This is a genomic window from Methylobacterium fujisawaense, assembly GCF_039619325.1.
Taxonomy (GTDB): Bacteria; Pseudomonadota; Alphaproteobacteria; order Rhizobiales; family Beijerinckiaceae; genus Methylobacterium; species Methylobacterium fujisawaense.
Genome location: NZ_CP155000.1, coordinates 4,625,001 through 4,737,401, shown reverse-complemented (window position 1 = coordinate 4,737,401; position 112,401 = coordinate 4,625,001). Strand labels below are relative to the sequence as shown.

General features: G+C 70.6%; 107 protein-coding genes and 1 pseudogene (1 of these 108 cut by a window edge). 43 read left to right on the top strand and 65 right to left on the bottom strand.

What is annotated here, in order from left to right; genetic code table 11:
- Window positions 1–126: 126 nt before the first annotated feature.
- From minE to minC (ABC766_RS22460), 4 genes are all read right to left on the bottom strand, one after another.
- Complete coding sequence (gene minE, locus ABC766_RS22475) at window positions 127–468, bottom strand: cell division topological specificity factor MinE (RefSeq protein WP_043346685.1); 342 nt, start codon at window positions 466–468, stop codon at window positions 127–129.
- Window positions 465–1,280 carry a septum site-determining protein MinD gene (gene minD / locus ABC766_RS22470; RefSeq protein WP_043346690.1) on the bottom strand — a complete coding sequence of 272 codons (816 nt, stop codon included), beginning with the start codon at window positions 1,278–1,280 and terminating at the stop codon, window positions 465–467. The genes minE and minD overlap by 4 nt, the downstream gene beginning before the upstream one ends.
- A gap of 13 nt (window positions 1,281–1,293) precedes the next feature.
- Window positions 1,294–2,022: a septum site-determining protein MinC gene (gene minC, locus ABC766_RS22465; RefSeq protein ID WP_043382925.1), complete on the bottom strand. Its 729-nt coding sequence runs from the start codon at window positions 2,020–2,022 to the stop codon at window positions 1,294–1,296.
- A 198-nt stretch (window positions 2,023–2,220) separates the two neighbouring features.
- A complete protein-coding gene (gene minC / locus ABC766_RS22460) occupies window positions 2,221–2,985 on the bottom strand; it encodes a septum site-determining protein MinC (protein WP_179697012.1) in 765 nt (254 codons plus the stop codon).
- 115 nt (window positions 2,986–3,100) lie between these two features.
- Here minC (ABC766_RS22460) and addA point away from each other — a divergent pair, with 115 nt between their 5' ends.
- A complete protein-coding gene (gene addA, locus ABC766_RS22455) occupies window positions 3,101–6,598 on the top strand; it encodes a double-strand break repair helicase AddA (protein WP_345819528.1) in 3,498 nt (1,165 codons plus the stop codon).
- A 204-nt stretch (window positions 6,599–6,802) separates the two neighbouring features.
- Window positions 6,803–7,126 carry a thioredoxin gene (gene trxA / locus ABC766_RS22450; RefSeq protein ID WP_010682902.1) on the top strand — a complete coding sequence of 108 codons (324 nt, stop codon included), beginning with the start codon at window positions 6,803–6,805 and terminating at the stop codon, window positions 7,124–7,126.
- 120 nt (window positions 7,127–7,246) lie between these two features.
- On the opposite strand, the gene ABC766_RS22445 is transcribed toward trxA, so the two are convergent.
- The 4 genes from ABC766_RS22445 to trpA form a co-directional block, all read right to left on the bottom strand.
- Entirely contained in the window at window positions 7,247–8,146 is a 900-nt protein-coding gene (locus ABC766_RS22445; protein ID WP_043346698.1) for an outer membrane protein, read from the bottom strand.
- Window positions 8,147–8,379: 233 nt separating this feature from the next.
- A complete protein-coding gene (locus tag ABC766_RS22440; RefSeq protein WP_043346700.1) occupies window positions 8,380–9,705 on the bottom strand; it encodes a bifunctional folylpolyglutamate synthase/dihydrofolate synthase in 1,326 nt (441 codons plus the stop codon).
- Window positions 9,706–9,712: 7 nt separating this feature from the next.
- Window positions 9,713–10,609 (bottom strand): acetyl-CoA carboxylase, carboxyltransferase subunit beta, encoded by an 897-nt coding sequence (gene accD, locus ABC766_RS22435; RefSeq protein WP_043346702.1) that lies wholly within the window; start codon window positions 10,607–10,609, stop codon window positions 9,713–9,715.
- An 80-nt stretch (window positions 10,610–10,689) separates the two neighbouring features.
- Window positions 10,690–11,529, bottom strand: a complete 840-nt coding sequence (gene trpA / locus ABC766_RS22430; protein ID WP_043346703.1) for a tryptophan synthase subunit alpha — start codon at window positions 11,527–11,529, stop codon at window positions 10,690–10,692.
- Window positions 11,530–11,739: 210 nt separating this feature from the next.
- Here trpA and ABC766_RS22425 point away from each other — a divergent pair, with 210 nt between their 5' ends.
- The 3 genes from ABC766_RS22425 (at window position 11,740) to ABC766_RS22415 (ending at window position 16,073) form a co-directional block, all read left to right on the top strand.
- Window positions 11,740–12,405: an HAD-IA family hydrolase gene (locus ABC766_RS22425; protein ID WP_345819527.1), complete on the top strand. Its 666-nt coding sequence runs from the start codon at window positions 11,740–11,742 to the stop codon at window positions 12,403–12,405.
- A gap of 109 nt (window positions 12,406–12,514) precedes the next feature.
- Complete coding sequence (locus ABC766_RS22420; protein WP_043346708.1) at window positions 12,515–13,297, top strand: fumarylacetoacetate hydrolase family protein; 783 nt, start codon at window positions 12,515–12,517, stop codon at window positions 13,295–13,297.
- A 103-nt stretch (window positions 13,298–13,400) separates the two neighbouring features.
- Window positions 13,401–16,073 carry an MGH1-like glycoside hydrolase domain-containing protein gene (locus ABC766_RS22415; RefSeq protein WP_345819526.1) on the top strand — a complete coding sequence of 891 codons (2,673 nt, stop codon included), beginning with the start codon at window positions 13,401–13,403 and terminating at the stop codon, window positions 16,071–16,073.
- Between the two features lie 39 nt (window positions 16,074–16,112).
- On the opposite strand, the gene ABC766_RS22410 is transcribed toward ABC766_RS22415, so the two are convergent.
- Window positions 16,113–16,520, bottom strand: a complete 408-nt coding sequence (locus ABC766_RS22410; RefSeq protein ID WP_043346732.1) for a MucR family transcriptional regulator — start codon at window positions 16,518–16,520, stop codon at window positions 16,113–16,115.
- A gap of 302 nt (window positions 16,521–16,822) precedes the next feature.
- On the opposite strand from ABC766_RS22410, the gene ABC766_RS22405 reads away from it, so the two are divergent.
- Window positions 16,823–17,920 carry an NAD(P)/FAD-dependent oxidoreductase gene (locus tag ABC766_RS22405; RefSeq protein ID WP_345819525.1) on the top strand — a complete coding sequence of 366 codons (1,098 nt, stop codon included), beginning with the start codon at window positions 16,823–16,825 and terminating at the stop codon, window positions 17,918–17,920.
- Window positions 17,921–17,924: 4 nt separating this feature from the next.
- Here the strand turns inward: ABC766_RS22405 and ABC766_RS22400 are convergent, their stop codons facing one another.
- The 7 genes from ABC766_RS22400 to ABC766_RS22370 form a co-directional block, all read right to left on the bottom strand.
- Window positions 17,925–18,641 (bottom strand): LrgB family protein, encoded by a 717-nt coding sequence (locus ABC766_RS22400; protein WP_043346714.1) that lies wholly within the window; start codon window positions 18,639–18,641, stop codon window positions 17,925–17,927.
- A 3-nt stretch (window positions 18,642–18,644) separates the two neighbouring features.
- Window positions 18,645–19,049: a CidA/LrgA family protein gene (locus tag ABC766_RS22395; protein ID WP_043346716.1), complete on the bottom strand. Its 405-nt coding sequence runs from the start codon at window positions 19,047–19,049 to the stop codon at window positions 18,645–18,647.
- A 15-nt stretch (window positions 19,050–19,064) separates the two neighbouring features.
- Window positions 19,065–19,526: a TerB family tellurite resistance protein gene (locus ABC766_RS22390; protein ID WP_043346719.1), complete on the bottom strand. Its 462-nt coding sequence runs from the start codon at window positions 19,524–19,526 to the stop codon at window positions 19,065–19,067.
- 114 nt (window positions 19,527–19,640) lie between these two features.
- Window positions 19,641–20,450 (bottom strand): DJ-1/PfpI family protein, encoded by an 810-nt coding sequence (locus ABC766_RS22385; RefSeq protein ID WP_345819524.1) that lies wholly within the window; start codon window positions 20,448–20,450, stop codon window positions 19,641–19,643.
- A gap of 16 nt (window positions 20,451–20,466) precedes the next feature.
- Complete coding sequence (locus tag ABC766_RS22380) at window positions 20,467–21,165, bottom strand: TenA family protein (RefSeq protein WP_345819523.1); 699 nt, start codon at window positions 21,163–21,165, stop codon at window positions 20,467–20,469.
- A 3-nt stretch (window positions 21,166–21,168) separates the two neighbouring features.
- Complete coding sequence (locus tag ABC766_RS22375; protein WP_043346723.1) at window positions 21,169–21,843, bottom strand: response regulator; 675 nt, start codon at window positions 21,841–21,843, stop codon at window positions 21,169–21,171.
- A complete protein-coding gene (locus ABC766_RS22370) occupies window positions 21,840–23,321 on the bottom strand; it encodes an ATP-binding protein (RefSeq protein ID WP_345822821.1) in 1,482 nt (493 codons plus the stop codon). Before ABC766_RS22370 ends, ABC766_RS22375 begins: the two co-directional genes overlap by 4 nt.
- A 277-nt stretch (window positions 23,322–23,598) precedes the next feature.
- Between ABC766_RS22370 and ABC766_RS22365 the strand changes: the two genes are divergently transcribed.
- Entirely contained in the window at window positions 23,599–24,486 is an 888-nt protein-coding gene (locus ABC766_RS22365; RefSeq protein WP_043382878.1) for a hypothetical protein, read from the top strand.
- Window positions 24,487–24,539: 53 nt separating this feature from the next.
- Here the strand turns inward: ABC766_RS22365 and ABC766_RS22360 are convergent, their stop codons facing one another.
- On the bottom strand, window positions 24,540–26,291 hold the full coding sequence (locus tag ABC766_RS22360; protein ID WP_043382876.1) for a DEAD/DEAH box helicase: 1,752 nt from the start codon (window positions 26,289–26,291) through the stop codon (window positions 24,540–24,542).
- Window positions 26,292–26,629: 338 nt separating this feature from the next.
- On the opposite strand from ABC766_RS22360, the gene ABC766_RS22355 reads away from it, so the two are divergent.
- A complete protein-coding gene (locus tag ABC766_RS22355) occupies window positions 26,630–27,727 on the top strand; it encodes a calcium:proton antiporter (protein ID WP_043346728.1) in 1,098 nt (365 codons plus the stop codon).
- 132 nt (window positions 27,728–27,859) lie between these two features.
- On the opposite strand, the gene ABC766_RS22350 is transcribed toward ABC766_RS22355, so the two are convergent.
- A complete protein-coding gene (locus ABC766_RS22350; protein WP_287090659.1) occupies window positions 27,860–28,609 on the bottom strand; it encodes an FAD-binding oxidoreductase in 750 nt (249 codons plus the stop codon).
- Window positions 28,584–29,189, bottom strand: coding sequence for a sulfite oxidase-like oxidoreductase (locus ABC766_RS22345; RefSeq protein WP_345819522.1), 606 nt, complete (start codon window positions 29,187–29,189; stop codon window positions 28,584–28,586). The genes ABC766_RS22350 and ABC766_RS22345 overlap by 26 nt, the downstream gene beginning before the upstream one ends.
- 159 nt (window positions 29,190–29,348) lie before the next feature.
- Between ABC766_RS22345 and ABC766_RS22340 the strand changes: the two genes are divergently transcribed.
- A complete protein-coding gene (locus tag ABC766_RS22340) occupies window positions 29,349–29,651 on the top strand; it encodes a hypothetical protein (RefSeq protein WP_043382873.1) in 303 nt (100 codons plus the stop codon).
- On the opposite strand, the gene ABC766_RS22335 is transcribed toward ABC766_RS22340, so the two are convergent.
- The 3 genes from ABC766_RS22335 to ABC766_RS22325 form a co-directional block, all read right to left on the bottom strand.
- Complete coding sequence (locus tag ABC766_RS22335; protein ID WP_051976076.1) at window positions 29,621–30,589, bottom strand: DMT family transporter; 969 nt, start codon at window positions 30,587–30,589, stop codon at window positions 29,621–29,623. The genes ABC766_RS22340 and ABC766_RS22335 overlap by 31 nt on opposite strands.
- Complete coding sequence (gene infA / locus ABC766_RS22330) at window positions 30,586–30,861, bottom strand: translation initiation factor IF-1 (RefSeq protein WP_012320343.1); 276 nt, start codon at window positions 30,859–30,861, stop codon at window positions 30,586–30,588. Before infA ends, ABC766_RS22335 begins: the two co-directional genes overlap by 4 nt.
- Window positions 30,862–31,085: 224 nt before the next feature.
- Window positions 31,086–32,222, bottom strand: a complete 1,137-nt coding sequence (locus tag ABC766_RS22325; protein ID WP_345819521.1) for a branched-chain amino acid ABC transporter substrate-binding protein — start codon at window positions 32,220–32,222, stop codon at window positions 31,086–31,088.
- 202 nt (window positions 32,223–32,424) lie between these two features.
- Between ABC766_RS22325 and ABC766_RS22320 the strand changes: the two genes are divergently transcribed.
- The 3 genes from ABC766_RS22320 to ABC766_RS22310 all read left to right on the top strand — a co-directional run bounded on the left by ABC766_RS22320 (window position 32,425) and on the right by ABC766_RS22310 (window position 37,295).
- Window positions 32,425–33,630 carry an amino acid aminotransferase gene (locus tag ABC766_RS22320; protein WP_043761359.1) on the top strand — a complete coding sequence of 402 codons (1,206 nt, stop codon included), beginning with the start codon at window positions 32,425–32,427 and terminating at the stop codon, window positions 33,628–33,630.
- Window positions 33,631–33,634: 4 nt separating this feature from the next.
- Complete coding sequence (locus tag ABC766_RS22315; protein ID WP_345819520.1) at window positions 33,635–34,672, top strand: NAD(P)-dependent oxidoreductase; 1,038 nt, start codon at window positions 33,635–33,637, stop codon at window positions 34,670–34,672.
- A gap of 619 nt (window positions 34,673–35,291) precedes the next feature.
- Window positions 35,292–37,295, top strand: a complete 2,004-nt coding sequence (locus tag ABC766_RS22310) for a TonB-dependent siderophore receptor (protein ID WP_345819519.1) — start codon at window positions 35,292–35,294, stop codon at window positions 37,293–37,295.
- Between the two features lie 16 nt (window positions 37,296–37,311).
- Here the strand turns inward: ABC766_RS22310 and ABC766_RS22305 are convergent, their stop codons facing one another.
- The 3 genes from ABC766_RS22305 to ABC766_RS22295 all read right to left on the bottom strand — a co-directional run bounded on the left by ABC766_RS22305 (window position 37,312) and on the right by ABC766_RS22295 (window position 39,911).
- On the bottom strand, window positions 37,312–38,109 hold the full coding sequence (locus ABC766_RS22305; protein WP_287090712.1) for a hydroxypyruvate isomerase family protein: 798 nt from the start codon (window positions 38,107–38,109) through the stop codon (window positions 37,312–37,314).
- A gap of 3 nt (window positions 38,110–38,112) precedes the next feature.
- Entirely contained in the window at window positions 38,113–38,784 is a 672-nt protein-coding gene (locus ABC766_RS22300; protein ID WP_287090713.1) for an aspartate/glutamate racemase family protein, read from the bottom strand.
- Window positions 38,785–38,870: 86 nt separating this feature from the next.
- The gene (locus tag ABC766_RS22295; RefSeq protein WP_345819518.1) at window positions 38,871–39,911 is read right to left on the bottom strand and encodes a LacI family DNA-binding transcriptional regulator; all 1,041 of its coding nucleotides are present in this window, start codon (window positions 39,909–39,911) and stop codon (window positions 38,871–38,873) included.
- A 223-nt stretch (window positions 39,912–40,134) separates the two neighbouring features.
- Between ABC766_RS22295 and ABC766_RS22290 the strand changes: the two genes are divergently transcribed.
- The 5 genes from ABC766_RS22290 (at window position 40,135) to ABC766_RS22270 (ending at window position 47,147) form a co-directional block, all read left to right on the top strand.
- Window positions 40,135–41,442: an alpha-hydroxy acid oxidase gene (locus tag ABC766_RS22290; protein ID WP_287090715.1), complete on the top strand. Its 1,308-nt coding sequence runs from the start codon at window positions 40,135–40,137 to the stop codon at window positions 41,440–41,442.
- Between the two features lie 355 nt (window positions 41,443–41,797).
- Window positions 41,798–42,628 carry an NAD(P)-dependent oxidoreductase gene (locus ABC766_RS22285; RefSeq protein WP_345819517.1) on the top strand — a complete coding sequence of 277 codons (831 nt, stop codon included), beginning with the start codon at window positions 41,798–41,800 and terminating at the stop codon, window positions 42,626–42,628.
- Window positions 42,629–42,762: 134 nt separating this feature from the next.
- The gene (locus ABC766_RS22280) at window positions 42,763–43,464 is read left to right on the top strand and encodes a substrate-binding domain-containing protein (protein ID WP_345819516.1); all 702 of its coding nucleotides are present in this window, start codon (window positions 42,763–42,765) and stop codon (window positions 43,462–43,464) included.
- Window positions 43,465–44,008: 544 nt separating this feature from the next.
- A complete protein-coding gene (locus tag ABC766_RS22275; protein WP_043382852.1) occupies window positions 44,009–45,640 on the top strand; it encodes an ABC1 kinase family protein in 1,632 nt (543 codons plus the stop codon).
- Between the two features lie 265 nt (window positions 45,641–45,905).
- A complete protein-coding gene (locus ABC766_RS22270) occupies window positions 45,906–47,147 on the top strand; it encodes a sensor histidine kinase (protein WP_043382849.1) in 1,242 nt (413 codons plus the stop codon).
- Between the two features lie 21 nt (window positions 47,148–47,168).
- Here ABC766_RS22270 and ABC766_RS22265 read toward each other — a convergent pair whose 3' ends face one another.
- The gene (locus ABC766_RS22265) at window positions 47,169–47,510 is read right to left on the bottom strand and encodes an Hpt domain-containing protein (RefSeq protein ID WP_043354763.1); all 342 of its coding nucleotides are present in this window, start codon (window positions 47,508–47,510) and stop codon (window positions 47,169–47,171) included.
- A 508-nt stretch (window positions 47,511–48,018) separates the two neighbouring features.
- Between ABC766_RS22265 and ABC766_RS22260 the strand changes: the two genes are divergently transcribed.
- The 8 genes from ABC766_RS22260 (at window position 48,019) to ABC766_RS22225 (ending at window position 55,601) form a co-directional block, all read left to right on the top strand.
- Window positions 48,019–48,966, top strand: coding sequence for an ATP-binding cassette domain-containing protein (locus ABC766_RS22260; RefSeq protein WP_345819515.1), 948 nt, complete (start codon window positions 48,019–48,021; stop codon window positions 48,964–48,966).
- A complete protein-coding gene (locus tag ABC766_RS22255; protein ID WP_345819514.1) occupies window positions 48,963–49,286 on the top strand; it encodes a phosphotyrosine protein phosphatase in 324 nt (107 codons plus the stop codon). The genes ABC766_RS22260 and ABC766_RS22255 overlap by 4 nt, the downstream gene beginning before the upstream one ends.
- Before the next feature lie 197 nt (window positions 49,287–49,483).
- Window positions 49,484–50,269 (top strand): YfdX family protein, encoded by a 786-nt coding sequence (locus ABC766_RS22250; protein ID WP_345819513.1) that lies wholly within the window; start codon window positions 49,484–49,486, stop codon window positions 50,267–50,269.
- 72 nt (window positions 50,270–50,341) lie between these two features.
- Window positions 50,342–50,695, top strand: coding sequence for a hypothetical protein (locus ABC766_RS22245; RefSeq protein WP_345819512.1), 354 nt, complete (start codon window positions 50,342–50,344; stop codon window positions 50,693–50,695).
- 149 nt (window positions 50,696–50,844) lie between these two features.
- Window positions 50,845–51,048, top strand: coding sequence for a hypothetical protein (locus tag ABC766_RS22240; protein WP_287089643.1), 204 nt, complete (start codon window positions 50,845–50,847; stop codon window positions 51,046–51,048).
- 237 nt (window positions 51,049–51,285) lie between these two features.
- Window positions 51,286–52,749, top strand: a complete 1,464-nt coding sequence (locus ABC766_RS22235) for a HAMP domain-containing sensor histidine kinase (protein WP_345819511.1) — start codon at window positions 51,286–51,288, stop codon at window positions 52,747–52,749.
- Window positions 52,734–54,134, top strand: coding sequence for a sigma-54 dependent transcriptional regulator (locus ABC766_RS22230; protein ID WP_345819510.1), 1,401 nt, complete (start codon window positions 52,734–52,736; stop codon window positions 54,132–54,134). The genes ABC766_RS22235 and ABC766_RS22230 overlap by 16 nt, the downstream gene beginning before the upstream one ends.
- A gap of 147 nt (window positions 54,135–54,281) precedes the next feature.
- Entirely contained in the window at window positions 54,282–55,601 is a 1,320-nt protein-coding gene (locus tag ABC766_RS22225; RefSeq protein WP_345819509.1) for an MFS transporter, read from the top strand.
- 103 nt (window positions 55,602–55,704) lie between these two features.
- On the opposite strand, the gene ABC766_RS22220 is transcribed toward ABC766_RS22225, so the two are convergent.
- Window positions 55,705–55,923, bottom strand: a complete 219-nt coding sequence (locus ABC766_RS22220) for a hypothetical protein (protein ID WP_043350951.1) — start codon at window positions 55,921–55,923, stop codon at window positions 55,705–55,707.
- 170 nt (window positions 55,924–56,093) lie between these two features.
- Between ABC766_RS22220 and ABC766_RS22215 the strand changes: the two genes are divergently transcribed.
- From ABC766_RS22215 to eda, 3 genes are all read left to right on the top strand, one after another.
- Window positions 56,094–57,215, top strand: a complete 1,122-nt coding sequence (locus ABC766_RS22215; RefSeq protein WP_345819508.1) for a type II asparaginase — start codon at window positions 56,094–56,096, stop codon at window positions 57,213–57,215.
- Between the two features lie 339 nt (window positions 57,216–57,554).
- Window positions 57,555–59,381, top strand: coding sequence for a phosphogluconate dehydratase (edd, locus tag ABC766_RS22210; RefSeq protein WP_345819507.1), 1,827 nt, complete (start codon window positions 57,555–57,557; stop codon window positions 59,379–59,381).
- Between the two features lie 22 nt (window positions 59,382–59,403).
- Window positions 59,404–60,039, top strand: coding sequence for a bifunctional 4-hydroxy-2-oxoglutarate aldolase/2-dehydro-3-deoxy-phosphogluconate aldolase (gene eda, locus ABC766_RS22205; RefSeq protein ID WP_170861869.1), 636 nt, complete (start codon window positions 59,404–59,406; stop codon window positions 60,037–60,039).
- A 205-nt stretch (window positions 60,040–60,244) separates the two neighbouring features.
- Here eda and ABC766_RS22200 read toward each other — a convergent pair whose 3' ends face one another.
- Entirely contained in the window at window positions 60,245–62,356 is a 2,112-nt protein-coding gene (locus ABC766_RS22200) for an ABC transporter ATP-binding protein/permease (RefSeq protein ID WP_345819506.1), read from the bottom strand.
- Window positions 62,357–62,505: 149 nt separating this feature from the next.
- A complete protein-coding gene (locus ABC766_RS22195) occupies window positions 62,506–62,823 on the bottom strand; it encodes a hypothetical protein (protein WP_043758785.1) in 318 nt (105 codons plus the stop codon).
- Window positions 62,824–63,113: 290 nt separating this feature from the next.
- On the opposite strand from ABC766_RS22195, the gene ABC766_RS22190 reads away from it, so the two are divergent.
- Window positions 63,114–63,746 (top strand): 2OG-Fe(II) oxygenase, encoded by a 633-nt coding sequence (locus ABC766_RS22190; protein WP_043382815.1) that lies wholly within the window; start codon window positions 63,114–63,116, stop codon window positions 63,744–63,746.
- Window positions 63,747–63,768: 22 nt separating this feature from the next.
- Window positions 63,769–64,470, top strand: a complete 702-nt coding sequence (locus ABC766_RS22185; protein ID WP_342141105.1) for a peptidase inhibitor family I36 protein — start codon at window positions 63,769–63,771, stop codon at window positions 64,468–64,470.
- A gap of 9 nt (window positions 64,471–64,479) precedes the next feature.
- Here ABC766_RS22185 and lpxB read toward each other — a convergent pair whose 3' ends face one another.
- The 9 genes from lpxB to ABC766_RS22140 form a co-directional block, all read right to left on the bottom strand.
- The gene (gene lpxB, locus ABC766_RS22180; RefSeq protein WP_345819505.1) at window positions 64,480–65,658 is read right to left on the bottom strand and encodes a lipid-A-disaccharide synthase; all 1,179 of its coding nucleotides are present in this window, start codon (window positions 65,656–65,658) and stop codon (window positions 64,480–64,482) included.
- On the bottom strand, window positions 65,655–66,518 hold the full coding sequence (locus tag ABC766_RS22175) for an LpxI family protein (protein WP_342141108.1): 864 nt from the start codon (window positions 66,516–66,518) through the stop codon (window positions 65,655–65,657). The genes lpxB and ABC766_RS22175 overlap by 4 nt, the downstream gene beginning before the upstream one ends.
- Before the next feature lie 11 nt (window positions 66,519–66,529).
- On the bottom strand, window positions 66,530–67,348 hold the full coding sequence (gene lpxA / locus ABC766_RS22170; protein WP_287089652.1) for an acyl-ACP--UDP-N-acetylglucosamine O-acyltransferase: 819 nt from the start codon (window positions 67,346–67,348) through the stop codon (window positions 66,530–66,532).
- Window positions 67,345–67,821, bottom strand: a complete 477-nt coding sequence (fabZ, locus tag ABC766_RS22165) for a 3-hydroxyacyl-ACP dehydratase FabZ (RefSeq protein WP_043351216.1) — start codon at window positions 67,819–67,821, stop codon at window positions 67,345–67,347. Before fabZ ends, lpxA begins: the two co-directional genes overlap by 4 nt.
- 109 nt (window positions 67,822–67,930) lie before the next feature.
- On the bottom strand, window positions 67,931–68,992 hold the full coding sequence (lpxD, locus tag ABC766_RS22160) for a UDP-3-O-(3-hydroxymyristoyl)glucosamine N-acyltransferase (RefSeq protein WP_345819504.1): 1,062 nt from the start codon (window positions 68,990–68,992) through the stop codon (window positions 67,931–67,933).
- A gap of 48 nt (window positions 68,993–69,040) precedes the next feature.
- Entirely contained in the window at window positions 69,041–71,611 is a 2,571-nt protein-coding gene (gene bamA / locus ABC766_RS22155; protein ID WP_342141110.1) for an outer membrane protein assembly factor BamA, read from the bottom strand.
- Between the two features lie 420 nt (window positions 71,612–72,031).
- Window positions 72,032–73,186 (bottom strand): M50 family metallopeptidase, encoded by a 1,155-nt coding sequence (locus ABC766_RS22150; RefSeq protein ID WP_043351211.1) that lies wholly within the window; start codon window positions 73,184–73,186, stop codon window positions 72,032–72,034.
- A gap of 166 nt (window positions 73,187–73,352) precedes the next feature.
- Window positions 73,353–74,963 carry a DHA2 family efflux MFS transporter permease subunit gene (locus ABC766_RS22145; RefSeq protein WP_345819503.1) on the bottom strand — a complete coding sequence of 537 codons (1,611 nt, stop codon included), beginning with the start codon at window positions 74,961–74,963 and terminating at the stop codon, window positions 73,353–73,355.
- Window positions 74,964–74,971: 8 nt separating this feature from the next.
- Window positions 74,972–76,213, bottom strand: a complete 1,242-nt coding sequence (locus tag ABC766_RS22140; protein ID WP_345819502.1) for an HlyD family secretion protein — start codon at window positions 76,211–76,213, stop codon at window positions 74,972–74,974.
- Window positions 76,214–76,351: 138 nt separating this feature from the next.
- On the opposite strand from ABC766_RS22140, the gene ABC766_RS22135 reads away from it, so the two are divergent.
- A complete protein-coding gene (locus tag ABC766_RS22135) occupies window positions 76,352–76,990 on the top strand; it encodes a TetR/AcrR family transcriptional regulator (RefSeq protein WP_043351208.1) in 639 nt (212 codons plus the stop codon).
- Between the two features lie 9 nt (window positions 76,991–76,999).
- On the opposite strand, the gene dxr is transcribed toward ABC766_RS22135, so the two are convergent.
- The 15 genes from dxr to dxs all read right to left on the bottom strand — a co-directional run bounded on the left by dxr (window position 77,000) and on the right by dxs (window position 91,301).
- Complete coding sequence (gene dxr / locus ABC766_RS22130) at window positions 77,000–78,178, bottom strand: 1-deoxy-D-xylulose-5-phosphate reductoisomerase (RefSeq protein ID WP_043351207.1); 1,179 nt, start codon at window positions 78,176–78,178, stop codon at window positions 77,000–77,002.
- A 19-nt stretch (window positions 78,179–78,197) separates the two neighbouring features.
- Window positions 78,198–79,055, bottom strand: a complete 858-nt coding sequence (locus ABC766_RS22125; RefSeq protein WP_043758800.1) for a phosphatidate cytidylyltransferase — start codon at window positions 79,053–79,055, stop codon at window positions 78,198–78,200.
- 20 nt (window positions 79,056–79,075) lie between these two features.
- Window positions 79,076–79,639: a ribosome recycling factor gene (frr, locus tag ABC766_RS22120; protein ID WP_043351205.1), complete on the bottom strand. Its 564-nt coding sequence runs from the start codon at window positions 79,637–79,639 to the stop codon at window positions 79,076–79,078.
- A gap of 115 nt (window positions 79,640–79,754) precedes the next feature.
- On the bottom strand, window positions 79,755–80,477 hold the full coding sequence (pyrH, locus tag ABC766_RS22115; RefSeq protein ID WP_043351203.1) for a UMP kinase: 723 nt from the start codon (window positions 80,475–80,477) through the stop codon (window positions 79,755–79,757).
- A 198-nt stretch (window positions 80,478–80,675) separates the two neighbouring features.
- Entirely contained in the window at window positions 80,676–80,819 is a 144-nt protein-coding gene (locus ABC766_RS22110; protein ID WP_342145385.1) for a hypothetical protein, read from the bottom strand.
- Window positions 80,820–80,934: 115 nt separating this feature from the next.
- The gene (gene tsf, locus ABC766_RS22105; protein WP_345819497.1) at window positions 80,935–81,861 is read right to left on the bottom strand and encodes a translation elongation factor Ts; all 927 of its coding nucleotides are present in this window, start codon (window positions 81,859–81,861) and stop codon (window positions 80,935–80,937) included.
- A 118-nt stretch (window positions 81,862–81,979) separates the two neighbouring features.
- A complete protein-coding gene (locus ABC766_RS22100) occupies window positions 81,980–83,047 on the bottom strand; it encodes a 30S ribosomal protein S2 (protein WP_331291092.1) in 1,068 nt (355 codons plus the stop codon).
- A gap of 265 nt (window positions 83,048–83,312) precedes the next feature.
- Window positions 83,313–84,053 carry a 16S rRNA pseudouridine(516) synthase gene (locus ABC766_RS22095; RefSeq protein ID WP_345819495.1) on the bottom strand — a complete coding sequence of 247 codons (741 nt, stop codon included), beginning with the start codon at window positions 84,051–84,053 and terminating at the stop codon, window positions 83,313–83,315.
- A complete protein-coding gene (locus ABC766_RS22090) occupies window positions 84,050–84,955 on the bottom strand; it encodes a class I SAM-dependent methyltransferase (RefSeq protein ID WP_342145382.1) in 906 nt (301 codons plus the stop codon). Before ABC766_RS22090 ends, ABC766_RS22095 begins: the two co-directional genes overlap by 4 nt.
- A gap of 149 nt (window positions 84,956–85,104) precedes the next feature.
- Window positions 85,105–86,103: a GTPase Era gene (era, locus tag ABC766_RS22085; protein WP_043351189.1), complete on the bottom strand. Its 999-nt coding sequence runs from the start codon at window positions 86,101–86,103 to the stop codon at window positions 85,105–85,107.
- Window positions 86,100–86,879: a ribonuclease III gene (rnc, locus tag ABC766_RS22080; RefSeq protein WP_081948668.1), complete on the bottom strand. Its 780-nt coding sequence runs from the start codon at window positions 86,877–86,879 to the stop codon at window positions 86,100–86,102. Before rnc ends, era begins: the two co-directional genes overlap by 4 nt.
- Window positions 86,876–87,661, bottom strand: a complete 786-nt coding sequence (gene lepB / locus ABC766_RS22075; RefSeq protein WP_100793996.1) for a signal peptidase I — start codon at window positions 87,659–87,661, stop codon at window positions 86,876–86,878. The genes rnc and lepB overlap by 4 nt, the downstream gene beginning before the upstream one ends.
- 191 nt (window positions 87,662–87,852) lie before the next feature.
- On the bottom strand, window positions 87,853–88,263 hold the full coding sequence (acpS, locus tag ABC766_RS22070) for a holo-ACP synthase (RefSeq protein ID WP_043758808.1): 411 nt from the start codon (window positions 88,261–88,263) through the stop codon (window positions 87,853–87,855).
- Window positions 88,260–89,009: a pyridoxine 5'-phosphate synthase gene (locus ABC766_RS22065; RefSeq protein ID WP_345819491.1), complete on the bottom strand. Its 750-nt coding sequence runs from the start codon at window positions 89,007–89,009 to the stop codon at window positions 88,260–88,262. The genes acpS and ABC766_RS22065 overlap by 4 nt, the downstream gene beginning before the upstream one ends.
- A gap of 312 nt (window positions 89,010–89,321) precedes the next feature.
- Window positions 89,322–91,301, bottom strand: coding sequence for a 1-deoxy-D-xylulose-5-phosphate synthase (gene dxs / locus ABC766_RS22060; protein ID WP_345819489.1), 1,980 nt, complete (start codon window positions 91,299–91,301; stop codon window positions 89,322–89,324).
- A gap of 202 nt (window positions 91,302–91,503) precedes the next feature.
- On the opposite strand from dxs, the gene ABC766_RS22055 reads away from it, so the two are divergent.
- The 4 genes from ABC766_RS22055 to ettA all read left to right on the top strand — a co-directional run bounded on the left by ABC766_RS22055 (window position 91,504) and on the right by ettA (window position 94,785).
- Window positions 91,504–91,758: a hypothetical protein gene (locus tag ABC766_RS22055; protein ID WP_043387694.1), complete on the top strand. Its 255-nt coding sequence runs from the start codon at window positions 91,504–91,506 to the stop codon at window positions 91,756–91,758.
- Window positions 91,758–92,639 (top strand): DNA/RNA non-specific endonuclease, encoded by an 882-nt coding sequence (locus tag ABC766_RS22050; protein WP_078947301.1) that lies wholly within the window; start codon window positions 91,758–91,760, stop codon window positions 92,637–92,639. The genes ABC766_RS22055 and ABC766_RS22050 overlap by 1 nt, the downstream gene beginning before the upstream one ends.
- 8 nt (window positions 92,640–92,647) lie before the next feature.
- Window positions 92,648–92,950, top strand: a complete 303-nt coding sequence (locus tag ABC766_RS22045; RefSeq protein ID WP_345819486.1) for a hypothetical protein — start codon at window positions 92,648–92,650, stop codon at window positions 92,948–92,950.
- Window positions 92,951–93,132: 182 nt separating this feature from the next.
- The gene (gene ettA / locus ABC766_RS22040; protein ID WP_342144262.1) at window positions 93,133–94,785 is read left to right on the top strand and encodes an energy-dependent translational throttle protein EttA; all 1,653 of its coding nucleotides are present in this window, start codon (window positions 93,133–93,135) and stop codon (window positions 94,783–94,785) included.
- 327 nt (window positions 94,786–95,112) lie between these two features.
- On the opposite strand, the gene ABC766_RS22035 is transcribed toward ettA, so the two are convergent.
- The gene (locus tag ABC766_RS22035; RefSeq protein ID WP_345819484.1) at window positions 95,113–96,060 is read right to left on the bottom strand and encodes an NAD(P)-dependent oxidoreductase; all 948 of its coding nucleotides are present in this window, start codon (window positions 96,058–96,060) and stop codon (window positions 95,113–95,115) included.
- Between the two features lie 284 nt (window positions 96,061–96,344).
- On the opposite strand from ABC766_RS22035, the gene ABC766_RS22030 reads away from it, so the two are divergent.
- Both ABC766_RS22030 and ABC766_RS22025 read left to right on the top strand, forming a co-directional pair.
- A complete protein-coding gene (locus ABC766_RS22030; protein WP_342144264.1) occupies window positions 96,345–97,538 on the top strand; it encodes an OpgC domain-containing protein in 1,194 nt (397 codons plus the stop codon).
- Window positions 97,539–97,554: 16 nt separating this feature from the next.
- Window positions 97,555–97,695 (top strand): annotated as a pseudogene (locus ABC766_RS22025) (DUF2256 domain-containing protein); the annotation flags it as partial.
- 84 nt (window positions 97,696–97,779) lie between these two features.
- On the opposite strand, the gene ABC766_RS22020 reads toward ABC766_RS22025, so the two are convergent.
- From ABC766_RS22020 to ABC766_RS22005, 4 genes are read right to left on the bottom strand one after another with little or no spacing between them, the layout of a single operon-like run.
- Entirely contained in the window at window positions 97,780–98,379 is a 600-nt protein-coding gene (locus tag ABC766_RS22020) for a nucleotidyltransferase family protein (RefSeq protein ID WP_345819483.1), read from the bottom strand.
- A 20-nt stretch (window positions 98,380–98,399) separates the two neighbouring features.
- Window positions 98,400–99,443 carry a molybdopterin-binding protein gene (locus ABC766_RS22015; protein ID WP_345819482.1) on the bottom strand — a complete coding sequence of 348 codons (1,044 nt, stop codon included), beginning with the start codon at window positions 99,441–99,443 and terminating at the stop codon, window positions 98,400–98,402.
- Window positions 99,440–100,141 (bottom strand): XdhC family protein, encoded by a 702-nt coding sequence (locus tag ABC766_RS22010; RefSeq protein WP_043354399.1) that lies wholly within the window; start codon window positions 100,139–100,141, stop codon window positions 99,440–99,442. The genes ABC766_RS22015 and ABC766_RS22010 overlap by 4 nt, the downstream gene beginning before the upstream one ends.
- The gene (locus tag ABC766_RS22005) at window positions 100,141–100,464 is read right to left on the bottom strand and encodes an XdhC family protein (protein WP_043354401.1); all 324 of its coding nucleotides are present in this window, start codon (window positions 100,462–100,464) and stop codon (window positions 100,141–100,143) included. Before ABC766_RS22005 ends, ABC766_RS22010 begins: the two co-directional genes overlap by 1 nt.
- 276 nt (window positions 100,465–100,740) lie before the next feature.
- Here ABC766_RS22005 and ABC766_RS22000 point away from each other — a divergent pair, with 276 nt between their 5' ends.
- Entirely contained in the window at window positions 100,741–102,138 is a 1,398-nt protein-coding gene (locus ABC766_RS22000; protein ID WP_427902254.1) for an ATP-binding protein, read from the top strand.
- A gap of 6 nt (window positions 102,139–102,144) precedes the next feature.
- Here the strand turns inward: ABC766_RS22000 and ABC766_RS21995 are convergent, their stop codons facing one another.
- Window positions 102,145–102,378, bottom strand: coding sequence for a hypothetical protein (locus ABC766_RS21995; protein ID WP_236952712.1), 234 nt, complete (start codon window positions 102,376–102,378; stop codon window positions 102,145–102,147).
- A 249-nt stretch (window positions 102,379–102,627) separates the two neighbouring features.
- Between ABC766_RS21995 and ABC766_RS21990 the strand changes: the two genes are divergently transcribed.
- On the top strand, window positions 102,628–102,819 hold the full coding sequence (locus ABC766_RS21990) for a hypothetical protein (protein ID WP_043354407.1): 192 nt from the start codon (window positions 102,628–102,630) through the stop codon (window positions 102,817–102,819).
- A gap of 23 nt (window positions 102,820–102,842) precedes the next feature.
- Window positions 102,843–104,024 (top strand): pyridoxal phosphate-dependent aminotransferase, encoded by a 1,182-nt coding sequence (locus ABC766_RS21985; RefSeq protein WP_043354409.1) that lies wholly within the window; start codon window positions 102,843–102,845, stop codon window positions 104,022–104,024.
- 174 nt (window positions 104,025–104,198) lie between these two features.
- Here ABC766_RS21985 and ABC766_RS21980 read toward each other — a convergent pair whose 3' ends face one another.
- The 3 genes from ABC766_RS21980 to ABC766_RS21970 form a co-directional block, all read right to left on the bottom strand.
- Window positions 104,199–105,263, bottom strand: a complete 1,065-nt coding sequence (locus ABC766_RS21980; protein ID WP_345819480.1) for an esterase — start codon at window positions 105,261–105,263, stop codon at window positions 104,199–104,201.
- A 108-nt stretch (window positions 105,264–105,371) separates the two neighbouring features.
- Window positions 105,372–105,884, bottom strand: a complete 513-nt coding sequence (locus ABC766_RS21975) for a DUF533 domain-containing protein (protein WP_043758825.1) — start codon at window positions 105,882–105,884, stop codon at window positions 105,372–105,374.
- Between the two features lie 69 nt (window positions 105,885–105,953).
- Window positions 105,954–106,289: a hypothetical protein gene (locus tag ABC766_RS21970; RefSeq protein ID WP_043387705.1), complete on the bottom strand. Its 336-nt coding sequence runs from the start codon at window positions 106,287–106,289 to the stop codon at window positions 105,954–105,956.
- Between the two features lie 251 nt (window positions 106,290–106,540).
- Between ABC766_RS21970 and ABC766_RS21965 the strand changes: the two genes are divergently transcribed.
- Window positions 106,541–107,425 carry a transglutaminase-like domain-containing protein gene (locus ABC766_RS21965; RefSeq protein ID WP_043387706.1) on the top strand — a complete coding sequence of 295 codons (885 nt, stop codon included), beginning with the start codon at window positions 106,541–106,543 and terminating at the stop codon, window positions 107,423–107,425.
- Window positions 107,426–107,436: 11 nt separating this feature from the next.
- Here ABC766_RS21965 and ABC766_RS21960 read toward each other — a convergent pair whose 3' ends face one another.
- Complete coding sequence (locus ABC766_RS21960; protein ID WP_043354580.1) at window positions 107,437–108,465, bottom strand: alpha/beta hydrolase; 1,029 nt, start codon at window positions 108,463–108,465, stop codon at window positions 107,437–107,439.
- A gap of 190 nt (window positions 108,466–108,655) precedes the next feature.
- On the opposite strand from ABC766_RS21960, the gene meaB reads away from it, so the two are divergent.
- Window positions 108,656–109,642: a methylmalonyl Co-A mutase-associated GTPase MeaB gene (gene meaB / locus ABC766_RS21955; protein WP_043387707.1), complete on the top strand. Its 987-nt coding sequence runs from the start codon at window positions 108,656–108,658 to the stop codon at window positions 109,640–109,642.
- Between the two features lie 144 nt (window positions 109,643–109,786).
- Entirely contained in the window at window positions 109,787–110,164 is a 378-nt protein-coding gene (locus ABC766_RS21950; protein ID WP_043354576.1) for a CsbD family protein, read from the top strand.
- A gap of 169 nt (window positions 110,165–110,333) precedes the next feature.
- Here ABC766_RS21950 and ABC766_RS21945 read toward each other — a convergent pair whose 3' ends face one another.
- Window positions 110,334–111,119: a 3-hydroxybutyrate dehydrogenase gene (locus tag ABC766_RS21945; protein WP_345819476.1), complete on the bottom strand. Its 786-nt coding sequence runs from the start codon at window positions 111,117–111,119 to the stop codon at window positions 110,334–110,336.
- 74 nt (window positions 111,120–111,193) lie between these two features.
- Window positions 111,194–112,401: the 3' portion of a sensor histidine kinase gene (locus tag ABC766_RS21940; RefSeq protein ID WP_345819474.1), read on the bottom strand. Its footprint extends 301 nt past the window's final position; the window shows 1,208 of its 1,509 coding nt (coding positions 302–1,509); its start codon lies off the right edge, out of view — the gene reads right to left on this strand; its stop codon occupies window positions 111,194–111,196.

The window sequence follows — 112,401 nt, the reverse complement described above, 5'->3', positions numbered from 1 at the left end:
GCGACGGCGCGCCCGGTCGAGAGCCGAGGCCGCGGATCGACAGGGGACCGGCACGACGAAGCCGCACCCGGCGGGCCGGGCGCGGCTTGCGGTCTACCGTGCCGGCGGGGATGGTCCCCGCCCGGCTCAAGCGGCCTTCTTGGAGGAGGCCGGCTTGGCCGACCCCTTGTTGGCCGCGACCTCGGCGAGCTTGGCCGCCAGCTTGGCGTCGAGCTTGGCCGAGGCACCGAGCGGAAGCTCGATGTCGAGGCCGAGGGTCGAGACGCCCTCGCCGCGCTCCAGGGTGACCTTCACCTTGTCGGGCTCGACCGCGACATGGTTGGCGATCACCGCCAGGATCTCCTCCCGGAGCTGGATCACGAGGTCGGGGCGACCCGACTCCGCGCGCTCGTGGGCGAGGATCAGCTGCAGGCGGTCGCGGGCGACCGCGCCGGAGCTGCGCTTCTGGAACAGTCCGAGGATGCTCACGCCGCCCTCCGCATGAACAGCTTGTCGAGGAAGGACTTGCGCTCGACCGGCAGGCTCATCGGAACGGTCTCGCCCTTGAGACGGCGGGCCGCGTCGGCATAGGCCCGCGCCGGGGCGCAGAGCGGGTTGTTGAGGGTCACCGGGCAGCCGAGGTTCGAGGCGCGCAGCACCTCCTGGCTCTCCGGGATGATCGCGAGCAGCGGGATCGACAGGATGTCGAGCACGTCCTCGGTCTTGAGCATGTCGCCGCGGTCGGCCCGCATCGGGTCGTAGCGGGTGAGGATCAGGTGCTTCTCCATGTCCTCGCCCTTCTCCGCCTTGGCGGTCTTGGAATCGAGGAGGCCGATGATCCGGTCGGAGTCGCGCACCGAGGAGACCTCGGGGTTGGTCACGACCACCGCCACGTCGGCGTGGTGCATGGCGAGCTGGGCGCCGCGCTCGATGCCGGCCGGGGAGTCGCAGATGACCCAGTCGAACTTGTCGCGCAGCTCGTCCATCACCCGGGCGACGCCCGCGTCGGTGAGCGCGTCCTTGTCGCGGGTCTGGGAGGCCGGCAGCAGGTGCAGGGTCTCCAGCCGCTTGTCCTTGATGAGCGCCTGCGGGAGCTTGGCGTCGCCGTTGACCACGTTGATGAGGTCGTAGACGACCCGGCGCTCGGCGCCCATGACGAGGTCGAGGTTGCGCAGGCCGACGTCGAAGTCGACGACGCACACGCTCTGCCCGCCCTGGGCGAGGGCCGCTCCGAGGGCTGCGGTCGTCGTCGTCTTGCCGACGCCGCCCTTGCCCGATGTGACGACGAGAACCTTTGCCACGCGTCGATCTCCCTTAATCCAGGCTTGCCATTCGGATGTTGCCGCCATCGAGCCAGACCTGGGCGGCCTTGCCGCGCAGGGCCGTGCCCATGTCCTCCGCCGTCCGCACGAGGCGGTCGATCCCCAGCAACTCGGGTTCGAATTTGCGGCAGTAGATTCGTGCGCGCGGGTTGCGCGCGGCTCCGGCGATCGCGCGACCGCGCAGGGCGCCGTAGACGTGGATGGAACCACCGGCCAGGATCTCGGCCCCCGAGGAGACCGAACCCATCACGGTCACGTCGCCGGTGGGATTGATGACGCTCTGGCCGGAGCGGACCGAGCCCTCGACGGTGATCGAGGTGACCACCTGCGGCTCCGGCTCGGCCGGGACGCTCGGGATCTCGACCTTCTCGGACGGGTGTCCCTTGACGAGAAGCGGCGGCAGGCCGTCCAGGACCGTGTCGGCGCCCTCGATGCCCAGGACCGCGATGCCGCGGGCCTTGAGTTCGTTCATTAACATTTCGAGGGCGTCCGGCTCGGGCTTGAGCTGGGCGCAATCCAGGATGACGGCCCGGCCTTTCAGCAGGGTCGGCGAGCGCTTGAGCGCCGCGTCGAGGCCCGCGAGCCACTCGGGAAGCGGCGGCTCGGGGGAGAGGGCCAGGGCCTTGAAGGCCCGTCCGCGCAGGCTGAGCGGCCGGGGCGCGGAAGGAGCCGCCGCGGGGGCGGTCTCCGGATCGATCGGCTCGGGGTGGGTCTCGCTCATGTCCGCCCGTTAAGAGTCCTTACCGGACCATTGACGGCGGGTATGGTTACCGAAGGGTTAAGTTTCTGATCCGGTCGGCAAATTCTGCCGGGATCCTTGTATCGGAGCAGCGGAGGACGCTTTCACGGCTCGACCGCGAGCGGAGTCAGGCGCCCCGTCCTTCGACCGACGGCCCGAACGTCGGCGGGGAAACGCCGCTCAACCCCGCTCGAACAGGTTGAGCTTGATCGCATCCTCCAGCAGCCGCACCTCGACGGCTTGCCCTCTGAAGGCCGGGTCGAGGTCGTCCGCGGCGCGGTACAGGCCGTCGATCGCCACCAGCTCCGGCTCGAACCGGCGGCACCAGATCCGCGCCGCCGGGTTTCCGGCCGCGCCGGCGATCGCGCGGCCGCGCAGGGCGCCGTAGACGTGGATCGAGCCGCCGGCGATGACCTCGGCGCCCGAGGCGACGGCGCCCAGGACCGTGACGTCGCCCTCGAGATGCAGCACGGTCTGGCCGGAGCGCACGGGGGCGTCGAGGATCAGCGAGCGGGCCGTCTCCTTGGGCTGGGGCTCGGTCGACGCGGACGCGTCCGAGGCGGATTCGTCCGGCGTGGCGACCTCGCCCGCGGGCCGGCCGCCCGCGAGGGCCGGCGGGGCGCCCGCCCCCAGGAGCGACGGCGCCGCGCCCTCGATCCCCAGGACGGCGATGTTGCGCGCAGCCAGTTCGGCGAGCAGCCCGTCGAGATCCTCGCGGGTGAGCCGCAATCCGGACAGGTCGAGGATCACGGGCCGGCCGGCGAAGAAGTTCGGGGCGCGGCGATTGAGGGCGTCCAGGTCGCCGAACCACTCGGCCACCGGGGGTATCGGCGCCAGGACGGTGGCCATGAAGGAGCGGCCGCGGAAGCGGATCGGCGGGCGCGCCGGCTCGGATGTCGGCTGGGTCACGGGCGTGTTCGGTGTCGCGGACAGGATCGTCCGCATCCATGGGACGGCGCCGCGCCGGGGGCAATCCCGCAATGCCTGCTGTGACGCCTTGGCGGGCTCGCGGGCGCGTTTCTGTTGTAGAGAGACCCGGCAGCCGAGCCGGACCGGACCGTTGAGCAGCGCCACTTCGCACGCCCCCGCCCCTTTCGTCGTCGATGACCTCACCCGCGCCAACCAGCGGCGGGCGGCCGATCCGCGCGCCTCCGCCTGGGTCTCGGCCAATGCCGGCGCCGGCAAGACCAAGGTCCTCACCGACCGGGTGGTGCGGCTGCTCCTCGACGGTGCCCCGCCCGGGCGGATCCTCTGCCTGACCTTCACCAAGGCCGCCGCGGCCAACATGGCGATCCGCGTCTTCCGGCTCCTCGGCCGCTGGGTGACGCTCGACGACGAGACCCTCGCCGCCGAACTCGCCGACCTCACCGGCGAGCGCGCCGGGCCCGAGCGCCTGCGGCTGGCGCGCCGCCTCTTCGCCCGGGCGGTGGAGACGCCGGGCGGCCTCAAGATCGAGACCCTGCACGCCCTGTGCGAGCGGCTGCTGCACATGTTCCCCTTCGAGGCGAACGTGCCGGCCCGCTTCGTGGTGCTCGACGAGACCAAGGCCCAGGAGCTGTTCGACATCGAGATGGCCAACGTGCTGGCCGATGCCGTGGCGAACGGCGACACGCCCCTCAGCGCCGCCCTGGCGCGGGTCACCCCCGAGGCGACGGGCGACACCCTGCGGTCCGCGATCCGTTCGGCCTTGCGGGCCCGGAGCTTCATCGGCGACGCGGCAGGCCTCGAGAAGGCCTTCGGGCGGCTGCGCGGAGCGCTGGGCCTGGCGCCGGAGGATTCCGCCGAACGGATCGAGGCCGGGATCCTGGACGGCGGCCCCGGGTGCCGTCCGGAGGATCGGGAAGCGCTGATCGCAGCGCTCCGCACCGGCAAGGCCAACGACGAGAAGCTCGCCGACGCGCTGGCGGCCGCCGAGGCCGAACGGGCCGGCTCCGCGGATCTTCCCGACCGGTCCGAGGCCCTGGCCCTCTACCGTGCGGTCTTCTTCACCCAGAAGGACGAGCCCAAGGCCGACAGCAGCCTCGGGACCAAGAGCGTGCCGGCCGATGCCAAGGCGGCGTTGCTCGCCGAGCGGGATCGGCTGGAGCCGCTGTTCGACCGCATGCGCGCCGCCCGGGCCCATGCCCGGACGCAGGCCCTGTTCCGGATCGCCGCCGAGATCCACCGCCGCGTGGAGGCCCAGAAGGCGCGCCTTGGCGCCCTCGATTTCGACGACCTGATCCACAAGGCGCTCGATCTGCTCGGGCGCGTCGGGGCCGGCTGGGTCCTCTACAAGCTCGATCGCGGGATCGATCACGTCCTGGTCGACGAGGCGCAGGATACGAATCCGGAGCAATGGGCGATCCTGCGGGCGATCACGCAGGAATTCGCCGCCGGCGAGGGCGCTCGGACCGGCAGCCGCACGCGCTTCGCGGTGGGCGATCCCAAGCAGTCGATCTACGGCTTCCAGGGTGCCGAGCCGCGGGAATTCGCCCTGACCCGCGCATCCTGGATCGCGGAATCGCGCTCGGCCGGGCTGACCTTCGAGGACGTGCCGCTCACCCTGTCGTTCCGCTCGACCGACCTCGTGCTGCGCGCCGTCGACGCGGTCTTCGCCATCGATGCGCACAATGACGGCCTGTCCTTCGAGGACACGGTGCGCACGACCGTTCATGCCAGCGCCCGGCCCGGGGCGCACGGCGCCGTGGAGCTGTGGCCGATCGCCGAGCCGGAGCCCGCCGCCGAGCCGGATGCCTGGACCGCTCCCGTCGACGCGCCGGAGACCAGCGCCCCGGCGATCGTCACAGCCCGCCGGGTTGCGCAGGCGGTGCGGACTTGGACCACGACGGGGGACGCCACCGGTCGGATCTGGCGCCCCGGGGACGTCCTGATCCTGGTCCGGAAGCGCGGGCCCGCCTTCGAGGAGGTGATCCGCGCCCTGAAGGGACTGGGCGTCCCGGTCGCCGGGCAGGACCGGCTGGAGGTCTCCGCCCATATCGCGGTCGCCGATCTGGTCGCCGCCGGGCGGGCGGGTCTCCTGCCGGCCGACGACCTGACCCTCGCCACCGCCCTCAAGACGCCGCTCGTCGGGCTGACCGACGACGACCTCGTGCGGATCGCCACCCGCCGCGACCTCGCAGAGACTCTGGAGGACGCCCTGCACCGCCATGCCGCCTCCGGCGACCCGGCCGCCCGGCGCGGGCTCGAGGCCCTGTCGGGGTGGATCGCGCTGGCCGGGCTCCACGGCCCGTTCGGCTTCTACGCGCGGCTCCTCGGGCCGCAGGGGGGCCGGGCGAAGCTTGTGGCCCGCCTCGGCGGCGAGGCGGGGGATGCCATCGACGTGTTCCTTGCAGCCGCCGCCCAGGCCGAGACCGGCGAGGACGCGCCGTCCCTCGGCGGCTTCCTCGCCCGCTACGTCGGCGCCGAGGCCGGTCACACGGTCAAGCGCGACCTCGAATCGGGCCGCGACGAGGTCCGGGTGATGACGGTCCACGGCGCCAAGGGTCTGGAGGCGCCGGTCGTGGTGATCCTCGACGGCTGCGAGCCCCTGGGCCGCAACGATCCGCCCCTCCTGCCGCTCCCGGCGACGGAGATCGCCCTGCCGCCGGTCTGGTCGGGCGGGCGGACCCAGGATTGCGCCGCCACCGACGCGGCGCGGGCGGCCCTGCTCGCGAAGGCCCGGCAGGAGCACAATCGCCTGCTCTACGTCGCCATGACCCGCGCCGCCGACCGGCTCATCGTCGCGCCCTTCCGCGGCCACGAGCGCGAGAGCGAGGCGGCGTGGTGCCGGATGATCCATGCCGGCCTGGAGGCGGCGCTCGGGGCCGGCCGGACGCTGGACCTGCCCTACGGACCGGCGACGTTCTGGCAGGATGGCGCCCCGCAGATGCCGGCCCCGGCGGCGGTGGCCTCCGCGGCTGCGCGCTCTCCGGAGCCGGAGCCGGACTGGCTGCGCAGCCCGGTCCCGCCGGAACCGGAGGTCGAGTCCCTGAGCCCGTCCGGCGCACTCCAGGCGGCGGACGGCGCGCGCGTACTGCCGCCGCGCCTCGCGGACGCGCAGGCCCGGCGGCGCGGGATCCTGATCCACGCCCTGCTCCAGCACCTGCCCCGCGTGGAGCCCGCCCGCCGGGAAGCGGCCGGGCTCGCCTTCGTGCGGTCCCGGGCGCCCAGCCTCCCGCGCGCGGCCCCGCACGCGATCGTCCGGTCGGTCCTTCGAATCATCGAAGATCCGGATCTCGCGCCTCTCTTCAGCCCGGATGCCCGCGCCGAGGTGGCCCTGTCGGGGCGTGTCCGGGCGGCCGGCGCGGAGCGCGCGGTTCAGGGACGGGTCGATCGCCTCGCGGTGACGGCGGACGTCGTCCGCATCGCGGATTTCAAGACCGGCCGCCCGCCCGAACCTGACGCCCCCCTCCCCGCGGCGGAGGCCGGCCAGATCGCCCTCTACGCGCGCCTTCTCGCGCAGATCTATCCGGGCCGGACGATCCAGCCGATCCTCGTCTGGACCTCGGGCCCGGTGATCCGCACCCTCGGCCCCGACGACGTTGCGGCGGCACTGGACCGGGTCGGCATCGAGGCGTGAATGGTCCGTTCCGGCCGTCCGGGCGAGCACGGCGACCGGCATGCGGTACCGCACATGGGTGGAGCGCCCACCGCGACGGCCGCCGGGCCGGGGCAGCCGGACTTCTTGACCGCGCGCCGGGGCGTCGCCAATTCTGGCGGGACCGCACGGGCCCCTGCCCGTTCGACGCCGTCCGACGGACGGCGGCTTCCGAAAGGTAACGTTATGGCGACGGTGAAGGTAACCGACGCGAGCTTCGAGCAGGACGTTCTCAAGTCCGCCGAGCCCGTCGTGGTGGATTTCTGGGCGGAGTGGTGCGGCCCGTGCCGTCAGATCGGTCCGGCGCTCGAGGAGATCGCCACCGACCTGCAGGGCAAGGTGAAGATCGCCAAGGTCAATGTCGACGAGAATCCGCAGATCGCCGCCCAGTACGGCATCCGCTCGATCCCGACGCTGCTGCTGTTCAAGAACGGCGAGCGTGTGGACCAGAAGGTCGGCGCGGCCCCGAAGGGCGACCTGTCGCGCTGGATCGGCGCCCAGACCGCCTGAGCCACGCCCAAGGCCTAGACGATAAAAAAGAAAGCCCGGCCGCGAGGCCGGGCTTTCTCGGTTTCGAGCCCAAGATTATTGGTGGATCCCGGGGTCGAGCCCGGGATCCGGTATCAGGTCTTAGTACGAGCCGAACTTGTAGTTCAGGCCGGCGCGGACGACGGCGAAGGCGTTCTCGTTCCGGCTGATGCCGGAGAGCGAGTACACCGGCACGAGGCCGACCGGGGAGATCGCAGCACCAACCAGCGGCGCCTGGGCGCGGCCGTTGTTGTTGTCGAGGTTCACGTACAGACCTTCGACCTTCAGCGTGACGGCCGAGGAGCGGAAGAAGTTCAGGAACGAGTCGGTGGGCAGGGCGTACTCGACACCGCCGCCGACGGTCCAGCCGGTCTTGAAGTCGTTCCGGCGGCCAGCGAAGTTCTGCAGGCCGACGCGAGCGCCGTCATCCGTGCCGGTGGCGTAGGCGAAACCGCCGGTGGCGTACACCAGGGTCCGGTCGAAGGCCCAACCGAGACGACCGCGGACGGTGCCGAAGAAGTCGATGGTGTTGAGCGTGCCGTTGACCGGGATGAAGCCCGGGTTGATCGCCACGGCGTTGGTGGCGAAGCGAGCGCGACGGCCGAAGTCGAGGTACTGGGCGTCAGCCTCGAAGCCGATCACGGCGCCGGAGCCCGGGGTCAGCTGCCAGTTGTAGCCGATCTGGCCACCGCCCGAGAAACCTTCGCGGCTGTCGTTGCTGTAGATCAGCGACGAGCCGTTCGGCAGCAGGGCCTGGTAGGGAACGAGACCGCCCGGGACGAGAGCGACCGGGTTGCCGGGCGTCTGCACGAAGCCGCGGGTCGAGTTGCTGCTGGCGTCGAACGCGTAGCCGGCGTTGATACCGAAGTAGGCACCGGTCCAGGTGAACACCGGAACGGGCGTGAACACCGGCGGCGGCGCAGCGCGGCGCGGAAGGTCGGCGGCCGAAGCGGCAGCGGTGAGTGCGGTGAAAGCCGCGAGAGACGTGAGAAGCTTCTTCATTACTGTGATCCCCAGCATAAGCCCGATCGCCGATGAAATTATGCGATCGAGCCCCGGGAGGATGTAGCTTAGCTGCCACAGCGGGAGGAAAGCGTGGCCGTGGACGGGTTTCCATCCGCGCGATTGCGGCGATTCGACGGATTTTCGAATGCAAAATCCGGACTTCACAGATGTCCGGCGTTCCCGCCACTTGATACGGCGGCCGCGCGCAGGTCGGCCGCACTGGAGACGACTCAGACCGGCGGCGTGTCGTTGGCGGCGAGAACCATGCCGGCCAAGTAGAGGGATCCGCAGATCAGGATTCGCGGGGGGCGCTCGAAGGCGATGTCCCGCACCAGGGCGAGGGCTGCCTCGATGCTCGGCGCCGCGTAGGTGGAGAGACCCACCTCCTCGCCGATCCGCGCGACCTCTTCGGCCGGGCGCGCGGCCATGGTCCCGGTGATCGGGACGGCCACGAGGGCGCGGGCCAGTCCGACGAAATTGCGCAGGAACCCGTCGGCGTCCTTCGTGCCGAGGAGGCCGACCACGAGGACGAGCGGCACGTCGCTCTTCTCGCCGAGATCCGCCATGGCGGCCGCGAGGATCCGGCCGCCGTCGATGTTGTGGCCGCCATCGAGCCACAGCTCGGTGCCGGGATCGAGCTGGGCGGCCAGACGGCCGCGGCCGAGACGCTGCAGACGCCCCGGCCAATCGACCTCGGTGAGGCCCCGCTCCAGGGCCGCCGTGCCGATATCGCCGAATCCGGCGGCGCGCAGCGCGGTGATCGCCGTGCCGGCATTGACCAGCTGGTGGCGCCCGGCGAGGCGCGGCCGCGGCAGATCGAACAGGTCGGTCTCGTCCTGATAGACGAGGCGGCCGCGTTCCTCGTGCACGGAGAAGTCTTGGTTGCCGACGAACACCGGCCCGGCGCCGACGGCTTCCGCACGCCGGCAGAGGACGGCATCGGCCTCGGCGTAATCCTGGGCGGCGATCACCGCCGGGCAGCCGCGCTTGAAGATCCCGGCCTTCTCGGTCGCGACCGATTCGACCGTGTCGCCGAGATACTCGGCGTGGTCGCGGCCGATCGGCGTGACCACCGCACAGGCCGGCCGGTCGATCACGTTGGTGGCGTCGAGCCGGCCGCCGAGGCCGACCTCCAGGAGCAGCACGTCGGCCGGGCTCTCGGAGAACAGCAGGAAGGCCGCGGCCGTGGTGATCTCGAACATCGTGATCGGCTCGCCGGCATTGGCCGTCTCGCAGCGGGCGAACGCGTCGGCGAGACGATCCTCGTCCACGAAGTGGCCGCCGCCGATCCCGCCGATGCGTATCCGTTCGTGGAAACGGACGAGGTGCGGCGAGGTGTAGACATGCGCAGCCAGCCCGCCGGCTTCCAGGATCGACCGCATGAACGCGATGGTCGAGCCCTTGCCGTTGGTCCCGGCGACGTGGATCACCGGCGGCAGGCGGCGCTCGGGATGGTTGAGCCGCGCGAGCAGCCGCTCGATCCGGCCCAGGGACAGGTCGATGGTGCGGGGGTGGAGCGCCAGGAAGCGCGCCATCAGGGCATCGGACGAGGCCATCGCCGGGTCAGGCCGCCTCGGAGGGTGCCGCCGGCGCGGCGGCCTGGGGCGCTTGGGTCAGGAGGCTGCAGAGACGCGTGATCGTTTCCTTGAGCTGGTGCCGGTGGACCACCTGATCGACCATGCCGTGCTCGCGCAGGTACTCCGCCCGCTGGAAGCCGTCCGGCAGCTTCTCCCGGATGGTCTGCTCGATCACCCGCGGTCCCGCGAAGCAGATCAGGGCGCCCGGCTCGGCGAGGTGGACGTCGCCCAGCATGGCGTAGGAGGCGGTGACGCCGCCGGTGGTCGGGTTCGTCAGCACCACGATGTAGGGGAGCCGCGCCGCGTTGAGCCGGCGCACCGCCACCGTGGTCCGCGGCATCTGCATCAGGGACAGAATTCCCTCCTGCATCCGCGCACCGCCCGACGCCGCGAACAGCACGTAGGGCGTGCGCTTCTCCAGCGCCGTCTCGGCGCCGCGCACGAAGGCCTCGCCCGCCGCCATGCCGAGGGAGCCCGCCATGAAGCCGAATTCCTGCGCCGCGAGCGTCATCGGCAGGCCGCCGACCCGGCCGAACCCGATCTTGAACGCATCCTGCAGGCCGGTCTTGGCCCGGGCTTCCTTGAGCCGGTCAACGTAACGCTTCTCGTCGCGGAACTTCAGCGGGTCCGTGGCGACCTCCGGCAGCGCCACGTCGATCCAGGTGCCCTCGTCGAACATCATCTTCAGGCGCGCCTGGGCGCCCATCTTCAGGTGATGCTCGGAGCCGGGAATGACCCAGTGGTTGGCCTCCACCTCCTTGTGGAACACCATTTGCCCCGTATCCGGGCACTTGACCCAGAGATTCTCGGGCGTCTCGCGCTTGAACAGGGTCTTGATCCGGGGGCGCACCACCTCCGAGATCCAGTTCATCGGTTCGACCATCGACTTGCGTCCGTCCGCTTCAAGCCCGCGCAGATATCAGGTGCGGCGCACGCCGCCGCCAGGGGTCCCCGATCCGGCCGTCAGGCGGCCCGTCCGACGCCCGCCGCCCGCACGCCCGCGGCGAGTTCCCGCACCAGCTCCGTCACCGCCGCAACGCTTCCGGCCTGAGGCCGGCCCTCGCCGTCGAGGGAGCGCACCAGGGCGTCCACGAGGGCGGAGCCGACCACGACGCCGTCCGCGCCCTTGGCGATCGCCGTCGCATGGGCGCCGGTCCTGACGCCGAAGCCGACGACCACGGGCAGCTCGGTGTGGCGGCGGATGCGGGCGACCGCCTCGGAGACCTTGCCGAAATCCGGTGTCGCCGTGCCGGTGATGCCGGTGATGGACACGTAGTAGACGAAGCCCGCCGTGTTCGCGAGGACCGCCGGCAGGCGCCGCTCGTCGGTGGTGGGCGTGGCGAGCCGGATGAAGGCGAGGCCCTTGCCGAGGGCCGGCAGGCACAGCTCGGAATCCTCCTCGGGCGGGAGATCGACGACGATGAGCCCGTCGACGCCGGCCGCCACCGCGTCGTCGAGGAAGCGGTCGACGCCGTAGGTGTGGATCGGGTTGTAGTAGCCCATCAGCACGATCGGCGTGGTGTCGTTGCCGGCGCGGAAGCGGCGCACGAGGTCGAGGGTGCCCGCGACCGTCTGGCCCGCCTTCAGGGCCCGCAGGCCGGCGGCCTGGATCGCCGGGCCGTCCGCCATCGGGTCGGTGAACGGCAGGCCGAATTCCAGGATGTCGGCGCCGGCGCCCGGGAGCGCCGACAGCACCTCCAGCGAGGTCTCGGGATCGGGATCGCCCGACATCACGTAGGTGACGAGGACGGACCGGTTCTCCGCGCGGGCGCGGGCAAAGGTGGCGTCGATGCGGCTCGGCATGGTCGGATGATATTCGCGGTTGCAGGGCCGCCGACGGCCCGGGGTTGCACCCGCGCTACACCAAAGGCATCGGCCCGTGAAGCGGGCCGGGCTCCCGCGACAGCGCGCCGCTCGCGCGCCGAGTCGGCCCCGGAGGCTCGCCAGCCCGCGTGACGCGGCCATGCGCGCGGGTCGGTTGCCGGGGCGGCGGCGGCGGCCTAGCGGTCCCCCATGCCCGAGACATTTTTCCCGACACGTCCCCTGGCCGCGCTCCTGTTCGACATGGACGGGACGATCATCAGCTCGATTGCGTCGGCGGAGCGGATCTGGTCGCGCTGGGCCGAGGCGCACGGCCTCGACGTGGCCGCCTTCCTGCCGACGATCCACGGGGTGCGCTCGGTGGAGACGATCCGGCGGCTGAACCTGCCCGGCGTCGATCCCGAAGCCGAGGCCGCCGCGATCACCGAGGCCGAGATGGAGGATGTCGGCGACATCATCGCGATCCCGGGCGCGCGGTCGTTCCTGGAGGCGCTGCCGCGCGAGCGCTGGGCGATCGTCACATCGGCGCCCAGGCGGCTCGCCGAGCGCCGGCTCGCGGCGGCCGGCATGCCGGTCCCCGACCTCCTGGTCGCCGCCGAGGACGTGGCGCAGGGCAAGCCCGCGCCGGATTGCTTCCTGCTGGGGGCCGAACGTCTCGGTGCCGCGGCGTCGGAGTGCCTTGTCTTCGAGGACGCCCCGGCCGGCATCCGGGCGGCCGAAGCCGCGGGCGCAGGCATCGTGGTGGTCACCGCGACCCATCACGAGCCGGTGAGGACCGGCCATCCCGCGATCGCGGACTACACCCGGCTACGCGTCGCGGCAGACCGGAGCGGGATCCGGGTGACACGGGCCGGCTGAGGATCCCCGACCAGGCCCGCATCCGCTGGCGGCCGGGGCAGCCCCGTCGTATCGCCGACCGAATTGTGCGGTCCGCGGCAGCACGCAGCCGGGCAGAGGGACGAAGGTCATGGCCACGATCAACAGGCGTCACGTGCTCGGGGCGGTCGCCGTGGGCGGTGCCGGGACCCTCGGTCAGGCCGCTGCAGGGGAGGCGCAGCCGGGCACGCTGTTCGCGCTGCCGCAGGTCACCATTCCGATCCTTGGGGAGGCGCAGGTCTTCCCGGTCCGGCGGATCTACTGCATCGGCCGCAACTACGCGGCCCATGCCCGTGAGATGGGCTCCGACCCGTCCCGCGAGCCGCCGTTCTTCTTCCAGAAGCCCGCAGACGCCGTGCAGGTGGTCGCGAACGGCCTCGCCGACCATCCCTATCCGTCGCTGACGCAGAACTATCACCACGAGATCGAGCTGGTCGCCGTGCTGAAATCGGGCGGCCGAGACATCCCGGTCGGGCAGGCGCTCGATCACGTCTACGGCTACGCCACCGGCCTCGACATGACCCGCCGGGACCTCCAGCGCGGCATGGGCAACCAGAAGAAGCCCTGGGAGATCGGCAAGAGCTTCGACCACGCCGCGCCGATCACGCCGATCCTGCCCGTCGCACGGGTCGGGCATCCGGGGCGCGGGCGCATCCGGCTTTCCGTCAACGGCACGCTCCGGCAGGACGCGGACCTGTCGGACATGATCTGGTCGGTGGCCGAGCAGATCGCCGAACTGTCGAAGGCCTTCGAGCTCAAGGCCGGCGACATCGTCTATTCCGGCACGCCCGAGAATGTCGGGCCGGTGGTGCGGGGAGACATCCTCGCGGGCTCGATCGAGGGCCTGCCGGACCTGTCGATCCGCATCGTGTGACTCGATCCCGCGCGGATCGGGCCGCGGCGCGGGCCCGGACTTTCTCTGCCGGCGGCGCGGCACTATCGGTTGATGCGACCGCGGGGGCAGGAGCAGCGAGCCTATGACCAAGCCCAACGGCGTGCCGCGCAACCTCTTCGAGACCGCCGAGGGACGCCGTCTCGTAGAGGCCCGCTCCGACCCGGCCTGGCGCCGCTGGGGGCCGTATCTCAGCGACCGGCAATGGGGCACCGTGCGGGAGGATTATAGCCCGGGCGGCGACGCCTGGGACTACCTGCCCCACGACCACGCCCGATCCCGCGCCTACCGCTGGGGCGAGGACGGGATCGGCGGCTTCGGCGACCGGCATCTGAACTGGTGCCTGTCCCTCGCCCTGTGGAACGGGCGGGACCCGATCCTCAAGGAACGCCTGTTCGGCCTGACCAATCAGGAAGGCAACCACGGCGAGGACGTCAAGGAACTCTACTATTACCTCGACGGTATCCCGACCCACGCCTTCATGCGGATGCTGTACAAGTACCCGCAGGCGGCCTTTCCGTATGAGCGGCTGGTCGAGGAGAATGCGCGGCGCGGTCTCGACGACCCGGAATACGAGCTCCTCGACACCGGCCTGTTCGACGCCGGCCGCTATTTCGACGTCGCGATCGCCTACGCCAAGGCGTCTCCGGACGACATCCTGATGCGGGTCACCGCCACCAATCGCGGTCCGGACCCCGCCGACCTGACGCTTCTGCCTCAGCTCTGGGCCCGCAACACATGGTCCTGGAAGCAGGGCGTCCAGAAGCCGGAGCTGATGGCCGGTTCGGATGGCTCGGTCTGGGCGCGCCACCCCGAGATGCCGGGCCTGCGCTTCTTCGCCGAGGGCGCGGGCGAGTTGCTGTTCACCGAGAACGAGACGAACACGCATCGGCTGTTCGGCACCGGTTCGGCCGAGGGCTTCTACAAGGACGGGATCGACCGGTGCGTCGCGGGCGGAAACCGGGCCGCCGCCAACGCCCTGTCGGGCACCAAGTGCGCCGCCCGCTACGATCTCCATCTCGGCCCCGGGGAGACGCGGATCCTGCGCCTGCGCCTGCGCCCCGAGACCGCGCCGGGCGAGCCCTTCGCGGATTTCGACGCCGTCTTCGCCGACCGGGAGGCGGAGGCCGACGACTTCTACGGGGCGCTTCAGGCGCCGATCGCCGATCCCGAGATGCGGCTCGTGCAACGGCAGGCCCTCGCCGGCATGCTCTGGTCGAAGCAGCTCTACCACTACGACGTGCGCGAATGGCTCACCGGCGACCCGGCGCAGCCCGCACCGGCGCCGGAGCGGCGGCACGGCCGCAACAGCGACTGGGCCCATCTGCGGGCCAACGACATCATCTCGATGCCGGATGCCTGGGAGTATCCGTGGTTCGCCTCCTGGGATCTGGCCCTCCAGGCCATCGTGTTCGGGCTGATCGATCCCGATTTCGCGAAGAACCAGCTCCTGCTCCTGGTCGACGAGGCCTACACCCATCCGAACGCCGCGCTGCCGGCCTACGAATGGGGCTTCGGAGACGCCAATCCGCCGGTCCACGCGCTGGCCGCCTGGCGGGTCTTCGAGCTGGACCGGGCGCTGACCGGCACGCCGGACCACGCCTTCCTGAAGCGGATCTTCAACAAGCTCACCCTGAACTTCACGTGGTGGGTGAATCGCAAGGATTCCGACGACCGCAACCTGTTCCAGGGCGGCTTCCTCGGCCTCGACAACATCGGCATCTTCGACCGGTCGAAGCCGGTGGGCGACGGCGCCTCGCTGACCCAGTCCGACGCGACGGCCTGGATGGCGACCTACGCTCTCAACCTGATGCGGATCGCCATCGAGCTGGCCCTCGAGGACCCGACCTACGAGGACATGGCCGAGAAGTTCTTCGAGCACTTCCTGCTCATTGCGGCTGCCACCGGCGCCGGCGTCTGGGACGAGCCGGACGGGTTCTTCTACGACGTGATCGAGACCCGTGACGGACAGCGCCTCCCGATCCGGGCCCGGACCATGGTCGGTCTGATCCCGATCTTCGCGGTGGCGGTCATCAATGCCTGCGATCTGGAGCGGCTTCCATCGCTGCGCGACCGGATGCTGTTCTTCCTGAAGAACCGCCCAGACCTCGCGACCCTGGTCTCGCGCTGGAACGAACCCGGCGAGGGCCAGACCGCGCTGCTGTCGCTGCTGCGCGGGCACCGGCTGAAGGCATTGCTGCAGCGCGCCCTCGATCCGAACGAGTTCCTCTCGAAGCACGGGTTGCGGGCCGTCTCCCGCGTCTATGCGGACGCGCCGTTCTGCTTCGCCTGGAACGGCAGCGACCTGGGCCTCGCCTACGAGCCGGCGGAGTCGCGCTCGCGCCTGTTCGGCGGCAACTCGAACTGGCGGGGCCCGGTCTGGATGCCGGTCAATTACCTGCTGATCGCCGGGTTGAACCGCTTCCACGACTATTACGGCCCGGATTTCCGGGTCGAGGCACCGACCGGTTCCGGACGGACCTATTCGCTGCGCGAGATCGCCGCCCACCTGTCACGGCGTCTGATCGGACTCTCGACCCGCGGCCCGGACGGGCGACGGCCCGTCTACGGGGACAGCCGGATCGAACAGGAGGATCCGCATTTCCGCGATCTGGTCCTGTTCTACGAATATTACCACGGCGACACGGGTCGCGGGGTCGGCGCCGCGCACCAGACCGGATGGTCGGGGCTCGTGGCCCTGCTGATCCAGGAGGTGGCGACCGCGGGCGCCGAGGTCCCGGCCCCGGACTGGACGTGACGGTCGCCCCTCGCCGGCACCGGCGAGGGATCGCGCCGGCTATTCCGCGGCCTGCTGCATCCGCAGGCGCTGCCCCTGCCCGATCTGGCGGGAGATCGTCGAGCGGCGAGCGCTGTAGACCGCCGAGACCAGCGGGTAATCGACCGGCAGGCCCCACTTGGCCCTGTAGGCCTCCGGCGTGAGGCCGCGCATCGTCAGATGCCGCCGCAGGGCCTTGTAGGGCTTGCCGTCCTCGAAGCTGATGAGCGTGTCCGGCCGGATCGAGGCGCGGATCTGTGCTTCGGTCGGGCGCTTCACCTGCGGCTCGACCGGCTGGTCCAGGGCGGTGATGGAGCGGTGAACCTCGGAGAGCAGGTCGGGGAGCGTTCCCGCCGGGACGCTGTTGCGCGTGACGTAGGCGCTCAGGATCTTTGCGGCGAGTTCGACGCTCGGCGATGTCGTCGGCATGGTCATCACCTCGGTTCGACGTTGTTCGGTTGTGGCTCTCGTGGCTTCCGTCGGATGCTTCGCCGCCGACGGCCGGATCTATGTTCGTGAGACGGTTTCGGCCCCGGCCGGAGGCGGTGAATGACCCATTATGCGCCAGATCACCGTCACCACAACCGAGACGCGCATTTGTGACGCCGATATTTCTACTTAGGATTGAGATTTAGGGTCAATGACGAATCAACGGACGCGTCGTGGTTCCGATTGAAGTGCGGTATTGAAGACTCACCTGCCCGTCGGGGCGCGATGGAGAGCCCGAAAACATGGAGGTCCTGATCGTCGGAGCCGGCGTCGTCGGTCTCGCCATCGGGCGGGCGCTCGCGCTGCGCGGACACGCCATCGTGGTGGCGGAAGCCGAGGAGGCCTTCGGAACCGGCGTGTCGGCCCGAAGCTCGGAGGTGATCCATGCGGGCATGTACTATCCAAGCGGCTCGGAACGCGCGCATCACTGCGTCGCGGGCTCGCATCGACTATACAACTTTTGCGCGAGTCATGGTGTCCCGCATCGCGCCTGCGGCAAGCTGATCGTCGCGTTCGACGATGCCGAGGCCGAGACCATCGCGGCGATCCGCCGGCAGGGCGAGGCCAACGGCGTGGCGGGCCTGGAGCTGCTCGACGGCGATACGGCCCGGCGCCTGGAGCCCAATCTCACCTGCACGGTGGCGCTGCATTCGCCGCGCACCGGCATCGTGGACAGCCATGCGCTGATGCTCGCCCTGCTCGGCGAGATCGAGGACCACGGCGGCGCCCTCGCCCTGCGCACCCCGGTGGAGGGCCTGACGCAGCGGGACGGGCAATGGCAGGCCGCGTTCGGCGGTGCCGAGCCGGGGACGATGGCCTTCGACGCTGTGGTCAATGCCGCGAGCTTCGGCGCCCCGGCCCTGGCCGCCCGCACGGAGGGCTACCCGGCCGAGCGCGTCCCGAGGCTGCGTCTCGCCCGCGGCAACTACTTCGGCTGCACCGGCAAGCCGGCCTTCTCGCGGCTGATCTACCCGGCGCCGCGGATCGACGGCGGCCTCGGCATCCACCTGACCCTCGACCTCGCCGGCCGCACCCGCTTCGGGCCCGACGTGGAATGGGTGGACGGGTTCGATTACCGGGTCGATCCCCGGCGCGCCGAGGCCTTCTACGGCGCGATCCGGCGGTACTGGCCCGGTCTGGCGGACGGGGCGCTGTATCCGGACTATGCAGGCCTGCGCCCCAAGCTGACGGGGCCGGGCGAGGCGGCGGCCGACTTCCGGATCGACGGCCCGGCGGAGCACGGATTGCCCGGGATCGTGCACTTGTTCGGGATCGAGAGCCCGGGGCTGACCTCCAGCCTGTCGCTCGCCGAGGCGGTGGCCGACCGTCTGGACGCCTGAGGCCTCAGAACAGCAGGTGCAGCGCCAGGGGGGCGAGGATCGCCGTCACGAAGGCGTTGAGCCCCATGGCGATGCCCGCGAAGGTCCCGGCCACCTCGCTGACCTGGAAGGCGCGCGCCGTCCCGATGCCGTGGGCCGCGAGCCCGGCCGCGAAGCCGCGGGCGCGCATGTCGCGGATGCGCAGGAGGTTCATCATCGGCGTGACCAGGATCGCCCCGATGATGCCGGTGAGGATCACCAGGATGGCCGTGAGCGTCGGATCGCCGCCCAGCGCTTCCGCGATACCCATCGCCACGCCCGACGTCACGGATTTCGGGGCCAGCGAGACGAGGACCGGCTGCGGGATGTCGAGGAGCCGCGCGAGGGCGATGACCACGGCGAGCGTGGTGGCCGAGCCGGCGGCGAGGGCCGCGAGCATCGGCGCGAGGGCGCGCAGGACCGTGGCACGCCGCTCGTAGAGGGGCATGGCCAGAACCACGGTGGCGGGCCCGAGCAGGAAGTGGACGAATTGCGCGCCCTCGAAATAGGTCCCGTAGGGCGTGCCCGTGATGGCCAGGACCGCACCGACCAGGGCCACGGTGATGAGCACGGGGTTGGCGATCGGGTGCCGGCCCGTGGCCGCGGCGATCCGGTCCGCCAGGACGTAGGCGGTCAGCGTCACCGTCAGCCACAGGAGCGGCGTCTTGGCGAGATAGACCCAGAGCGAGAAATCGCCGCCCATGCGTCAGGGCTCTCCGTCGGGTCGACGCCGTTCGACCCGGGCGGCCACGGCACGGAAGACCAGGACGGTCACCAGCAGCGACAGCGCCGTCGAGACGATCAGCACGAGGGCGAGCTTGGCACCCTGGGCCCGCAGCAGGTCGAGGCGGCCGACGACGCCGACCCCCGCCGGAACGAACAGGAGCGACAGGTTCATCAGCAGGCCGCGCGCCGTCGTTTCGAGCGTCCCATCGGTGAGCGGCTTCGGCAGGAAGCGCGACAGGCCGAGCCCCGCGCTGTCGCGCAGCAGCAGGAACGCGAACATCAAGCCCATGCCGATCACCGGCCCGGGCACCGGCACGCCCGCGCCGCGCGCCAGGACCTCGCCCAGCAGCTGGGCGAGCAGGATCAGCGCCAGACTGGCGATCATGGCGGGACGCGAGGGCTAGGCGGCCGCGACACCCTGCTGACCGCTCCGCCGGGCGGCCGAGATGGCGGCCTCGTCGAAGCCGAGCAGGCGGCCGAGGCGCTCGACCAGCGCCTCCTCGAACTCGTCGACGTTGCCGTCCGCCGCCGCGACCGACCACGCCATGGTCAGCAGCTCTTCGCGCTCGGCCCGGTCGGCCTCGTGGGGGATCATCTCCACGAGGCTCGCCACGTCGCGCACCTCCGAGTCCATGGCGGCGGCCCGCTCGATCAGGGCCCGTGCCGCATCCGGCCCGTCTGCGTAATGACCCTGGACGAGGCGCGACAGGCGCTCGCTCTCGGCGGGCGCCAGAATGCCGTCGACGCGGGCGACGTGGACGAGGAGCGCGGTGGCCGCGAGATGTGTCTCGTCCACGGTCTCGGGGTTGCCGACGCCGAGAGCCTCGGCCGCGTAGGCGCGCAGGCGTGCGATCAGGGACATGGCGGCTCCGGGGGGATCGTGCACCGCAACAGTTCGGTCCCCGGCGTCGCCCCGTCAAGCACGGCGCCGCACGTGGCGCCCGACCGTGGCGAAGTTGCATCGCCGGCACGGCCCTCAACGGCGCGCCACGGCCTCGGCCCCCGTCACCAGCGGCGCGAGAATCGCCTCGGCGGCCCGGACCACGGCCGGACCGGCCTCCGCCGGTGTGCCGGCCCGGAACGGCGGCGCCGGAGCGTATTCGGCGACGAGCTGCGCGGTGCGGGCGTAGTCGGCGCCGCGCAGGCGGGCGGCGAGCGCCAGCCCGAGGTCGAGCCCCGCCGAGACCCCGGCCGCGGTGACGCGGTTGCGGTCGAACACGACGCGCTCCGCCACCGGTTCGGCGCCGAGGAGCGGCAGCACCGCGTCGCGCACGCTCCAGTGCGACGTCGCGCGGTAGCCCCGCAGGAGGCCGGCTGCCCCCAGGATCAGCGATCCGGTGCAGACGCTGACGACCCAGCCGGCCCGGGCGGCGCGGTCGCGCAGGAAGGCGAGGAGCGCCGCATGGCCCATCTGGGCGGGCGTGCCGTCGCCTCCGGGCACGAACAGGACGTCGAGATCCGCCGGGCAGGTCGCGAAGCTGTGGGTCGCCACCAGGGCGAGGCCGGTATCGCTCGTGACGGGGCCGGTCTCCGCACCGACGAGGTGGAGGCTGCCCGGAGCGAGGCCGGCCAGGAAGGTCTGCGGGCCCACGAGATCGAGGGCGGTCAGGCCCGGATAGAGCAGCATGGCGATCCGGACGGGGCGGTCCGCCGGGATCGGCTCCGGCGAAATCGGGTCCGGCGCGTCTGCGGAACCGGCGGCCTGCGCCGGACGGAGCGGCCAGACCAGGGCGGCGGCGAGTGCCGCGGCGACGAGATCCCGGCGGCGAGCCTCCGGCGCGGTCACGGGCGCGCCGGGCCGGTCACAGGGACCAGGCCGCGTCGCGGTAGACGCTGTCCCAGAACTGCCATTCCAGCCGGGTGGCCTGCGTGAAGGCCTGATGCATCCGCGCGCGCTCGGCCGCCGACGCGTCCCGCGCGGCCCGATCCGTGGCGGCGATCATGGCCGCCACCGCCTCGGCAAAGTCAGCCCCTGCGTAGGTGTCGATCCAGGCGCGGTACGGGTTGCCGGGCGCGGCGCGGGCGAAGATGTCGTCGCCCACCACCTTGTAGATCCAGAAGCAGGGCAGCAGCGCGGCACAGACCACCGCGAAGGGCTCGGCATAGGCGGTGGCGAGCAGGTAGCAGACGTAATGATCGCAGGCCGGCGTCAGGGGCGTGGCCGCGAAGGTCTCCGGGCCGATGCCGTAGTCGCGGAAGAAGCCGCCATGGAGCGCGCGCTCGACGACGATCGCTTCCTGCGCGGCCCGGGAGAACTGCACGATCGCGTCGGGATCCGGCGCCTTCGCGGCGGCGAGGCTCAGCGCCCGGCCGAAGCCGATCAGGTAGTGCGCGTCCTGCACGATGTAGTGCCGGAACCGACCCTGCGGCAGCGTGCCGGCGGCGAGCTCGGCATTGAACGGCATCGACCGGATGGTCTCGTAGGCGGCGGCGTTGCGCGCCCAGGCCTCCTGCGAGAACGAGACCGGCGCGCCCGCCTCGGCCAGTCCGAGAGACGCCACGCCCTAGCCCTGCCGCTGCGCGTGGGTGACGGCGACGTGGATCAGCTCGGCGAGGGTGCGCACGCCGAGCTTCTGGCGCATCTGCGAGCAGGCATTCGTCACGGTCTTGTAGCTCACCGACAGGTCGGCCGCGATGGCGCCGTAGGAGCGGCCCTGGGCGAGGCGCGCCAGGATCTGCTGCTCGCGGGGGGTCAGCTGCGATTCCGGCGCGCGGCGGGCGTCGGCGCGCAGCATCGCCACCTCGGTGGCCAGCCGCCGGTCGAGGTAGACCTCGCCGATACGCACCTTGGCGAAGGCCTCGAACAGCTCGGCGGAGGCGTGATCCTTGAGGACGTAGCCGAGGGCCCCCGCCTCGAGGGCGCGGGCGACGATCACCGGGTCGTTGTGCATGCTGAAGACGAGGATGCGCGTCTCGGGCGCCACCGCCCGGATGCGCCGGATCAGGCCGAGGCCGGCCATGCCGCTGCCCTGGAAGGTCAGGTCGCAGATCACCACCGGCGGACGGAGCCGGTGGAAGATCCGGTAGCCGCCGACGACGGTGGTCGCCTCCGCGATGGTCTCCACGCCGGAATCCTCCAGGACGCGTCGACAGCCCTGCAGGACGATGGGGTGATCATCGATGACGAGAACCGGCAGGCGCGTGGCGGCGGCGTCGATCTGGGATGCGATGGCGTTCATGCGCTCGGCGCGGTGCTGGTCTCGTCGCCCCGGTCAGGCGGAACGGGGATCATGATCCGGACGATCGCCCCGGGGCCGGCATTGTCAAGGGCGAAGGTGCCGCCGAGGGCCTCCACGCGCTCGCGCATCCCCGACAGACCGAGCCCGGTGCCGTGTTCCGGGGGGATTCCGGTGCCGTTGTCGCGGATGGTGAGGTCGAGCCGGCCCTCGGCCTCGGTCGCCTCGGCCTCCACCCGGGTCGCGGCGCCGTGCCGCACGGCGTTGGTGGCGCTCTCCTGCACGCAGCGGAACACCGTGAGGTCCACGAGGTCGCCGTAGCCCTTGGCCAGACCGTCGAACCGGCCCACGAAACCGAGGCCGGGGTGGCGCTGCCCGAAGCCGCGCAGGAGCAGGTCCAGGCAGGTCGCGAGCGGCGCCTGCCCGAGTCCGTGCGGCCGCAGGCGGTTCAGAAGCTCCCGGTTGACCGTCTGGACCTGGCCGACGATGGCGCTGATCTCGGCCGCCCGGGCGGCGAGCTTCTCGCGGCTGGGCTCGGCGGAGCCGGAGGCGATACGGCCGATCGAGGCGGCGTTGGCCTCCAGAGCGAACAGGCAGGGGCCGAACTCGTCGTGCAGCTCCAGGGCTGTCCGGCGGCGCTCGTCGTCCTGGGCGGTCAGAAGCTGGCGGTTGAGGCGGCCGTTGGCGGCCCGGACCTCGCCCAGGGCCTCGGCGACCTTGTTGAACCGCTCGGCGATCACCGCCAGCTCCCGGGCACCGGGCGGCTCCAGGCGAGCCGTGTAGTCGTGATGCTCCAGCTGGGTCAGGCCGGCGCCGAGCCGCCGCAGCGGCGCGAGGATCCGGCCCAGGGCGATGTAGAGGGCGATCAGCATCGCGGCGTTGATCGCCAGGGTGGTCAGCGAGAGCGCACGGGCATAGCCCCAGATCTCGTCGATCTCGTCCATCGGCTGCGTGGTGATCTGCGCCGTCCCGAGCCGACGCCCGTCGACGACGATCGGCAGGGCGTGGCGCTCGATCGGCGGCATGATCAGGTCGGCGAACCAGTGGGGTGCCTCCCGGTCCGCGCGGGTCGGCGGCAACGGCCGGCCGATCTGGTCGCCATCCGCATCGAGCACCGCGACCCGGACATGCCGCAGGACCTTGAAGCGGAGGTCGAGCGTCTGGAGCAGCGTGTCGGGGGAGGCCGTGTCGGACAGGCGGATCGTGTCGGCCACCAGCGACTCGACGGTGGCGAGGGAGGCGCGGGTCTCGACGCGCACCGCCGACCGGGCGTTCAGCACGATGACCGCGCAGGAGATCAAAGCCGCGAAGGCATCGATGAGCAGCACCACCGCGACGAGCCGCGCGCGCGTCGACCAGCCGGACCAGGGCCAAAGGCCGGGGCGGGGTCTCTTCGGCGCGGCGGGTACCGCGGATCTCGGGGTCAGGGTCGGGCTCGTATTCACGCCGTGACGCATAGCGACCGTGCCGGCGAAGTCCATGCCGCGCCCCGCGGCCGACCGGGCCATGGCCGCGCGGACCCCGACGCACGCTTCGGCACGGGCGGTCCGAATACCGATTCTTAAGCGGCGGCGCGTTATGTTGTGGATAGCCGGGTCACGACTGGCTGGGCTGGCAATTCGGGCCGACATCATTGCGCCGTATTGCAGCTTCTCTATCGCCAACAGAGTCGAACCAGCTTCGAATCCTCGAAGAGTGGCGGCCGGTCATGGGGAGCCCGGTCGCGCGCGGCGTGTATCGAGTCAGAGACCCCGGACCATGATCGATCTCAACCTCGACCCGTCCGAGACCCGGCCCGACCGGAGGCCGTCGGCCAAGCCCGGGCCGTCGCTGAACCTCAAGGTCGTGCTGTTCGGCGTAGCCGGCGCGGGCGCGCTGGTGGGCTTCGGCGTTGCCGCCTCGACGGTGATGGCCGGCCTCGCGGCGCCGACGCCGGTGCGGATCGTCGCGTCCAAGCAGGCCGCCGATTGGCCAGAGCTGAAGGACGGGCTGCCCGTGATCAAGGGCTCCGTCCAGGCAGCGCCGGCGGCGGCGGTGCCCGCCAAGCCCGAGGCGCCGGCCCTGCGGATGGTCGCGCTGCCCGAGGCCTTCTCGCCCATCGTGACGCCCGCGAAGGCCCCCGCCGCCCCGCCCTCGGCCGCCTCACAGCCCGCCAAGGTCGCCGCGGCACCGGTCCCGCCGACGCAGCGCATCCCGGTCCCGACCCCCGTTATGCCGGTGGCGGCCACGCGGGAGGTCGCGCCGCTGGCGTCGACCCGCACGGCATCGCTCCAGACGCCCCGCGCGTCCGAGACGGTCCGGGCCCGCGAACTCGTTGAACCGGCCGTGCCGAATCCGGCTCCCGCGACCGAGCGGACCGAGCGCCCGGCGCCGGTCGAGCGCGCCGAGAAGGTCGAGCGCGCCCAGAAGATCGAGCGCCCCGAGAAGCCCGCCTCGAAGGCGGTGGCGACCCGCAAGGCGCCTGCGCCGGCGCGGGCGGCCGAGAAGGCCACCGGCACTGCGCCCGCGACCGTGGCTCAGGCAGAACCCGCCGAGGCGGAGGACACCGAGGTGCTCGGGATCAAGCTCCCGTCCCTCGCACCGGCCGGTCGGAAGCTGAAGGAAAGCGTCGACGCTCTCGGCAACGCCGTAAAGAACGTGTTCTGACCCGCGGCTCCGGCCCCGCGCATGGGGGCCGGACAAGTCTTCCGATCCGGCGCTCAGGCCCGTCCGGAATGGCGCCCGGCCTTATCGCTCTTCGGCCCGGTGCGATCCACCTTGCGCTGGTGCTTCCCGGCGCGCGGGCTCGCAAAACCCTTCGGACCACCCGGTCGGTCCCTGCGCTCATCCGGCCCCGCATCGCCCACCAGCGCCTCGACCTGGATATCCGGCGAGCCGTTCCGGGCGAACGCTTCGGCAAAGCGTGCCGCCGCGTTGCCCCGCACCTCGAACTTGGTCTCGCGGTCGAAGATCCGGATCGCACCGATCTCCTGGCGCCCGATGCCGCCCCGCCGGGTCAGCATCGGCAGCAGACGGCGCGGGTCGGCGTTGTCGCGGCGGCCGAGGTTGAGGCGGAACCAGACGGCCGGCCCCATGGCGGCGATCCGCTCCGGATCCATCGGGTCGTAGGGCGGCCGCTCGCCCCGGGGGGCGCGGCCCTCTCCGGGATCGCTGACCTCTTCGGGAGCCGGCAGGCGGGTGCGGTAGACGCGGGCCAGCAGGGCAGCCAGTTCCTCCGGGCTCTTGCCGGCGAGCAGCGTCTCGGCGAGCGCGACATCCTCCTCGGCGGGCGGCTCGGCGAAGAGCGGATCCGAGAGCATGCGCTCGCCGTCGAGGCGCCGGATCTCGTCGGCCGAGGGCGGCCCCGACCATTCGGGGCTCACCTTGGCGATGGCGAACATCTGCTCGGCGCGGCGTCGCCGGGAATTGGGGATGAGCAGCACCGAGGTGCCTTTGCGGCCGGCGCGACCGGTACGGCCGCTGCGGTGCTGGAGCACCTCGGCATCGTGCGGCAGGTCCGCGTGGATGACGAGGCTCAGGGACGGCAGGTCGATGCCGCGGGCGGCCACGTCGGTGGCGACGCAGACCCGGGCGCGGCCGTCGCGCAGGGCCTGGAGCGCGGCATTGCGCTCGCCCTGGCCGAGTTCGCCCGACAGCGCCACCACGGAGAAACCCCGCTCGGTCAGGCTGGCCTGGAGATGGCGGACGGCGTTGCGGGTGTTGCAGAAGACGATCGCGGTCGCGGCATCGGCCTCGCGCAGGAGGTTGAGCACGACGTGCTCGGTCTCCCGCGGCATGATCCGCACCGCCCGGTAGGCGATGTCGGCATGTCCCTTGGTTTCGCCCTTGATCGCCAGACGGAGCGCGCCGTGCTGGTAGCGCTCGGCCAGCGTCTCGATCGCCTTCGGCAGGGTCGCGGAGAACAGGTAGGTGGCCCGCTCCGGCGGCGTCGCCGAGAGGATGAACTCGATATCCTCCCGGAAGCCGAGATCGAGCATCTCGTCGGCCTCGTCGAGGACCACGGCCCGCAGGGCCGTCGGGTCGAGGTTGCGGCGCTCGAGGTGATCGCGCAGGCGCCCCGGCGTGCCCACCACGATGTGGGTGCCCTCCGCCAGCATCCGGCTTTCACGGCGCGGGTCCATGCCGCCGACGCAGGCCGCGACGCGGCCGCCGGCGGGCCCGTACAGCCAGGACAGCTCGCGCTGCACCTGCAGGGCGAGTTCCCGGGTCGGGGCGATCACGAGGGCCAGAGGCGCCGCCGGGGGCGGCAGCTGGTCGGCCTCCCCGATCAGGATACTGGCCATGGCGAGGCCGTAGGCCACGGTCTTGCCGGAGCCGGTCTGGGCCGAGACGAGGAGGTCGCGGGAGCCGGCGGCGGCCTCAAGCACGGCGGCCTGGACCGGGGTCGGATCGGCATAGCCGCGGTCGCTCAGGGCCCGCGCGAGGGGGGCGGGCAGGGTCGGGAAAGGCAAGCTTCGGAAACTCTCAACGGCCGTGCCGCGCCCGGCAGCGCGCCATCGCGCGGCGGGGGAATCAGGCGCCGGACTTTATTCGGGTGCCGAGACGGTAACGCGTCGCGAGCCGCCTGACCACTCCCGCCGCAGCATGGGGCGGTTGCAGGCGCTCAATCCGGGACGCGCCGGTTGCGGGGTGCTCGAACCTTCCACCGGACGACTTGCCGTGGACCGCGTCCTTGCGAGCGGTGCGAAGCCGGGACGAAGGGCCGACTCTGGTGCGGCGACCTGCTAAGGCACGGTCAAGTTTCGCCTGTCGCAGCCGCGACGCGCCCCGACCGGAGTACACGTTCATCATGATGGCAGCCCTGCGGGTGGCGGTAGCCTGGGCGACGGTTCTGGCCTTCGCGTGGTTCGGCAAGGACTGGCTCGGAGACCTGTCGCGGCCGCTCTTCGCCGGCGGGCTGTTCGCGTGGCTGCTGGCGGTGATCGTCTGGGCGGCCTTCGGGGTGGTGCACGAGGCCGAGGAACTGGCCCACCGGCTGGGCGAGCCCCTGGGCACCCTGGTGCTGACCCTCTCGATCGTCATCATCGAGGTGGCGCTGATCTCCGCCGTGATGCTGTCGGCCAAGGACGCGCCGACGCTGGGGCGCGATACGATGTTCGCGGTCCTGATGATCGTGCTGAACGGCGTGGTCGGGCTGGGCCTCCTGGTCGGCGGCCTGCGCCATCACCAGCAGCGCTACAACCTTCAGGGCGCCTCGGCCTTCCTGTCGGTGATCATCCCGCTCACCACCATCGCGCTGATCATCCCGAACTTCACCAGCTCCACCAGCGACGGCACCCTGACGATCCTGCAGGCGGTGACGTTCTCGGTGTTCACCCTCGCGCTCTACGGCGTGTTTCTGCTGATCCAGACTGGCCGCCACAGCGACTTCTTCATCGATGCGGAAGCCCGCGAGAGCGCCGAGGCGCCCCACGGCGCCGACTCGATCTCGGGGGGCGGCATCGCCAAGCATATCGGGCTGCTGCTCGCCAATGTCCTGCCGATCGTGATTCTCGCCAAGAGCCTCGCGGTGATCCTCGACCACGGCATCGCGGCCCTCGGCGCGCCCTCGGCGCTGGGCGGCGTGCTGATCGCCGCCATCGTCTTCACCCCGGAGGGAATCTCGGCGTTGAAGGCGGTGGCCCGCAACGAACTCCAGCGGGCGATCAATCTGTGCCTCGGCGCGGCCACCTCGACGGTGGGCCTCACCGTGCCAGCGATCCTGACCATCGGGCTGCTAACCGGCCAGACCGTGGTGCTCGGCCTCAAGCCCACCGAGATGACCCTCCTCGCCGTCACGCTGATCCTCAGCGCGCAGACCTTCTCGGGTTCGCGCACCACCGTGCTGGAGGGCGCGGTGCATCTCGTGCTGTTCTTCGTCTACCTCGTGCTGATCTTCAGCCCGTGATCCTCGCGGGAATCGGGTTCGTCACCGACGGCCTTTCCTCTGCGCAATCCGTGGCGGGATTCGTCAGGTCCTGAAGACGGGGACCCGATCGACTCCGCCTTCGCCCGCCATGCCGGCGCGGGGCCCCGGGGCTCAAGCGCCGAAGCGCTCGGTGCGGATCAGGCCCGGCGCGACGCCCTCCGCCAGGATCAGGTCCGAGGCTGCGGCCACGAACCGGTTGGAGCCGCAGAGGAAGACCTTCCCGGGCGCCCCGATCCGCGCGAGGGCATCGGCGACGAGGGGCGCGTCGATCCGCTTGCCGCCGGGCTCGCGCGTCGTCGCAAGATGCAGGGAGAAGTTGGGATCGGCTTCCGCGAGCCGCTCCAGCTCGGCCACCGCGATGGCCTCCGCCCGGGTGCGGGCCGAGTAGATCAGCGCCGCCGGGATCTGCCGCCAGCCCTGCGCCCGCCGCCGCAGCATCGCCAGGAGCGGCACCACGCCCGACCCGCCGCCGCCCAGGAGCAGCGGCCCGCCATCCGGGCCGTCCCAGGAGAACGAGCCGCCGATCGGCCCGCGCAGCTCGACCCGGTCGCCGACTTCGGCCAAGTGCGAGAACCAGCCCGAGACTTCGCCGTCCGGCAGGGCCTCGATCATCAGCTCCAGTGTGCCGCTGCCGTCCTGGGCCGAGGCGATGGAGTAGCTGCGCTGCGCCTGGTAGCCGTCCTCGGCGGTGAGGCGGACATCGACGTGCTGCCCGGCCCGGTAAGCCTCGGCGAGGCGGCAGCGCAGACGGACGCTCCTCACGTGCGGCGTGACCGGCGAGAGCGCGGTGATCTCCGCCTCGTGCCAGCGGAAGACAACGGGCTCGATCACCGACTCAATCACCGATGTAGCGCTGCTCACGCCATGGATCCCCGTACATGTGGTAGCCGCGCAGCTCCCAGAAGCCGGCCGTGTCCACCTGGGTGAAGCGCAGGCCCTTCACCCATTTGGCACTCTTCCAGAAGTAGAGGTGCGGCACGAAGAGCCGCGCCGGGCCGCCGTGATCGGGATGAATCGGCTGGCCCTCGTAGCGCGTCGCCACAAGGGCGCGGCCGCCCACGAGGTCGGCCACCGGCACGTTCGTGGTGTAGTCGTCGTGGGATTCCGCGAGCAGGAAGTTCGTCGGCGCCTCGATCCCGGCATCCGCCAGCAGGTCGTCGAAGCTGACGCCTTCCCAGGTCGTGTCAAACTTCGACCACTTGGTGACGCAGTGGATGTCGCCCTTCCAGGTGGTGCGAGGCAGGGCCTCGAATTCCGCCCAGCTCCACGCCTTGATCGGCCGCGATCCCGCGCGCAGCGTGAACGTCCAGGTGGACAGGTCAACGGTCGGGTTGGGGCCGATCTGGAGGATCGGGAAATCGTCGGTGAGATACTGACCCGGCGGCAGGCGCGCGCCCGTTTCCGGCGGCTGCCTGCGTCCGACGAAGCCCCGTGTCACCATGCCGGTCGCCGCCCCTCTCGCTCTCCCCCCGGGTTTGGTGCGGCGGAGCACCTCGCGTCAAGCCGGCATGTGCGGCCGAACAAACGCCCCAAAGCTCGGGTGTGCTAGCAGGACTGTGCCGATCGATCGGCGCGAATCGCCTGCTTTCAGGGGGATGTCATGAAGTACCTTCTCGCGACGAGCCTGGTCGTCGGGAGCCTCGCCACCCTCGCACCGGCCGCCCAGGCCCGCGACGGTATCGGTGCCGGCGGCGCGGCCGCCCTCGGCGTGCTCGGCGGCCTGGCGGTCGGCGGCGCCATCGCGTCGGCCAACAACGGCTACTATCCGGGCCGCCCGGTCTACCGCGCCCCGCCGCCGGTCTACGTCGAGGAGGATTACGGCCCGGTCTGCCACTTCGAGCGCCGCCGGACCATCGATCCCTACGGCGACGTCTACATCCGCCGCGTCCGCGTCTGCGAATAGGCGGCTTCCGGAGTCGCCTCCGCGGCGAGCGCCGGTTTCAGGCGCTCGGCGCAGGCGATCCCGGCCAACACCAGGGCCAGGGCGAGCGCTTGCGTCGCCCCGAACGGCTCGCCGACCAGCAGGACGGCGAGGATCGCGCCGAAGATCGGCACGAGGTTGACGAACAGGCCGGCGCGATTCGGGCCGATCTGCTCGACGCCGCGCATGAAGAAGAGCTGCGCCAGAAGCGACGGCCCGAGGCCGACGAAGGCGACCATGATCCAGCCCGCGCGGTTGGGCCAGACGGCGTGCCCCGTCGCCCACTCGACGGCCAGGGGCGGCAGGGATGTGACGAACGCCGCGATAGCCATCGCGGCGAAGAACACGAGCGCCGGCACCTTCGGGCGCGTCGGCAGGACGACCGTGTAGCCCGCGTAGAGCAGGCAGGCCGCGAAGACGAGCACGTCGCCGCGGTTGAAGGCGAGGTTCGTGAGCACCGACCAGTCGCCATGGGTGGCGGCGAGCCCCGCGCCGATCAGCGTCAGAACGACGCCGAGCACCTGCCCAGGCGTGACCGGCACCCGGTAGGCGAGCCGGTTCAGCACGATCACCAGGACCGGGATCGCCCCCTGGAACAGGGCGAGGTTGATCGCGCCGGTATGAACGCCGGCCGCATAGAACAGACAGTTGAAGGCCGTGTAGCCCAAGCCGCCCATCAGCAGGATGCGCAGCCAGTGGGGCCGAAGCTCCGGCCAAGCAGCCAGGAGGCGGGTGCCGGCCAAGGGCATGAGGACCAGGCAGGCGACCGCCCAGCGAAGCGTCGTGATGACCTGGGGCGAGACGTGGCCGGGCGCCCAGCGGCTGGTGACGGCGTTGCCGGCCCAGAGGAGCGCCGTGACGGTCAGCAGCAGGTAGGCGGACGCGGCCGGGGAAGCCCGGCTCGCGCCCCGGATCCTCACCGGCGGCGGAACTGGCCGCCCCGCACGGGCGGACGGGGGCCGGACGAGCGCTCGTCCTTGTGGCGGAACACGAGGCGCCCCTTCTCAAGGTCGTAGGGCGACATCTCGACCGTGACCCGGTCGCCGGCCAGCGTCTTGATGCGGTTCTTCTTCATCTTGCCGGCCGTGTAGGCCACGATCTCGTGGCCCTGGTCGAGCTGCACGCGGTAGCGCGCGTCCGGCAGGATCTCGATCACGAGACCGTCGAACTGCATCAATTCTTCTTTCGCCATGCACCTTCTCCAGTCGGACCGTCCGGCAGCAGGCGTTCCGGCAATGCGTGTTCAGCTGTCATCGAGCTCGGGAAACGCCGCAGGGCGCGGATCCGATCCGGTGGACCGCCCGCGCCAGCTCAGCAGCACCGCCCGCATGTAGTCCCCGCGGGAACCCGCCGCAAGTCACGGACGCCGAACCCGTTCCGTCATCGACACGTTTCGCCGGTTTTCATCGCCGGCTTTCAGGGCTCCACGTCGTTGCCGGCATAGTCGAGGCGCCCATCCGCGGTCCGGCGCCAGATCCGGAGGGCGATCGGCGCTGCGGAGCGGTCGCCCCGGGCATCGAAGGCCACCGATCCGAGCAGCGTCCGCGACGGCCCCGCCCGCAGGGCCTCGGCCACCTTGCGGCCGTCGGCGATGCGGCCGGTCTTCGGATCGGCCGCCCGGGCGCGCTCGGTCGCCTGGGTCAGGAGCTCCACGGCCGCGTAGGCCCCGGCCGCGACGCTCTCGGCCTCGGGACTCCGCGGCGCCGGGCGGGCGCCGCGCGGTTCGGGCAGGCGCGGTGGATCGGACGCCAGGGTCATCACGGTCCCGTCCCCGTCTGCGCCGGCCGCCGCGGCGAAGCTCGGGTCGAGGATGCCATCGCTCGCCACCAGGGTCGTGCCGAGGCCGGCCGCGCGCAAAGCGCGGAGCAGGGTGGCGGCATCGGGCGCGAGCCCGCCGAAATACACCGCATCGAGCCGCGCCGCCCTCAGCCGGGCGACGAGGTCCGAGAGATCGCGGCTGCCCCGGGCGAAGCCGTCGAACAGCACCTCCGGCGTGCCGGCCTCCTTCAGACGCGCCGCCACCGCGTCGGCGAGGCCCCGGCCGAAGGTGGAGCGGTCGCTGAGGATCCCGACCCGGCGCCCCGCGAAGGCCTTCGCCAGGTAGGCTCCGGCCGCCCGGCCCTGCTGGGCGTCGCTCGGGCCCAGGCGGAACAGGTTCCACAGGCCCCGGCCGGTGAGCGGCCCGTAGGCCGCCGCGGGCGCCACCATGACGGCCCCCGCCTCCTCGTAGACGGGCGCCGCGGCCGCGACCGCCCCGGATTCGAGCGGCCCGACCACGAGGCGCACGCCGTCGGCGGCGAACTTCCTGGCGTTCGCGGCGGCCTGCCGGGCCTCGCCGCCGTCGTCGGCGGGGACCAGGACCCAGCGCGGGCGCCCGCCGGCGGCGCGATTGAGATCGGCCACCGCCTGCTCGGCCCCCTGCCGGAGCCCCTGGCCGAAGGCGGCGTCCGGCCCGGTCAGCGGGGCCGAAAGCCCGATCCGGACCGGAGCCTGCGCGACGGCCGGGCTAGCCGCGAGGAGACCGGCGAGGATCGGGAAGAGGCGACGCATCATGGCGGCACTCTAGGGCCGTCGGAGCCCCATCCGGAAGAGCAGCGTCACCGGATCGTTGAACGGATCGGGACGCTGATGCGCGCAGAAGCGCTGGCGGGCGGGCGCGATGTGCGGAATAAGGGCGTCGGCCCGGCCCGTCGCCGGGCGTGCCGGCGCCCCTCCACGCGTCGCCGGCCGAGACCCTCTGGGACGATTGACGATCATGACCTCGCTGTTCGCCGGCATCCAGGACGCGCCGCTCGACCCGATCATGCGCCTGTTCGAGGCCTTCAACGCCGACCCGAGCCCGAAGAAGCTCAACCTCGTCGTCGGCGTGTACACGGATGCGGACGGCAAGGTGCCGCGCCTGCGCGCCGTGCAGACCGCCGAGAAGCGCTGGATCGAGAAGGGCCTGCCGAAGACCTATCGTCCGATCGAGGGCACCAAGCCGTTCCGCGACGCGGTCCAGGAGCTGCTGTTCGGGAAGGGCGCGCCGATCCTGTCCCAGAACCGGGCGGCGACGCTCCAGAGCATCGGCGGCACCGGCGCCCTGAAGACCGGCGCGGACGTGCTGGCCAAGCTCTTCCCGAACGCCACCGTGGCGGTGAGCAACCCGAGCTGGGAGAACCACAAGGCCCTGTTCACCCAGGCCGGCTTCACCGTGGTCGACTATCCCTACTTCTCGGCCGAGACCGGCGGCGCCGACTATCCGGCCATGAAGGCCTATCTCCAGGATCTGCCGAAGGGGTCGATCGTGGTGCTGCACGCCTGCTGCCACAACCCGACCGGCGCCGATCTCAGCCTCGACGAGTGGCGCGACCTCGTGCCCCTGATGGCGGAGCGCGGCCTGATCCCGTTCCTCGACATCGCCTATCAGGGCTTCGGCAACGGCCTCGATGCCGATGCCGAGCCGGTGCGCCTCTTCGCCGAGTCGGGCCAGGAGTTCCTCGTCGCCTCCTCGTTCTCGAAGTCGTTCTCGCTCTACGGTGAGCGCGTCGGCGCGCTCACCATCGTGGCCGAGAATCCGGCCGCGAAGGCCAAGGTCGAGTCCTTCGCCAAGCGCCTCGTCCGGGCGAGCTACTCGAACCCGCACACCCACGGCGCCGCGATCGTCGAGATCGTGCTCACCGATCCGGAGCTGCGCGCCGACTGGGAGCGGGAGCTCGGCGAGATGCGGGACCGGATCCGCGCCATGCGTGAGCGGATGGCCGACAGCCTGCAGCAGCGCCACCCCGAGCGCGGCTTCGACGCCATCAAGACGCAGAAGGGCATGTTCTCCTACACGGGTCTCAGCCCCGCGGAGGCCACCCGCCTGCGCGAGGAGCACGAGGTCTACGCCCTAGAGACGGGCCGGATCTGCGTGGCCGCGGTCAACACCCACAACATCGACCACGTCATCGATGCGATCGACGCGGTGGTGAAGGGCTGAACATGTGGCGGCCCTCAAGCGCGTTTGCCGATTCAACGTCTGGATCGATCCGGCCTTCGACGAACGCCTGAGGGCCGAGCCCGATATCGACCTGCAGGTGGGCGACCTGCAGGGCCCGGAGGACAAGCTCCGGGCGCTTCTGGCGCAGGCCCACGTCTTCCACGTCTCTCCGGCGCGGAACGAGCTGCCGCTCCGCTGGCACGCGAGCGACGCCCTGCTGGCCGAATGCCCGAACCTTCTGGCGGTCTCGTCGGGCGCGGCGGGCTTCGACACGGTGGACGCCGCTGCCTGCACCCGGGCCGGCGTCGCGGTGGTCAACCAAGTGGGCGGCAATGCCCGCTCGGTGGCGGAGCTGGCGATCGGCCTGATGCTCGCCGTCTCGCGCAAGATCTGCGTCTCGGACCGCCTGCTCCGGACCGCGCGCGGCTTCACCCGCGAATCGCTCATGGGCCACGAGATCGGCGGCGCGACCCTGGGCCTGATCGGGATCGGGCATACCGGCCGGGCGGTCGCCAAGCTGGCCCGCGGCTTCGACATGCGGGTCCTCGCCCACGATCCCCTGCTCCCGGACGCCGAGATCCGGTCCCGCGGCGCAGAGCCGGTGGACCGGGCGCGGCTGCTCGCCGAGTCCGACATCGTCTCCCTGCACTGCCCCCTCGACGACACGACCCGGGGCAGCTTCGACGCCCGGGCCTTCGCGGCGATGAAGCCGGGGGCGCTGTTCATCACCACGGCCCGGGGCGGCATCCATGACGAGGCGGCGCTCGCCGCAGCGCTCACCGCCGGACACCTCGCGGGGGCGGGCCTCGATGTCTGGACGCCGGAGCCGCCGCCCCTCGATTCGGTCCTGCTGCAGCTCGACACCGTGGTGGCGACCTACCACACCGCCGGCGTCACCCACGAGGCGCGGCGCACCGTAGCGGCCTGGGGCGCGGAGCAGATCATCGGCCTGCTCCGGGGCGAGACGCCGCCGCGGCTCGTCAACCCGGAGGTCTGGCCTGCCGTGCTGGAGCGTCGGGCGCGGCTGCTCGGCGGCGCCTGACCGCGAGCCGGTGCCGGGCTGAAGAGGCTTCGCCTCCGCGTCGATATTGGACGCCGGCTCAGCCGCGGCGTCGCGCCGTCATCCCGGGTCGAAGGCGATCCCGGCGCCGCAGGCGGCATGCCGGAGGCGGGCGATCCGGAGCCGGGGTCCGTGCGAGATCTTCTCGCCTCGGTGGGGCTGGATCCCGGGCTCGGCGAAGCGGCCCGAGATAATGGGGCCGAACGGCTCCGATACATCCACCGCTCGCTCGTCCACACACGAGCACCGGAAGTTCGAGGCAACAACGGAGCTGCTCAACCGTACGCCGTGCGCTCCGGCAGCCCGGCCGAACTGTCGATCCCGCTCAGATTGTAATTATTCGAAATCTAGCCTCGCAAAACCTTCCGCCATCAAGCTTGACCGTGAATGTTTCTGCACCGTATCTGGCGCCATTCGAAACAGAACGGTCGACATCGTGGTACGGCGTAACTGTGCAAGACCTTGCACGCAGGCATCGCGCGGCGTTTCCAGGCACGCGGCCCGAATCTCTCTCCTCCTCGCTCCAGTATTTCTTCCGACTTCCGGCTGGGCACAACCTATCGTTGACAATTCCCAGGAGGTCCAGCTCGAAGAACTCTCGGTGGCCGGGACCGGCGACGGGCCGACCCGCATCGACGGCTACCGGGCCACGCGGGCGGTGAGCGCCACGCGGACCGACACGCCCGTGCGCGAGGTGCCCCAGACCATCGTGGCGGTGCCGCAGGAGGTGCTGGAGGACGCGGCGGCCACGCGGATCGACACGGCCCTCGACCTCGCGGGCGTCGGCCGCGGCAACAATTTCGGCGGCCTCGGCCTGACCGAATTCACGATCCGCGGTTTGGCCACCGGCGAGTATTACCGCAACGGGTTCCCGATCAACCGCGGCTACCCGAACAGCCCCGACATCGTCTCCATCGAGCGCATCGAGGTGCTGAAAGGACCGTCGGCCTTCCTGTACGGCCGCGGCGACCCCGGCGGCACCTTCAACATCGTGACCAAGCAACCCCTCGCGGCGCGCTCCCTCACGGTCGGCACGCAGTACGGCAGCTTCGGCGCCAAGCGGAGCACCTTCGACGCCACCGGCGCCCTCGACGAGAGCGGGCAGGTTCTGGCGCGCGTCACCGGCGCCGTCGAGGACAACGGCAGCTTCCGGGACTTCGTCACCAGCGACCGCTACGCCCTCGCCCCCGTCATCGCCTGGAAGCCGAACGCGGACACGACCATCACCCTGGAGGGTGACTTCACCAGCACGGCGCAGACTTTCGACCGCGGCGTCGTCCCGTTGGGGGGCAACCTGCGCGCCCTGCCGCGCAGCCGCTTCATCGGCGAGCCGGGTCTGCCCCCGGCCCATGTCGACAACGCCCTCGGCCAGCTGCGGGTCGAGCACCGGTTCGACCAGGACTGGGTGCTGAACGTCGGCGCCCAGGTGCTCGGCGGGAACCTGTCGGGCTACGGCGTCGGCGCCATCGGCCTGCTGCCGAACGGGCGGACCCAGAGGCGGACGCTGGAATGGCGGGACCTGACATGGTCCGACCTCGACCTGCAGGCGAATCTCGCGGGCAAGTTCGACACCGGCCCGTTCCGCCACACGCTCCTGCTCGGGCTGGAATACGACAGCTACCGCTACCGGGAGGTGTTCAACCGCTCGAATGTGGCGACGAACCCGTTCCTCCTCGATCTGCTCGCGCCCCGTTACGGACAGCCGCTGCCGCCGATCACCGCGCGGGTCACGAACTTCCTGCAGAAGACCGAGAGCTATGCCGGCTTCGTGCAGGACCAGATCGACCTCACGCCCCGACTCCACGCCCTCGTGGGCGTCAGGGTCGAGGATCTCGGGCTGGTCTCGACGAACAACCTCACGAAGAGCACCACCGGCCTGCAGGGCCTGGTGGCGACGCCGCGCTTCGGCCTGCTCTACGACCTGACCGACACGGTGGCGGTCTACGGCAACTACGCGCGCTCCTTCCGGCCCAATATCGGCACGGATCGCAGCGGCCGGCCCTTCGCGTTCGAGGCGGGCGAGGGCTACGAGGCCGGCGCGAAGGTCAGCCTCCTCGACGGCCGTCTCGATGCCACCGCCGCCCTGTTCGAGATCCGGCGCTCCAACATCCTGAGCACCGATCCGGTCGACCCGAACTTCAGCGTGGCCACCGGCACGGTCCGCAGCCGCGGCTTCGACCTGACCGCCGCCGGCTACCTGGCCCCGGGCTGGCGCGTGATCGGGACCTACACGCGGGTCGACGCCACCGTCGCCCGCGACAACACCCTGCCGGCCGGCACGCGCATCGCCAACGTGCCCGCCAACAGCCTCGCGTTCCAGACCGTCTACGAGTTCCAGAGCGGCGACCTAAAGGGGCTCGGGCTCGGCGGCGGCCTCGACTTCGTCGGCCGGCGCGCCGCGGGAACGGCGCTTTCGACCTTCAACCTGCCGCAATACACGCTGGTCAACTTGATCTCGTACTATCAGATCGCACCGGGCGTGCGGATCTACCTGAACGTCGACAACGTGTTCGACGCGACGTTCTACGATCGCGCGTTCCAGAACCGCTACGCGACGCCGGGGCAGCCCCGCACGATCATCGGCGGCGTCGCCGCCCGGTTCTAAGGATCCGGCCCGAACCCTAGACCGCCGCCGCCCGCATCCAGCCGAGCCCCGCCTCGGTGCCGGCGGCGGGGTGGTACTCGCAGCCGACGAAGCCGGAATAGCCGACCGCCTCCAGCGCGGCGAAGATCGGGTCGAAGGCGATCGTGCCGGTCCCGGGCTCGTGCCGCCCGGGATCGTCGGCGATCTGGACATGGGCGATGAGCGGCGCGTGCGCCCGGATCAGCGCCGCCGGATCGTGGCCCAGGCAGACGCAGTGATAGGCGTCGAACAGCAGCTTGACGTTGTCGCGGCCGATCGCCCGGATCGCCTCGACCGCCACCAGCGGGTCGTCGATCACGTAGTCGGCGATCGAGCCGGGGCCGATCGGCTCCACGATCACCGTCATGCCGCGCGCCCCGGCGGCATCGGCCGCGAAGGCGAGGTTGTCGAGGTAGGTGTCCCAGAGCCGCGCCCGCTCAACCCCGGCGGGCCGGACGCCCGCCATCGGGTGGACCATCCGGCAGCCGAGCTGCGCGACGTAGTCGAGGGTCGGCTCGATGGTGGAGCGGTAATATTCGACCCGGTCGGGCAGCGCCGCGAAGCCCTTCTCGCCCTTGGCGGCGTCCCCTGCCGGGAAGCCGGTCTGGACCAGCGGCACGCCCGCCCGCTCCAGCCAGCCCGCGACGTCCCGGGCCGGCGTCGCGAACAGGTTGGGATGCTCGACGGCACGGAACCCCGCCCGGGCCGCCGCCGCGAAGCGTTCGGAGAGCGGCAGCTCCGTGAACAGGAAGCCACAATGGCCGCTGAGACGGTCCTGGAAGGCACCGAGCTTCATGGTTCAGGCGCTCCCGCCGGTCTCGACCATCGCCCGCATCCGGTCCACCGCGGCATGGGGCGCGGTCAGGACCGGGACGTCCACGGCCTTGCGCACCGCTTCGGCCGCCCGGGAGGTGGAGAAATGCGCCAGCATGAGCGCGTCGCAATCGGCAAGCTCCCGTGCCCGCTCAGCGACCAGACGGTTGTGGGTCTCGGCGTCGCCGGCGCGCAGACGCGCCATCGCGTCGTCCACCAGGATCGTCCGCAGGCTCGCCGGACGTCCGGTCTCGGCGACGAATTCCTCGAACTCGTCCGTCATCGTGCCGACCGAGGGGCCGAAGGTCGCCAGCATGCCGATGTGCTCGCCCCGGGCGATGGCGGCACGGAACATCGCCTCGTTCGGCTTGAGCACCGGCACCGGCACGGCCTCCATCAGCCGGTCGATGGCCGGCCCGAAAGCCGAGCAGGTGATCAGGATGCCGTCGGCGCCCATGTCGTGGCCGTAGCGGCCGAACCGCACGAAGCGCTCGATCATGGCCTCCGAGATCGCGCCCGGCTCCTTTGCCCGATCCAGCGAGAGACCATCGTCGAGCAGGTTGACCGTCTCGGCCTCCGGCCAGTTCTCCGCGAAGGCGGTCTGGATCGGTGCCATGGCGACCGGTGTCGCGTGCAGGAGGACGATGCGGGGAGCCATGCCGTGTCCCGGGCTGGTCGAAGCGCCGGCCCGCGGCCGGTCGTGGTGTTGTAAGCGATTTCAAATGGGTAGCAAGATAGCGCAGGTCAGGTTCCGCGACGCCCGGGCGGAGCGGTGCTGGCGCGCAGGATCAACGCGGCGTCGATCTCGGTGAGGCGCACCACCGGCTTGCCCTGGATCCGAGCGATCAGGTGGTCGCCGGCGGCGTGCCCGATCTCGGCGGAGTGGATGCGGATCGTCGTGAGCGGCGGGTCCAGGAAGGGCGCGAAGTCGGAATCGTTGTGGCCGATCACCGACAGGTCTCCGGGGACGGAGAGCCCCCGCGCCCGGGCCTCGATCATCGCCCCGAAGGCGATCTGGTCGGTGCCGCAGATGATCGCGGTCGGCGGCTCTCCGCCGGCCAGCAACTGGCGGAATCCGTCGCGGCCGCCGCCGATCCCGTAGGAGATCTCGATGTCGTGCTCCGGGGCGAGACCGAGGCCGCGGGCCGCGAGCGCCGCCGCGATGCCCGTCACCCGGGCGCCGCCGCGATCGTTGTCCTTGCGCAGGCCCGAGATCACACCGATCCGGCGATGCCCGAGATCCATCAGGTAGTTGGCCGCCCGGGCCGCCGAGGCGGCGTTGTCGAAGCCCACGCAGGGGCGCTCGCGGGACAGGCTGAAGGTCTGCACCATCGGGATCCCGGCGCGGGCGATCCGGGCATGGAGGTCCGGATGATGGATGTCGCCGACCAGCATCAGCCCGTCGACGCCGCGCTCCAGCAGGAAGGTCGCCTCCCGCAACTCGTCCTCCAGGTCGTAGCCGGCATTGGCGGCGACCAGGGTGTAGCCCGCCTGCCGCAGCCGGTCCTGGAAGCTTGAGAGCACGCGCACGAAGGCCTCGTTCTCGATGTTGGGCACGACGGCGCCGACCGCCATGAACCGGCGCGTCGAGAGCGCCCGGGCCGCCCCGTTGGCGACGAAGCCGAGGTCCTGCGCGGCGCGCATCACGGCCTCCCGCTTGTCGGCCCGGACCCCGGCGAAGCCGTTGAGCACCCGGGAGACGGTGGCGGTGGAAACACCGGCGCGGCGGGCGACATCCCGCGCCACCGGGCCCCGGGATGGCGGGTCGAGAATGTCTCCAGGCAAAGTCCCGGTCAGTTCCCGCGTCGAAATCGTCTGCTTCCCTCAGCCAGCATCGACGGTCCGCGCGATGCGCATCGTCCCGGATCGACGGCATATCCGCATCGCGTCGATGCCAGACGCGGCCGGACCTGCGAACCGGCAGTATATTGACACCCCTCTCGCCTCCTGACTATCTGAAAGCGCTTTCAAGACAGCCGTGTATCGGGGCGGCCCGGAGGAGGATCCGATGGCGACGCTCGACCGGCCAGCGTCCGAGTTGAGAACGCCCGAGCGCGCGGCGCCAACCATCGGCGGCGCCGACGCGACGGCGGCGGGCATCGCCGCCCCGCAGGCGATCGTCACCAGCCTGAAGCGCAGCGACGCGGTCACGCCCTACCGGTTCCGCGACCTGCTGGCGCTCGACGATTTCGAGCGGCACGCACGCAAACGCCTGCCGCCGATGATCTTTCAATACGTGGCCGGCGGGGTCGAGACCGGATCGGCCCTGGCGCAGAGCCGCGGTGCCTATGCCGATTACGCCCTTCTGCCCCGGCTGATGCGGGACACCTCTGGGCGCGACACCGCCACGACGCTGTTCGGCCAGACCTACGCGGCGCCCTTCGGCATCGGTCCGCTGGGTGGCGCCGCCTTCATCGCCTACCGGGGCGACCTCGTCCTGGCCGAGGCGGCGCGGCGGATGAACCTGCCGATGTGTCTGAGCGCGTCCTCGCTGATCAAGCTGGAGGACGTGTACGCCCAGAACCCACAGGCTTGGTTCCAGGGCTACCTGCCGGGGGATCAGCACCGGATCGACCGTCTGCTCGACCGGGTCGAGGCCACGGGCTACCGGACCTTCGTGGTCACCGCCGATACGCCGACGCTGGGTAACCGGGAGCACAACACCCGCAGCGGCTTCTCCATGCCGATCAAGGTGACGCCCAAGGTGGCGTGGCAGAGCGCGACGCACCCACGCTGGCTCCTGGGCACCGTCGCCCGGACCTTCCTCCAGCACGGGGCGCCGCATTTCGAGAACACCGAGGCGACGCGCGGACCGCCGATGATGTCGCAGGGGGCGGTGCGCAACACCATCGCCCGCGACCAGCTCTCGTGGAAGAACCTGGAGGCGATCCGCAAGCGCTGGTCCGGCAACCTGCTGGTGAAGGGGCTCCTGGCGCCGGAGGATGTCGAGATCGCCCGGTCGTGCGGCGTCGACGGCGTGATCCTCTCGACCCATGGCGGCCGCCAGCTCGACTACGCCGTCGCCCCCCTCGACGTGCTGCCGGAGATCGCCGCCCGGAAAGGCGGCCTGAAGATCATCGTCGACAGCGGCATCCGCCGGGGCACCGACGTGATGAAGGCCCTGGCGCTCGGCGCCGACTTCGTCCTGCTCGGCCGGCCCTTCATGTTCGCCGCGGCGCTGGGCGGGGTGGCGGGCGTCGAACTCGCCATGCGGATCCTCAAGGAGGAGCTCGACCGCGACATGGCGCTGATCGGCGTGAACCGCCTGTCGGAGCTCAACCCCGATTTCCTCCGTCGCGTCCCGCGGCGGGGCTGAGGCAGGGGCGCCGTTGGCCATGAGCGTCGTGCAGCCGCGGGGCTCACCGCCACCCTCGCCGCTCGCGTCGCCGTACCCGATTGCAGCCGACCGTCACGGCGTGCGGGACAAAACCCGACATCCGGGACACGGTCCCTTCCGAACGGTCCGCGTGACCGGACGGGCTCCGAGCGGCGCGCGGATCTGCTTTCCCGCACGGGAGAGGGACCTTGCGCGTCGCGAGGTGAGAACGGCATCGCTGCCGTGTATCGTGGCCCCGCCACCGCGCGCAGCTGTCTATCCCTATCGATCGCGCGTTCTCCCACGCCGCACCGGGGACACCGTCGGCCGAGAGCGCTCTCCGGAGCCGCATCCCATGACCACCGAGACCGTCCCGCAGAAACCCGTCCTCTTGACCGGAGCCTCGGGCGCGCTCGGGCGCGTGCTGACCCGCGCCCTCGGCGAACAGGGATGGACCCTCCGGCTCACCGACCGCGCCCCCTTCCCCGACCCCCTGCCCGCGGGGGCGCGCTTCCAGCTTGCCGACCTGGAAGACGGGCCGGCGATCCTGCGGCTGGCCGAGGGTTGCGGCACGATCCTCCACTTTGGGGGGATCTCGGTGGAGCATCCGTTCGAGACGGTGATCGGCCCCAATATCCGCGGCCTCTACCACGTCTACGAGGCGGCCCGTCGCGAGGGCGCGCGGATGATCTTCGCCTCCTCGAACCACGCCATCGGGTTCCACCCGCGCTCCGCGGTGCTGGACGACGATTGCAGCCTCGCGCCGGACGGCTTCTACGGACTGTCCAAGGCCTACGGCGAGCTGATGGGCGGCCTCTACCGCGACAAGCACGGGGTGGAGAGCGTCTTCCTGCGGATCGGCTCGTGCTTCCCGGAGCCCACCGACGCCAGGATGCTGGCAACCTGGCTGTCCTACGCCGACCTGACCCGGCTGATCGCCCGCGCCAGCCTGGCGCCGAGCCTCGGACCGGCCGGTTCGGTGGTGATCTGGGCCGCATCCAACAACAGCCGCATGACATGGTGGCGGCGGGACGGGCGCGCCGTGGTCGGCTGGACCCCGCAAGACAGCGCGGATTCCTACGCCGCGGCCCTGGAAGGCAAGACCAGCGGCGACCCGGTGGTCGAGCGCTACCAGGGCGGCGGGTTCGCGGGGATCGATTATTCACGGGCTGCGCCACCGCGGTGACGGCGCCCAGGCTTCCGGGCGACGGCACGCCCATCCGGACGCCGCATCCTGATGAAGTCCGGGCGCGGAGCGTCCGGGAGCGGCCATCCGATCGATGGATCGACAGTCGCCCACGCAACCCGATGGAACACGACATGGCAGACGCGCAGACGGTGACACGGCTGAAATGCGCCCTGGTGGTGCGCGGCGCCTTCGACGCGCATGTCATCCCGGCCTGCGAGGCCGCGGGTGGCCGGACGGCGATTCACTGGGCGCCGACCACCGTGATCATGAAGGCGCTCGCCGAGGGTGAGGCGGCCGACGCGGTGGTGGTTCTGTCGGACGCCATGGACCGGCTGATCGCGGAAGGCCGCGTGGAGCCGGAGAGCCGGGTCGATGTCGTGCGCTCGCGTTACGGCATCGCCGTCAAGGCGGGCGCTCCTCATCCGGACATCACGAGCGTCGAGGCGCTGAAACGCACCCTCGTGGAGGCGCGGTCCGTGGCTTATTCCCGGGCGGGGGCCAGCGGGATCTACTTCGCCGGCCTGCTGCCGCGGCTCGGCCTCGCCGACGCGGTCAACGCTCGGGCGACCATCATCCCGCAGGGGTTCACCGCCGAGAAACTCGTCTCCGGTGAGGCGGACATCGCGGTCCAGCAGATCAGCGAGCTGATGGTGGTGCCGGGGATCGCGGTGGTCGGCCCCTTCCCCGAGCCGGTGCAGGAGGTGACGACCTTCGCGGCCGCGATCCTGCGCGATGCGACCGACCGGGCCGGCGCCGCCCGGTTCCTGGCCGGCCTGACGACGACGGCGGCGGCTGCGGCGTACCGGGCGAGCGGGCTGGAGCCCGCCTTCTGAAACGCACGACGCGGCCGGATCCGGTCAAGCTCTTGATCGTCGTCGGCACACCCTGCCCCAGAGCGCGGGGGGGGCCGGATGAACGTCTCGCTGCCCGGGGCCATCCCGAGGCCATGGAGCCTGGAACCGAAGCGCAGCCGATACGGGCCGCGAAAAGCATGCGAGTGACTGCGCGCGCGACCCGGTCCGACGCGATCAGGACAGCGTCGCCGAGGCCTGCGCGGCGGGCGCCACCGCGACGGCCTGTTCGACGCGTTCCGGATGCCGGCATCCCATCCCCGAACGGCGCCTGGACAGTGGGACGTCGGACCGCCCGTGCGCCCCCACTCGCACGCGCACGGGATCGACCCTGTCGCGGACGGCGCGGCTCTCCTGATCGTCCGCATCCGGCACGGGCGGAAGGATCGGGAACGCGCGCCCGCCTGACGCCTGCGGCGACGGCTCTCTCGGCCGCGACGGGCTTCCCGGGGTTCGCGACCGCAAAAAAGTCCTTATGCTCGTGCTGTCCGGACGCCCAATCCCGTCCGACCGGATCGCCCCACTCATGCTGAAGACAGCCTTCGTTGCCGCCCGCGACCGTCAGCGGCTGTCCGAGATCGCCACGATCCTGATCGGCTTCGGCGTCACCCGCGTCGTGGACCGGCTCGGCCTGCGCTACCTGCCGCTGGTGCCGCGCCGTCAGCCCCGGGTCGACGTCACCCGCCTGTCCGAGCCCGAGCGGCTGCGCCGGGCGATCGAGGCGCTCGGGCCGACCTTCATCAAGTTCGGGCAGGTCCTGGCCAGCCGGCCGGATCTCCTGTCGCCGGCCTGGACCGAGGAACTGCAGAAGCTCCACAGCCAGGTCGTCCCGGTGACGTGGGAGCAGATCGGCCCGCAGCTCGAACTCGATCTCGGCGGCTCGCCCTTCGAGGTCTTCGCCGAGTTCGACACCAACCCCATCGCCTCGGCCTCGATCGCCCAGGTCTACCGGGCGCGGCTGCACTCCGGCGAGGACGTGATCGTCAAGGTGCTGCGACCGAACCTGCGCAAGATCATCGAGGCGGACCTGCGTCTGATGGCGCACGGCGCCCGCATCGTCGAGAACGAGTGGCCCGACATGGCCCGCTACCAGCCGCGGGAGCAGATGCGCCATTTGGCCGACGGGCTGAACGGCGAGCTCGACCTCTTGAACGAGGCCCGCAACTGCGAGCTGCTGGCCCAGATCTTCGAGGACCGCGACGATATCGTCTTCCCGAAGATCCACTGGGAATACTGCTCCGAGCGCGTGCTGGTGCAGGACTTCATCCACGGCATCCCGCCGAACGACGAGGCGGCCCTGCGCGCAGCGGGCATCGACAAGAAGCTGCTCGCCCAGAAGGGCACCGACGCGTTCCTGCAGATGGCGCTGATCGAGGGCGTGTTCCACGCCGATCCGCACCCCGGCAATATGCTGGCCCTGCCCGGCAACAAGATCGGCTTCATCGATTTCGGCATCATCGGCCGGCTGTCGCAGCGGCGGCGCTCGCAGCTGCTCGTGCTGATCGGCGCCATGCTCAAGCAGGATGCCGACGGCCTCATGGCCGTGCTCCTCGACTGGACCGGCACCAGCAACCCGGACCTGACCCGCCTCCAGGTCTCGGCCCAGTCCTTCGTGGAGAGCCACTCGTCGATTCCGCTGAATCTCGGACTGGTGCTCACCGACTTCATGAACATGGCCCGCGAGAACGACCTCGCCATGCCCACCGACCTCGCCATCCTGTTCAAGGGGCTGGTGACCGCTGACGGCGTGATGCGCCACCTCGACCCGAACTTCGACCTGTTCGCCGCCGCCGGTCCCACGGTGCGCGCCAGCATGCAGACGCAGTTCTCGCTCTCGGCCCTCAAGCAGAAGGCCGAGGCTCTGGGCGTGGGTCTGTATGGTGCCGCCTCGGAGCTGCCGACCCTGATCCACCTGATGCTGGTGCGCCTCAAGCAGGGGCGCGTCACCGTCGAGATCGAGGTGAAGGGCCTCGACAAGGTCACCCGCGGCATCGAGCGCGCCGCCGCGCGGGTCGCCGTGGCCCTGGTGGTGGCGGCCTTCGCCACCCAGCTCGCGCCCCGGCTGATCGACCTCGGCACCCCCGTCTTCGTCTCGATCGGATTAATTATTTTCATCCTGGGGATCGGCTGGCTCGTGCTGCTGATGCGAAATAAGTAACCGTCTTCGCGCCTGCACTCGGCGATTAAAACCGTCTCACCTGCGACCGAATACCGTACTCGTTTGATTATCCCGCGCGCCATGCTAGCGTGACACGTCCAGCGATTCGCTTGGCTGCGAGTGGCCAGACGGCACCAGAAGCGGTTCAGACCGCCAGTGCCGCTCAGGCTCCGACTTCGCGTCGCCGCGCCGCGTGATCGGGAGACCTCCGGCGGTGCGCCTTGCACGGGCGCCCCGTCGCGACGACGAGGGGGGAAGGCGGGCGATGGATGCGGACATCGTACGGCCGCGGATCGACGGGGTGGAGTGCCACGTCGAGACGCTCGAAGCGGAGAATATCCGCCTGCGCCACTTGCTCTCCCAGGCCACAACGCAGGCGGACCGGGAACGGCAGCGGAGCCGGCGGCTCGGTCGGATCGTCGAAGCGGCGAGCCGTGTCGAAGCCGGGCGCCTGGCGGCCGAATGGATTGCGACGCCGCACAGGCCGACATTCCGGGGAACTTCCGGGCTCGGCTCGGCGATGGCACCACGCGCCACCGACCGGCTGCTCCCGTCGGGGTCACAGCAAGCCACAAACGATTTCCTGGAACTGCTGGACCGTGACGGGTGCCTGATCACCGCCAGCGAGGACGGCCCGGCCCTGTCCGCCGCCGCGGACGAGGCGGAGGCGATCGGCCGGCCCTGGATCGAGGCCTGGACGCGCGCCGAGGATCGGGAGGCCGTGGCCGCGGCCCTGGACCGGGCGCGGATCGGACGCCCGAGCCGGTTTCAGGCCCAGTCGGAGACCGGCGGCACGATCCGGTGGTGGGACGTGGCCGTCACGCCGATCGGCGCGGCACCGGACCGGCCCGAGCGCATCCTGGCCGTGTCACGCGATATCACCGAGTTGAAGCTGACCGAGGCGAACCAGACGCTGCTGATGCAGGAACTCGCCCATCGGATGAAGAACACGATGGCCATGGTCCAGGCCGTCGCCACGCAGACGATGCGCAACGCGCCCTCGCTGGAGGCGGCCGGCGAGGCCTTGGCCGCGCGGCTTCTGGCCCTGGCCAAGGCCCACGACGTCCTGCTGCAGGGCTCCTTCGCCCGGGCTTCACTGACGGGCTTGGTCGAGGGAGCCGTGTCCCTCCACGGGGACGGCGTGGCGGGCCGCTTCCGCATCGCCGGCCCCGATCTGACGCTCGGCCCGCGGCACGGCATGACCCTGGCGCTGATGCTGCACGAGCTCGGGACCAACGCGGCCAAGTACGGCGCGCTGTCGGTGGCCGCAGGCTGGGTCCGCATCACCTGGAACGTCGCGGAGGCGGCGGGCGGACAGACGCTCCGGTTCCGGTGGGAGGAGAGCGGCGGACCGCCCGTCACGCCTCCGACCCGGACGGGCTTCGGCACCCGGCTCATCGCCCGCAGCCTCGCCCACAGCTTCGGCGGGACCGCCCACCTGAGCTATCCCCGCGAGGGCGCGGTGCTGACCTTCGAGGCGCCCCTCGACGCCGTGATGGCAGCCTGATCCGGACTTTGCTGCCCGGCGCTAGGCGCTGAGCCGGGTCTGCGCCCGCAGGTCCCGGAGGGCCGCGATCGTCCGGTCGCGCAGGGTTCTGAGGTCGATCAGCGATCCCGTCAGATCGTCGCCGGCCTTGGCGGATTCCTCGAGGCCGCGGCAGGCCCGGGACAGCTCGGCGCAGCCGAGCATGCCCGACATCGAGACCAGCGTATGCGCCTCGCGGCCGTAATCGTCATTGGCGCGATCCGGCCCCTCGAAGGCGGTGGTGAGACTGACGACGAACCGGTCGAGGAGGCCGACGAGCTTCTCCGCGCCGATGACGGCCGTGAGTTCATCGAGCGCGTCCCGGTCCACCAGGGAGTGCGACACCGTCCGTCTCCAATTGCGGATGCGTCGCAGCAATCAAGAAGCGCGCAACCAGGTCGTTGGCCAGAGGCCAGACTTGCACAGACATGTTTACACCGGCCTGCGTCAGCTTTTCAACAAAGCGTGACCGGTTGGCGCCCTCATCGCGACGGGACCCGGCGCGCCGGTCGGCGCGAGGCGGCCGCCCAGTCGACTGAGAAGCGCTCCGGGCGCGGCGCAACCCACATTGGCACGACCGTGCGCCGCGCGTTGCGAATCAGTTCGGGCTCTCCTAGCCTCGGGAACTGTCGCGCTGGCATCGGGAGGGAGCTGCATGAGTGCTGTGTTTGCCGTCCTCCCCGCAGGACTTGACCGCGCCCCCGTGCGGCTCGGCTAGCCGCTTCCCGCTTTCGCCCGGCCCCGCTGCCCGGCGCTCCTGAATACACGCCCGTCTCATTTCGCCGGCGCGCATCCTTCGCGAGGGTGCGCCCGCGTCGCTCGGAGCCGACGCCTGCCCGCGTCGGGCACATGCATGTCTATGTCCTCGCCCCGGCAGGGGGACGCGGTCCGTCGCGTCCTGGCCTTCGTCGTCCGCAGCTGGCACAGGCGCTGGCCCCTCGTCGCCGGTCTTACCGGCGCGATCACGCTCGCCACCCTGGCGGAAGTGTTGCTGCCGCTCTACGCGGGCCGCTTGGTCGATGCCCTTTCCGGGAGCGAGCGCCGCGCAGCACTGGAGGCGGCGTGGCCCGCCCTCCTGGCGATGACCGGGCTCGGCCTCGCCACCGCGGTGCCGCTCTCGCTGCACACCATGAGCGACATCGTCCGCAACGGCTTCGGCCGGGTCCAGCGCTTCTCCCCGGAGTGGCACGCCAACACCTTCTCGGGCTCCACGGTCCGGAAGATCTCCCGCGGCATGTGGGCGATCGACGGACAGGACGTGGCGTCGGCGAGCCAAGCGAGCCTGCGGGCGCAGGTCGCCATCGTGACCCAGGAACCGGTGCTGTTCCACCGCTCCGTGGCGGAGAACATCGCCTATGCCCGCCCCGGCGCCTCGGCGCAGGAGATCGAGCGGGCGGCGCATCTCGCGAACACGCACGCCTTTATCGGGCGGCTGCCCAAGGGCTACGCCACGCTGGTAGGCGAGCGCGGGGTCAAGCTCTCGGGCGGCGAGCGCCAGCGCGTGGCGCTCGCCCGCGCCTTCCTGGCGGATGCGCCGATCCTGATCCTCGACGAGGCGACCTCAAGTTTGGATTCGTTATCCGAGGCGCTGGTGCAGGAGGCCATGATCCGACTGATGCGCGGGCGCACCGCCATCGTCATCGCCCATCGGCTGTCGACGGTGCGGGCCCTTGACCGCATCCTCGTCTTCGACCGCGGCCGCATCGTCGAGGACGGACCCCACGCCACCCTGATGCGTCGCCCGAACGGGGCGTATCGGGCCTTGTTCGAGCGGCAATCCGTTCTGGCGGAGGGCGTGTGAGGATCCTGTTCGTCTGCGGCCGGGCGCGCGCCCGCAGCCCGACCGCAGAGCAGATCTTCGCGCGCGTCCCTGGGATCGAGACGGCCAGCGCCGGCGTGTCGCCCGACGCCGACGAGCAGGTGGACGTCGAACATCTCGCCTGGGCGGAGATCGTCGTCGTCATGGAGCTCGCGCACCGGCGCAAGCTGATGCGGCGCTTCGGGGCACATCTGCGCGGGGTCCGCCTCGTCTGCCTCGATGTCCCCGACGCCTACGCGTTCATGGCGCCCGCGTTGGTCCGCCTGCTGGAAGCGCGCGCGGCCCGCTTCCTGCCGCGCTGAGCGCGCCGCGGAGGAACCCGCGACGCCGGCCGACGCATCGCCATCGCCACCCGGTCTCCGATGCCGTCCACCGCATTGCCGTTTTTTAATCTTGCGGACATGCTACCAAATCATCGCCGCTCTATTATCTGAACACGGAATGAATAAGGCCAATGCAGATGAAGGCCTTTTCTCCGGTAATAGAGGGATATTTCATTATGTCCTACCATAAATCCATGGTTGCGGCCCTCGTGCTCACCACAATCGTCGGCGGAACGGCCTACGCGGCGGAGCAGGCGGCCCAGCACAACGGCACGCAGGTCAGCGCGAGTCAGACCGCGATCGACAAGGATGTCGGCAAGCTCTCGAAGGACGGCGCGCAGGGCTTCAGGGATCTCCAGCTTACCCGCCTCGCGATCTTCGAGGCCAATCCCGGCCAGGCCAAGGACATGATCGCCAAGGCTCAGGCGGCCTTCGCGAAGGCCAAGTCGGACGACGCGGTGTTCACCAAGGCCGAGGCCGAGCTCAACTCGCCGGCCGACATGGCCGCTCACAAGGCGACCGCGCCGGGGGACAAGGCCGGAGCCAAGCCGGCTTCCAAGAAGCAGGTCGCCTGGGTGCCTGTCGACGCGCAGCTGACCTTGGGCGACGATTTCGTGGCCACGCCCACCAAGGCCTCGGCGGTGACCGAGGCGAACAAGAACCTCGCACAGGGTGACCAGAAAGGCGCCTTGGAGAAGCTCAAGCTCGCCCATGTCGACGTCAACTTCACGATGGCAGTCCTGCCGCTGAACACGACCATCGCAAATGTCGACCAGGCGGCGGCGCTGATCGGACAGGGCAAGTATTACGAAGCGAATGCGGCTCTGAAGACAGCCCAGGACAACATGCGCTTCGACGTGATCGATGCGGTCGCGGTGCCTCAGAAGGCGACCGCCGCCGCGGCCGACAAGGGCGCGCCGCAGGCCACCGGCACGACCGCGGGTGCCAAGACCGGCCAGTGACCGACCGCTGATGATGGCCGCGCCCGATGGATTTCAGGCGCGGCCCGGTCGGCACGAACACGGGAGGGTCGCGTGCGGCGATTCTGGATCTCGACCGTCCTGGGACTCGAACTGCTCCTCGGCGGAACCCTGACGGCGTCCGCGCGGGCGTCGGGAGTTCCGGACTTCAATATCCGGGCGATCTGCGCGCCGGAGCACCGGGCGGGATCCAGCGCCGTCGATCGGGCGAGCTACCGGGGTTGCCTGTCCGACGAGGCTGCCGCGCGGCGCACCCTGATCAGGCGCTGGACCACGTTCGACGTGGCGGAGCGCCGGACCTGTGCGGCGGAGAGCCAGATCGGCGGCGCCCCATCCTACGTGGCGATGCTGACCTGCCTGCAGCTCGGAAGCGACGCGCTGCCGGTCAACCCGTCGGGTCCGCCCTGAGACGACGGCATCCGCGCGACGCCCGACTGCACGCGCCAGGTCGACGCCGCTACGGACGCCGCAACGGATCGCACGTCCGTGATCCACGCATAAGGAACCAGCGATATCTCCAAGACGTCCTGCACTATCGATTGAATGGAGGAGGCATCATGTTCAAGACTACGGCTCGCGCTGCTCTTTGCCTGGCTTGCGTCTGGTCCGTCACGCCCGCCCTGGCGGCCCCGAAGGAGATGCCCCAGGGTAAGCGTGATGAGATGTCGATGAAGGACACCAAGCACGAGGTGGCGATGCAGCGGAAGGAGAATAAGGAAGCCAACAAGAACGTCGACAGCCTGATCACGAACCGCAAGTGAGCGGTCGCGTTCCCGTCGACGACTGACTGTCTTGCTACCGAGAGGAACACCGGACGCGGTGCTCCTCTCCCGGCGGTCCCGGGCCTGGCTCGGGACGGCTCGCGCGCGGGGGCACTCGGCATCGCGGCCCGCGTGCGGTCTTCGAGTGGTCACCGGGCCGGGCCTTGGCTTAGGGATAGGTCCGGGCGCGCACGGCGCCGCCGCAGGAGCCAGCGCCATGCCCGGTCGGACTTCGTCGTGACGGCCTACAGCCTGCGCGCCCGGCTGCTCGCGCTCTGGGTCCTACTGCTCGCCTCCGCGGCCGCGACCGCCTACCTGATGTTCGGCGTGTACAATCAATCGACCGGCGTCCAGGTGGCGCAGGCCGATCTCGCGGTCGGCCGCGCCTGCCGCGAGATCATCGACCGCTACGCCGCCCTGGTCCGCGCCCGCGGCCGCGGAATCACAGAGGGCGACCGCGTCGGCACCGTGTCCGCCGCGCTGGCGCGCTTCCCCGGCATCGAGGGCGGGATCTGGAGCGCCTCGGGCAAGTCCGTGGCCTACGCCTATCCGACCTACGAGGGGACCGGACCGAAGACCGACCTTCCGGCGGCCGAGCACGACGCCATCGCGGCATTGAACGCCCAGGCCCTGCGCGTCGACCACGCGGTCTCGGACCGCCGGCCGAGCCGGACCCAGGTGCTGATGCTTCAGGCCTGCCCTCTTCACGGGCCGGAGGCCGGCCTCACCGCGTGGGCGATGGCGCGGGCGCATGTCAACGACGGCCCGACCTACACGCGCTTCCTCGCGGGGCTCGGCTTTTTGGCCGCGACCGTGCTCGGATCGGCGGCCTTCCTGGGCTGGTTTCTGTACGGCTTCTCCGGGCGGATCGCCCGCCTGGAAGCGGCACTCGCAGCGCCGCGCCCGGACGGCGAGGATCTGCCGCATCTCGACCGCACCGGCGAGCGGGAGCTCGACCGGCTGGTGGACGCCCTCAACGCCGCAGGCGGTCGGCTGCGGGAGGCGCAGTCCCGCAGCGTGGCGACCGAGCGCTTGGCCGCGGTCGGCCGGCTGGCGGCGAGCATCGCCCATGAGATCCGCAATCCCATCGCGGCGATGCGGCTGAAGGCCGAGAACGCCCTGGTCAGCGGCGATCCGCACCGCGCCGCCTCCGCCCTCGAGACGGTGCTCGGCCAAATCGCCCGGGTCGACACTTTGCTGCGCGACCTCCTCAACCTGACGCAGGCGCGGGCGCTCAACCGGACTCCCACGCCGGTGGCGCCCCTCCTGGCGGAATGCGCGCACCTGCACGAGGAACTGGCGCACGCGCGCTCCGTTCGGGTCGCGATCGCCGCCGACGGACTGCCCGCCACGGACCATCCGCATCTCGACCGGGCGCAGATCGCCCGGGCCCTCGACAACCTGCTGCTGAACGCCCTGCAGCACGCGCCGCCGGGCGGCCGGATCCGCCTCGGGGCCGAACGCGTCACGGCCGACGGCGCCTTGCGGCTGCGCCTCAGCGTCGCCGATACCGGCGCCGGCATCGATCCGGCGATTCGCGCCAGCCTGTTCGAGCCCTTCGTCACCAGCCGGCCCGACGGCACCGGCCTCGGCCTCGCGATCGTCCGCGAGATCGCCCTGGCGCATCGCGGCGAGGCCAGGCTGGTCGCGGACGCCCCCGAGACCACCTTTGTCCTGGATCTGCCATGGCAACCATCCTGATCGTCGACGACGACAGAGCCCTGCGCGACGGGCTCGCCGAGACGGTGACCGATCTCGGACATACACCGGTCCCGGTCGCGTCCGGCTCGGAGGCGCTGGCGCGGCTGCGCGAGGGGCCGGTGGCGGCGGTGCTCCTCGACCTGCGCATGCCCGGCGACCTCGACGGCATGGCCACGCTGGAGCGGATCCGGGCCCTGCCGGAGCCCCCGCCCGTGACAGTGCTGACCGCCTTCGCGAGCCCGGCCAACACCATCGAGGCGATGCGCCTCGGCGCGCACGACCACCTCACCAAGCCGATCGGCCGCGCGGACCTCGCCGCGGTGCTCGACGCGATGCTGCGCGAGGCCCGGTTCGATCCGGGCAGCGCCGCCCCGCCGCCGGAGCATCCGGTTCTGATCGGATCGAGCGCGGGCATGCGGAAGATCCAGAAGACCATCGGCCTCGTCGCCGACAGCGCGTCGACGATCCTGATCCAGGGCGAGACCGGCACCGGCAAGGAAGAGGTCGCCCGGGCCCTGCACGCCTTCTCGCGGCGCCGCGCGCGGCCGTTCATCCCGGTGAACTGCGCGGCGATCCCGGCCGATGCCTTGGAGAGCGCGCTGTTCGGCCATGTCCGGGGGGCCTTCGCGGGCGCGATCGCGGACCGCGCCGGCGCCTTCCACGAGGCCGAGGGCGGCACCCTGTTCCTGGATGAGATCGGCGACATGCCGGCGGCGATGCAGGCCAAGATCCTGCGGGTGATCCAGGATTGCGTCGTGACCCCGCTGGGGGGTCGGTCCACCCGGGTCGATGTCCGCCTCGTGGCGGCGACGCATCGCGACCTGCCGCAGCTGGTCGCCGAAGGTCGGTTCCGGGCCGACCTGTTCTACCGGCTGAACGTCGTGCCGATCACCCTGCCGCCCCTGCGTGAGCGCCTCGCCGACATCGTGCCCCTGGCCGAGCATTTCCTCGTGCCCTCGGGCAAGCGCCTCAGCGGCGGAGCCGCCTCGCGCCTGCTGGCCTACGAATGGCCCGGCAACGTCCGGGAGTTGCGCAACGTCGTGGAGCGGGCGGCCATGCTGGTGCGCGGTGGCGCCATCGCGGCCGAGGCGATCGACCTGCCGGCGATGCGGACCGACCGGCGTGGCGGCGATACGGCGGACAGCTGGCTGGCCGGGGATCTGCCCGGCGCCGTCGCCCGCCTGGAGCGGACCATGATCGCCGCCGCGCTCCGCGAGGCCGACGGCAACCGCGCCCGCGCCGCCCGCCGACTCGGCATCCAGCGGCAGCTCCTCTACGCCAAGATCGAGCGCTATGGCCTCGCTGCGCCAGGGGCCGACCTGTCGGAAGAGACGACAGAAGCTGTCGGGAATCCGAACGCTGCGCGGGACATCGACCCGAGCTGACGCCTCTGGGACCGGAGAAGCGTTCACATCCGGCGTGAGGACTGCCGCGGCCGGGAACCGTTGGCACGCGCGGGCGTCGAGCCCCGCATGCGACGGCGCGGCCCGGATCGGGACCGGGCCGTCCGTCGGTCGGGGGATCGCGGCGGGATGGACAGGATCGAGACAGGCGCGGGCGCGCGCGGCAGCCGGACCACCTCCGCGAAGGCTTTGCGCGGCCTCGACGCGCTCAACTTCTTCCTCGCGGACGTGCGTGACGGCCTCGGCCCCTACCTCGCCATCTACCTGATCGCCGTGCGCGGTCCCGACCAGGGCTGGAACGAGGCCACCACCGGCCTCGTGATGACCATTGCGGGCATCCTCGGCCTCGTAGCGCAGACGCCGGCCGGGGCGCTGATCGACGCCACCAACCACAAGCGCGCGGTGGTGATCGGCGGTGCCATCGCGGTGACGGCGAGCTGCCTCGTCCTGCCGTTCATCACCAACTTCTACCTCGTCACCGCCACCCAATCGATCGCCCACGTCGCCGGCACGATCTTCCCTCCGGCGCTCGCCGCGATCACCCTCGGCCTCGTCGGCCCGAAAATGTTCGCCAAGCGGATCGGCCGCAACGAAGGCTTCAACCATGCCGGCAACGCGGTCTCCGCCGCGCTGGCGGGCGGTCTGGCCTATTTCTTCGGGCCCGTGGTCGTGTTCTGGCTGATGGGCATCCTGGCGGCGCTCTCGATCGGCGCCATGCTGATGGTGCCGGCCGACGCCATCGACAACGACCTCGCCCGGGGCATGACCGAGGAGGAGGAGCAGGCCCAGGAGAAGCCCTCGGGCCTTGCCACCCTGCTGCAGAACCGGGCGCTGCTCCTGTTCGCCGTGCTCTGCGCGATCTTCCACCTCGCCAACGCGGCGATGCTGACCTCTGTGGGCCAGCTCCTGACGCACCTGTCGGGCAAGGACCACGCGACGTCGCTGATCGCGGTCTGCATCGTGGCGGCGCAATGCGTGATGGTGCCGGTGGCGATCTTCGTGGGCGCCAAGGCCGACGTGATCGGCCGAAAGCCGATCTTCCTGACCGCTTTCGGGATCCTGGCGCTGCGCGGCGTGCTCTACACCCTGTCGGACAACCCGTTCTGGCTGGTGGGCGTGCAGCTCCTCGACGGGATCGGCGCCGGCGTCTACGGCGCGCTGTTCCCGATCGTGGTGGCCGACCTGACCCGCGGTGGCGGCCGGTTCAACGCGGCCCAGGGCGCCGTGGCCACGGCTCAGGGAATTGGCGCCTCGTTGAGCGCCACGCTCGCCGGCGTCATCATCGTGTCCGCCGGCTATTCCACCGCCTTCCTGGCGCTGGCGGCCATCGCGGCGCTCGGCTTCGTCCTGTACTTCGCACTGATGCCCGAGACCCGTGGCACGGTGCGCGCGGGCAGCGAGCCCGAGAGCGGCGGGGGCAGGACCCCGGCTGTGCCGGTGCGCGCCTGAACGCGGCGCTTCGACCCCGAAGCCACGACGGCTTCTGCCGTCCGTGTCGATGCCTGGCGCCGCAGGCGAAGCCGAAAGCGGCGCCGTTCCTGTCGGCCGGGCCTTACGACACCGCGGCCAGCTCCGGCGCAGCCGTCGCCGTAGCCGGGTCGGTCGCCTCCGGCGGGGCCTTCCGCGAGACGTAGTAGATGTCGACGGCGCGCCAGAACGCCCCCTGCTCTTCCACCGAGCGGCGGGCGAGGGACGCCTCGAGTATCGACATCGCGGCCCGTGCGGGCTCGCTCCGCTCGAGTTCCTCGAGCAGGCCGGCGAGATTCAGCATGGGGCTTACCTCCGAGCGGACAACAACCCCAACTAACGCCCGAGCGGGCGTAACGATCCGCCACGCCCTGCATGTCCGAGCCCTGCATGATCCTTGCCTCGGACCGAGGCGCGGCTACCATCCCCGCGTCGAGTCCGACTCGTCCTCCCGTCCACCATCGAGGATTTCCGATGTTCTCCTGCCGAAGCGGTGCGGCCCTACCCCTGCGCGGAGCGATCTTCGCCCTGGCCCTGGCCGGCGGATTCGGGGCGGCTCCCCTCGGCGCCCGCGAGATGCCCGAGTCCGGCACCGCCGCAGCGGTGAAGAAGCCGAACGTCGTGATCCTCGCCACCGGCGGCACGATCGCCGGCGCCGGCGCCGATGCCGCCAACAGCGCCACGTACACGGCCGCTAAGGTGCCGGTCGACAAGCTGATCGCGGCCGTGCCGCAGGTGAACACCATCGCCAATGTCCGCGGCGAGCAGGTCTTCCAGATCGCCTCCGAGAGCTTCACCGACGCCCAGCTCGTCCAGCTCGGCAAGCGCGTGTCCCAGCTTCTGAAGCAGGATGACGTCGACGGCGTCGTCATCACCCACGGGACCGACACCCTGGAGGAGACCGCGTTCTTCCTCGACCTCGTGGTGAAGAGCGACAAGCCGATCGTGGTGGTCGGCTCGATGCGGCCGGGCACGGCGATCTCGGCGGACGGTGCCCTCAACCTGCTCGACGCCGTCACGGTCGCCGCCAGCAAGGAGGCGATCGGCCAGGGCGTCACCGTGACGATGAACGACTACATCCAGTCCGGCCGCGACGTGAACAAGCGGACCAACATCGTGCCCAGCGCCTTCTACAGCCAATGGGGCCCGCTCGGCATGGTCGTCGAGGGCAAGACCTACTTCTTCCGCTCGCTCACGAAGCGGCACAACATGAGCTCCGAATTCGACATCGACCAGATCGACAGCCTGCCGCTGGTCGGCATCGTCTACGGCTCGGGCAACATGATCCCGGGCGTTTACGATGCCGAGGTCCAGGCGGGCGCCAAGGCGATCGTCAACGCCGGCACCGGCAACGGCTCGGTCCCCGGCTACCTCGTCGACAAGCTCAAGGACATCCGCTCCAAGGGGACGCTCGTGATCCGTTCCTCACGGGTGCCGGACGGATTCGTTCTGCGCAACGCCGAGCAGCCCGACGACAAGTACGACTGGGTGGTCGCCCACGACCTGAACCCCGCCAAGGCCAAGGTCCTGGCGGCCGTGGCGCTTACCAAGACGACCGACACCAAGGAGTTGCAGCGCATCTTCTGGGAGTATTGAGGGTCGGCGACGGACGCGTGCCGCCCGGGTCGCAGGCGCGGATTCCGGCGCCGCTGCAACCCGGGCGGTCCCATCAGCCGCGCCTCATTCTGAGGTGCGGCGACGTCGCCTCGCAGGAGCGCTCCGGCGAGCCGTCCGATGCCTGAAGCGCCCCGGCGCCTCAGGATGAGGCCGTGAATCGGACGCCGGCTCGCGAAATGGCTGGGCGCGCCCGCGCGCCGCCCGGGTTACATCCCGCGGTGCACTCCTTAGATACCAGCCACCGACGCGGCCGCCGGACCGAGCCCGAATCACGGCCTCAGCCCCGCGCCCGTCGGCACCGAGCCTGGAGGAACGAGAATGACCGAGCTTCATCCCGAGGTCGCGGCGGTCACCGAGCGCGTCGTGGCGCGCTCCCGCGAGACCCGGCGCGCCTATCTCGACCTGATCGCCCGTGAGCGCGAGTCGGGGGTCCGGCGCGGCAAGCTCGCCTGCGGCAACCTCGCCCACGGCTTCGCGGCCTCCGGCGAGGACAAGGCGGCGATCCGCGACGAGCGGACGGTGATGCACATCGGCATCGTCACCGCCTACAACGACATGCTCTCGGCTCATCAGCCCTACGGGCGCTATCCGGACCAGATCAAGCTGTTCGCCCGGGAGCGCGGGGCCACCGCGCAGGTGGCGGGCGGGACGCCGGCCATGTGCGACGGCGTCACCCAGGGGCAGACCGGCATGGAGCTGTCGCTGTTCTCCCGGGACACGATCGCACTGTCCACCGCGGTGGCCCTGAGCCACGGCATGTTCGACGGCGCGGCGCTCCTCGGCATCTGCGACAAGATCGTGCCGGGCCTGCTGATCGGCGCGCTGCGCTTCGGCCACCTGCCGACGATCCTGATCCCGGCCGGGCCCATGCCCTCCGGCCTCGCCAACAAGGAGAAGCAGCGGATCCGCCAGCTCTACGCCGAGGGCAAGGTCGGCCGCGCGGAACTGCTCGAATCCGAGTCGGCCTCCTACCACGACGCCGGGACCTGCACGTTCTACGGCACCGCCAACTCGAACCAGATGATGATGGACATGATGGGCCTGCACATGCCCGGCGCGTCCTTCATCAATCCCGGCACCAAGCTGCGCCAGGCCGTGACCCGGGCGGCGATCCACCGGCTCACCGAGATCGGCGCCGCCGGCAACGATTACCGGCCGCTCGGCCTGTGCGTCGACGAGAAGGCGATCGTGAACGCCGCGGTCGGCCTGCTCGCCACCGGCGGCTCGACCAACCACGCGATCCATCTGCCGGCCATCGCCCGCGCCGCCGGCATCGTGATCGACTGGGCGGATATCGATCGCCTCTCCAGCGCGGTTCCGCTGATCGCCCGCGTCTATCCGAACGGCTCCGGCGACGTGAACCATTTCCACGCGGCCGGCGGCATGAGCTTCGTCATGGCCGCGCTGCTGGATGCCGGCCTGCTGCACGACGACATCCTCACCGTGGCGGGCCAGTCGCTGCGCGACCACGCCCGCGACCCGAAGCTCGCCGGCGAGGAGTTGGTCTTCGAGGACGCCGTGCCGGAGAGCCTCGACGACGCGATGCTCCGCCGGCCCGCGAACCCGTTCCAGCCGGATGGCGGCATGCGGCTGGTGAAGGGCAATCTCGGCCGGGCGACGTTCAAGACCAGCGCCGTGGAGGAGCACCGCCGGACCATCGAGGCACCGGCCCGGGTCTTTTCGGACCAGGACGATGTGCTCAAAGCCTTCAAGGCCGGCGAACTGGAGCGGGACGTCGTAGTGGTTGTCCGCTTCCAGGGCCCGAAGGCCAACGGCATGCCGGAGCTGCACAAGCTCACCCCGCCGCTGGGCGTGCTGCAGGACCGCGGCCACAAGGTCGCGCTGGTGACCGACGGGCGCATGTCGGGGGCTTCGGGCAAGGTTCCGGCCGCGATCCACCTGAGCCCCGAGGCGCTGGGCGGCGGTCCGATCGGGCGGATCCGCGACGGCGACATCGTCCGCCTGAGCGCGGCGGACGGCCTGCTGGAGGTGCTCGTCGACGACGCGGAGCTGGCCGCCCGGCCGGAGGCCGAGGCTCCGGAGCCGGCGCAGGGCACCGGTCGGGAATTGTTCGCGTTCATGCGCCAGGGGGCCGATACGGCGGAGCGGGGCGCCTCGGCGATGCTCGCCGCCGCCGGTCTCTGAGTTCGTAGAGGAGGTGCCGACCATGAATGATCTGACCAGCATCGACGCGCTGATGCGCTCCGTGCCCGTCATTCCGGTCCTGGTGATCGACGACGTGGCTCAGGCCCGGCCCATCGCCGAAGCCCTGGTGAAGGGCGGCCTGACCGCCCTGGAGGTCACCCTGCGCACTCCGGCCGCCCTCGATATCATCCGGGAGATGACCCGGGTCGAGGGCGCGGTTGTGGGCGCCGGGACGGTGCTCAACCCCCGCGACCTGGAGAACGCCCTGAGGGCGGGGGCGGAGTTCATCGTCTCGCCGGGGCTCACCGACCCGCTGACCGACGCCGCCAAGGCCAACGGCGTCCCCTATCTGCCGGGCGTCGCCACGGCGGCCGACATCATGCGCGGGCTCGATCACGGGCTCGACCGGTTCAAGTTCTTCCCGGCCGAGGCCGCGGGCGGGATCAAGGCGCTGAAGGCGCACGCGGCGGTGTTCGGCGCGGTGCGGTTCTGCCCGACGGGTGGGATCACCGAGGCGACCGCCCCCGACTGGCTGGCGCTCCCGTCCGTGCTCTGCGTCGGCGGCAGCTGGGTGGTGAAGCCCGGCACGCCCGATCCGGCGGCGATCGAGCAGGCAGCCCGGGCCGCTGCAGGGCTGCGGACAGGAGCTCACCGCTAAATCGCCGCGTCCGAAGGGCGACCCTCCTGCCTCTCGGGGGAGGGAGAGCCGCGGCATCTCCGGCGTCTCCTGCCGATCCCGATAGATGTCGCCGCCAGCCGGTGCGGCGGATGAAGATCGCGCTTGTCCCGGAGACGCTGGCGTCCGGCGGCGACGTTTAGGCTCGCAGCCCTCTGCCGCCGAAGGCGCGCTGCGGCGCCGCCCACTACTCCGCCAGCAACGCCTCCCGCCGCGCCCGCGGCACGAACACACCGCCCTCCGGCTCCAGCGTGATGCGCCGCTCGTGGAACGCGTCCAGCGTCGAGCGGTGGCCGATCGACACGATCGTCGTCCCGGGCAGGCGCTCGCGCAGCATCCTGTAGAGGGCCGCCTCGGAGGGTTCGTCGAGCGAGGCCGTCGCCTCGTCGAGGAACAGCCATTCCGGCTTGGACAGAAGCGCACGGGCGATGGCCAGCCGCTGCTGCTCGCCCCCCGACAGCCGCCGCTCCCAGGTGTCGGTCTGGTCGAGGTGGTCGACCAAGTGCGGCAGCTGGGCGGCCGTCAGCGCATCCTTGATCGCCGCGTCCGAGAACTGATCGGTCGTGTTCGGGTAGACCACGGCCCCACGCAGTGTCCCCTGGGGGATGTATGGCCGCTGCGGCAGCACCAGCGCCGACTGCCCGGCGGGCACGTCGACCCGGCCCTTGCCGAACGGCCAGATCCCCGCGATCGCGCGGAACAGGGTCGACTTGCCCGAGCCGGAGGGACCCGTGACCAGGGTCGCGCCGCCCCGCGGCAGGGTCAGCGTGTCGGCGGTCACGATCGGGCGCCCGTCCGGCAGGGCGAGGACGAGGCCGCGCGCGGTGACGTCGCCCGTGCTCTCGTTGCCCTGGATCAAGCCGTAGCCCGCCGCCTCGAGGGCCTCGGCCTTGGTCATGGCCCGGCGGAAGGATCCGAGACGGTTGGTGTTGGCCTTGTAGGCGGCGAGCGTCGTGTAGGAATCCACGAAGAACGACAGCGAACTCTGCACCTGGCTGAAGGCCTGCGAGGTCTGCTGGAGGGCGCCCAGCGTGATCTTCTTGGCGAAGAAGGACGGGGCCGCCAGCACCATCGGGAAGATCACGCTCGCCTGCCGGTAGCTGAACGTGAAGGCGATCAGCTTGATGCGGCGGAAGATGATCCCGACGTAGTTGTCGATGACACTGTGGAACAGCGTCGAGAGCCGCGAGGCCTCCGCCCGCTCGCCGCGCAGCAGGGCGATCTGCTCGGAGTAGATGCGGTTGCGGGCCAGCGCGAAGCGGAAATCGGCCTCGACCCGCTCCTGCCGGAAGTCGAGCCCGATGAGCGGCCGGCCGATGAGGTGGGTGAGCCACGTGCCGACCACCGCGTAGGCGATCACCAGCCAGACCAGGAAGCCCGGGATCACCGTGTCGGTGAACGGCACCACGAAGTCCCGCGACAGGGTCCAGAGGATCACGATGAACGAGACGAGCTGCGCGGCCTGGCTCAGCAACCGGATCGACAGCGTCGTGGTCTGCACGATGAAGCTGTTGACGTCGGCCTGGATGCGCTGGTCCGGGTTGTCGGCCTCCTCGTCGGTGAACGGGATCCGGTAATGGGTGCCGTTGCCAAGCCAGCGCTCGTACAGGCTGTGCGTCAGCCACGTGCGCCAGCGGATCAGCAGCGAGGAATCCACGAACAGGTCGAACATGCCGATGGCGATGTTCAGCGTGGCCAGCGGCACGAACACCCAGAGCAGCTGATACCAGAAGGCGTTCGCGTCGTATTCCTGAAGCGAGTTGTAGATGTCGCGGTAGAAGAAGTTGAACCGCAACGTCAGCGCAACGTCGGCGAAGTTCACGAAGATCGACAGGGCCACGAGGTTGCGGCCGATCCGGCCCTCCGTGGTGCCGAACCAGCGGAACAGGCCGATCTCCTTGGTGGGCTTGTCGCGGTTGGCGAAATACGGGTCGGCGATGTTGGTGATCGCCCGGATCGGCTCGAGATGCGAGATGCCGAGCACGATGGCGGCGAAGACCACCGCACCGGTGGCGGCGAAGGCGGGCGGCAGAAGCGCCGCGATCACCGGCGGCAGCAGGCCCATGGCGGCGATCGTCTTCGATCCGGCCAGCAGCAGGTAGCCGACGCCGTAAACCGAGACGAAGACCTTCAGATAGGCCGAGATGCCGTTCGCGGCGATCAGGATGCCCGCCATGGCGAAGCCGGCGAGCGAGACATAGAGCGGCGGGCTCGGAATACCGGGAAATGCCAGCAGGATCAGCGCGGCCAGAGCCGTGAGCACGGCCTGGATTCCCAGTCCGGTCCTGAGTGCTGCCACGCGTCGATCCCCCATCCGTGCGCGCCCACTGGGGACGCCACCGGCGGCCTTGACCCCGGCTGATGGCCAGATAGTGGCACTTGCCCCGGGCTGTCGCGTGAAACTTTGGTCACGTTCCGACGGTGCGGCGATTTACGCGGTCGGCGCGGCTACCAGTTCCACTCCTCGAAGCCCGGCTCGCGGCAATGATAGCCGATCGGGCATTGCGGGTTGTCGCGCGTGGGGGCGAAGCGCAGCTCGGCGATCTCGGAGGCGCTGCATTGGCCGGGATTGCTCACGAAACGCTCCGGGGCCGACCCGGCGGCGATGATGACGTCACCCTCGTTCCTCACCAGGGCCATGGCCTCGGAGCAGGTCATGCGGGCCGTCATCGAGCCGCGGGGCGGCCGCGACTGCGCACGGGCCTCCAACCCGACCGCAACGACGGCGAGGTGGCTGAACAGCAAGGCGAGGGCCCACGGCCTCATCGGGAACGGGTTCCGGTACGCACCCGGGAAGAAAGCCCGCGGGTCTGGCACCATCCTGCACAAGCGGACCGCCCGAGACTGTCACCGGAATGCGCCACCGGGCCGCTTTCGCCGTCGGACCGCCGCAATCGGCGGATTAGGAGATTCCGGGATTGCCGAAAGCCGCTTTAGATTTGTGATCGTGGACGCCTGCGCGGCGACCCGGGCACGATGGCTCGACCGGCCCTCCGGCACGCGTCTCCGGCGCCCGGCGTGCCGGCCGACCGGCGCCGGAGTCAAGGGACCCAGCGATGTCCGCTCTCTCGATCCTCGACATCTCCGCCGTGCGCGCCGCGCCCGTTTCCCACGAGCCCTACGCCTACACGCTCGGCAGCAACGTCCTGAAGCCCGACGCGATCGACGACATCCGCCGCGACTTCCCCGAGATCGCCAAGCCCGGCTACCTCACGGTCGACGAGGTCGCCCTGAAGGGCCGGTTCAAGGCGCTGATCGACGAGCTGGAGAGCGACGCCTTCTCCAAGATCCTCGGGGAGAAGTTCGGCATCGACCTCGTCTCCTGCCCGCGTCTGACCACGATCATGCGGCGCAGCCAGCTCAAATACGGCTCGATCCACACCGACGGGCCGTCGAAGGTGCTGACGCTGCTCGTCTACATGAACGACGCCTGGGACGCCCCGGCCGCGGGGCGCCTGCGGGTGCTCTACGACGGGCGCAACTACGAGCCCTTCGCGGTCGAGGTGCCGCCCACCATGGGCACGATGTTCGCCTTCCTGCGGGCGGAGAATTCCTGGCACGGCCACGAGCCCTTCGAGGGCGAGCGTCGGGTCGTGCAGGTCGCGTGGCTCAGGGACGCATCGGAATTGGAGCGCAAGCGCAAGCGCAACCGTACGGCGCAGTTCCTGAAGGGTATCTTCGGCCGCTGATCGAACGAGAAGGGGGCGGACCATGGGTGCGGTCGTGCTGGCGGATCCGGGCGGCGGGGCGCGTTCCGGCTCCTGGCGTCGCTTCGCCCTGCCGGCGCTCCTCGTCCTCGGCTGGGTCGGCCTGTTCGCCTACAGCGCGGCCTACCTGACCGAGGACCTGCCGTTTCGCCCGACGGCGCCGGAGGCCAGCCCCTCCGCGGGGGGCGCCGCCGGTCCGCGCGCCACGGCGCGGCGGGTCGTGATGCTCGACGCGCCCGACCCGGGTGCCCCTGCGGAAGATCCGCCCGGCCAGACCGCCATGGCGGCGCCCACGGCGCCGCCGCCGCCCCAGACGGCCACCGCGATGCCGGGCGCCGCGATGCCGGGCGCCGCGGCGAATGCCCGTCCGGCGCCGCACCCCGCCTCGGCCCCCGCCCCGGCCCCCGTGGCGACCGAGTATGTCGGCGTCTGGGGGCCGACCCCCGAAGCCTGCGGGACCCGATCCCGGCGCCGGGGCTACATCCCGGCCACGATCACGCAGGATCGCGCCCGCGCCGGCCGCACGATCTGCCTCTTCCACGACATGCGACGGGTCGGCAGCGCCTGGGTCGCCGCCGCCGAGTGCAGCGACCGTGGCCGGCGCTGGTCGTCGCAGGTCCGCCTGCTGGTGGATGGCGAGCACCTGACGTGGTCGAGTAATCGCGGGACATCGACCTACACCCGCTGCAGTCGCCGCGCCGGCTGAGCGGCCCCGTCACGCCCTCGGATCGGACGCGTGGCGCTCTGCGGCGCGCAGGACGATGCGCGCGGCGGCCCGGCTCGGCGTGTCATTCGCGGCGAGCCGCATCAGCCCGTCGATCCGGGCGAGGGCAGCGAGCTGCGCGTCGCGGCCCGCACCGCCTGCCAGGAGCGACCGCATCGCGCCTGCCAGGCGCTCCGGCGTGCAGTCGGCCTGGACGAATTCCGGCATGGCGTTCTCGGCCAGGATCAGGTTCGGCAGCACGATGCTCGGGACCTGGATCAGCCGGCGGGCGATGAATTCCTCCGCCCGCGAGACCTTGTAGGCGACGACCATCGGGACGCCCGCGAGGGCGAGTTCCAGCGTGACCGTGCCGGAGGCGGCAAGCGCCGCCCGGGCCTCCCGGAAGGCGGCATATTTCGGCGCCTCGCCGGTGACGATGCGGACGGGCACCGTCCACTCCGCGGAAAGCCGCTCGATCAGCGCCCTGTGACGCGTCACGGCGGGCAGCACCGCCTCGACCGCGAGGCCTTCCGCCACCCGCGCCAGCGCCGCACCGAAGACCGGCATCAGCCGTTCGATCTCGGACCGGCGGGACCCCGGCAGCAGCACGAGGCTGTAGGGAACGGACTCGCGCCGCCGCTGCTCGGATGCAGTGGGCCGCAGTTCCGGAAGGCGCTCGATCAGCGGGTGTCCGACATAGGTGCAGGGCGGCCCGCCGAGCCGCAGATGCGCGTCCGGCTCGAAGGGCAGCAGGGCCAGGACGTGGTCGATGAACGGTCGCATCCCCTTCGCCCGCCAGGGCCGCCACGCCCAGACGCTCGGCGACACGTAATCGATGATCGGGATGCCGGGGGCCACCTTGCGCACCCGCCGCGCCACCGCGTGGGTGAAACCCGGACTGTCGATGATCACCAGCACGTCCGGCCGGGCGTCGACCGCCGCCCAGACGGTTTCGCGGATGCGCCGGAGCAGGGTCCGAGCCCGGGCGAGGACCGGCAGATAGCCCATCACCGCCACGTCATCGAGGGGGAACAGGGATGCGAACCCCGCCTCCGCCATGGCCTCGCCGCCGACGCCGCCGAAGACCACATCGGGCGCCGCCTCGCGCAGGGCCCGCATCAGCTTGGCGCCGAGCTGATCGCCGGAATCCTCGCCGGCCACGAGCCAGATGGTCCGGGGCCGGCCGGTCACGGCGTCCCTCCGTAGCCGACGACGAAGAGACCGAGGCGGTCGGCTTCCGCGGCCGTGGCCACGCGGTCGATGACCAGGGTCCCGCCGGCCTCCAGCGCCAGGCCGACGCAGCCTGCCTGGGCCGCGTTGCGCACGGTGCGCGGTCCGATGGCCGGGAGATCGATGCGACGGTCCTGGCCGACCTTGGGGGCCTTCACCAGCACGGTGGCGGGCATCGCCCGGCCGAACCCGAACGGACGGCGCCCCAGGGCCCGCGCCCGGGCCAGCATGCGATCGGTGCCCTCCGGCCCCTCCACGGCCAGGATCCGGTCGCCGGCCAGGGCCACAGCCTGTCCCAGATCGTAGGGCGAGAGGGCGTCGAGGACCCCGCGCCCGGCGCGGATCGAGGCGGCCGCCTCGGCATCCGGAATCCGGCGCCCGATGGGGCCCTCCGGGCAGAGCAGGTCCGGCGCGGCCTCGTGGACGCCCACGACCCTGTGGCCGTCCTCTTCCACCAGCGTGACGGCGGCGCGCAGGAGGCGGTCGTCGCCACCGCCGGCGATCGCCCGCAGGGCCTCCCGGTTGCGCAGGGCGGCTCCGGCATTGAGGATCGCGGCCGGGCTCGGCCGGGAGACGCCGCCGGCCGGTACCACGATGGCCGGCCCCCAGCGCCGCAGAAGCTTCAGGGTGGCGGCGAGGTCGAGCAGGTCGACCGTGGCGTCGGCACTGGCCCGCAGGGTCGCCCCCGTGAAACCGCGCAGGGCGATCACGCGGAAGGGCCGGCGCGCCCGGCGCAGCGACTCGGCGACGAGTTCCGGCAGCCGGCCGGCCCCGGCGATCAGGACCAGGGCCCCCTCGGGGTGCGGATCGGCCTCGGTCACGGCCCGGCCGCTCAGGCGGCGCTGATGGGGGTCGGGATCTCGCGCGGCGTGCAGATCGAGCGCTTGCCGCCGAGGCGGATGAAGTCGAGGATCTCGCGGACCGCCGCGTGGGATTCGAAGGTCGCGGCCACGTCCTCCACCCGCTCCATCAGCGTGCCCTCGGGCGCGAAGAGCAGGCGGTAGGCGCGCCGCAGGGCGTGGATGTCGTCGCGGGCGAAGCCGCGGCGCTGCAACCCGATGATGTTGAGCCCCGACAGGTAGGCCCGGTTGCCGAGCACCATACCGTACGGGATGCAGTCGTTCTCCAGGCCCGACAGGCCGCCCACGAAGGCGTGCGCACCGACGCGCGCGAACTGGATCACGGCGGCGCCGCCCCCCAGGATCGCGTAGTCGCCGACGCTGCAATGGCCCGCCAGCATCACGTTGTTGGAGAAGATCACATGCGCGCCCACCCGGCAGTCGTGGCCGACATGGGAATTCGCCAGGAAGGTACAGTGATCGCCGACCACGGTCTCCAGGCCGCCGCCGCTGGTGCCCGGGTTCATCGTGACGCCCTCGCGGATCAGGCAATCGGCGCCGATCGTCAGGGTCGAGGCCTCGCCCCGGTACTTCAGGTCCTGCGGCTGGTGGCCGATCGACGCGAAGGGGAAGATCCGGGTGCGGGGTCCGATCGTGGTGCGGCCCGCCAGGACGACGTGACTGATGAGTTCGCAATCCGGCCCGAGCACGACCTCGGGGCCGACATGGCAGAAGGGGCCGATCCGGGCCCCGTCGCCGATCCGGGCGCCGGACTCGATCACGGCGCTCGCATGGATGAACGGCGCGCTCACTCCGTCACCAGCATGGCGCTGATCTCGGCCTCGGCGACGAGGTTGCCGTCGACCCGGGCCTCGCCGCGGAACCACCACATGGTCCGGCGCTGATTCAGCTTCGTCATGTGGAAGCGCACCTGGTCGCCGGGGGTGACGGGCTTGCGGAACTTGCACTTGTCGATGGTCATGAAGAACACCTGCTTGGTGTTCCGCCCGTCCGCCCGGATGTGGCGGCAGCAGATCGCGCCCGCCGTCTGCGCCATGCCCTCGATCAGGAGCACGCCCGGGAAGACCGGCATGTCCGGGAAGTGTCCCATGAACTGCGGCTCGTTCGCCGTGACGTTCTTGATGCCGACACAGGACTCGTCCCGGTCGATCTCGACGATGCGATCCACCATCAGGAACGGGTAACGGTGTGGCAGCAATTCCAGCAACGTCTGGATATCGGCTATGCCCAGCTCGGTGCCGGTCTCGCGCGCCGCCTCACTCATCGAAATCCGCACCTCGACTTGCCGCTCGGGGCGGCTTGCAATCCGGCCGCCCTTGGCGGGCCGAACGCCCTCTTCGGAAGAAATCGTCGGAAGCGCAAGGCCTTCCCGGTCAGGTGTCCTCGCCGCTCAGGTCCTTGCCGCCGCGCTCGGCGAGGCGGGCCAGCGTCGTCAACTCCCGGAACCAGGCCCGGACCGGCTTGGCGGGCGTTCCGCCCCAGCGGCTGCCCGGCGGCACGTCGCGGTTGACGTTGGACGAGCCGGCGATCTGCGCACCGCGGCCGATGCGCAGGTGGCCGACGACGCCGACCTGCCCGCCGAGGACGACGTAATCCTCCAGGGTGGTCGAGCCCGAGATGCCGACGCCCGACACGATGACGCAGTGACGCCCGATCACGACGTTGTGGGCGATCTGCACGAGATTATCGATCTTGGTCCCTTCCCCGATCACCGTGTCGCGCGAGGCGCCCCGGTCGATCGTGGTGTTGGCGCCGATCTCGACATCGTCCTGAACGATCACCCGCCCGACCTGCGGCACCTTGAGGTGGGTGGCGCCCATGGCGAAGCCGAACCCGTCCTGACCGAGGCGCGCACCCGGGTCGATGATCACCCGGTTCCCGAGGAGGGCGTGGCTGAGCGTGGTGCCGGCGCCGATCGCACAGTCCCGCCCGATGCGGACGCCCGGACCGATCACGGCATTCGGTCCGATCACCGTTCCTGCGCCGATCTCGGCACCCGGCCCGACGACCGCGCCGGGATCGACCGTGACGCCGTCCTCGAGCCGGGCTTCCGGATGGACATGGGCGCCGGACGCGACGCCGCGGACGGCGAACTGGGAGCCGGGACGCAGGGCATCGGGATGCAGACGGCCGAGCAGGGCCGCATAGGCGCGGTAGGGATCGCGGCTGACGAGGGCGACGGTGGTCGCGGGACAACGCGCCGCGAACCGGGGGGAGACCAGACACACCCCCGCCCGCGTCGCGGCGAGCGCGTCGCCGTAGCGGGCATTGTCCATGTAGGCGAGCTGTTCCGGACCGGCACTCTCCAGGGAGGCCGCGCCGCTGAACCGGCGGTCCGGATCCGCTCCGTCGGGGAGGCTGGCGCCGGCGGCTGCCGCGATCTCGGCCAGGGTGAGGCCATCGGCGGCGGCGGTGAAGAAGATGGGATCTGACATGCTCGATAACGCGCCGGCCGGGACAATCCGGCCGGCGCGCGATTTTTATCAGAAGCGCGAGCCGCCGGAGAAGCGGAACGCCTGGACCTGATCCGCGCCGATATGGCCGTACTTGCCGAGGATCGGGACGAACACCTTCTGACCCTCGTCCTTGGACAGCGCGTAGGCGTAGTCGAACCGGATCGGGCCGAGCGGCGAGTTCCACAGGATGGACGCGCCGATCGAGGAGCGGATCGCCGCCGTGTCGCGGACGTTCACGCATTCCGGCTCCACGCCGATCGTGAAGGCGTTAAAGTTGCACTTCCCGGTCGTCGGCGAGACACCGTTGATGAAGGCGTCGCCGTTCACGTTGAAGTTCCGCTGGCTGTGATAGCCGAACAGCGTGCCGGCATCGGCGAAGAGCGCGCCCTTCAGGCCCAGATCGCGCGGAACGAGGGGCAGCGGGAACTGAACTTCGAGGGTGCCGCCGACGTAGGTCGAGCCGCCGATCGCGTTCGAGCGGGCATCGGCGATGCCGACGTCGCGCGGACCGATGCCGTTCGGCGCGAAGCCGCGGACCAGCGACGGGCCGAGGAAGAACTGGTCGGTCACCCGCAGCGGATCATTGTTGAGCGACGAGATGTGGCCGCCCTGGAACCGAATGAAGCCGACGACGTCTTCGAAGATCTCCTTGTAGTACCGGGCATCGGCCGTCACGCGGAAGAACTTGGAGTCGCCACCCAGGCCGGCGACGTCGGGCTTCAGCTCGGCGTAGAGGCCGTTGCGCGGCGCGCCGATCACGTCGAGGGTCGAGTAGGCGAGTGTCAGGCCGGCCAGCGAGGTCAGCGTGTTGCCCTGCGAACCCTTGATGGCGATCGAGGCCTCGCCGTCATACGCGCAGTTCGGGTAGAGCGACTGGCCGCCGATGTTCCGGCCCGTATTCGGGTCGATCGTACCCGCCGCGTAGGTGGCGGTGTAGCCCGGGATCGGGATCGAGCAGTCGTTGTACGGCCGCTTGAGGGTGTTCGGGACCTTCAGCTCGGTGTTGTACAGCGAGTAGCGCAGCGTGATGCCGAACTCCTCGGTGATCGGCAGGCCGAGGCGGAGCTGGCCGCCATACACCGTGGTCTCGTAGCGCGAGTACCGGGTCAGGTCGGAGTACTTGTAGAAGGCGTCGAAGCCAGCTGCCAGCCGGTAGCCGAGGAAGTACGGCTCGGTGAACGAGAAGTCGACGCCGCGCGAGTACTGGCCACCCGTACCGGCCAAGCGGACGTACTGGCCGCGGCCGAGGAAGTTCGACTCGGAAACCGAGACCTCGCCGATGATGCCGTCCTGGGTGGAGTAGCCGCCCGCCACCGAGAACGAACCCGTGGGCTGATCCTCAACGTCGATGTTGATGACCACGCGGTCCGGGGCCGAGCCCGGCTCGTTGGAGAAGCGGACCTTCTTGAAGAAGCCGAGACCGTTCAGGCGCCGCTCGGCGCGGTCGGTCAGCACGCGGTTGTAGGCGTCGCCCTCGGCGATATCGAGTTCGCGACGGATGACGTAGTCGCGGGTGCGGGTGTTGCCGCGGATGTTGATGCGCTCGACGTAGACGTGCGGGCCGTCCTCGACCACGAAGCCCAGGGAGACCTGATGGCTGGCCGGATCGCGCTGCCCGGTCGGGCGGACCTGCGCGAACGGATAGCCGGCGCGGTTGACCTCGCGGGTGACGTTGTTGAGCGTCTTCTCCACGTCATCGGCATTGTAGACGTCGCCCACGGAGGTGGCGATGTCGCTGCCGAGCTTCGTCGTATCGAGGCCCGGCAGGCGCGAATCCACCTGGACGGCCCCGACCTTGTACTGCTCGCCCTCGCTCACCGTCACGGTGATGACGTAGCCGGACTTGTCGCCCTCGACATAGCGCGCGTCGGCGCTGACCACCTGGAAGTCGGCGTAGCCGTTCTTCAGGTAGTAGCGGCGCACCTGGTCGAGATCGTTGGTGATCCGGTCCGGATCGTACACGTCGGAGGTCTTGATGAACGACAGGAAGTTCATCTCCGAGGAGCTCATCAGCCCCTTCAGGGTCCGCTCCGAGAAGGCATTGTTGCCGACGAAGTTGATCGAGAGGATGCCGGTCTTGTCGCCTTCGTCGACCTGGTAGATCACGTCGACGCGGCCGTTGGGCAGGTCGACCGTCCGGTAGGTCACCTTGGCGGTGCCGCGCCCGAAGCGCTTGTAGACGTCGCGGATACGCGCGAGGTCGGCGTTGATGATCGCCTCGCTGTACGGGCCGCGGGCCTTGGCCTCGACGATCCCCTCGAGGGTCGCCTTCTCGACCTTCTTGTTGCCCTCGAAGACAACGCGGTTGATCAGGCTGTTCTCGCGGACCGTCACCACCGTGCGGCCACCCGACTGGGCGACCTTCACGTCGGAGAACATCCCGCTCGCGAGCAGGTTGCGGCGGGCCTCCTCGGCGGAGCCGGACGCCGTCCCGGTCACGTAGGACCGGATCGTGTCGGCATCGACGCGCTGGTTGCCCTGGACGACGATCTGCTGCGCCTGGGCGGCCCCGCTCAGGACAACGCCAAGACCCGCAGTGACTAGGACGATGGTTTTCCGCACCGACTTACGTCGGGGCTTCCCCGTCAACGACATCATGCAATCGCCCGTTTCTGTTCTGGTCGCGGGGGTTAGCCCGTCACAGGCGACCGTTGATCGGCCGTCCCGTCACCTGGTCCAAGCGTGGCTTCGGTCCAAGCGTAGCTCTTACCGGGATTCCCCAGCCAAGCAAACGCGCGGGAGGCCATCGTCAGGGGATTTTGGGGGGTCGTGGCCTTCGCGCCACTTAACGGTGCAGTCAGCATGAAGACAAACCGCAGATCGTGGTGAACGCCACGTAAATGTCTGGACTGTCGGAGGTTTTCAGACCCGATCGCGATCCCGTGAACAGGATCTTAACCCGGTTTCACCCCGTTGGAGCGGCGCCATCCGGGCGGCGTCCGGGCGAGACCGCGGCGGGATTGGGGCAGCCTTTCCGGTGGAGATCCGGCGGAATCACAGGATCCCGCCGGCCCGCAATCAGGTGTTCCGCCAGGAGGCGCCGAGATTGAGGATGTCGTTCCAGGCGGCGAACAGCATCAGCATCAGCACCAGGGCGAGACCGATACGGAATCCGATCTCCTGGGCCCGCTCGCTCAGCGGACGGCCGCGCACCACCTCGAAGGCGTAGAACAGCAGGTGTCCGCCATCGAGCAACGGCACGGGGAACAGGTTGAGCAGGCCGATCGAGACGGAGAGCAGCGCGATGAGCCCGACCAGACCGCCGACGCCGCCGGTCTTGGCGACTTCGCCGGAGACGCGGGCGATGCCGATCGGACCCGAGAGCTGGTCGGCGGATTCCCGGCCGGTGACGAGCTTGCCGAGATACGAGAAGGTGCGCTCGACGACGAAGTAGGTCTCCTTCACGCCGAGATTGAGCGAATCGAGCGCCCCGTAGGTCACGAGGCGGGCCTCCGAGCCCGCGGGCGACCGGATGCCGAGCCGGCCGATCCGGTGGCGGCCGAACGGCGTCTTCTCCTCGAAGGTGGCGGGCGTCGCCTGGATCGTGATGGGCTGGTCGTTGCGCTCCACCGTGAAGGTCAGCGGCGTCCCGGCGCTGCCGGTCACCGTGCGGTACATGGCGTTGAAGTCGCCGATCTTCTCGCCGTCGATGGCGGTGATCACGTCGCCGGGCTGGAAGCCGGCCTGGGCGGCGACGCTGTTCGGCTCCACCGACGAGACCCGGGCGGGCAGCTCGTAGCGGCCGCCCAGCCAGATCGCGCCGGCGAAGAGCAGGATCGCCAGGATGAAGTTCGCCACAGGGCCGGCGGCGACGATCGCCGCGCGCTTGGACACGGGCTGGGTCGGGAAGCTGATCGCCCGCTCCTGCGGGCTCATCCGGGCGACGGCCTCGGGATCGGGCATGCTGGCGCCGTTCACGTCGCCGTGGAACTTCACGTAGCCGCCGAGGGGGATGGCGCAGAGCTTCCAGCGGGTGCCGCGGCGGTCGTTGAAGCCGAACAGCTCGGGGCCGAAGCCGAGCGAGAAGGCGTGAACCCCGACCCCGCACCAGCGCCCGACCAGAAAGTGGCCCATCTCGTGCACGAACACCACGACGGTGAGCACGAATAGGAACGGAATCACTGCGCCGAAGAAGCCGCCGGCGGTTCCGCCCATCGCGTTGAGGAAGTCCATACGCCGTATCCTGGCCGTCTCGGCGCCGGCTTCTCGGGCCGGCCATCCGCCCTGTCTAGCAGATCGGCGGGGCCGACCGCCAACGCAATCCTGCGGGGCGGCTGCGGAAGGTCGCACGCGCGGTCCGATTCCGCACCCGCCGACCGCCCGGGATCGGGGCAGCCCGTCAGTGGCCGGCCCCGCCGCCCGCACCGGCCTGGGGCCGCCGGATCATGGGAACGGCGCAGGCCATCGCCAGGAACAGAACCGTCAGCGCCAGGAATACATCCTCGAAGGCCATGACCAGGCCCTGGATCCGCACGGTGTTGGTCATCGCCTTCAGCGCCATGCCCGACGCGGCGCTTCCATAGGCCTCGAAGCCGCGCTGCATCGTGTCGAGGCGCTCCAGGGCGGTCGTGTTCGCCCAGGTGAAGCGCTCGTGCAGCCGCGCGAGATGGAGGTCCCACCGGTCGTTGAGGATCGTGTTGATCAGCGCGAGGCCGACCGCGCCACCGAGGTTACGGGTCAGGTTGAACAGCCCCGACGCGTTCTTCATCCGCGCCGGCGGCAGCGTCCCGAGCGCGATGTTGTTGATCGGGATCATGCACAGCATCAGCGAGCAGCCACGCAGGATCTGGGGCAGGAGCAGCTCGTAGAAGTCCCAGTCCTTGGTGAGGCCGGTGACGATCCACGTGCCGCAGGCGAAGCCGACGAAGCCGATGCCCATCATGATGCGGGGATCGACCTTGCCCGAAAGCCGGCCGGCGATGGGGGCGGTGGCGAACATGCACAGGCCGGAGACGAACATCGTCTCGCCGATCATCAGCGCCGAGTAGCCGCGCACCCGGGCCAGATAGACCGGATAGATGTAGGTCAGCCCGTAGAGCCCGATGCCCAGGACGAAGCTCGCCACGCACCCGCTGGCGAAGTTCCGGTCCGAGAAGGCCCTCAGATCGACGATCGGCTGCTTCGCCGTGAAGACCCGCCAGAAGAACAGCAGCGCCGAGGTTCCGCAGATGACCGCGCAGGCGAACACCGCCTCGTCCTGCAGCCAATCGTGGTTCGGCCCCTCCTCCAGCACGTATTCCAGGCAGCCGAGGAAGCCGGCCATGAAGGCGAGGCCGGCCCAGTCGAACGATTTGATCAGGCCGTAATTGGGCTCGTCGAAATCGACCAGGATCCAGGTCGAGACGGTCACGAAGATGCCCGGCACGACGTTGATCAGGAACAGCCAGTGCCACGACATGAGATCGGTGAGATAGCCGCCCACCGTCGGGCCGATCGTCGGCGCCAGCGTCGCCACGAGCCCGATCATCGGCGACACGATGGTCCGCTTCGAGGGCGGGAAGATCGTGAAGGCCGCCGCGAACACGGTGGGGATCATACCGCCGCCGATGAAGCCCTGGAGCGCCCGCCAGACGATCATCTCGCCGATCGACGAGGAGGTGGCGCACATCAGGCTCATCAGGGTGAAGCCGCCCGCCGAGATGGCGAACATCCAGCGGGTCGAGAGCACCCGCGACAGGGTGCCGGAGAGCGGGATCGAGATGACCTCGGCGATCAGGTAGCTGGTCTGGACCCAGGGGATCTCGTCGCCTGAGGCCGAGAGGCCGGCCTGGATCTCGTTCAGGGAGGCCGAGACGATCTGGATGTCCAGGATCGCCATGAACATCCCGAAGACCATGCAGACGAACGCCACCATGCGGCGGCGGTCGAGGGGCGGCTCGGTGGCGCGGGCCGTCGCGCCGCGCGTCGGGGCGGCGGCATCGCCCGCGGAGGTGGCGGCACTGGCGGCCATCGCGGGTCTCAGCGGCTCGCGGTGTTGACCGGCCGCGGCGCGGAAGCGCGGTCGAGGACGGAGCGGTCCGCGCCGGTGCGGGTATCGACCCGCACCACCGCCGACAGGCCCGGCCGCAGCAGGCCCTCGCGGGCGACCTCCTCGGGCACCCTCACCCGGACGGGCAGGCGCTGAACGATCTTGGTGAAGTTGCCCGTGGCGTTGTCGGGCGGCAGCAGGCTGAACACCGAGCCGGAGGCCGGCGAGAACGATTCCACCACGGCGTGGATCTCGCGGTCCGGATAGGCGTCGACCGTGACGGTCACGGGCTGGCCGGGACGCATGCGCTCGACCTGGGTCTCCTTGAAGTTCGCGTCGATCCGGACGCTCTGGAGCGGGACGAGCGCGGCGATCCGCGTGCCGGGCCCGACATAGGCGCCGGCCTCCACGGCCTTGTTGCCGACAACCCCGTCGAAGGGCGCGCGGATCACCGTGAAGTCGAGGTCGCGGCGGGCTCGGTCGACGGCGGTGCGGAGTTCCGCCGCGAGGCTCTCCGCCTCGCGCTTCTGTGCCTGGAGGACGTCGACGTTGGCGCGCGCCGCGACGAGGCCGGCCTCCATGGCCTTGACGGAGGCCTCGGTGCGGTCGCGGTCGGCGCGCGTCTGGTCGATGCGCGACTTGGCGACGTAATCCGCCTGCATCTGCATCGACCGGGTGAAATCGGCCTGGGCACGAACGGCGTCGGCGCGGCTCGCGTCGAGCTGCGCGGCGGCCTGGGCGACCTGCGCCTGGGCCGCCTCGGCTTGCCGGACGATCCGCGCGATGGTGCTCTCCTGCGTGGCGAGCTTGTCCTGCGCGGCCTGGAGTGCGAGGCGATAGTCGCCGTCGTCAAGCTGGGCGATGACGTCGCCCTTCTTCACAGCGAGGCCGTTCACCACCGGGACCGACTGGAGGTAGCCCGGGATCTTGGCCGCGAGGACGGAGATGTCGGCCTGGACGTAGGCATCGTCGGTGGAGACGAAGAACCGCCCGACGGTCCACCACTGCCACCCTTCATAGGCGCCGCCGCCCAGGGCGGCCGTCAGGAGGCCGAGCAGGAGGAGTCGCCTGACGGGACGCTTGCGCGCCGGGACCGCCTCGTCCGGCACGGACTTCGGCAGAGGTGCCGTGACTGAGGCCTGCGCAGGATGCTCCGCGCGCTCCTCGTCTCTGGCCTCGATTCCGGCCTCGAGACCGGAATTGAGCCGATCCGCGTCCTCGCGAAGGGACATATCAGCGCCTCGACCTCAATGACCGAACGGTTCGGTCAATAACGAGGCACGGCTTGACGTGCCTCCGCAGAAGCCGCAGATTATGTTGACCGAACGGTTCGGTCAAGCGTGGCGGCGCCACGGGCGCGGAGCGGGACGATGGCTCAGGGTGCGGTTCTGGAGCGAGGTCAGGCCCAGCACGAGGGCGACAAGCGGCAGCAGATCCTCGAGGGTGCGCGGATTGTGTTCCTGTCGGCGGGGTTCGACGGTGCCAGCATGGGCGAGATCGCCCGCGCGGCCGGTGTCTCGAAGGGCACGCTCTACGTTTATTTCGAGAGCAAGGAGGCGCTGTTCGAGGCGCTGACGACGCAGGAGAAGGCCAGCCTCGCCGAAGCCCTGTTCACGCTCGATGCGGATGACCCCGACGTGCCGGGCGTGCTCACGCGGCTGGGGGTGAGCTTCCTGACCGAGATGTGCCGGCCGGAGCATGTCTCGCTGGTTCGCATGGTGATCGGTGCGAGCGAGAAGTTTCCCCGCTTCGGGCAGGTCTATTATCAGGCCGGTCCGGCCTGCGGCGTCGACCGCCTCTCCCGCTATCTCGACGCGCAGGTCCAGGCGGGACGCCTGACCATCGCCGACACCGAACTCGCGGCCCGACACTTCCTGCACCTCTGCCAGGCCGGTCTGCTGACGCGCCTGCTGTTCGCGGCAGGCGGCATCGCCGGCGAGGCCGAGATGCGCCATCAGATCGACGAGGCGGTGCGGGTGTTCCTGGCCGGCTACGGCCCGGCGCGCTGAGGCGAAGGTTCAGCCGGCGGCGCGCAGCTCCGGCAGGGCCTCGGCGCTCCAGATCCGGACGTGGGCGTCGATGGCGAGCGCCTCGTCCACGTCGGCCGGTGCGGTGCGGTACGAGCCGGCGAAGTGCGTGCAGGCGCGCTCGACCAGATCGCTGATCCCGTAGAAGCCGATCCGGCCGGCAATGAAGGCCGCTACCGCGATCTCGTTGGCCGCGTTCATCACGGTCGGCGCCGCGCCGCCGGCGGCCAGCGCCGCCCGGGCGATCCGCAGGCAGGGGAAACGCGCCTCGTCCGCCGCCTCGAAGGTGAGCGAACCCAGCGTCACGAGGTCGAGGGGCCGACCGCGCTCGATGGTGAGCCGGTCCCCGAGCCCGAGGCAGTGCGAGATCGGCACGCGCATGTCGGGCAGCGCCAGCTCGGCGGTCACCGCCCCGTCGAGCCAGTAGACCAGGCCGTGGATCACCGATTGCGGATGCACCACGACGTCCAGGCGCTCGGGCTCGATCCCGAACAAATGGTGCGCCTCGATCAGTTCGAGGCCCTTGTTCATCAAGCTCGCCGAATCGATGTTGATCTTCATGCCCATCGACCAGGTCGGATGAGCGGCCGCCTCGGCCGCGGAGGCGGCGGCGATGCGCTCGCGGGTCCAGGTCCGGAACGGGCCGCCCGAGGCCGTGATCATCATGGTGCGGACGTCGGCAAGCGGCCGGCCGGCCAGCGCCTGGCTCAGGGCGTCGTGCTCGGAATCCATCGGCAGGATCGTGGCGCCGTAGCGCGCGGCGTCGCGCATGAAGGCGTCGCCGGCGCAGACGAGGCTCTCCTTGTTGGCGAGCGCGACCTTGCGGCCCAGCCGAAGGGCGGCGTGGGTCGATTTCAGCCCCGCCGCCCCGCTCACCGCCGCCACGACGATGTCGGCGTCGCGGGCGGCCGCCTCCATGACGGCCGCCTCCCCCGCCCCGCTCGGGATGCCGGAGCCCGACAGGGCCTCGGCGAGGGCCGGGCCGGCGGATTCATCGGCCAGTGCCGCGAAGGACGCATTCAGCTCCCGCGCGACCTTGGCCAGGGCGACGGGATCCTTGCCCCCCACCAGGGCGCCGGCCCGGAACCGGTCGGCATGCTGGGCGAGGAGGTCGGCGGTGGAACGGCCGATCGAGCCGGTGGCGCCGAAGACGGTGACGACCTGGGTCACGGGTTCAACTCCCTCATCGTCACGCGATCAGACCGCCCCCGCGCAGGGCGAGATAGAGGGCCGCCAGCACGGCGACCGCGAAGAATCCGTCGAGCCGGTCCATGACGCCGCCATGCCCAGGGATGATCTTTCCGGAATCCTTCACGCCATAATGGCGCTTGAGACCGGATTCGATCAGGTCCCCCGCCTGACTGAGGACGGAGGCGAGCGCACTGACGCCTGCCACAACCGGCAGGGAGGCGGCGCTGGGCAGAGGCATCCCGGCAAGGTCGGCGACCACCGGGACCAGCGTCCCGGCCGCGACCGCGCCGACGAGGCCGCCGAGGGCCCCCGACCACGTCTTGTTGGGCGAGACCCGGGGCATCAGCTTCGGGCCGCCGATCTTCCGGCCGGCAAAATAGGCAGCAATGTCGGTGGACCAGACCACCGCGAACATCCAGGCCGGACCGACGAGACCGATGGCGGGATCGTCGCGCAGGGCCACGGGCACCGCCGCGATCGCCGCCGCGCCGAGCACACCGGCGAACGCGCGGAACCGGCCCCCAGGCGTCCGCGCCACCGTAGCGCAAGCCGCGGCGCCGAGTACAAGGACAGCGATGCAGGCCGGTGTCGGGGCACCGCCGCGCTGGCAGAGCAGCAGGGCGCCCAGCGTCGCAGCGCCCAGTGCGATCAGAACCTCGCGGGGCTCGGTGCGGCTCATCACCATCCACTCGCCGAATCCGATGATGCCGGCGGCGAGCCAGATCCCCGCGAAGGGCCAGCCCCCATAGACGAGTGCGGCCAGCACGCCGGCTCCGAGCACGAGGCCCGAGGCGACGCGCAGCCACAGCTCGCGCCGTCCCGAGGGACGCGCGGCCGGTGCGGCGGCGGCGGTCACGCGCGTCCCGTCCCTTCGCCTCAGACCTGCATGATTTCCTTCTCCTTGGAGGCCAGCACGCCGTCGATCTCGGCGATGAACTGGTCGGTCGCCTTCTGCACGTCGGCGGCCTGGCGCTTCTCGTCGTCCTCCGAGATGGCGCTGTCCTTCAGGAGCTTCTTCAGATGGTCGAGGCCGTCCCGGCGGACGTGGCGCACGGCGACGCGGGCCTCCTCGGTGTACTTGTGGGCGACCTTGACCATCTCCTTGCGGCGCTGCTCGTTCATCTCGGGGATGCGGAGCCGGATGGTCTGCCCCTCGGTCTGCGGGTTGAGTCCGAGATCGGATTCGCGGATCGCCTTTTCGACGGCGGTGACCATGCTGCGGTCCCAGACCGAGATCGACAGGAGCCGGGGCTCCGGCACGCTGACGGTGGCGACCTGCGCCATCGGCATCATCGATCCGTAGGCATCCACCTGGATCGGATCCAGGAGCGACGGCGTGGCGCGCCCGGTGCGCAGCGAGCCGAGATCCTTCGAGAGCGAGGACACGGCGCCCTGCATCCGGCGCTTGAGGTCGTTGAGATCGAATTCCGGTGTGGCCATGGTGGTCGTCCCGAGACGTCTGACGGTATCTTGAGCCCGGCGCGGGCAATCGCGGCCTCAATGGACGAATTTTTTCAGGGCCGCAAACGGTGGCGGCGGCATCACCGCCGCGTCGTCAGGGCGCCACGAGGGTCGAGGGGGCCTCGCCCGACAGGATGCCGGCAATCGAGCTCGGCGGATGGAGCGATCCGACGAGGATCGACAGCCGGCTCTCCCGGGCCAGCGCGAAGGCTGCCGTGTCCATCACCTTGAGATCGCGGGCGATGGCCTCGTCATGGGTGATGCGGTCGTAGCGGGTCGCGCTCGGATCCTTCTTGGGATCGGCCGTGTAAACGCCGTCGACCTGCGTCGCCTTCAGAACCGCGTCGCAGCGCAATTCGGCGGCGCGCAGGACGGCGGCGGTGTCGGTGGTGAAGAACGGATTGCCGGTGCCGCCCGCGAGGACGACCACCTGCCCCTTGTCGAGGTGGTGCAAGGCCGGCTGGCGGGCGTAGGTCTCGCAGATGGTCGGCATCGACACCGCCGACATGGTGCGGGCCTGGACGCCCGCGGCGTTCAGGGCGGTCTCGATAGCCAGGGAATTCATGACGGTAGCCATCATCCCCAGCGAATCCCCGGTGGCCCGGTCGATCCAGCCGGCCGCCGAAATCCGCGCTCCGCGGATCATGTTGCCGCCGCCGACCACGATGGCGATCTCGGCACCGGCCTCGATGGTACGGGCGATGTCCTCGGCGAGCCCCGCCAGGGTCGGCGGATGCAACCAGTACCCGTCAGGGGCTGCAAGAGCCTCGCCCGATAGCTTCAGCAATATCCGGCGAAACGGCGTCGTATCCGGCATCGGGTTTCCCGGCTCCATCCCGCGTCGCGCAAACCGGGAGGCTTCTACGTCAGGCGCGGGAGTTCCGTCGAGGGGTTCGGGCCGATCCGGCGGGGCACATCGGTCGAATCATACGGGAGAGATGGCCCAATCCCGGGAGGACCATCCGTCAACGGGCGAGGCGCCGGCCTGATCGTGGATCAGGCCGGCGCCCGGTTTTCAGCTGCCGGTCAGGACGCCGACGGCGCCGAGAACGGTCATGACGAGACCTGAGGCGAACACGCCGATCATCAGGTAGGAGAAGGGTTTCAAAGGCATGGGCAGGACATAGCGCAGCGCCGCGAAACGGCGTGTGCGCCGCAACACGATCCGGCGTGGAACGCTTTGGCGAGGCCGAAAATGCGAAGCCCCGCCCGGCTCGCGCCGGACGGGGCTGGTCTCACTGGGGCCCGGCGCGCCGGGCGATCGCGGACGATGATTAGGCGCGGCCGGCCTGCTGGGCGACCTCGGTGGCGAAGTCCGGCCCCTCTTCCTTCTCGATGCCCTCGCCGAGGGCGTAGCGCACGAAGCCCGTCAGGGTGACCGGACCGCCGACCTTCGAGCCGGCCTCCTTGAGAACCTGGCTCACCGTCTTCGAGCCGTCGTGCACGAAGGGCTGCTCCAGGAGGGTGACCTCCTTGTAGTAGCTCTTCAGGCCGCTCTCGATGATCTTGGCCATCACGTGGTCCGGCTTGCCGGCGTTCTTCTCGCGCAGGATGTTCGACTCGCGCTCCACCGTGGCGGTGTCGACGCCCGAGGCGTCCAGCGCCACCGGGTTGGTCGCCGCGATGTGCATGGCGATCTGGCGGCCCAGGGCCGAGAGCGCCTCGACGTCGCCCTCGGACTCGAGCGCCACGAGCACGCCGATCTTGCCGAGGCCCTCGGAGATCTGGTTGTGCACGTAGGAGGCGATGACGCCCTTCTTGACCTCGAGCTTGGTGACCCGGCGCAGGTTCATGTTCTCGCCGATGGTGGCGATCAGGGCCTGCAGCTTCTCCGAGACGGTCTCGGTGGCGCCCGGGAAGTGGGCGCTCTGGAGGCCCTCCAGCGTGCCGTCGGTGTTCAGGGCGATCTTGGCGGCCTCGCGGGCGAAGGCCTGGAAGGCGTCGTTGCGGGCGACGAAGTCGGTCTCGGAGTTCACCTCGACCACGGCGGCGTGGTGGCCGGCGGACTCGACGGCCACGAGGCCCTCGGCGGCGACGCGGCCGGCCTTCTTGGCGGCCTTGGCGAGACCCTTCTTGCGCAGCCAGTCGACGGCGGCCTCGATGTCGCCCTGCGTCTCGTTGAGCGCGCCCTTGCAGTCCATCATGCCGGCGCCGGTCTTCTCCCGGAGCTCCTTCACCATCGCGGCGGTGATGTTGGCCATGGCGGTCCCTTTCGTGTGGTCTGGATGCGAGAGGCCCGGCGCGCGGGTGAGCGGCCGGGCCCGGTATGCCTGGAACCGCGACGGCCCGATGACGGGGCCGTTGCGGAGTCCCGATGGATCAGGCCGCGGCGGCGGCCTCGACGAAGCCGCGGGCCTGGGAGACCCACGAATCGCGGTCGATGCGGCCGTTGAGCTTCAGGTCGGCGTCGACCTTGGCAACGTCCTCGGGGGTCATCGCGGCGAGCTGCCAGTAGTGGTAGATGCCGGCGTCGTTCAGCTTCTGGACGATCTGCGGGCCGGCGCCGTTGAGCTTGGTCAGGTCGTCCGGCGCGCCGCGCGGGGCGGCGAGCAGCTCGAAATGCTCGGTCGACTCGGCGAGCATCGCCACGTCGGCCGGGTCGAGGGCGTCGGACTCGACCGTGACGGCCGCGTCGTCGTTGGCCGGCAGCTCCTCGGCCATCGGCTCCTCGGAGGCGCCGAGATCCATGCCCGACGAGCCCTGGGCGCGCGAGATGCCGTCGATGGCGGCCTTGGCGATCAGGTCGCAGTAGAGCGCGATGGCGCGGCCCGCATCGTCGTTGGCCGGGACGATGTAGCTGATGCCGTCCGGGTTGCAGTTGGTGTCGACGATGGCGGCCACCGGGATGCCGAGGCGGTTCGCCTCCTTGATCGCCAGCTGCTCCTTGTTGGTGTCGATCACGAACAGCAGGTCGGGGACGCCGCCCATATCCTTGATGCCGCCGAGCGCCTTCTCGAGCTTCTCCTTCTCACGGGAGAGCATCAGGCGCTCCTTCTTGGTCAGGCCAGGGCCGCCGGTCTCCAGCGTCTCGGTGACCTTGCGCAGGCGCGAGATCGAACCCGAGATCGTCTTCCAGTTGGTGAGCATGCCGCCCAGCCAGCGGGAGTTGACGTAGTACTGGGCCGAGCGCTTGGCCGCCTCGGCGATCGTGTCGGCCGCCTGGCGCTTGGTGCCGACGAACAGCACGCGGCCGCCCTTGGCGACGGTGTCGCTCACCGCCTGCAGCGCCTGGTGCAGCGCCGGCACGGTCTGGGCGAGGTCGATGATGTGGATGTTGTTGCGGGTGCCGAAGATGTACGGCTGCATCTTCGGGTTCCAGCGGTGCGACTGGTGACCGAAATGGGCGCCCGCCTCGAGGAGCTGACGCATAGAAAAGTCGACGGCCATATCTGTGTGCTCTCCGGTTATATCCGCCGCGGAGGGATGCGGCCGGCCGAAATCTCGGACGACCACCGGAAACGCCTCATTCAGGCATGAGGCCGGCTCCGCGTGTGGGATGGGCCGGCGCTTAGCAGAGGCCGAGTGCGAAGGCAAGGCGCGGAACGGGGCCTGCGCGATCGGCTTCCGGGCCCCCGCCGTCGTCGGCGCCATCGTCAATCTTGCGTCAATCTCGCCCGGTCGCCGCACTGGTCGCCCTCGAAAAGGGGACGGCTCACGCAGCCGCAAACACCGCCGCCACGTCCCCGGGGATCATCACCCGGTAATCCCCCGCCGCCAGATCCGCCGGCAGGTCGAGGCCGCCGACCCGATCCCGGTGCAGGGCCGTGACGTGGTTGCCGACGGCGGCGAACATCCGGCGGACCTGATGGTAGCGGCCCTCCGTCAGCGTCACCGCGCAATGCGTGGCATCGGCGACGTCGAGGTGCACCGGCAGCAGCGGGCGGTCCTCACCCTCGAGCATCAGCGTGCCGGCGGCGAAGACCGCCGCCTCCCCGCCGGTCAGCGGCCGGTCGAGGGTGACGCGGTAGCGCTTGGCCACCTGCGCCTTCGGGCTGATGATCCGGTGCAGCAGAGCGCCATCGTCGGTCAGCAGCAGCAGGCCCGAGGTCTCCTTGTCGAGCCGCCCGACGGTCGAGAGCGGCGGGTCGCGGCGGCGCCAGCGCTCCGGCAGAAGCCCGTAGACCAGCGGACCGGCCTCCTTGTGCGAGCAGGTCACGCCGAGCGGCTTGTGCAGCATCAGACAAAGGCCGGGCAGCGGATCGAGGGGCGCGCCGTCGATCGTCAGCCGGTCCGGCAGATCCGGGTCGAGGGCGATCCGGTCGCCGGCATCGTCCAGATCCGCGCCATCGAGGCGGATCGCGCCGGCGCGGGCGAGGGTCTGGATCTCGCGGCGCGAGCCGTAGCCGAGATTGGCGAGGAGCTTGTCGAGCCGGACGGACTTGGCTGCGCTCACCGGCGCGCCTCGTAGACGCGGAAGCCGTTCGCCTGCACGGCGACGGAGACGCTCCGGAACGCCGCGCGCAGGGGCGCCTCGTAAGGCAGATGCGCGTTGGCCACGAGCCAGAGCGTGCCGCCCGGCCGCAGAACCTCGGATGCCCGGGCGATGAATGCGCGGCCGAGGGACGGGTCCTCGGCTCCGGCCTCGTGAAACGGCGGATTGGTGACGATGAAGTCGAGCTGGTCCGGTACCACGCCGGGCGTCCGGACATCCGCCCAGTGGATCGTGGCCCGCGGGTCGGCGACGTTGCGCCGGGCCATCTCGACGGCCCGGCGGTCGATCTCTACCAGCGTCAGGGCGGTGACCGCGTCCGATCCCAGCACCGCTCGGGACAGGATCCCGAGGCCGCAGCCGAAATCGGCGCCGCGGCCCTTGAAGGCCGGCAGATTCGCCAGGAGCAGCGCCGTGCCGGCATCCAGCCGGTCCCACGAGAAGATTCCGGGCTGCGTGCACAGGGCGAGGTTGTCGACATGGCGCGGACCGCCCTCGTCGATCGCCTCGGCGAGTCCGGCCGGCTCTGTCGGGCGCTCCGCCGTGCAGATCCGGTGATGCCGGCGCGGCTGGTCGGCGGCGGCGCAGCCGAAGGTCGTGAGTTCCTTGGCGAGACGGGTGCCGCCCCGGTCCTTCGGGGCCAGGGCGACCATGCGCCCGCCCGGCCCGAGGGCGCGCAGCACCTGGGCCAGCACGTAGCGCCGCTCGACCGTTCCGGGCGGCGCGAGCACCGTGGCCGCGTCGAGGCTGTTCTCGGACAGATCCTCCAGCCGTGCGGCGCCGGGGATCATGGGGGAAAGCTGGACGGCGTCGCCCGGGACCTCAGCGAGGTCGGCCGGCGGCAGGCCGTAGACGGCATGGCGCATGAACGGTTCGGGATCTGGAGAGCCAACGCCGGAACGCGAATCCGCGGCGGAGCGGGGCAAGCCCGCGCCCGACTCGGTTCATCCGGGGGAACACCGCGTTTATACCGGAACCGGCCGGGAAGCCCAGCCTCCCGGGCGCGGCCCCGTCGTCAGCCGCGCGGGAATTCGAGGCCCATCTCGCGGTAGCGGGCCGGATCGTCGGCCCAGTTCTCCCGCACCTTCACGTGCAGGAACAGGTGGACCTTGGCGTCGGCCGCCTCGGCGATCTCGACGCGGGCCGCCTGCCCGATCGACCGGATGGTCTGGCCGCCCTTGCCGAGCACGATGGAGCGCTGGCTCTCACGCTCGACGAAGATCGTCTGCTCGATCCGAACCGACCCGTCGGGCCGGATCTGCCACTGGTCGGTTTCCACCGTCGAGCGATAGGGCAGTTCCTCGTGAAGCCGGTCGTAGATCTTCTCGCGGGTGATCTCGGCGGCGAGCATGCGCAGCGGCGCGTCCGAGACCTGATCCTCCGGATAGAGCCAGGGGCCCGGCGGCATCCGGGCCGCGAGAGCGCGGCGCAGATCGTCCACGCCGTCGCCGTTCAGCGCCGAGATCATGAAGGTCTCGGCGAAGGGCGCCGCGGCGTTGAGCTTGGCAGCGAGGTCGAGCAGGCGCTCGCGCGGGATCAGGTCGATCTTGTTGAGGATCAGCAGCTTCTCGCGCTTCACCTCGCCGAGCCGCCCGAGCACGGCCTCCACCTCCGCATCGACGCCCTTGCGCGCATCGACCAGCAGGCAGACCGCGTCGGCATCGGCGGCGCCGCTCCAGGCCGAATGCACCATCGCCCGGTCGAGGCGGCGCTTGGGCGCGAAGATGCCGGGGGTGTCGACGAGCACGACCTGGGCCGAGCCCTCGATGAGGATGCCCCGCACCAGCGCCCGGGTCGTCTGCACCTTCCGGGAGACGATCGAGACCTTGGTGCCGACGAGGTTGTTGAGCAGGGTCGACTTGCCGGCATTCGGCACGCCGATCAGCGCGACGAAGCCGGCCCGGGCGTCGGCGGGCGTGCCCGGGAGCATGGACGGATCGCGCGCGGGCTCCTGGCCCGGCATGGCGCCGGGGCCGTCCTGCGCGTCGTGATCGTCCGGTTCGTGCGTGTTCATGCTGTCTCCGTCGGCCCCGCATCCGCGGAGGCTCCGATTCCCTCTCGCTCCATCAGCGCCCGGGCGGCGGCCTGCTCGGCGATCCGCTTCGAGGTGCCGTCGCCGAGGCCGGGCTCTAGGCCCTCGACCTGGACGGCGATGCGGAACCGGGGCGCGTGGTCGGGACCCGTGCGTTCGACCACCGCATAGGTGGGGATCGGCAGGCTGCGGCCCATGGCCCATTCTTGCAAGGCCGATTTGGCGTCACGGCCCCGTGCCGCAGCCGTCGGCTCGCCCGGGCGGAAATGCGCCTCCACCACCGCCCGGGCGGCGTCGAAGCCGGCGTCGAGGTAGATCGCCCCCAGGATCGCCTCGCAGACGTCGGCGAGGATCGTCTGATTGCGCCGGCCGCCACCCATCACCTCGCCCTGGCCGAGGATCAGGTGCGGTCCGACCTCCCAGGACGCGGCCACAACCGCGCAGGTCTCACGCCGGACCAGAGCGGCGAGCCGCCGGGAGAGATCACCCTCGTCGGCCTCCGGAAAGGCGCCGTAAAGGCGATCGGCGACCGCGAGCCCGAGCACCCGGTCGCCGAGGAATTCCAGGCGCTGGTAGCTGCCGCCCCGACCGCTGGACTTGCTGGTATGGGTCAGGGCACGGGTGAGCAGGTCCTGATCGGCGAAGCTGTGCCCGATCCGCTCCTCGAGCGCGCTCAGGGGCGGCCGCGGCTTGTGGGCCCGACGGGATCGGGCGTTGGCCCGGGGCTGCGCGGCGTCGTCCAAGTCCGGACCGGTCAATGGATCGTCGTGAACAGGCGCGACCAGCGCACGTGGGCCGGCCAGTTCCAGACCTGCCACGCCGGGGTCCCCTCGTCGATCGAGAAGAAGATCATCTCGGCGCGCCCGACCAGATTGGCGAAGGGCACGTAGCCGACATTGGCGAGGTCGCGCGAATCGGTGGAGTTGTCGCGGTTGTCGCCCATCATGAAAAAGTGACCGGGCGGGACCGTGTACAGCTCGGTCTTGTCCCAGAAACCATTGTCGCCGTCGCGCTCGATCACCCGGTGGACCACGCCATTGGGCAGGGTCTCCATATATTGCGGCACCTTGGTGGGCTGCCCGTAGGGATCGGTCGTCTCGTAATCGGCGATCCGCTCGCGCTTCACCGCCTTGCCGTTGATGTTGAGCACGCCGTCGATCATCTGGATCTTGTCGCCCGGCAGGCCGATCACGCGCTTGATGTAGTCGGTCGAATTGTCCTTGGGCAGCTTGAACACCGCGATGTCGCCGCGCTTCGGATCGGCGCCCCAGATCCGGCCCTCGGCCTGAATCGGAATGTATTCCGACAGCGGCAGCGAGTACTTGGAGTAGCCGTAGGAATATTTCGATACGAACAGGTAATCGCCGATCAGCAGGGTCGGCACCAGCGACCCGGAGGGGATGTTGAACGGCTGGAACAGCAGCGTCCGCACCACCAGGGCGATCAGCAGCGCCTGGATGCCGACCTTCAGCGTCTCGCGGATGCTGGCCCAGGTGCCGGTCTCGGCGGGTTTCCTGAGCGGCTTGCCGTCGTAATCCACGCGCGCGTTCCGTCTTTGGTTGAGGTTCGTCACCTGCCGCCAGCGGGGCGCAGCCCCGCCGCGCGCGGCTTGCTGATGTGCGGTTGGCCCGAGGAATGCGCCGCAATCGTGTCCGCTGTGAGCGGCGGTCTAGACCATGCGCGAGCCCCCCGCAACGCGCGACCGGGGCCGGCTAATCCGCGATGGCCGCCTCAACCGGCGACAGAGACCGGCAGGGCTTCAATGATCACGAAGGCTTGTGCCATCGGTGGATCGTCCGTGAGGCTCACATGCAGGCGCGCCGCGTGTCCGGCCGGCAGAAGTTCCGCGAGCCGCGCGGCCGCACCGCCCGCCAGCCGGAGGGTCGGCTGTCCGGAGGGCAGGTTCACCACCTCCATGTCACGCCAGAACACGCCGGCGCTGAAACCCGTCCCCAGTGCCTTGGCGCAGGCCTCCTTGGCGGCGAAACGGCGGGCGTAGCCCTCGGCACGGGCGGCCCGCCGGTCGCAGCGGGCCCGCTCGCCCTCGGTGAAGACCCGGTGGGTGAAGCGCGCGCCGTGCCGCTCCAGGGTCCGGGCGATCCGACGGATGTCGCAGAGATCCGAGCCAATCCCGACGATCATGCGAGCCGGGCCCGATCCATGGCGGCCCGCATGTCGCGCACCGCTTGGTCGAGCCCCACGAAGATCGCGTCGGCGATCAGCGAATGGCCGATATTGAGCTCCCGGATCTGCGGCAGCGCCGCCACCGGCCCGACGCTGCCGAGGGTCAGCCCGTGACCCGCATGGATCTCCAAGCCGAGGCCGGCCCCGTGCTCGGCTGCGCGCCGGAGGCGGGCGAGTTCGTGGGCCGTGCGGCCCTCATCGTCCTCAAGGGCGGCCTCGCAGTAGCTGCCCGTGTGCAACTCGACCACCGGCGCCCCCAGGGCATGGGCGGCGTCCATCACCGCGGGCTCCGGCTCGACGAACAGCGAGACGCGGATACCGGCTTCCGCGAGGGTCCGGATGCGCGGCGCGAGGTGCTCCCGGCCGCCGACGATGTCGAGCCCGCCCTCGGTGGTGCGCTCCTCGCGCTTCTCCGGGACGAGGCAGGCGGCATGGGGCCGCGTGGCTAGCGCGATCGCCACCATTTCGTCGGTGGCCGCCATCTCGAAATTGAGCGGCACGGACAGTCCGCGCTTCAGCGCGGCGATGTCGGTGTCGCGGATATGGCGCCGGTCCTCGCGCAGATGCGCGGTGATGCCGTCGGCGCCCGCCGTGACGGCGAGCAGCGCCGCCCGCACCGGGTCCGGGTAATCGCCGCCGCGGGCGTTGCGGACGGTCGCGACGTGATCGATGTTGACGCCGAGGCGCAGCTTTTCGGAGGTCATCCGCTCGTTCGTCCCCGTGTCGGCGCGATGCGACAGGCTTACCGGCAGGGTTCGGAAGGCGCGGCGCGCCCTCACCCCGTGCCGGCGATATGCGGAGGATCGCGCGCGCCGGCAAGACGGCCGGGGCCGCGACACTCACCGATCGGCTGGCGCGCCCGTCATCGCGGAAGACGGCGATCCGGGGGACGAGGATCGTCACGCCAGGGATCTGGCGCCGCCGGGATTGGCGGCGCCGAGGGACCAAGATCCCTGGGCGGGCCTTCCCGACAGGCGGCCCGCCCGGTCATCGAAGGGGCCGAAGGGCCCTCCCGCTCAGGCGAGTCGCAGGCGCGACCGGCCGTCCTTCCGCTCGGGCAGGGCATCGAGGGCGGCCTTGACGATGGCTTTGGCGTCGAGGCCGGCCTCGGCGTACATCTTCTCGGGGCTGTCGTGGTCCTGGTAGGTGTCCGGCAGCGTCAGCGTCCGCACCCGGACCCCGCCCGCGTCCAGCGCCCCCGTCTCCGACAGCAGGTGCAGCACCATCGCGCCGAACCCGCCCCGCGAGCCCTCCTCGATCGTCAGCAGGACCTCGTGGTCCCGCGCCAGATCCAAGATCAGCGCCTCGTCCAGCGGCTTGGCGAACCGCGCATCCGCCACCGTCACCGCCACGCCCTGCTCGGACAGCGTGTCCGCCGCCTTCGCGGCCTCGGCCAGCCGCGTGCCCAGGCTGAGGATCGCCACCCGCGCCTCCGCGTCCCGGCGCACCACCCGGCCCTTGCCGATCGCCAGCACCGCGCCCCGCTCCGGCAGCTCGACGCCCACGCCCTCGCCGCGCGGGTAGCGCAGGGCGATCGGGCCCGAATCGTGCGCGTGGGCGGTGGCCACCATGTGCACCAGCTCGGCCTCGTCGGAGGCCGCCATCACGGTCATGTTCGGCAGGCAGCACAGATACGCCAGGTCGAACGCGCCGGCATGCGTCGCCCCGTCCGCGCCCACCAGACCCGCCCGGTCCAGGCAGAACCGCACCGGCAGGTTCTGCAGCGCCACGTCGTGCACCACCTGGTCGTAGGCCCGCTGCAGGAACGTCGAGTAGATCGCCACGAACGGCCGGTAGCCCTCGGTGGCCAGGCCGCCCGCGAACGTCACCGCGTGCTGCTCGGCGATGCCCACGTCGAAGGTCTTGTCCGGATGCGCCTTGCCGAACAGGTCGATACCGGTGCCGCCCGGCATGGCGGCGGTGATCGCCACCACCTTGTCGTCGGCATCCGCCGCCTTGATCAGGCTCTCGCCGAACACCCGCGTGTAGGCCGGCGCGTTCGGCTTGGCCTTGGCCTGAACGCCCGAGATCACGTCGAACTTGACCACGCCGTGGTAGCGGTCGGCGCTCGCCTCGGCCGGCGCGTAGCCCTTGCCCTTCTGGGTGACGACGTGCAGCAGGATCGGGCCGTGCTCGGCGTCGCGGACGTTCTTGAGCACCGGCAGCAGGTGGTCGAGATTGTGCCCGTCCACCGGGCCGACATAGTGGAAGCCCATCTCCTCGAACATGGTGCCGCCGCCGACCACCAGCGAGCGGGCGTATTCCTCGGCCGCCGCGGCGCGCTGGTAGAGCGCCTTCGGCAGCAGCTTGCCGAGCTGCTTGGCGGTCTCGCGCAGGGACTGGTAGGCGCCCCCCGAGGCCAGCCGCGCGAGATAGGCCGACATGGCGCCCACCGGCGGGGCGATCGACATGTCGTTGTCGTTGAGGATGACGATCAGGCGCGAGTGCAGGGCGCCGGCATTGTTGAGCGCCTCGTAGGCCATGCCGGCCGACATCGAGCCGTCGCCGATCACCGCGATGGCGTTGCGGCGCTTCTGCGGGCGGCCCTTCACCTTGGCGGTGGCGTTGTCGAGGTCGCGCGCGACCGCCATGCCCAGCGCCGCCGAGATCGAGGTCGAGGAATGGGCGGCGCCGAACGGGTCGTAGACGCTCTCGCTGCGCTTGGTGAAGCCCGACAGCCCCCCGCCCTGGCGCAGGGTCCGGATGCGGTCGCGGCGCTCGGTCAGGATCTTGTGCGGGTAGCACTGGTGGCCGACGTCCCAGACGATGCGGTCGTCGGGGGTGTCGAACACGTGGTGCAGCGCCACCGTCAGCTCGACCACGCCGAGCCCCGAGCCCAGATGGCCGCCGGTGATCGACACCGCGTCGATCATCTCGGCGCGCACCGCCTCCGCAACAGCCGGAAGATCCGATTCCGGAAGACGCCGCAGCGCCGCAGGATTCGGGACACGGTCCAGCAACGCCGATTGCTCAGGGGAGAGTGCCAATGGTCGCATCCGTTCGTTCGAATATGGCGACGGCTCCGTCACGGGCCCGTGGCAACCGCAACGCCAGCACCCCGGGAGCACGCGTTCATGCTAGAACCCGCCCGTCCGCCGCTGTCATGATAGTGCCAGGTACGGATGAACGGCGGCGCGATCAATGTCGGGCCGTCGCTTTTTTGAATCACGTGCCCTTAACGCCACAAGAGGTTCGCCTTTGAATCCGGCTCGTCTGTGCACAATCCTGCTCGCGCTCGCGATTACGGTTTACGGTCAAGCTTACGCCGCGGCGCGGCCGCTGGACGGCAATCTCGACTTCGCGTGCAACTTCCTGGGCAAGTGCCCGGCCCGGGTCGCCCCGGGCGGCCCGGACCGCGATGTCCGCCCGTTCAACGGCACCCTCGGCCGGCCCTGCGCCTGGCGGGATCGCCCGACCCCGGAGGGTGTGCGCCGGGTCCGCGTCTGCTGGTGATGCGCGCGCCGGCTCTCATCGCCACAGCCCTGGTTCTCGCGCTCGGATCGGTTCCGGTCGGCGCCCAGGATGCCTGTCCGGGGCTGTTCGCCGATGGGCGGATGCCCGTCCTCACCAATCCGAAGCTCGCCGTTCGGGCGACCCCCCTGTGCTTCGAGGCCTTCGCGGTGCTGCATTCCGGCGTGACCCGCACGCCCCTCTACGCCGCCGAGCACCTCACCCGCGCCAGCATCGCCGCGGCCCGCGCGGTGGCACGCGACGATTCCTTCCACGAAGAGGCGCGCCTGCCGGAAGACCAGCGCGCCGCCCTTGAGGATTATGTCCGCAGTGGGTTCGACCGGGGCCATCTCGCGCCGGCCGGCGACATGCCGACGGCAAGCGCCCAGGCCGAGTCGTTCAGCCTCGCCAACATCACGCCGCAGAACCGCGTCCTGAACCGGGGGCTCTGGGCCGATATCGAGGAGGGCACCCGGCGCCTGACCAGCCGGCGCGGTGCGCTCTTCGTGGTCACCGGGGTGATCTTCTCAGGCGACGCGGTGCAGCAGATCAAGGGCGGCGTGCTCGTCCCGACCCACTTGTTCAAGGCCCTCTACGATCCGGCCAGCGGCGAGGCCGGAGCATACCTCGCCCGGAACGACGATTCGAAGGATTGGCGCGTGCTGTCGATCGACGATCTGCGCCGGGAATCCGGCATCGACGTCTTTCCCGGCCTGCCGCAAGCGGCCCGCGCGACCGCGATGAGCCTCCCGGATCCCCAGGCCTCCGCCCGCGCGGACGAGCGCCGGCCCCGGCACGAGCAGACCTGGCAGGAATGGCTGGAGCGCGAGCTGGCCCGAGCGGCGCGGAAATTCCTGCGCGACCTGCTGCGTTCGTTCTTCTGAGAGGACCCATGCCCAAGGACACGCAACGCGCCTCCAGCGGCGCGACCGAGGATCCGAAAGCCTTCACGCCCTTCGCGGACGATGCCGGCGTGCGCACCATCGGCAGCTTGAGCTTCGAGAACGGCACGGACCGGATCGCCCTGCACGGATCCCTCGACCTCACCCGCGACAGAACCGGGCTGGAGCAGGCCCGGTTTCTCCGGAAGACGCTGGACGCGATCGTGAAGACCCTGGAGGCCTCCGATCTGCCCGAAGCGGTGGCCGAGGCGCCGGACGCGCCGCCGCGATCGGTGAAGAACCCGTTCGCCTGAGAGATCGGCGCCCGGCGACGGCCGGGCCATCCTTGCCGCTTCCCGGCGGGCCTGATACTCCGAGAGGGTCATTCCTATATCGTAGGGACGCGCGTCCAGGACGGGTGCTGAGGCCCGGTGCCTGACCCGTGCCGCTGGCACGATCCGCGCAGTCCCCATCAACGCGCCGAGGACGTTCCGCGATGGCTCGCGAATTCATCTACCACATGCGGGGCCTGACCAAGGCCTATACCGGCGGCAAGAAGGTCCTGGATAGCGTCAACCTGTCGTTCTACCCGGACGCAAAGATCGGTGTCCTGGGTATCAACGGCTCCGGCAAGTCGACGCTGCTGAAGATCATGGCGGGCCTCGACAAGGAATACACCGGTGACGGCTGGGTCGCACAGGGCGCGCGGGTCGGCTACCTGCCGCAGGAGCCCCAGCTCGATCCGAACAAGTCCGTCCGCGAGAACGTGATGGAGGGCGTCGCTGAGAAGCAGGCCATGCTCGACCGCTACAACGAGCTCGCCATGAACTACTCGGAGGAGACCGCCGACGAGATGACCGAGCTCCAGGACCGGATCGAGTCGCTCGGTCTCTGGGAGCTCGACTCGAAGGTCGATCAGGCCATGGAGGCCCTGGGCTGCCCGAGCGACGAGCAGCCGGTTGCCACGCTGTCCGGCGGCGAGCGCCGCCGCATCGCCCTGTGCCGGCTGCTCCTGTGGGAGCCGGAGCTGCTGCTCCTCGACGAGCCGACCAACCACCTCGACGCCGAGACGGTGAACTGGCTGGAGGGCCACCTGCGCCAGTATCCGGGCGCGATCCTGATCGTGACCCACGACCGCTACTTCCTCGACAACGTGACGAGCTGGATCCTGGAGCTCGATCGCGGCAAGGGCATCCCGTACGAGGGCAACTACTCGGCGTGGCTGGTCCAGAAGCAGAAGCGCCTGGAACAGGAGGGCCGCGAGGACATGGTCCGGCAGCGCTCCATCGCCCGCGAGCAGGAGTGGATCGCCGCCTCCCCGAAGGCGCGCCAGTCCAAGTCGAAGGCCCGCATCACCCGGTACGAGGAGCTGGTCGCCAAGCAGGCGCAGAAGATCGACGCCTCCGCGCAGATCGTCATCCCGATCGACGAGCGCCTCGGCAACAACGTCATCGAGTTCGAGCACCTCAGCAAGGCGTTCGGCGACCGGCTGCTGATCGAGGACCTGTCGTTCAAGTTACCCCCGGGCGGCATCGTCGGCGTGATCGGCCCGAACGGCGCCGGCAAGACCACGCTGTTCAAGATGATCACCGGCCAGGAGAAGCCCGACAGCGGCAAGATCGACATCGGCGAGACGGTGAAGCTCGGTTACGTCGACCAGTCGCGGGACGCCCTCGATCCGAACGCCACGGTCTGGCAGGAGGTCTCGGGCGGCAACGACATCATCTATTTCAACAAGCGCGAGATCAATTCGCGTGCCTATTGCGCGGCCTTCGCCTTCAAGGGTCCGGACCAGCAGAAGAAGGTCGGCACCCTCTCGGGCGGCGAGCGCAACCGGGTGCACCTCGCCCGGACCCTGAAGGGCGGCGCCAACGTCCTGCTCCTCGACGAGCCAACCAACGACCTCGACATGGAGACCCTGCGCGCCCTCGAGGACGCGCTGGAGGATTACGCCGGCTGCGCGGTGATCATCAGCCACGATCGCTGGTTCCTGAACCGCATCGCGACGCACATCCTGGCCTTCGAGGGCGACAGCCACGTCGAGTGGTTCGAGGGCAACTTCTCCGATTACGAGGCCGACAAGGTGCGCCGGCTCGGGGCGGATTCGATCATGCCGAAGAAGATCAAGTACAAGCGGTTCTCGCGCTGAGGACCAGCACCGTCGTTCCGGGGCCGTAACGGCGAGACCGGAACCGAAAGGCCGTTGACGGGCGAGGTCCAGCCCTGGACCTTGCCCGGGTACGCTCTGAACACGGCCCGGCGGAATCCACCGCCGGTCGCGCGGTCCCTGCCCCCGGTTCAAAGCCTCTGCGGCGCTCCGGCGATGCAGAATGACGGAGCGATCGGGAGATCGGATGTCGTGCCCCCTGCGTCCGGGGGGAAAGGCGGATGCGCGGGCTCCCGGAGCGCTTGCAGAGCCGGAGCGTGCCACCCCGGGGACCGGGACGGCATCGACGGCCGCCCGCCCGATATGCCCTCATCCGAGTTGAGCCCGGGCCTCCGACAGAGTGGTGCACAGGCTCCGCGAGAGCGGGATGGCTGGAGTCCATCCGGTGGCGGTTGCGAAGGCCGTGGAATCACAGCCCTCGCTGCGCACGCCCGCCGCCCGGACCCGCTCAGGCGAGACCCGAAGGGTGAAGCGTGCGCCCGTCATGCCGCGGAACATCTCCAGGATCTCGGCGACCGGCGTCACGACCCCCGATCCCACGTTGAAGATTCCGCCATTCGGAAGGTCGTCGATCTGTCCGATCACGCGCAGGCACGCCGCGGTGACATCGGCCACGTCGACGAAATCGCGCCCGGCGGAGAGGTCGCCAACCTCCAGGCTCGGGGGCACCAAGCCTCGCTCGATACGGGCGATCTGCCCCGCGAAGGAGGCGACCACGAACGTCTCACTCTGACCCGCACCGATATAATTCGATGGTCGCAGCACCAGATGCTTAACGCCGGCATTCGCCAGGACATCGCGCAGGATGTACTCGCAGGCGTTCTTGGTTCGGCCCGCGATGGTGTCGGGACGCGGCGTCACGGTCTCGTCCGGACGTGCCTGCTCGCGGAACGCCTCCCCGTAGACGACGGTCGAGCTGAGGAACACCAGGGCCGCGCGGGTCTTCGCCACCGCCTCGGCCAGGTTCAGCGTGCCGAGCAGTTCGGCCCGCCAGGCATAGGACGGTGTCTCGCTCGACTGGGCCACGGACGCCAGCGCCGCCAAGTGGAACACGATGGTGGGGTCGAAGGCGGCGATCGTCTCGGCGAGTTCGTGGGCATCGAACGGATCGACGGCTCTCAGCGACACGCCGCCGAGGGGCGGTTGCGGAGCCCGATCCAGGCCAAGGATGGAGCTGCCGGGCGGAAGTCCCCTGTGCAGCGCCTCGAGCAGGCGGCGGCCGAGATAGTCTCCGGCTCCGGTGACGAGGACGCGCATGGCCGTTGCCCTGAACCTTGCCCTGTAGCGCGCCCCGGGCCTTGGCCCTCCCGATGGCGGGCGAGAAGCCGGGATCGCCCACCGCCTCTATACCGGGCTCGGCCACGATGCGAGAGGCTCGAGGCGCTCCGCGGAGCGTCGGACCATCGGGGCGACGGATCCCTGCGCCGGGCCGAACACAGGCGCGTGATCGGCGCAGCCGCGCACCGCAGGCGCGCTATTGTTGCACCGCGGACTCTGCCGTATCCCACATCCGGTCGGAGACCGCCGCGGTGATGAACTGAGTGACGCGCGTCGACGATCTTGAGCGGCCCGCTGCCACGAAGCAGCGGACGATCCCCGCGCCGGAAGCCGGCACGCGGCCCACGAAGCCCGTCCGTGACGCGCGGGTCGACGTGGTGCGCGGGCTGGCGCTGCTGACGATCTTCGTCGACCACATCCCGCGCAACGCGCCGGCCCTGCTGACGCTGCACAATTTCGGTTTCTCGGATGCGGCCGAGATCTTCGTTCTGCTCGCCGGCTATTCCTCGATGATCGCCTATGGCGGCCTCTTCCGCCGAGCCGGCGTCCGGACGGCGCTGGTGCGCATCGCGCAGCGCTGTCTGCGCATCTACCTGTTCCAGGCGGGGCTGCTGTTCGCGACTCTGGTCATCGTCCGGATCTGGATGGACATCACCGGTCTCACGCCGCGGTTCGGCGTCGCGCCCCTGCTGCAGATGGGGCTGCTGCCGGGCCTGCTGCGCGGCCTCGCGCTGAACGCGCTCCCGAATTACCTCGATATTCTGCCGCTCTACATTCTGCTTCTGGCACTGTTCCCGCTGATCTATCTCGGGATGCGGCGCGGGATCTGGGGCGTCCTGGCGCTGTCGGCGACCCTGTGGGTTGCCGCCAACGTCGATCATCAGCTGAACCTGCCGAACGCCGCGGCGGTCGATGAGGGCTGGTACTTCAATCCCTTCGCGTGGCAGTTCCTGTTCGTGCTCGGAGCGGCCCTCGCCGTCTGGGTCCAGGCCCAGGACGGATTGCTGCCGCGGCGTGGCTGGGCCGTCGCCATGGCCTCAGCCTATCTCGCCTTCGCCTTCTTCCAGGGCGGCTCCTGGGCGGAATGGGGGCTGCCGGACCTCCGGCCGCTGTCGATCGGGGTCCCCGACAAGAGCCATGTCGGCCCCCTGCGCCTGATCAACATGCTGGCCCTGGCCTACCTGCTGTTCAGCATACCCGCGGTGGCGCGTCTCAGCCGGTGGCGGCGGCTGCGCCTGATCGATGCCTGCGGCCGGCACTCGCTCGAGATTTTCGCAGCCGGATGCCTGGCGGCGCTCATCGGCCGCATTCTCTATCGGACCTTCGACGCCACATGGCCGCTGCAGATCGCGGTCAATCTCGGCGGGCTCGCGGTCATGCTCGGATTGGCGCACCTTCTGGATGCGCGCCGCCGCGGTGCCGCCGCTCCGGGCCCGGACCTGCGCCGGCCGGGATAGGACGCGAGGAGAGACAATGCCGCCGATGCGCCGCAAGGGTGACCTGCCCGAGAAGGTCTGTGCCCAGTGCGGCCGCCCGTTCGCGTGGCGCAAGAAGTGGGCACGCGTCTGGGACGAGGTCCGCTACTGCTCCGACCGATGCCGGGCCGAGGCCAAGGCAGGGCGCGGGCGCACCGTCGGCGCGAGCGCAGGCACGGACGGCCGTCAGCGCGATCCGTCCCACACCGAGGGCGCCGATGGCTCAGGCCGGACCACGGCTCAGGGCGGCGAGCCCGGCCGGCGTGTCGATGTCGAGGGCGGTGGCCGTATCGCCTGGGATCTCCAGCACGTCGGGCCGCCCCCTGAGCAGCGGTCCGGCCCCGTGGTCGCCGGCGAGGCGGCCGATCTCCTCCCCGAGACGACGTAGGTTGAGCAGTACGGGATTGCCGCGCCGCCCGTCCTGCACCGGCACCACGGCAGCAGGAGTCGCCGCAGCCTCCGTGAAGGCGCTCACGAGACGGTCGATATGGGCGGCCGTGACCCGCGGCATGTCGCCCAGCACGATCACGGCGCCCGTGCAGCGGGGTGGCAACGCCGCGAGACCGGCGCGCAGCGAGGATGCCAATCCGGAACGGTAATCCGGATTGTCGATCCGGATCAGGTCCAGCCCGGCCAGCGTCGCGCGGACCGCCTCCGCGTGCGCGCCCAGCACGACCACCACAGGGCGGGGACCAGCCTCGAGGGCGGCCTCCGCCGCGTGGCGCACCAGCGGCTTGCCGTCGAGGGGGGCGAGCAGCTTCGGCGCGGAGCCGAACCGGCTGCCGAGGCCCGCGGCGAGCACAACCGTGCCGACCTCCGACATCCCCGAGATCCTCTGCCCCCTCAATCGTCTGTCGCCGGATCGCGCGCGTCCCCCGTCACCGCGCCTCCGGCGCGGGGTTGCGGACGCGAGACGATCTCCATCAGCAGACCGCCGACACCGAGGGCGACGATGTCGGCGCGGGTTACGGCCAGATCTGCGAGCAGACGGTGCAGAATCCAGTCGAATCCGTTCTCCTTCGGCGAGCGCGCGCAGCCCGGGGCGCCGACCACCGGCACGTCGCCCCGGGCACCGACAAGGAGCAGGTTGCCAGGATCGACCGGCATGCCGAGGTGGGCGACATGCCCGCCAGCCGCCTCGATTCCGGCCGGGATGACGTCGCGGCGGTCGGCGATGGCCGAGGCACCGAACACAACCACGAGGTCCGCGCCGGCTCCGTCGATGAGATCGGTCACCGCAGCAGCCACGGCGTCGTCGGTGTGGGGGATCCGGGCTTCGGCGACGATCGCGGCGCCCGTGGGGGCGAGACGTTCGGCCAGAACCCGGAGCGTCTTGTCGATGGTGGCCTCCTTGAGGCTCGGCAGCCGCGTCGAGACCACGCCCACACGGCGGCGGCGATAGGTCGCCACCGCCAGCGCGTCGGCTCCGGCCGCCGCACAGGCGCGGGCCAGCACGGCGCCCGGCACGGCGTAGGGAATGATCTTCACGGTGGCGATCATTTCGCCCTCGATCACCGGCCGGAAGCGCGGCAGCGTCGCCACCGTCACCGCCTCGTCGACGGCGTTGACGGCCTCGATCCGGGTCGGGTCGAGCGTCAGCACCCCGGGCCTCTCGGCGAACAGGTTGCAGCGGCCGGTGAACGGCGACTCGACACGCAGGTTCGCCCCGCGAAGACAGCCGGCGAGCCGCGCGGCTGCCTCGTCCTCGCCGACATCGCCCGGATCGAGGGCGGCCACCACGATCTCCGAGAGGCCGGTCCGCGCGAGACCGGCGGCCTCCTCCGGGCCGATCACCGCCCCCTTGCGCAGGGTGATGTCAGCCCGCCGGACCGTATGCGCGCTGATCAGTCCGCCCGCCTCGGCGAGCGGGACGGTCCCGAACCTCACGCGACCTCCGGACGGGGCGCGCGGCGCAGGCACGCCACCACCTCGGCGAGCACGGCCAGCGCGATCTCGGCGGGACTGACGGCACCGATCGGGAGCCCGATCGGTGCGTGGATCCGGCCGATCTGCGCGGGCGTGAACCCCGCCTCGGTGAGCCGCGCGACGCGGGCCGCGTGGGTCTTCCGGGAGCCGAGGGCGCCCACGTAGAAGCACTCGGCCGCCAGGGCCGCCTTCAGCGCAGGATCGTCGATCTTGGGATCGTGGGTCAGGGCTGCGAGGGCGCAGTAGCGATCCAGCACCGGGACGGTTGTGCCGAGGGCGGCGTCCGGCCACTCGGCGACCAGCGCGATGCCCGGGAAACGCTCCGGCGTGGCGAATGCGGTGCGGGGGTCGATCACCGTGAGCGCGAGGTCGAGCCCGGCCGCCATCGGCGCCATGGCCTGCGAGATGTGGACGGCGCCGACGACCACGAGCCGCACCGGCGGCACCTGCACGGTGAGGAACAGGGTCCGCCCGTCAGCCTCGACGAGGCCGCTCTTGCCGGACGCAAGGTGTTTCGCCAGGACGTCGGCCAGGGGGTCGACGGCGAGGTCCGACTCGCGCACGAGGCGCTGCGCGCCGTCGGCGATGTCGGTGACGAGGATCGCGGCGCGGCGGGCCGCGCGCTCGTCGTTCAGCGCCGCAAGGATGTCGCTGCGCATCAGTCGACCCGCTCGACGAAGACCCGGATCCGGCCGCCGCAGGACAGGCCGGCCCGCCAGGCCGTCTCGTCCGCGACGCCGAATTCGAGGACGCGCGGCGTGCCGGCCTCGATCACCTCGAGGGCCTCGGTGATGACCGCGCCCTCGACGCAGCCTCCCGAGACGGAGCCGAGGAAGTTGCCGTCGCCGTCGACCGCGAGGTGGCTGCCCACGGGCCGGGGCGCCGAGCCCCAGGTCTCGATCACGGTGGCGAGCGCCACGGCGCGACCGTCGCGCCGCCAGGACTGGGCGGCGGAGAGGATGTCTGTATCGGTGCTGAGCATGGCCTCGTGGACTTTCGGCCGGCGGGTGCCCCCCGCTTCCCACAGGTATGGCCCACGCGCCGCCGTGCAAGGCGCCCTCCCACTCGCACACCATGCCCACCGCCCGAGGCACCGGGCCTGTGGCCGTGCGCGCACCTTGGCCGATCCCGGCGCGGATGCGATAACAGGCCGGCCAAGCGTCCCCGCTCAGACCATGTCCGCCACCGTCGAACGGAGTTCATGCCAGCCGACCGGTCCCTGCTTTCGCGGGAGGGAGCGGCGCGTGCTCCAGGTGACGTGAACGCCCCCGACCCCGCTCTGGCGCGCAGGCTGCGCAAGAATCCGCCGCCGCGCTCCGCGCCGCACCGCCTGTGGCGGCGCATCAGCCGGGCGATCGGCGACGTCCTGCCGAAGGGCCTCTACGCCCGCTCGCTGATCATCATCATCGCGCCGGTCGTCCTGCTCCAGTCGGTGATCGCCTACACCTTCATGGAGCGGCACTGGCAGCTCGTGACCAAGCGCCTGTCGGCGGCGGTGACCGCAGACGTGGCCGCCTTGATCGACATCTACGAGAGCTACCCGCAGGACAAGGATGCCGAGACCCTCTCGCGCATCGCCGGGGAACGGCTGAACCTCGACCTCGACATCCTCAAGGGGGCCAAGCTCCCGCCGCCGGGCCCGCGCCCGTTCTTCTCGATCCTCGACGAGGCCCTCTCGGACGAGATCAAGCGCCAGATCCGCCGGCCCTTCTGGATCGACACGGTCGGCCGCTCCAACCTGATCGAGATCCGGGTGGCGATTCCCGACGGCGTGATGCGCATCACCGCGCGGCGCAGCCAAGCCTACGCGTCGAATTCGCACATCTTCCTCGTCTGGATGATCGGCTCATCGCTGGTGCTGCTCGGCGTCGCGATCCTGTTCCTGCGCAACCAGATCAAGCCCATCCTCCGCCTCGCCGCGGTGGCGGAGGGCTTCGGCAAGGGCCGGGAGATCGAGTTCCGCCCGCGCGGCGCCCGCGAGGTGCGCCAAGCCGGTCACGCCTTCATCGAGATGAAGCGGCGGATCGAGCGCGCGATGGAGCAGCGCACGACGATGCTGAACGGCGTCAGCCACGACCTGCGCACCATCCTCACCCGCTTCCGCCTGTCCCTGGCACTGGTCGAGCAGACCAGCGAGATCGAGGATCTCAGCCGCGACGTGGATGAGATGAGCCGGATGCTGGAGGGCTACCTTGCCTTCGCCCGGGGCGACTCGGCCGAGCCCGCGACGCCCACGGACATGCGCGCCCTGCTGGAGGACCTGCGGACCGACGTGGAGCGCCTCGGCGCCCACGTCTCCGCCGTGGAGCTCGTCGGCACGCCCGAGGTCACGGTCCGGCCGGGCGCCTTCCGGCGTTGCCTGTTCAACCTCGCGGCCAACGCCGTGCGCTACGGCGAGACGGTGGCGATCTCCGGCCGACTGGAGGCCCGGACCTTCTTCGTCTCCATCGACGACGACGGGCCGGGCATTCCGGCCGAGAGCCGCGAGGACGTGTTCAAGCCGTTCCTGCGGCTCGACGACGCCCGCCAGGACGCCGGCGGCTCCGGGCTGGGCCTCTCGATCGCGCGGGACATCGCCCGCGCCCATGGCGGCGACATCACCCTGCACGACAGCCCCCTGGGGGGCCTGCGGGCCACCGTCCGGGTTCCGGCCTAGGCCGGATCAGGCATCGGCGGGCCGGCGCAGGCGCAGGTGCTCGGCCTGCACATTCCGGATGAGATGATCGAGGCTGGCCTCGTCGAGGCCGGCGCCGACGAGCCGGGTGCGCAGGCTCGCCTCGCCGTGCCACGCGTAGCCGGCATCATGCGGCAGGTGGCGCAGCAGGAGGGCGCTCACGATCGATTCACGCCGGTAGGCGGGGTGGCGCAGCAGCTTCCCGATATGGAGGACCAGCATGTCGACGCCGGAAGTCGCGGGGTCCGAAGCCCCCGTCCCCTTCCCATTCCCACTGACCGATGCCCGACGCATTCATGCCCGCCTTTGAGAGGCGATACTCTCGCGCCAAATGATTGCACATCCATGAGCGTTCGGACGAGCCGGCGAAAAACTGCCGATTCCGGGGTCCCAACCTTCGCAGCACGGTGATATGCAGGGTCGTTTTCCCAGGGCCGCGGTCAGCCGCGCGCCGGATTTCGAGTGCCGCACATGAACCCGCTCGTCCCGCTCTTCATCCTGCTCTCGCTGCCGCTCGCGGCCATCGGGCTCGTGCTCTACACCGACGAAGGCATCAACCCGGACCTGTTCTACGCCTCCGTGAAGACCTTCGTGATCCTGGGCGCGATCGCGGTGGCGATGTCCTTCGGTGCGATGAAGCTCTCCGAGCGGTCCAAGCACTGAGATCCCACCACCCGGAGGGCGCGATGCTGCAGGTGGTCCCGGCCTTCTCGCGTATCGGCGAGGAAAACGCCTTCGCGGTGCTGGCCCGCGCCCAAGCCCTCGCCGCGCAGGGCCGGGACGTGATCAACCTCGGTATCGGCCAGCCGGACATGCCGACCCCCGCGCACGTGGTCGAGGCGGGCATCAAGGCCCTGCGCGACGGCCACCACGGCTACACGCCGGCGGTGGGCATTCCGCCGCTGCGCGAGGCGGTGGCCCGCGACATCCATCGCCGCCACGGCGTCGAGGTCTCCCCCGAATCCGTGATGATCGTGCCCGGCGGCAAGGTCACCATGTTCATGGCGATCCTGATGTTTGGCGCGCCCGGAACCGAGATCCTGTATCCGGACCCCGGCTTCCCGATCTACCGCTCGATGATCGAGTTCACGGGCGCGACGCCGGTCCCCGTGCCGATCCGCGAGGAGAACGGTTTCGCCTTCTCGGCGACCGAGACCCTGGCGCTGATCACGCCGAAGACCCGGCTGCTGATCGTCAACTCACCCGCCAACCCGACGGGCGGCGTGACACCGAAAGCCGAGATCGACGCCCTGGTGAAGGGCCTGGCTGAGCACCCCGACGTCGCCGTGCTGTCGGACGAGATCTACGGCACCATGACCTACGACGGGGAGACCCATCACTCGCTGCTCAAGTATCCCGAGATCCGCGACCGGCTCGTCTACCTCGACGGCGCGTCGAAGACCTACGCGATGACCGGTTGGCGCCTCGGCTGGTCGGTCTGGCCGAAGCCGCTCTATGACGCGGCCCGCAAGCTCGCCGTCAACGCGCATTCCTGCGTCAACGCGGCGACCCAGTGGGCCGGCATCGCGGCGCTGGACGGCCCCCAGGACTGCGTGACCGAGATGGTCGCTGAATTCGACCGGCGCCGGACGATCGTGGTGGACGGTCTGAACGCCTTGCCGGGCGTGTCGTGCATCGCGCCCAAGGGCGCGTTCTACGCCTTCCCGAATATCTCCCGGACCGGCTGGAAGGCGAAGGCGCTGGCGTCGGCCCTTCTGGAAGAAGCGGGCGTCGCGGTGATCGGCGGCCCGGATTTCGGCGTCCACGGCGAGGGCTACATCCGTCTGTCCTATGCCAACTCGGCCGAGAACATCCGACGTGCATTGGACCGGATGGGCACCTTCCTCAGCGAGCAGAAGCCGGCCTGACTTTCCGACGGGTCGGAAAAGCCCCTCGTCGCGCCCTCACCCTGAGGCGCCGGAGCGCGGGGGAGGCCTGAAGGCGCTTCCGGAGCCCTCGATGATTCCTGAAACCCGCCTTCGAGGCCCGCTGCCGCAGACGCGGCGACGGGTGGGATCGACCGGGTATCAGACCGGGCTTCCCTACGACTTGCCGGGGGCCCGCTTGTCGATCCAGCCCGCCAGCCAATCGGCGATATCGAGGCTGTTCTTGTCCTGCATCAGCATGTGCGAATTGCCGTGGATGCCGATCTCCGGCAGCAGGATCAGCTCCGCCCGGCCGCCCGCGGCATTCGCCGCCGCCACGAAGCTGCGGCACTGCTTGAGCCGCGGCGCCCAGCGGGGCGAGGCGTCGACGTAATCGCCGAAGAGGACGAGGATCGGCAGGTCCCTGTAGGGCGCGAGATCGTCCTTCGCCGGGTCCGGGCACGCGGCCGGCTCGATGGCGACGATGGCGCGGATGCCCGACCGGTCGAGGGACGCGGTCTGGAACGGGTAGATCCCCGATTGAGAGTGGGAGATCAGCACCGCACCTTTGAGCTTCTTGGCCAGTTCCGACAGGGCCGGCACAGTGGGGTTCAGCACCGGGAGGGCGGCCGACCAGTCCGGGACCATCTGCTTCCAGAACTCGCCCTGGGCCTCCAGGGGGAACTGCATGTCGGGAAACACCTTCGGGTATTCCGGCCCGAACCGGAAGATCGCCCAGGCCGGCTCGCGCCCGGCCGAGAAGACCGGCGGCAGCGCGTTCGGGTCGGCCCGCCCCATCTTCACCGCGTTGATCTGGGCCGGGCTCGCCGCCGAGCGACCGCGCCAGGCCTGATCGATCACGTAGGTCGGGAAGCCGCGCCGGACGAAGTACTCGTCCCAGCCCATGCGTCCGTCCGGCGTCGTCTCCCAGGTCTTGCCGGTGAGGCAGCAGCCGTGGATCAGCACCAGAGGCGGCCGTCCGGTCGTCACCGGAACCTGATAGCGGACATAGATCTGGTCGACGCTGATCGTGCCGGAGGGTGCGTAGGCCGGCAGCGTCGACAGCGTGTCGGACTGAACGTCACGGCCGCCGACGAAGAAACTGCCCTGCTCGGCAATGGTCAGGGGGCCGGCGGCCGGTTCGGCGGCACGGGCGATTCCGCCGCCGATCAGCATCGCACCGACCAAGGCACAGGCGCTCCGCCAGACGCGCCCGCGCGCAGGCACTGACAGTCCCGACATGAAATGTCCCGTCCTCCCGCGAAGGGCCAGTCCGGACCCGTTCCCGACCGGAAGCCTAGCATGAAGCTCGGCGGCAATGGGAGTTCCCCGCGCCCGTCCGGTTGCCGGTCAAGCCGCGATGTTGCGCTCGACCCGGTCGATCGCGTCGGCGGGAAGATCGAGGGCCTCGGCCAGCATCTTCAGGAATTGACGCTCCTGGAGCGTATCGGGATCGATGGCGAGCCGCGCCGCCGCGAAGATCCGCGCCGCCGCATCGGGGCTTGCGACCCGCTCGGCGATCTCGTCGACGTCGGCGGGATCCGCGAGCTCCCGATCGAGCCAGGATCGCCCGTCGGGATCGAGGCCCGCATCCGCGACGGCCGTATCGAGGCGCTTCCGCTCGGCCGCGTCGACCATGCCGTCGGCCGTCGTGGCCGCCACCATGGCCCGCAGCATCAGCCGGGCTTCGTCCTCATCGATCTCGGTGAAGTCCGGGCCGCCCGACTCGGGCGGTGGGGCACCGCGCAAGGCCCGGTAGGCGAGGCTGCCGATCAGCGCCAAGCCTCCGAGGGCCGCGCCGGCGGCAAGGCCGCCGCCCCTGGAACGCACCAGTGCGTCGACGATCCGTCTGCTGTCAGCCATGCCATCCTCCCGGCATTGAATCCGATTCGGATCGGAAACAACCCGGGAGGCGCTCGGGTTCAGCCGCGCTCAGGCATCGGCCTCATCCTCGTCCTCGTCGATATCCACCAAGAAGACGATGTCGGCCTCATCGGCGTCGTCCGAATCGGTCTCGGTGTGATGGGGATCGTCGACGAAATCGCCCTCGCCGTCGTCCTCTGCCAGCGCGTCCTCGAAGATCTCGACCTCGTCCTCGGTGGCCGCCCGGACCTTGAGCGGCGACGTGCCGTTCCAGAGCGGCTTGCCGCCCGTCGTCATGGTCCGGATGTCTTCCTTGAATCCGTCACAGGTGAAGAGGTCCTTGGCGGACGCCTCGTCGCTGTTGATCACCGCAACGGCGGTGCCGTCGATCTCGAGCGTGAACATGGCCGGCATCCTTCTCGTAACCGTCCTCAGGCGCGCCCATTCAGCAGGCTGACCCACGGGTGCGACGCGCTGCCCCGGGAAGAATCACGGATGCTCCCCCCCGGCAGCCATGAGCGCCGCGCGCGGATGCTGTAGGGGTGAACCGGACGGCCGCCAAGCCCATCCCGCCTCCACCGGCCCGAAAGCCATGGCGCGGATCCTGCGGGGCAGCGGTGGCGATGAAACTCGGACGCGAAGAAGGATCACCGCGGATGCGGATCAGGCTCGGCTGCGAGATGCGCTATGCCTTCCCCTATCCCGTACCGATGGTGGTCATGCTGAACGTGCATCCCACCCGGGCGGGCGCCCTGGAGGCCCCCGACACGCTGCGCACCGAGCCGCCCGTGCCGGTCGACCTCTATCGCGACGGTTTCGGCAACCTGTGCGCGCGGCTGAGCGCGCCGGCCGGGAGCTTCACGATCGGCACGGACGCAGTGATCGACGATGACGGGCGCCCGGACCCGGTGCACCCGGAGGCCAAGCAGCACGCGATCGAGGACCTGCCGGCCGAAACCATCGTGTTCCTGCTGCCCAGCCGGTACTGCGAATCGGATCTGCTGGCCGACGAGGCGTGGCGCTTGTTCGGCCATACCGAGCCCGGCTGGAGCCGGGTGCAGGCGGTCTGCGATTTCGTGCACGACCACATCGCGTTCGGCTACGAATTCGCTCACGGCGACCGCACGGCGCAGGATGCCTATGCGGGTCGCCGCGGCGTCTGCCGGGACTTCACCCACCTGGCCGTGGCCTTCTGTCGCGCGCTGAACATCCCGACCCGCTACTGCACCGGTTATGTCAGCTTCATCGGCGAGCCCGAGCCGCACCCGGCGGGCGATTTCGCCGCCTGGATGGAGGTCTATCTCGGCGGGCGCTGGCACGTGTTCGACCCGCGCAACAACGCCCCGCGGATCGGCCGGGTCATGGTCGCCTACGGCCGCGACGCCGCAGATGTGCCGCTGACCCACACGTTCGGACCGAATCCCCTCGTGGGCTTCCGGGTCTGGGCCGACCGGATCGACCATCTGGATGCCTCCGGCGACGCGCCGATCCTGCCGGAGGAACCCCTGCCGCCGCAGAGCATGACGACCCGGATGGGGTGAGCGCCGCGCGCCTACACCCCGGCGCCCCGGGCGATGGCGCGCTTGACCACCCCCTGCACATCCGGATTCGAGAGGAACAGGTCGTGGTTGATCAGGCCGCCGCCGTAATCGGAGGCGTCGGCGACGCGCACGCCGAGTGCCTCGAGCTTGGCGCGATCGGCCGCGCCCGCCCGCACGCCCCCCGCCAGGGCGGCGGAGAGTTCGAGCGCCCGGTCGTTGGTGGAGGAGATCACCGTGATCTTCGAGACGTCGGGTCCAAGGCGGGCGACGCCGTTGGAGAACAGGTCGAAATCGATGTCGGGTGCGGCCAGCACCACGGCTCCGATCCGCGCCATCGCGGCCTCGCCGGCCTCGGCGCGGAGCAAGCGTAGGGTCTCGAGCGTGAGGAGCGTGCCCATCGAGTGCGCGACGATGTTGATGCGGCCGCCGCTCGGCGAGGCAGCCAGCGCCTTGAGCAGGTCCTCGAAGGCGTCGCGCGACCAGAGAGCGCTCTCGCGATCGTAATTGTAATCGAGGGTCGCAGCCGCCGACGGCCACGTGAACAGGCCGGAGACGCCGCCGAAGCGGATCCCGTCCGAGAGCCTGGCCGCGCTGATCGCGGCCGATTCGAACGATTCGCGATAACCGTGGACGTAGATCAGCACGTCCCGCCCGAGGGCCGCCTGCGAGAAGGCTGTAGCGGCACCGGATCCCGTCTCGAATTTCGGCACCGCGCCGATCGTCCAGTCGCCGGTGATGACGGACGAGACCTTGCCGAGGAGCGAGCGGTCGGGCGGCGACAGGCGCACCTCCGCGAAGCTCAGGCCGCGGCCGCGGTCGCTGCTGAAATACGGCGGCCGGGGCGGATTGCCCACGGGCTTGCGGGTCGTGGCGACCAGCAACACCGGCATGACGTCGAGGGCCGATTGCTTTTCGGGCAAGGCCGCGCCGGTCCCGAGATCGTCGGTGACGCAGGCGCCGAGCGACGGGGCGAGACCCGCGGCGCCCGCGAGAGCTCCGAACCGGAGAAGGACGCGACGTGAGACGATCTGGCTCGACATGATCCGGTTGCGCTCGGGCGGGGTGCCCTCCGTCGCCCAGGATCGTGACCATCGCGGGGCACGATCACGGCAGGTCGGCGTGAATAGCGGGCATGACCGGGCTTGTGGTGGACGGGCCACAGCCGGCCCATCCCCCGGTGCCGGTGCCCTCCCCCTCGACGGCAGCCGTCGCCGCGGCCATGAAGGGACCATGACGCCGTCCATCGACATTCAGAGCCTTCGCGAGCGCCTGCTGCGCGGCGACCGCGCCGCGCTGGCCCGGGCCATCACGCTGGCCGAGTCCAAGCGCGCCGATCACCGGGCCCTGGCGGCGGATCTCATCGATTCGGTTCTGCCCGAAACCGGTCGGGCGATCCGCGTCGGGATCACCGGCGTGCCCGGCGTCGGCAAGTCGACCACCATCGACGCCCTGGGCTCGAACCTGACCGAGGCCGGCCACAAGGTGGCGGTGCTGGCGGTCGATCCGTCCTCTTCCCGGACCGGCGGCTCGATCCTGGGCGACAAGACCCGGATGGCGCGGCTGTCGCACGATCCCAACGCTTTCATCCGCCCCTCCCCGTCCTCCGGAACGCTCGGCGGCGTGGCGGCCAAGACTCGCGAGACCATGCTTCTCTGCGAGGCCGCGGGCTTCGACGTGATCCTCGTCGAGACGGTCGGCGTTGGCCAGTCGGAGACGGCGGTGGCCGACCTGACCGACTTCTTCCTGGTGCTGATGCTACCCGGAGCGGGCGACGAGCTCCAGGGCATCAAGAAGGGCATCCTCGAACTCGCCGACATGATCGCGGTCAACAAGGCCGATGTTGGCGAGGCCGAGCAGCGGGCCAATGCAGCGGCTTCGGAATACCGTGCGGCGTTGCACATCCTCACCCCGGCCTCCGCCACCTGGACGCCGCCGGTGGTGACGATCTCGGGCTTCCACAATCTGCGTCTCGACGCGCTGTGGGCGAAGATCGTCGACCACCGGGAGAAGCTCACCGCCACCGGAGAGATCCAGGCGAAGCGCCGGACCCAGGACGTGAAATGGATGTGGGCGCTAGTGGACGAGCGTCTGCACCAGCGCCTCGTCGGGTCCCCGGAGGTCCGGCGCCGCACGGCCGAGGCGGAGGCGGGTGTGGCGCGGGGCGAGACATCCCCCGCCGCCGGCGCCGCGGCCATCGCCGAGCTGATCGGCCTCTGACCTCTCCGGTCGGCCGCGGAGGCGCCGGCCGCGCATAATTTCATGGCGGCCGGGGGCACAAACGCCATCTCGCGCGTTCGGTGGACGACGGCGTAACGAGCGACGCCCGCGTCGCGGCGCCGCGCTCACGTCCAGGAGAGTGCCATGGTGGATACGGATCGGATCGTCGGCGGCGCCAAGGAGGCCGTCGGCAAGGTTCAGGGCGCGGCCGGAGATTTCGCGGGCTCGAACCGCGACTCGGTCGAGGGTCGGTTCCGCGAGGCCCAGGGCGAGGCGCAGAACGTCTACGGCCAGGTGAAGGACAAGGCGCGCGACATCGCCGACCGGGCCGGCGACGTCGCCAGCGACGCGTATGACCGCGCCGGCGACATCGCGGGTGAGGCCTATGAGCGGAGCGGTTCCTACCTGCGCGACGGGCGTGCCGCCGTCGGCGCCCGCGTGGAAGAGAATCCCCTGGTCGCCCTGCTGATCGCCGGCGCGGTGGGCTACGGCCTCGCCCTGCTGGTCCACGGCCGCCGCTGACCGAGGAGCGGCCGCACCTGAAGCCGGGCGGGGCCATCCCACAGGCTCCGCCCGATCCTCGCGGCTGATCTGACGGCTGCGGAACGCCCATGATACCGAAGGTGTCGATACGAAGGGGTCAGCGCCCGGGCGACGGGCGCTGCCTTCTGGAATGCAGCAGTGGACGCCGCTACTGCGCGGTCCAGCCGCCATCCATGCTGATATTGGCGCCGGTGATCTGGCTCGCCGCATCGGAGCACAGGAACACCGCCAGGGCGGCGACCTGATCGACGGTGACGAATTCCTTGGTCGGCTGCGCCTTCAGCATCACGTCTTCGATCACCTGCTCCTTGGTCAGACCGCGGGCCTTCATCGTGTCGGGAATCTGCGACTCCACCAGGGGCGTCCAGACGTAACCGGGCGAGATGCAGTTCACCGTGATCTTGTGGGGCGCGAGTTCCAGTGCCGCCGCCTTGCTCAGGCCCGCGATCCCGTGCTTGGCCGCCACGTAGGCCGACTTGAACGGCGAGGCCACCAGCGAATGGGCCGAAGCGGTGTTGATGATCCGGCCCCAGCCGCGTGCCTTCATCCCGGGAATTGCCGCATGCATCGTGTGGAAGGCCGAGGACAGGTTGATCGCGATGATCTGCTCCCACTTCTCGGCCGGAAAGTCCTCGATCGGCGATACGAACTGGATCCCGGCATTGTTGACCAGCACGTCGACGGATCCGAAAGCGTCTTCCGCCTCGCGCACCATGGCGTTGATCGCCTCAGGCTTGCTCATGTCGGCGGCCGAATAGTGGACCTTGACCCCGTAGGCGCTTTCGATCCCGGCCCGCGTTTCCTCGATGGCGGTCGCGTCCCCGAACCCGTTGAGCACGACGTTGGCTCCCTCGGCCGCAAGGGCGCGCGCGATGGCGAGTCCGATGCCGCTGGTCGAGCCGGTGACGAGGGCGGTCTTGGTCTTGAGGGTCATGGAGCCTCCTGGAACTCGGGCGCGCTGCCGAGCGAATGGGAAGACGGCGCGGTCGCAGCGGGACAGGTCGCGACCTAACTAGCGCGGGACGGGGACGCCGGCACAGGGTCGCCCGATGCCGGTGCGGGCAGGATGTCACCGGCTTCCGTCTGCGGGCGCGGTGAAGCCGGAAGGCCGATCTCGACCCGCAGCCCTGGGGCGTTGTCGAAGAGCCGCAGGGTCCCGTGATGCAGGCGCACCACGGCGTTGACGAGGCTGAGGCCCAGCCCGAACCCCGGTCGCGAACGGGCATCCTCCAGGCGCACGAAGCGACCGAGGACGCGGGCCCGCTCCGCTTCGGGGATGCCCGGTCCATGATCGGACACGGCAAGGCGGATCGTCTCGCCGTCGCGCCATGCCTCCAGCGTCACGCTGGCCTCCGCTCCGGCGGATTCGGCCCCGTATTTCAGGGCGTTGTCGATGAGGTTGGCGAGGGCCTGCCCGATCAGCTCGCGGTTGCCCGCGATGGAGAGGTCGTCCTGCGCGCGCACCGCGAGCGTCAGCCCCTGATCCTCGGCGACCGCCTCGTAGAGTTCGCCGACGCTCCGCACCGTCTGGCCGATATCCAACGGTCCCAGCATCTCCCGGGCAGACCCGGCTTCGAGCCGCGCGATCATCAGGAGGGCATTGAACACCCGGATCAATCCGTCGCCTTCGTCGATCACGGCTTCCAGCGCCGCGCGCAATTCCTCCGGCGTCGAGGCCCGGCGCAGGGCCTCGTCGGCGCGGTTGCGCAGGCGGGTCAACGGCGTCTTGAGGTCGTGGGCGATGTTGTCGGAGACCTCCCGCATGCCGCGCATCAGCTCGCCGATCCGCTCCAGCATCAGGTTGAGGCTCGACGCGAGGCGGTCGAGTTCGTCGCCGTTTCCCGCCACAGGGAGCCGGTCGTCGAGATCGCCCGCCATGATCGCGCGGGTGGTCTGGGTCATGGCATCGACCCGGCGCAGCACCCGGCTCGCTGCCAGCCAGCCGCCGATCACGCCGAGGAGCACGACGGCGGCGAGCGAGGTGAGGAAGGCGCGCCCGATCACCGCCCGCAGGCGGTCGCGCTCCTCGGTGTCGCGCCCGACGAGCAGCCGGAATCCGCCCGGCAGGGTGAAGACCCGAACGATCGCCTGATGCGCCTCGGCATCGGACTCGTTGCGGCCGTAGCGCGTCTCGGTCTGACCCGGGGTCGCCAGCACGGCGGCGGGCACGTAGCCGACATTGCCGACCACATGGTCGCCGCCGGCCGTCGTCACGA

Coding starts and splice junctions, on each gene's coding strand:
- minC (WP_043382925.1), bottom strand. CDS start 2,022: ATGAGCGAGACCCACCCCGAGCCGATCGATCCGGAGACCGCCCCCGCG.
- minC (WP_179697012.1), bottom strand. CDS start 2,985: ATGCGGACGATCCTGTCCGCGACACCGAACACGCCCGTGACCCAGCCG.
- trxA (WP_010682902.1), top strand. CDS start 6,803: ATGGCGACGGTGAAGGTAACCGACGCGAGCTTCGAGCAGGACGTTCTC.
- ABC766_RS22445 (WP_043346698.1), bottom strand. CDS start 8,146: ATGAAGAAGCTTCTCACGTCTCTCGCGGCTTTCACCGCACTCACCGCT.
- ABC766_RS22440 (WP_043346700.1), bottom strand. CDS start 9,705: ATGGCCTCGTCCGATGCCCTGATGGCGCGCTTCCTGGCGCTCCACCCC.
- accD (WP_043346702.1), bottom strand. CDS start 10,609: ATGGTCGAACCGATGAACTGGATCTCGGAGGTGGTGCGCCCCCGGATC.
- trpA (WP_043346703.1), bottom strand. CDS start 11,529: ATGCCGAGCCGCATCGACGCCACCTTTGCCCGCGCCCGCGCGGAGAAC.
- ABC766_RS22425 (WP_345819527.1), top strand. CDS start 11,740: ATGCCCGAGACATTTTTCCCGACACGTCCCCTGGCCGCGCTCCTGTTC.
- ABC766_RS22420 (WP_043346708.1), top strand. CDS start 12,515: ATGGCCACGATCAACAGGCGTCACGTGCTCGGGGCGGTCGCCGTGGGC.
- ABC766_RS22415 (WP_345819526.1), top strand. CDS start 13,401: ATGACCAAGCCCAACGGCGTGCCGCGCAACCTCTTCGAGACCGCCGAG.
- ABC766_RS22410 (WP_043346732.1), bottom strand. CDS start 16,520: ATGCCGACGACATCGCCGAGCGTCGAACTCGCCGCAAAGATCCTGAGC.
- ABC766_RS22405 (WP_345819525.1), top strand. CDS start 16,823: ATGGAGGTCCTGATCGTCGGAGCCGGCGTCGTCGGTCTCGCCATCGGG.
- ABC766_RS22400 (WP_043346714.1), bottom strand. CDS start 18,641: ATGGGCGGCGATTTCTCGCTCTGGGTCTATCTCGCCAAGACGCCGCTC.
- ABC766_RS22395 (WP_043346716.1), bottom strand. CDS start 19,049: ATGATCGCCAGTCTGGCGCTGATCCTGCTCGCCCAGCTGCTGGGCGAG.
- ABC766_RS22390 (WP_043346719.1), bottom strand. CDS start 19,526: ATGTCCCTGATCGCACGCCTGCGCGCCTACGCGGCCGAGGCTCTCGGC.
- ABC766_RS22375 (WP_043346723.1), bottom strand. CDS start 21,843: ATGAACGCCATCGCATCCCAGATCGACGCCGCCGCCACGCGCCTGCCG.
- ABC766_RS22370 (WP_345822821.1), bottom strand. CDS start 23,321: ATGGACTTCGCCGGCACGGTCGCTATGCGTCACGGCGTGAATACGAGC.
- ABC766_RS22365 (WP_043382878.1), top strand. CDS start 23,599: ATGATCGATCTCAACCTCGACCCGTCCGAGACCCGGCCCGACCGGAGG.
- ABC766_RS22355 (WP_043346728.1), top strand. CDS start 26,630: ATGATGGCAGCCCTGCGGGTGGCGGTAGCCTGGGCGACGGTTCTGGCC.
- ABC766_RS22345 (WP_345819522.1), bottom strand. CDS start 29,189: ATGGTGACACGGGGCTTCGTCGGACGCAGGCAGCCGCCGGAAACGGGC.
- ABC766_RS22340 (WP_043382873.1), top strand. CDS start 29,349: ATGAAGTACCTTCTCGCGACGAGCCTGGTCGTCGGGAGCCTCGCCACC.
- infA (WP_012320343.1), bottom strand. CDS start 30,861: ATGGCGAAAGAAGAATTGATGCAGTTCGACGGTCTCGTGATCGAGATC.
- ABC766_RS22325 (WP_345819521.1), bottom strand. CDS start 32,222: ATGATGCGTCGCCTCTTCCCGATCCTCGCCGGTCTCCTCGCGGCTAGC.
- ABC766_RS22320 (WP_043761359.1), top strand. CDS start 32,425: ATGACCTCGCTGTTCGCCGGCATCCAGGACGCGCCGCTCGACCCGATC.
- ABC766_RS22305 (WP_287090712.1), bottom strand. CDS start 38,109: ATGAAGCTCGGTGCCTTCCAGGACCGTCTCAGCGGCCATTGTGGCTTC.
- ABC766_RS22300 (WP_287090713.1), bottom strand. CDS start 38,784: ATGGCTCCCCGCATCGTCCTCCTGCACGCGACACCGGTCGCCATGGCA.
- ABC766_RS22290 (WP_287090715.1), top strand. CDS start 40,135: ATGGCGACGCTCGACCGGCCAGCGTCCGAGTTGAGAACGCCCGAGCGC.
- ABC766_RS22285 (WP_345819517.1), top strand. CDS start 41,798: ATGACCACCGAGACCGTCCCGCAGAAACCCGTCCTCTTGACCGGAGCC.
- ABC766_RS22280 (WP_345819516.1), top strand. CDS start 42,763: ATGGCAGACGCGCAGACGGTGACACGGCTGAAATGCGCCCTGGTGGTG.
- ABC766_RS22275 (WP_043382852.1), top strand. CDS start 44,009: ATGCTGAAGACAGCCTTCGTTGCCGCCCGCGACCGTCAGCGGCTGTCC.
- ABC766_RS22270 (WP_043382849.1), top strand. CDS start 45,906: ATGGATGCGGACATCGTACGGCCGCGGATCGACGGGGTGGAGTGCCAC.
- ABC766_RS22260 (WP_345819515.1), top strand. CDS start 48,019: ATGTCTATGTCCTCGCCCCGGCAGGGGGACGCGGTCCGTCGCGTCCTG.
- ABC766_RS22250 (WP_345819513.1), top strand. CDS start 49,484: ATGTCCTACCATAAATCCATGGTTGCGGCCCTCGTGCTCACCACAATC.
- ABC766_RS22240 (WP_287089643.1), top strand. CDS start 50,845: ATGTTCAAGACTACGGCTCGCGCTGCTCTTTGCCTGGCTTGCGTCTGG.
- ABC766_RS22230 (WP_345819510.1), top strand. CDS start 52,734: ATGGCAACCATCCTGATCGTCGACGACGACAGAGCCCTGCGCGACGGG.
- ABC766_RS22225 (WP_345819509.1), top strand. CDS start 54,282: ATGGACAGGATCGAGACAGGCGCGGGCGCGCGCGGCAGCCGGACCACC.
- ABC766_RS22220 (WP_043350951.1), bottom strand. CDS start 55,923: ATGCTGAATCTCGCCGGCCTGCTCGAGGAACTCGAGCGGAGCGAGCCC.
- ABC766_RS22215 (WP_345819508.1), top strand. CDS start 56,094: ATGTTCTCCTGCCGAAGCGGTGCGGCCCTACCCCTGCGCGGAGCGATC.
- edd (WP_345819507.1), top strand. CDS start 57,555: ATGACCGAGCTTCATCCCGAGGTCGCGGCGGTCACCGAGCGCGTCGTG.
- eda (WP_170861869.1), top strand. CDS start 59,404: ATGAATGATCTGACCAGCATCGACGCGCTGATGCGCTCCGTGCCCGTC.
- ABC766_RS22195 (WP_043758785.1), bottom strand. CDS start 62,823: ATGAGGCCGTGGGCCCTCGCCTTGCTGTTCAGCCACCTCGCCGTCGTT.
- ABC766_RS22190 (WP_043382815.1), top strand. CDS start 63,114: ATGTCCGCTCTCTCGATCCTCGACATCTCCGCCGTGCGCGCCGCGCCC.
- ABC766_RS22185 (WP_342141105.1), top strand. CDS start 63,769: ATGGGTGCGGTCGTGCTGGCGGATCCGGGCGGCGGGGCGCGTTCCGGC.
- fabZ (WP_043351216.1), bottom strand. CDS start 67,821: ATGAGTGAGGCGGCGCGCGAGACCGGCACCGAGCTGGGCATAGCCGAT.
- lpxD (WP_345819504.1), bottom strand. CDS start 68,992: ATGTCAGATCCCATCTTCTTCACCGCCGCCGCCGATGGCCTCACCCTG.
- bamA (WP_342141110.1), bottom strand. CDS start 71,611: ATGATGTCGTTGACGGGGAAGCCCCGACGTAAGTCGGTGCGGAAAACC.
- ABC766_RS22150 (WP_043351211.1), bottom strand. CDS start 73,186: ATGGACTTCCTCAACGCGATGGGCGGAACCGCCGGCGGCTTCTTCGGC.
- ABC766_RS22145 (WP_345819503.1), bottom strand. CDS start 74,963: ATGGCCGCCAGTGCCGCCACCTCCGCGGGCGATGCCGCCGCCCCGACG.
- ABC766_RS22140 (WP_345819502.1), bottom strand. CDS start 76,213: ATGTCCCTTCGCGAGGACGCGGATCGGCTCAATTCCGGTCTCGAGGCC.
- ABC766_RS22135 (WP_043351208.1), top strand. CDS start 76,352: ATGGCTCAGGGTGCGGTTCTGGAGCGAGGTCAGGCCCAGCACGAGGGC.
- frr (WP_043351205.1), bottom strand. CDS start 79,639: ATGGCCACACCGGAATTCGATCTCAACGACCTCAAGCGCCGGATGCAG.
- pyrH (WP_043351203.1), bottom strand. CDS start 80,477: ATGCCGGATACGACGCCGTTTCGCCGGATATTGCTGAAGCTATCGGGC.
- tsf (WP_345819497.1), bottom strand. CDS start 81,861: ATGGCCAACATCACCGCCGCGATGGTGAAGGAGCTCCGGGAGAAGACC.
- ABC766_RS22100 (WP_331291092.1), bottom strand. CDS start 83,047: ATGGCCGTCGACTTTTCTATGCGTCAGCTCCTCGAGGCGGGCGCCCAT.
- ABC766_RS22090 (WP_342145382.1), bottom strand. CDS start 84,955: ATGCGCCATGCCGTCTACGGCCTGCCGCCGGCCGACCTCGCTGAGGTC.
- era (WP_043351189.1), bottom strand. CDS start 86,103: ATGAACACGCACGAACCGGACGATCACGACGCGCAGGACGGCCCCGGC.
- acpS (WP_043758808.1), bottom strand. CDS start 88,263: ATGATCGTCGGGATTGGCTCGGATCTCTGCGACATCCGTCGGATCGCC.
- ABC766_RS22065 (WP_345819491.1), bottom strand. CDS start 89,009: ATGACCTCCGAAAAGCTGCGCCTCGGCGTCAACATCGATCACGTCGCG.
- dxs (WP_345819489.1), bottom strand. CDS start 91,301: ATGCGACCATTGGCACTCTCCCCTGAGCAATCGGCGTTGCTGGACCGT.
- ABC766_RS22050 (WP_078947301.1), top strand. CDS start 91,758: ATGCGCGCGCCGGCTCTCATCGCCACAGCCCTGGTTCTCGCGCTCGGA.
- ABC766_RS22045 (WP_345819486.1), top strand. CDS start 92,648: ATGCCCAAGGACACGCAACGCGCCTCCAGCGGCGCGACCGAGGATCCG.
- ettA (WP_342144262.1), top strand. CDS start 93,133: ATGGCTCGCGAATTCATCTACCACATGCGGGGCCTGACCAAGGCCTAT.
- ABC766_RS22035 (WP_345819484.1), bottom strand. CDS start 96,060: ATGCGCGTCCTCGTCACCGGAGCCGGAGACTATCTCGGCCGCCGCCTG.
- ABC766_RS22020 (WP_345819483.1), bottom strand. CDS start 98,379: ATGTCGGAGGTCGGCACGGTTGTGCTCGCCGCGGGCCTCGGCAGCCGG.
- ABC766_RS22010 (WP_043354399.1), bottom strand. CDS start 100,141: ATGCGCAGCGACATCCTTGCGGCGCTGAACGACGAGCGCGCGGCCCGC.
- ABC766_RS22005 (WP_043354401.1), bottom strand. CDS start 100,464: ATGCTCAGCACCGATACAGACATCCTCTCCGCCGCCCAGTCCTGGCGG.
- ABC766_RS21995 (WP_236952712.1), bottom strand. CDS start 102,378: ATGCTGGTCCTCCATATCGGGAAGCTGCTGCGCCACCCCGCCTACCGG.
- ABC766_RS21990 (WP_043354407.1), top strand. CDS start 102,628: ATGAACCCGCTCGTCCCGCTCTTCATCCTGCTCTCGCTGCCGCTCGCG.
- ABC766_RS21985 (WP_043354409.1), top strand. CDS start 102,843: ATGCTGCAGGTGGTCCCGGCCTTCTCGCGTATCGGCGAGGAAAACGCC.
- ABC766_RS21980 (WP_345819480.1), bottom strand. CDS start 105,263: ATGTCGGGACTGTCAGTGCCTGCGCGCGGGCGCGTCTGGCGGAGCGCC.
- ABC766_RS21975 (WP_043758825.1), bottom strand. CDS start 105,884: ATGGCTGACAGCAGACGGATCGTCGACGCACTGGTGCGTTCCAGGGGC.
- ABC766_RS21970 (WP_043387705.1), bottom strand. CDS start 106,289: ATGTTCACGCTCGAGATCGACGGCACCGCCGTTGCGGTGATCAACAGC.
- ABC766_RS21965 (WP_043387706.1), top strand. CDS start 106,541: ATGCGGATCAGGCTCGGCTGCGAGATGCGCTATGCCTTCCCCTATCCC.
- ABC766_RS21960 (WP_043354580.1), bottom strand. CDS start 108,465: ATGTCGAGCCAGATCGTCTCACGTCGCGTCCTTCTCCGGTTCGGAGCT.
- meaB (WP_043387707.1), top strand. CDS start 108,656: ATGACGCCGTCCATCGACATTCAGAGCCTTCGCGAGCGCCTGCTGCGC.
- ABC766_RS21950 (WP_043354576.1), top strand. CDS start 109,787: ATGGTGGATACGGATCGGATCGTCGGCGGCGCCAAGGAGGCCGTCGGC.
- ABC766_RS21945 (WP_345819476.1), bottom strand. CDS start 111,119: ATGACCCTCAAGACCAAGACCGCCCTCGTCACCGGCTCGACCAGCGGC.